Here is a 115,343-nt window from a genome sequence, read left to right on the forward strand (position 1 = left end):
CTGGATCTGTTGCGGCCGATCTATGCGCAGACGGCGGCCTATGGCCACTTCGGCCGTCCGGATGCGAACCTGCCGTGGGAGAACACCAACCGCGCCGACGACCTGCTCCGCAGCGTCGGCTGACGCACCCCCGGCACCATCGACACGGCGGGCGTGGCCGTCCGGGACCGGGCGGCCACGTTGCTGTGTGTAGTTCCTTTCGGCGTGAATTCAGGACACGCCGCCACCTGCCGCTCGTACGGGTGAGTGCGTGTCTTACGCTACGGAACTTGTGGTGAGCACGCAGGGAGAGCAAAACCCGCCGTCCGGGGCCGGAGTCCCCGAGTCGGCGCCGCAGCCCGCGCGGGGCACCCGGTATCTCAGCTGGGACGCGATCCGCGTCCTCGGTATCGTCGCCGTCCTGGCGTTCCACGCCACGTTCCTCACCCCGCACACGCTGCCCGGCTACGACATGCCGCCCGGGCCGTTCCAGATGGACTTCCCGTTCGGCGCGTCGCTGCTGATCGTCATCTCCGGCTACTTCGCCGCGATGACCGTCGGCAGGAAACCGCCGCTGCGGTGGTGGCTACGACGACTCGCCCGGTTGTTGCCCGCGTTCTTCGTGGCCGTGCTCGTCATCTTCGCGGCGAGCCTGCTGCTGCACCCGGACGGCTTCTACCGCCCGTCCTACACCGACCTCGTCGGCAACCTCGCCCTGCTGCACAACCTGCTGGACGGTGTCGAGTACATCGACCGCGCCCACTGGACGGTGCCGATCCAGGTGTGCGGGTTCACCGCGATCGCGCTGCTGGCGTGGAAGGGTCGGGTACACGGCCGGGCCGCCACGGCGGTCATGTGGGGTGTGCTGCTGGTGCCGCTCGCGCTGCGCTACGTGTTCATGGGGCCCGGCACGATCCCGCCGGGATGGGTCAGCATGCTCATGGACGGCACCGGGCTGAGTCGGGCACACCTGCTGATCGCAGGCGTCGCCATCTTCCGCTGGTCGAAACAGCGGATGACCTTCACCCAACTGCTGCTGATGCTGGTCGCGGTGCTCATCGCGCACACGAAGCATCCGCCGCCCGGCGACTCCGTCGTGGCGTTCGCGGTGTCGCTGGTGCTCATCAGCGTGGCGGCCTACCAGCCGGTGTGGGACGCGCCGCTACTGACGAACCTCGCCCGGCCGATCCGCTGGCTGGGCGGCATCTCGTACGGCGTGTACCTGATGCACTACGTCATGGGCTCGCTCGTCGCGCGGCACCTGGCCGACCTGGGGGTGCCCTGGTTCGGCTGGGTCCCGGCGTACGTCGCGGTCGCGGTGCTGCTCGGCTGGGCGCTGACGCGATGGGTGGAGCAACCCGCGTTCACCCTGCTGAACCGCGGTATCGACGCGCTCCCGTCGCGGACGCCGACGGCGTCGGCCGCAGCGCGCACCGGAGGGTGAGCACCGCTCTGGTAAAGAAGACGGCGTGAGCGGCCCTGAACCGACCCCGTTGTGGGATCTGGACGACCTGCCCGAGCCGAAGCCGGGCGCGTCCCCGTCCGGCGCGTCCGGAGGCACGGCGCGTAGCGGCAAGGGGGCCGACGGCGGTGCGGGGCGGCAGACCGCTCGTGGCAAGGGCACCAGCGGCGGGAAGAGCGGCACCGGCGGGAAGCGCAGCACCAAGGGCCGTAAACGGCCCGCGGAGCGCGACCCGATCGCCCGCGTGGCCGTCGACGTGCCGCTGCCGCATCTGGACCGCACGTTCGACTATCAGGTCCCGGCCGAGCTCGACGAGCGCGCCGTCGCGGGCTGCCGCGTGCGCGTGCGGTTCGCGGGCCAGCTGGTCGACGGCTTCCTCGTCGAACGCGCCGCGACGACCGAGCACCGCGGCAGGCTCGCCTTCCTCGAACGGGCCGTCTCCAGCGAGGTCGTCCTCACCCCGCGGCTGGCCACGCTGTGCCGGGCGGTAGCCGACCGCTACGGCGGCACGTTCATGGACGTCGCCCGGTTGGCGATCCCGCCACGGCACGCCACCGTCGAGGCCGAGGAGACGGCGCCGGGTGGTGGCACGGACACCGGCAGGGGCGGTGAGCCGGACCCGGCGAACTCCGGCACCGAAGCCCCTGACGCAGGGATCTCCGGCACAGGGATCTCCGGCACGGGGGTCTCCGACACCGCAGAGGCCGAATCCGTGGACTCCGACGCGGCGACCCGGCCCGACGCGGCCGCGTGGGAGCGGTACCAATGGGGCCCGTCGTACGTCGGTGCGCTGGCCGCGGGGCGTGTGGCCAACGCGGTCTGGCAGGCGCTGCCGGGGGAGGACTGGCCCCGGCGGCTCGCCGAGCTGGCCGCCACCGTGGCCGCTGCGGGACGGGGCGCCGTGCTCGTCGTGCCCGACCACCGGGACGTGACGCGGCTGGCGGCCGCATGCGCCGAGCTGGCCGGCCCGGACGCGGTGACCGCGCTGTCGGCCGACCTGGGGCCCGCTGAGCGGTACCGCCGCTGGCTGGCGGTGAAACGCGGCGCGGTACGCATCGTCGTCGGCACACGTGCCGGCATGTTCGCCCCGGTGTCCGAGCCCGCGCTGTACGTGGTGTGGGACGACGGCGACGACCTGCACGTCGATCCGCACATGCCGTATCCGCAGGTACGGGACGTGCTGATGCTGCGCGCACATACCGACCGTGCGTCGCTGCTGGTCGCCGGGTTCGCCCGGACCGCCGAGGCGCAGTTGCTGCTGGAATCCGGCTGGGCGCAGCCACTCGTGGCGCCCCGCGAACAGCTGCGTTCGCGGGCCCCACGGGTCACGCCGACCGGTGAGGACTTCGACGTCGCGCGCGACGAGGCCGCGCACGCCGCCCGGTTGCCCGCTGTGGCGTTCGAAGCCGCGCGGGCGGGCCTGAAGGCCGGTGCTCCGGTGCTGGTGCAGGTGCCGCGCCGGGGCTACGTGCCCGGGCTCGCGTGTGCGCACTGCCGCACGCGCGCCCGCTGCCGGCACTGTGCCGGGCCGCTCGCCCTGCCCGGCGGGGGCGAGGCCGGGTCGCCACGGTGCCGGTGGTGCGGGGTGACCGACGCGGCGTTCCGCTGCTCGGCGTGCGGATCGGTGCGGCTGCGTGCGGTCGTCGTCGGGTCGAAACGAACCGCCGAGGAACTGGGCAGGGCCTTCGCCGGCGCTCCGGTGCGGACGTCGGGAGGCGGCGAGGTGCTGGACACGGTGCCCGCCGTGCCCGCGATCGTCGTCGCGACGCCGGGTGCCGAACCGGTCGCCGACGGAGGGTACGGAGCCGCGCTGCTGCTCGACGGCTGGGCGCTGCTGGGCAGACAGGATCTGCGCGCGTCCGAGGAGGCGCTGCGCCGATGGATGGCGGCCGCCGCGCTGGTGCGGCCTGCCACCGAGGGCGGGCGGGTGATCGTCGGCGCGGAGGCGGGCGTGCCCGTGGTGCAGGCGCTGGTCCGATGGGACCCGGGCTGGCTCGCGGCCTCGGAGCTCGCCGAACGCCGGGAGCTCGGCTTCCCACCCGCCGTGCGGATGGCGAGCCTCGACGGTTCGCCGGACGCCCTCGCCGCGGCACTCGACGAGCTCGAACCGCCCGACAGTGCGGAGGTCCTGGGCCCGGTGCCGCTCGGCGAGGTCGACGAGGACGGCAACGCCGAACGCGAACGGGCGCTGGTGCGCGTGCCGCGGGGCGACGGGCGCGCGCTCGCCGCCGCGGTCCACACGCTCAACGCCGTCAGGGGAGCCCGCAAGGAGGACGACCCCGTACGGACCCGCCTCGACCCCCTCGACCTCATCTGACGCGCGGGTGGAGCTCTAGACTGGCGAGGATGATCGCACCGCTGACCCGTGCGGGCGGCCGATGAGGCTCGTCTTCGCCGGCACACCGGAACCCGCCGTCCCCGCGCTCCGCGCACTGCTCGCCTCGCGGCACGACGTCGTCGCCGTCGTCACCCGCCCGGACGCCCCGGCGGGACGCGGCCGCAGGCTCGTGCGCTCACCCGTCGGCGCGCTGGCCGACGAACACGGGATCGAGGTCCTCACCCCGGCCCGCGCGGACGACCCGCAGTTCCTGACGCGGCTCACCGAGCTGGCGCCCGACGCCTGCCCGGTGGTGGCCTACGGCGCGCTGCTGAAACAGCACGCGCTCGACGTCCCCGCGCACGGCTGGGTCAACCTGCACTTCTCGCTGCTGCCCGCGTGGCGTGGTGCGGCTCCGGTGCAGGCGGCCGTCGGCGCGGGCGACGAGTACACGGGCGCGTCGACGTTCCGCATCGTGCCCGAACTCGACGCCGGGCCCGTGTTCGGCGTGGTGACGGAGAAGATCGGCCCCACCGACACCGCGGGGGCGCTGCTGGGCAGGCTCGCCGAGTCGGGCGCCGCGCTCATGGTGTCCACGATGGACGGCATCGAGGACGGCAGCGTCACCGCGGTGCCGCAGCCCGCCGACGGCGTTACCTACGCACCCAAGGTCACCGTCGAGGACGCACGGGTGCGTTTCGATCGGCCCGCGCTCGCCGTCGACCGGCACATCCGTGCGGTGACGCCGGAACCCGGCGCGTGGGCGGAGTTCCGCGGCGCACGGTGCAAACTCGGCCCGATCCGGCCGCTCGGTGCCGACTCCGGCGCGCCCGAGCTGGCTCCCGGGCAGCTCCTGGTGGAGCGCAAGCGTGTACTGGCGGGCACCGTCACCGCACCCGTCGAACTGGGCGAGGTGCAGGCACAGGGCAAGAAACGCATGGCGGCGACCGACTGGGCCCGCGGCACGAGAATCGAGCACGGGGAGCGCCTCACATGAGCGACGACGGAACCGGCCGCGGCGGCAGCGGCGGCACGGGTGGCAACGGCGGTGGTAACGGCGGCCGCGGTGGTCACCGAGGCGGCGGCAGGGGCGGCAACGGCGGCGCGGGCGGCCGCGGGAGGAGCCGCGGCGGCAGGCCCCAGGACGACCGGCAACGCAGGCAGGGCGGCAGGCCGGACCGCGGCAGGCGGCCGGCGCCGCGGAAGGAGGGACCGCGCAAACCACCGGTCGACGACCCGCCGCGGCGGGTGGCGTTCGACGTGCTGCGTGCCGTCAGCGAGCGTGACGCCTACGCGAACCTGATCCTGCCGGAGCTGTTGCGGCAGCGGCGGGTGTCCGGCCGCGACGCCGCGCTGGCGACCGAGCTCACCTACGGCACAGCGCGCGCCGCGGGGCTGCTCGACGAGATCATCGCGTCCTGCGTGGACCGTCCGCTGTCCGAGGTGGACGCTGCGGTGCTCGACGGGCTCCGGCTGGGTGCGTACCAGCTGCTGCGGACCAGGATCCCGCCGCACGCGGCCGTGGACTCGGCGGTCGAGCTCGTCCGCGACGTCGCCGGTTCGCACGTCGCCGGGTTCGTCAACGCGGTGCTGCGCAAGGTGTCCGACCACGACGAACAGACGTGGGTCGAACGCCTCGCCCCCGACGCCGAGACCGACCGGATCGGCAACCTCGCGATGCGCACCGCCCACCCGCGGTGGATCGCGCGCGCGTTCGCCGAAGCGCTCGGCGACACCGGCGACGAGCTGGCGGCGGCCCTCGGCGCCGACGACGCGCGGCCCGAGGTGCATCTGCTCGCGCGGCCGGGGGAGATCAGCGCGGACGAACTCGCCGCCATCACCGGCGGCGACGTCGCGCCGTACTCGCCCTACGGCGTGCACCTGCCCGCCGGCAGCGGCGATCTGGCCGCGTCGGAACCGCTGAAGGAACACCTCGCGGCGGTCCAGGACGAGGGCAGTCAGCTGGTCACGCTCGCCGCCGTGGAGGCGCCCGTCGACGGGACGGACGCGCGCTGGCTCGACCTGTGCGCGGGACCCGGCGGAAAGGCGACCCTCCTCGGTTGTCTGGCGGCGACCGCGGAGCACGAGGTGGCCGTCGACGCCGTCGAGATCGCCGACCACCGCGCACGCCTCATCGAGAAGGCCGTCGACGGCCTGCCCGTGACCGTTCACAGGGCCGACGGCCGCGATCCGGGGCTGGAGGGCGGTTACGACCGGGTACTCGTCGACGCGCCCTGCAGCGGACTCGGCGCCCTGCGACGCCGCCCGGAATCCCGCTGGCGCAGGCAGCAGAGCGACGTCGCCGACCTGACGAAACTGCAGGCCGAACTCCTCGAATCGGCGTTCCGGCTCGTGCGGCCCGGCGGCATCGTGGCCTACGTGGTGTGCTCGCCGCACTTGGCGGAGACGGAGGGATCGTTCACCACCGCTGTCCGGCGCGCCGGGGCCGAGACCGTCGACGCGCGGGAGCTCTTCCCGGGCGTGCCGCACCTCGGCGACGGCCCGACGGTGCAGCTGTGGCCGCACCGGCACGGCACCGACGCCATGTTCTGCGGGCTCGCCCGCGCCACATGACCGGCGTGGCGGCGCCCGGCGGGAGCGCTCCGCCGGGCACGGAACGCGGGTGCCTCGGGCTGGTCGCGTCGGCCTGCAGCGGGGTGCAGACCCGGCTGGCGGCCGAACTGGCCGAACCGGCGGCCGCGCGGGGCTGGCGGCTGGCGATCACGCTGACGCCCACCGCGGCGTCGTGGTTCGACGATCGGGCGCTCGCGCGTCTGCAGGCCACGACCGACCTCGACGTCCGGTGGACCTCGCGCACCCCCGATGTGCCGCGTCCGCATCCGGACCCCGAGGCGTTCGTCTTCGCGCCGGCCGGTGCGGGTTCAGTGGCGAAGCTCGCACTGGGACTGGCCGACAACCAGGCGCTGACCGTGCTCGGCGACGCCGTGGGTGTGGTCCCGATGGCCGTCGGCCACCGGGTACAGCCCACCCGGCCCGCGCATCCCGCCTGGCAGGGCCATCTCGACACGCTGGCGGGTGCCGGCGTGCGCGTCACCGGCCTCGGTGACACTCCGTGGACCGGCGTGCTGGACCGACTGCTCCGGGACGCTCACCGGTGACGGTGCCGGCTGCTCCCCATGACGACTGCGCCGCGTGACGACTGCTCCCCGTGACGACTGCGCCGCGTGAACGCCGTTCCCGCTGACCGCGGCGCCTCGTGGCCGCCTGCGGTGCGGCGAACGTCACGCCGGGTGACGGAAGGCCGCCCCGGGCGGCCACTGCGCGAGCGGCTGCCTAGGATTCGCGGTGTGGCCTCTCAATCGCTTCGCCCGCTGATCGCACCGAGCATCCTGTCCGCCGACTTCGCCCGTCTCGGCGAGGAGGTCGCGGCCGTCGCCCGCGACGGCGAGACCCGCGCCGACTGGGTGCACGTCGACGTCATGGACAACCACTTCGTCCCGAACCTCACGCTCGGGCTCCCGGTCGTCGAGTCGCTGCGGAAGGTCGCCGACGTCCCGCTCGACTGCCACCTCATGATCGAGAACCCGGACAAATGGGCACCGGGCTACGCCGAGGCGGGTGCGTACAACGTGACCGTCCACGCCGAGGCGGCCCACGATCCGGTGATGCTGGCGAAGAACCTGCGCGCCGCCGGGGCAAAGGCGGGTCTTTCGGTCAAACCGGGCACGCCGCTCGAGGGCCACCTCGACACGCTCAAGCACTACGACACGCTGCTGGTCATGTCGGTCGAACCGGGCTTCGGCGGCCAGTCGTTCATCCCCGACGTGCTCGAGAAGGTGCGCACCGCGCGACGCCTCGTCGACACCGGGCATCTGAGGCTCGTCGTCGAGATCGACGGCGGCATCAACGCCGACACGATCGAGCAGGCCGCCGAGGCGGGCGTCGACTGTTTCGTCGCCGGATCCGCGGTCTACGGTGCCGAGGACCCCGGCCGGGCCGTCGCGGCGCTGCGGGACCAGGCGGCCGGCGCGCGCCCGGCGCACTGACGTGCCTGCGGGACCGGCCGGCCGCGACGCCGGGACGGGCGCGGAATCCGTGACAGACGCGGAGGCGATGGCGGCCGCCCTCGCGCTGAGTGAGGACGTGCGGGGCACCACGAGTCCCAACCCGCCGGTCGGCGCGGTGATCGTCGACGGAGGGGGAGCGGTCGTGGGCCGCGGCGCCACCCGACCGCCGGGTGGCCCGCACGCCGAGGTCATGGCGCTGCGCGAGGCGGGGGAGCGGGCGCGGGGCGGCACCGCGTACGTGACGCTCGAACCGTGCGCCCACCGGGGCCGGACGCCGCCGTGTGCGCAGGCACTGCTGGATGTCGGCATCGCCACGGTGCGCTACGCCGTCGCCGACCCCAACCCGCCCGCGGCCGGCGGCGCCGACCTGCTGCGCGCGGCGGGCGTCGACGTGGCTGGCGGGCTGCTGGCCGACGACGTCGCGGGCGGGCCGCTGCGGGCGTGGCTGCACTCGGTGCGCACCGGCAGGCCGCACGTCACGTGGAAGTACGCCGCCACGCTCGACGGCCGCGTCGCCGCCGCCGACGGCACCAGCCGGTGGATCTCCGGCCCCGTCTCCCGCGCCGAGGTGCACCGCATCCGCGCGGCCGCGGACGCGGTCGTCGCCGGCACCGGAACCGTGCTGGCCGACGACGCGTGGCTCACCGTCCGCGACGCCGACGGGGGGCTCGCCGACCGTCGGCCGCTGCGCGTCGTCGTCGGCACGCGGGGCATACCGGAGACCGCCCGAGTGTTGGACGACGCGGCGCCGACGGTCCACCTGCGCACCCGCGACCCGCGGGACGTGCTGACGGACCTCGCCGAGCGTGGCGTGGTCGACGTCCTGCTCGAAGGCGGGCCGACCCTCGCGGGCGCCTTCGCCGAGGCGGGCGTGATCGACCGGATCGTGGGATACGTCGCGCCCGCACTGCTCGGCGCCGGGCCGACGGCGCTCGGTGCGGCCGGCGTGTCGACCATCACCGAAGCCCACCGGTGGCGTGTCGAAGGGGTCACCATGAGTGGGGACGACGTGCGGATCACGGCCGTACCGGCCGCCGGTGAAGGAGGACCCTGACGTGTTCACGGGCATCGTGGAGGAGCTCGGCGAGATCACGGCCGTCGAGGACAGCGGGGACACCGCGCGGCTGCGCGTGCGCGGCCCGGTGGTGACCGGTGACGCGAAGCACGGGGACTCGATCGCGGTCAACGGCGTGTGCCTGACGGTCGTCGAGGTCGACGGCGACGAGTTCACCGTCGACGTCGTGCACGAGACGCTCGAGCGCACCAGCCTCGCCAAGGTCGAGGTGGGACGGGGCGTGAACCTCGAACGGGCGATGGCGGCGAACGGCCGGTTCGGCGGCCACGTCATGCAGGGCCACGTCGACGGCACGGGCGTGTTCCTGCATCGCGACGCCGACGACCTGACCCACTTCGCGTTCCCGCCGCAGCTCGGGCGCTACATCGTGGAGAAGGGGTCCATCGCGATCGACGGCGTGTCGCTGACCGTCGCGAGTGTCTCCCCGGAGGAACTCACCGTCGCGCTCATCCCGACGACGCTGTCGCTGACCACGCTCGGCCGTACCGAACCGGGCGACGTCGTGAACCTCGAGGTCGACGTCCTCGCCAAGTACGTCGAGAAGCAGACCGCCGACCGGGCATCGTCGCTCGCGGTGGACAATGGCGGTGGCAAGGAGGACGGGTGAGCATGACAGAGACGTCAGAGGCGTCGCAGGCGGCCGCGGGTGCACCGGCGGGATTCGACCTCGAGTCGATCGAGGCCGCCATCCGCGACATCGCCGACGGCAAGGCCGTCGTCGTGGTCGACGACGAGGACCGCGAGAACGAGGGCGATCTGATCTTCGCCGCGGAGAAGGTGACGCCGGAGCTGCTGGCGTTCATGGTGCGGTACACGTCCGGCTACGTGTGCGTGTCGCTGACCGGTGAGGACTGCGAACGGCTCGACCTGCCGCCGATGTTCCACACCAACCAGGACGTGCGCGGCACGGCGTACACCGTGACGGTCGACGCCACGGAGGGCATCGGCACCGGGATCTCGGCCACCGACAGGGCGCACACGATCTCGTTGCTCGCCGACCCGTCGACGGGACCGAAGGACTTCAAGCGCCCGGGACACGTCGTCCCGCTGCGCGCCAAGGACGGCGGCGTGCTGCGCAGACCCGGCCACACCGAGGCCGGCGTCGACCTGGCGCGCATGGCGGGACTGGCACCTGCGGGCGTGCTGTGCGAGATCGTGTCGCAGAAGAACGACGGCGACATGGCCAAGCGGGACGAGCTCGAGGTGTTCGCCGCCGACCACGACCTGCGGTTGATCACGATCGCCGACCTGATCGCCTACCGCAGGCGCATGGAGAAGCAGGTCGAGCGCGTGGCCGAGGCGCGCATCCCGCTCGCCCCCGGCACGTTCCGCGCGATCGGCTACGACAGCTTGCTCGACGGCATCGAGCACGTCGCGTTCGTCTACGGCGACATCGGCGACGGTGAGGACGTCCTGGTGCGGGTGCACTCGGAATGCCTCACCGGCGACGTTTTCGGGTCGCTGCGCTGCGACTGCGGCCCGCAGCTGCAGGCGGCGCTCGAGGCGGTCGCCGAGGAGGGACGTGGCGTCGTGCTCTACATCCGCGGGCACGAGGGCCGGGGCATCGGCCTGTTGCACAAGCTGCAGGCGTATCAGCTGCAGGACGACGGTGCCGACACGGTCGATGCGAATCTCCAGCTCGGCGTGCCGGCCGACGCCCGCGACTACGGCACGGGCGCGCAGATCCTCACCGATCTCGGCGTGCGTTCGATGCGCCTGCTGACCAACAATCCGACCAAGCGGGTCGGGCTCGAAGGCTACGGCCTGCGCGTGACGGGCCGGGTGGCACTGCCGGTGTCGCCGAACCCGGAGAACCTGCGGTACCTGCAGACCAAGCGCGACCGCATGGGCCACGAGCTGGCTCAACTGGAGAACGCGGACGACGTCGGCGCGGGCCTGGCCGAGTTCGGCCCCGGCACCGCGGCCGGCACGGGAACGGAAGCCGGTGGTGGAACGCCGTGAGTGGTGAAGGACGGCCCGACGAGGACGCCGAGGCGCTGCGCGAGTGCGAGGGGCTGCGGCTGGCGATCGTCGCGACCCGGTGGCACACGACGATCACCGACAGCCTGGTGGGGAACGCGGTGCAGGCGGCGTCGGAGGCGAAGCTCGCCGAGGAGCCGACCGTGGTGCGCGTCGCCGGTGCGGTGGAACTGCCCGTCGTGGCGCAGGCCCTGGCCCGGGGCCACGACGCCGTCGTGGCGCTCGGCGTCGTGATCCGTGGCGGCACGCCGCACTTCGAGTACGTGTGCGACGCCGTGACCGCCGGCCTGACGCGGGTGGCGCTCGACGAGTCGACGCCGGTGGGCAACGGCGTGCTCACCTGTGACACCGAGCAGCAGGCCCTGGACCGCGCGGGCCTGGCCGACTCGGTCGAGAACAAGGGACGGGAGGCCACCGTGGCTGCGCTGACGACGGCAGGCGTGCTGCGGGGCCTGCGCCAGCCCTGGACCGAACGGGGTTTCGTGTGACCACGGGTGAGCAGATGACCAGGGATTCCGACAACGGTGCTGCGACCGGTGACGACGTGATCGTGGCCCGGCCACAGCGCGCCGCCTGGATGGGCGGTGCCCTCGGGGTGCTGCTGCTGGCGGTGTTCACGGTCGTGGCGGTGCTGCTGCGCGGGTCCGACAGCGGCGCGATCTTCCACCTCAGTGACCAGATCGCCATGGTGGGTGTGGGCCTGCTGCTGGGGTTGGCGTGCGCGTCGTTCGGCACCCCGAAGGTGCGTGCCGATGCGCGCGGCATCGACGTCCGCAACGTCGGCACCACCCGGCACTTCGACTGGGACCAGGTGTTGTCGGTGAGCTTCCCCGACGGCGCCTCGTTCGCCCGGCTGGAACTGCCCGACGACGAGTACTACCCGCTGCTGGCGGTTCAGGCCGTCGACCGGCACCGCGCCGTGACCGCCGTACGCGGTCTGCGCAGGCTGCACAAGCGCGCCTGGGAGGACTGACGCGGACGGTCCCCGGCTCGGTGAACCGCCGGGGACCGCGTCGCCGGTGTGGTGGCCGGGGTGGGTCCTGCGGTCAGCGGTCGAGGTCGACGACGACCGGTGCGTGGTCGGACGGGCTCTTGCCCTTGCGCTCCTCGCGGTCGACGTAGGCGTCCGAGACGGCGCCCGCGAACGCGGCGTCGCCGTAGACCAGGTCGATCCGCATGCCCTTGTTCTTGGGGAACGCGAGCTGGCGGTAGTCCCAGTACGTGTACGGGTGGTCGTACTTCAACGGCCGGGGCACGACGTCGGTCAGGCCGGCGTCGCGCAGCGTGGCGAGTGCCTTGCGCTCGGGCTCGGTGACGTGGGTCGACTCGGCGAACAGGGCGATGTCCCACACGTCGTCGTCGGTGGGGGCGATGTTGAAGTCGCCGAGGACGGCCAGCGGCCGGGACGGCTCCGCCGCGCTGTCGGCCGCGACGGTGTCGTTCAGGGCGGCGAGCCAGTCGAGCTTGTAGTCGTAGTGCGCGTGGCCGGGTTCGCGGCCGTTGGGAACGTACACCGACCAGACACGTACGCCGCCGCACGTGGCGCCGACCGCGCGGGGCTCGAGGGCGCCGTCGTAGGCGGGTTGGCCGGGCAGGTCACGCACGACGTCGTCGAGGCCGACCTTGGACAGGATCGCCACGCCGTTCCAGCGGCCGGTGCCGTGACAGGCGATGTCGTAGCCGAGTTCGCGGACCTGCTCGGCGGGGAAGGCGTCGTCGGCGCACTTGAGTTCCTGCAGGCACAGCACATCCGGCCGGGCCGAGTCGAGCCAGGCGAGCAGCCGGGGGAGCCGGGCGGTGACCGAGTTGACGTTCCAGGTGGCGATCCGCATGCGGGCAGCCTCGCACAACGACATCGATGTATAACGACCTATACGGCGCGGCTCTGTGTGCTCCCGTCGGCACCACGTCGTCGCCGTCCTGCCGGTACCCCTACGGCGTGCACGGACGGCAGAGAGGCGGGAGTCCCGTCGACCGTGGCCGCCGAACGGTGCCGAACGCGCGCTACAGGGCGAGCAGGCCCGCCACCACCTCGTCGACCCGGCTCGCGACCACGTGGGGCCGCTCGACCAGTGGTGTGAGGCCCCCTTCGAGGCGGGTGGCGAATCCCGCGAGAAGTCCCGCCTTGACCGCGCCGTGGGTGTCCCACGAGTGCACGGCCACGAGTGCGGTCCCGGCCGGGTCGGAGCCCACCTGTCCGCACGCCCAGCGGTAGACGTGGGCGGGCGGCTTGAACGAGCGGACGGCCTCGGAGGACAGCACGCCGCGGAGTCGCCCGCTCATCCCGTGTCTGTCGAGAATGGACTCCAGGACGGTCGCGCCGCCGTGGGTGAAGCCGTAGGCAGGCACGGCCGCCTCGGCGAGCAGGGTGAACGCGGTCTCGGCCTCGGGGTGCAGCGGCAGCTCGGTGAAGCCGTCGAGGATGTGGGCGATCGCCTCGTCGCTCAGTGTGTGCCCGGACGTGATCGCCAGCTGCGCCGCGGCGACGGCGCGGAACGGCGGCGCCTCACCCGCGAGGGTGTGGGCCATGCCGTCGCGCAGCGTGCGTGCGAAGAACAGTTCCAGTTCGTGGCCCGGTCTGCCCGCCTCCACGAACCGATCCCGCAGCGGTTCGAGCCGCACGAGCGTCTCGAACACGTCGAACAGGACCATCGACGGCCGCCTCGGCGCAGCACGTGTCATGGCGGTCAGACTACGTTCCCGCCGCGGGCGTCGCGATGCGCGACGTCCCCGGAGCCCACGTCCCCCAGCCAACGCCCCCGAGCCAATGCCCCCGCTGCGGGGCCTCCGACCCGTGGCCCCTGACCAGGGTGTCGGCGGGTCGCCATAGAGTGGAGACCGTGGCTGACCCGTCGACCTACCGGCCCGCCCCGGGGAGCATTCCGGACGAACCCGGCGTGTACAAGTTCCGCGACGACCGTCGCCGCGTCATCTACGTCGGCAAGGCGAAAAGCCTGCGCAGCAGGCTGAACTCGTACTTCGCGGACCTCGCCGGACTGCACCCGCGTACCCGCCAGATGGTCACCACGGCCGCGAGCGTCGAGTGGACGGTCGTGTCCACGGAGGTCGAGGCGCTCCAGCTCGAGTACAACTGGATCAAGGAGTTCGACCCGCGGTTCAACGTCCGCTACCGGGACGACAAGAGCTACCCGGTGCTGGCGGTGACGCTGAACGAGGAGTTCCCGCGGCTGCACGTCTACCGCGGGCCGCGGAAGAAGGGCGTGCGCTACTTCGGGCCGTACGCCCACGCGTGGGCCATCCGGGAGACGCTCGACCTGCTGCTGCGCGTGTTCCCTGCCCGTACCTGTTCGAGCGGTGTGTTCCGCAGGCACTCCCAGATCGGCAGGCCCTGCCTGCTCGGCTACATCGACAAGTGCTCGGCGCCGTGCGTCGGCCGGGTCACCGCCGACGAGCACCGCGCGATCGTCGAGGACTTCTGCGACTTCCTCGCGGGCAGCACCGACAAGATGGTGCGCAGGCTCGAGAAGGCGATGGCGGAGGCCTCGGAGGAGCTGGAGTTCGAACGCGCCGCCCGGCTGCGTGACGACCTCGGGGCGCTGCGGCGGGCGATGGAGAAGCAGGCGGTGGTGCTGGGTGACGGCACGGACGCGGACGTCGTCGCGTTCGCCCACGACGAGCTCGAGGCCGCGGTCCAGATCTTCCACGTGCGGGGCGGCCGTGTCCGTGGGCAGCGCGGCTGGGTGGTCGACAAGGTCGAGGAGATGGACGTCGCGGCGCTGGTCGAGCAGTTCCTCAGCCAGTTCTACGCTGAGCAGCTCGACCTCGCCCGCGAGGCGCCGGGTGGTGGCGGGCCGACGGTGCCGCGCGAGGTCCTCGTGCCGGAACTGCCCGCCGACGCCCCCGCGATGACCGATTGGCTGTCGGAACTGCGCGGCTCCCGCGTCCGCCTGCGGGTGCCGCAGCGCGGCGACAAGCGCGCACTCGCCGATACCGTGGAGCGCAACGCCAAGGAGGCGTTCGCCCAGCACAAACTCCGGAGGGCGGGCGATCTCACCGCGCGGTCGGCGGCCCTGCAGGAACTGCAGGAGCACCTCGCCCTCGACACGGCGCCGCTGCGTATCGAATGCGTGGACATCAGCCACACCCAGGGCACGGACGTGGTCGCGTCGCTGGTCGTGTTCGAGGACGGCGTCCCGCGGAAGAACGAGTACCGCCGATTCGCGCTGCGCGAGGCCGCCGACGAGGGGGACGTCGCGGCCATCGCCGAGGTGGTCAGGCGGCGCTTCGCCCGCTACCTCAAGGAGACCGCCGCCCAGGCCGCGGACGGTGCCGAGACCGCGGACGAGACCGGCGCTGCCGGCGTCGACGCCGAGGTCGGCGCCGGGGCCGCGCCCCCTGTGTCGCCCGCGGCCGACGCCGGTGGACCGACCGGCGGGCAGGACGGCCCGCCGGGGATCGATCCGGAGACAGGAAAGCCGAAGAAGTTCGCGTATCCGCCGAACCTGCTGGTCGTCGACGGCGCGGGTCCGCAGGCGACCGCCGCGGCCGACGTCCTCGCCGAGCTCGGCATCACCGACGTGGCCGTGGTCGGTCTCGCGAAGCGACTCGAAGAGGTCTGGTTGCCGTCCGACGAGGAGCCGGTCATCCTGCCGAGGACCTCCGACGCGCTGTACCTTCTGCAGCGGGTGCGCGACGAGGCGCACCGGTTCGCCATCCGGTACCACCGGGAGAAGCGCGGAAAGCGGGTGCAGGCCTCCGAACTGGACGATGTGCCGGGACTCGGGCAGGCGAGGAAGTCGGCCCTGATCAAGCACTTCGGTTCGGTGAAGAAGCTCAAGCAGGCGGGGGTCGACGAGATCGCGCAGGTGCCTGGCTTCGGGAAGCGGACCGCGGAGGCCGTGCACACGGCACTCGCAGGGGGCCGTGCCGGCGCGGGAGAACGGGCCGGCACAGGGGAACAGACCGGCCCGGAGCAGCAGGACGGCGCACCGCAGGACAGCGCACAGCAACACGGCGCAGGGGGACGAAGCATGGAGCGAGGGGAGTCGAACCAGTGAGCAGTGCCGAAGCCGGCAGAGCCGACGCGGCGGAGGAGGACGGCCGGGGTTCCGGCATGGAGGTCGCGGTCGTCACCGGGCTGTCCGGGGCGGGCCGCAGCACGGCGGCGAAATGCCTGGAGGATCTGGGCTGGTTCGTCGTCGACAACCTGCCGCCGGAACTGATCTCGACCATGGTCGAGCTCGGCGCGCAGTCGCGGGGGGCGATCACGAAGGTCGCGGTCGTGATGGACGTGCGGTCGCGGGCGTTCACCGACGACCTGTCGTCGGTCATCAAGGGTCTGGACATGCGCGGGTACAAACCGCGGGTGCTGTTCCTGGAGGCGACCGACGCGGTGCTGATCCGCCGGTTCGACCAGGTGCGCCGGGGCCACCCGATGCAGGGCGACGGCAGGCTCGTCGACGGTATCGGCGCCGAGCGTGCGCTGCTGGAACCGTTGCGGGCCGAGGCTGACCTGCTGCTGGACACGTCATCGCTGTCGGTGCACGACCTGCGCGCCAAGATCGAGGACGCCTTCGGCAGCGAGTCGTCGGCGCAGACCCGGGTGACGGTGCTCTCGTTCGGCTACAAGTACGGTCTGCCGATGGACTCCGACCTCGTGATGGACGTGCGGTTCCTGCCCAACCCGTTCTGGATCCCCGAGTTGCGTGACCACTCCGGCCTCGACTCCGAGGTGCGCAACTACGTGCTCGGCCAGGAGGGTGCGGAGGAGTTCCTCGACCGGTATCAGGACCTGCTCCGGTTGATCGGCGCCGGGTACAAGCGCGAGGGCAAGCGGTACCTGACGCTCGCGATCGGCTGCACCGGCGGCAAGCACCGCAGTGTCGCGATCTCGGAGGAACTCGCCAACCGGCTGTCCAAAGAGGATGGAACGGCCGTGAAGGTGGTGCACCGGGACCTGGGCCGGGAGTGAACGAGCAGATGCGCGCGGTCGCCCTGGGTGGGGGTCACGGTCTGCACGCCACGCTGACGGCGTTGCGGCGGCTCACCGACGACGTCACGGCGGTGGTCACGGTCGCCGACGACGGCGGGTCCTCGGGCAGGCTGCGACGGGAACTGGGCCTGCTGCCGCCCGGCGACCTGCGGAAGGCGCTGGGCGCGCTCGCCGCGGCGGACGACGGCGCGCGGTGGGCCGAGGTGTTCCAGCACCGGTTCGGCGGCAGCGGCGCGCTGACCGGCCACGCGGTCGGCAACCTGCTCCTGGCGGGTCTGTTCGAGGTGCTCGGCGACCCGGTGGCCGGGCTCGACGAGGCGGCCCGGCTCCTCGGCGTCTCCGGCCGTGTGCTGCCGATGTCGACCGACCCGCTCGACATCGAGGCCGAGGTGACCGGCCTCGAACCCGACGGTGCGGTCAGCCGCATCCGCGGGCAGGTCGCCGTCGCCAGCACCCCGGGGCAGGTCCGGCGGATCACGCTGCACAGCGTGGTGCCCGCCGGTGACACGGGCACCGGCGCCGCCGTGAAGCCGCCGCAGGCGTGTCGAGAGGCCGTCGACGCCGTGCTGTCGGCCGACGTGGTGTTCCTCGGCCCCGGCTCGTGGTTCACGAGCGTGCTGCCGCACCTGCTCGTGCCGGAACTGCACGACGCGCTCGTGAAGACGACGGCGACGAAGATCGTCATACTGAACCTCGTGCCGCAGCCGGGAGAGACGGCGGGCTTCTCACCCGAACAGCACCTGGACGTACTCTTCCAGCACGCTCCTCGGCTCGGGGTGGACGCCGTGATCGCCGACAGCGATTCGGTGCCGACGCCGGCGCGGCTGCGCTCGGCGGCCGCGGAGCTGGGCGGGCGTGCACATCTGGCGTCGATCGCCACCCCGGGTGTGGTGGGGCGGCACGACCCGGATGCGCTGGCTGGTTGTGTGCGAGACGCGCTCGGTGCGACGAGCGCGAAGGAGGGGCTCTCATGGCGATGACCGCTGCGGTCAAGGACGAACTCAGCCGGCTCGAGCTGACGAAGGTGAGCCCACGGCGGTCCGAGGTGGCGGCCATGCTGCGGTTCGCCGGTGGCCTGCACATCGTGGCGGGCCGGGTCGTGGTCGAGGCGGAACTGGACACCGGTTCGGTGGCCCGGCGGCTCCGGAAAGAGGTCCACGAGCTGTACGGCCACCAGGCCGAGGTTCACATGATCACCTCGGGCGGGCTGCGCAAGGGCAACCGCTACGTGGTGCGCGTGGTCAAGGACGGCGAGGGGCTCGCGCGGCAGACCGGCCTGATCGACCAGCGCGGCCGTCCGGTGCGCGGACTGCCCGCGCCCGTGGTGTCCGGCGGGATCGCCGACGCCGAGGCGGCCTGGCGCGGCGCGTTCCTGGCGCACGGATCGCTGACCGAACCGGGGCGGTCGTCGTCACTGGAGGTGACGTGCCCGGGCCCGGAGGCGGCGCTGGCGCTCGTCGGTGCGGCCCGCAGGCTCGGCATCCAGGCCAAGTCGCGCGAGGTGCGGGGAGCCGACCGGGTCGTGGTCCGCGACGGTGACGCCATCGGCGCGCTGCTCACGCGGCTGGGTGCGCACTCGAGCGTGCTGGCGTGGGAGGAGCGGCGCATGCGCCGCGAGGTTCGCGCCACGGCGAACCGGCTCGCCAACTTCGACGACGCCAACCTGCGCCGGTCGGCGCGGGCCGCCGTGGCGGCCGCGGCCAGGGTCGAACGGGCGATGGAGATCCTGGGCGAGGACGCGCCGGACCACCTGCTGACCGCGGGCAGGCTGCGGGTGTCGAACCGGCAGGCCTCGCTCGAGGAGCTCGGGCAGCTCTCCGATCCGCCGATGACGAAGGACGCCGTCGCAGGCCGGATCCGCAGGCTGCTCGCCATGGCGGATAAGAAGGCCGCCGATCTGGGTATGCCCGACACGGAGTCCGCCGTGACCGCGGAGATGCTCGACGAGGAAGTGTGAACGCGCGCCGTTGCCCGTGGGCTGCGGCGGCCGGTATCTCGTAACGTAGCGGTGGCACGGCCGGGTCCCGGCTGGAAACGCAGCACCCTGACGCTCGAGGGCGAACGGTTCGGACCTCGCCTCCGGAGACCGGCCGGCGGCAGGTCACGATCGTTGGACGAAAGGGGGCAGCACGTGCACGCGACCAGGACAGGAACCGACGGCACCGAACTCGCCGTCTCGCCCGAGATCGGAACGTGGCTCGAACACCGGTCGGGCCACGCGGACGCCTGGACCGCCGCGGAGCTCGTGGCCGCCAAACGGGGACGCACCGTGAGCGTCGTGATCCCCGCCAGGGACGAGGCGGAGACGGTCGGCGAGATCGTGCGGACGATCCGCACCACGCTCATGGAGGCCGCCCCGCTCGTCGACGAGCTCCTCGTCGTCGACTCGGACTCGCAGGACACGACCGCCGCGGTCGCCGCCGAGGCCGGCGCCGACGTGGTGGCCCAGGACGACGTACTGCCCGCGCTGCCGCGTCACCGGGGCAAGGGCGAGGCGCTGTGGAAGGGCCTCGCGGCCACGCGCGGCGATCTGGTCGTGTTCGTCGACGGCGACCTCTACGACTTCACCGCCGCCTACGTGACCGGTCTGCTCGGCCCCCTGCTCACCCGGCAGGGCGTCGACTACGTGAAGGGCTTCTACCACCGGCCGCTCGCGGAGGACGGACACCGGGAGGCCGACGGCGGGGGGCGCGTCACCGAACTCGTCGCGCGGCCGTTGCTGAACATGTTCTGGCCCCAGCTGTCCGGGTTCGTCCAGCCCCTGGCGGGCGAGTACGCAGGCAGGCGCGAGGTGCTGGAGGCCATCCCGTTCGTGACGCACTACGGCGTCGAGGTCGGCCACCTCATCGACCTGGTCGAGTGGCGGGGCCTCGACGCGCTCGCCCAGATCGACCTGGGCGAACGCACCCACCGGCACCAGACCACGCAGGCCCTCGGCCGCATGTCCGCGCAGATCATCCTGACGATCCTGGACAGACTGGAACGCTACGACAGGATGTCGCTGTCCGTGCCGCCCGCGACCCTGCTGGCCCAGTTCCAGCGCGCCGTGACCGGGCCCGGCACCGGTGTGGAACGCGACCTGGTGCTGACCGACCTGACCCTCGAGGAACGCGACCCCCTCGCGCGGGTGCCCCGCGACACGGGTCGAAGCCTGCGGCGGACGGCCTGACCCGCGGCGTGCGCGTGTCGCCGGCAGTCGGGGTGCGAGGGCCTACCGATCGGCGGTGACGCGCCGGCACCGGGGGTCTGCGTGGGATACACGGGCGGGGTTGCTAGCTTCCTGGCGTGCCTGCTCCCGCGCAGTTGAAGCGCCGCGCTCTCGACGTCGGCCGCAACCACTGGCTGTTCCTCGTGGTGTTCGTGGCCGGGTTCGGCCTGCGCGCCGCCGCCTGGTTCGCGTACCCGCCCGCGTTGTTGTACGGCGACTCGTTCCGCTATCTCGACAACGTCGGCACCCACAACCCGACGGGCCTGCACCCGATCGGCTACGACCTGTTCGTCCTCGAACCGGTGTTGGCCGTCGGTGGGCTCGGGCTCGTGTCGTTCTTGCAGCACGTCGCCGGGCTGGCGTGCGGTGTCGCGCTCTACGCGCTGGCCCGCAGGCTGGGGGTGCGCCGGAACTGGCTGGCCGCGCTAGCGGCGGCGCCGGTCCTGCTCGACGCCTACGAGGTGCAGATCGAGCAGATGATCATGTCCGACGTCTGGTTCCAGGTCATCCTGGTCGCGCTGCTGTGGCTGCTGCTCGGTACGAAACGCGGGGGGCAGCCGCCGGTGTGGGCGACCGCTGTGGCCGGTGTGCTGTTCGGCGTCGCCGTGATCTTCCGGATGGTCGCGCTGCCACTCGCGCTGCCCGCAGTCGTGTTCCTGCTCATCGCGGGCGGTGTCTGGCGGCGCTGGGGCACGTGGGCCGCCTGGCGCACGATCCTCGTGCGGGTCGCGGCGCTCGCGCTGCCGCTGGCGCTCATGGTCGTCGGGTACGGCGCCTACTACGCGAGCTGGTCGGGTCACTTCGCGCTGAGCCCGTCGACCGGCAACGTTCTCTACGCCCGTGGCGCCGTGGTGGCCGACTGTCAGAACCTGGAGTTGTCGGAGCGGCTGGAACCGGCGTGCCCCGACGAGCCGCTGGGCGAGCGGCTCGGCAGCGACCAGTACGCGCACATGGGCGCGAACGCCGAGTGGCGCGCCCAGTGGCCCGAGGGCACGAACCTCGTCGCGATCCAGCAGGACTTCGGCAAGGAGGTCATCCGGCAGCAGCCGTTCGACGTGGCCGTCGCGATCATGACGGACTTCCTCAAGGGGTTCCGGGGCTGGCGCGTCGACACCCCGGGTGACGTGTCGGTGCAGCGCTGGCACTTCCAGCCGACGTACCAGTTCTACAACCACGAGGAGCTCAGCCGCGAGTACGCGCTCCGCTACAGCGGCGAGGAGCCTGAGTCCCGGCCGACGCTGGGCACGGCGCTGCGCTGGTACCAGCTGTTCGGGGGCTTCACCCCGGGCAACGTGCTCGGCGTGGCGCTGCTGCTGGCGCTGGCCGCAGGTCTGGGAATCACCCGCAAGGCGCGGGCGAGCGGCCTGCGGGCGGCGATGCTCCTGCCGGCGGGAATGGCACTGGTGTCACTCGGTGGTGCCGCGGCCTTCGAGTTCTCGTGGCGCTACCAGCTGCCCGGCATCACGTTGCTGCCCCTCGCGGGGGTCCTCGCCCTGACGGCGCTGTTGTGGCGCCGGAACCAGCGGGACGCGCAGCCCGCCGGGACGCCCGCGCCCACCCCGTACGACGATGCCCCGGGCCACGGTGGTCCCGGGGACGGGCTTCCCACCGGCAACGGCGGCGTCGCCGGGGGCAATGGCGTCCCGGCCAACGGCGTCTCGGGTAACGGCGTCTCGGGCGGGAACGGTTCCGGACCGCACGCGCCGGCCGAGGTGGGCGGTTCTGCGGACCGGATCCGCGAGGACGTGACGACGAACGGCGGTTCCCCGGACTCCGGGGGTGAATCCGTGGCCTCCGGTGGCGACCGCCCGGACCCGCCCGGCCCCGACCGCTCCTCGCCGGTCGGGTAGACGGCGCGGTCTCACCCCGACACAGTGAGTGACCGGCCGCACGGTTCCCCGCCCGGAACCGTGCGGCCCCGCTGCCTTAACCTCACACCGTGCGAGCTGACGAGACGACCGCCGACCCCGACGAGGGGCTCGCGCGCCGGCTGAAGGCGCTCGCGTGTACCGCGCCGCTGCACGATCTCGACGCGCGCAAGTCCAAGCTCGACTGGGCGGACGCGACCGTGTACCAGATGGCCGAGATCGGACTCCACACGATCGACCAGGTCACGATCGCCATGGATTTCGACACGGGCGCCGACCACCACCAGGTCGCGCACCGGTTGTTGCCGTTCGTCGCCGCCCAGGCGCCGGACCGCACCACCGACGAGCACACGCGGGTGGCGCGCTGGGTGCTCGACAACCTGATCAACGTCGGTACCACCGACCGCGGATTCCGCCGGGTCTACGGCGCGGTCGACGCCGACGGGAGGTACCGCAGGCGGGCGTTCGACTTCAAGCTCCTCGTCGAGCTCGCCGCGCCGGACGGCGAGGTGTATCTCCGGGCGACCGACGAGGCGATCAACGTGCTCGTCGGCGCACTGGACACCGACGTCGAGTCGGCGCACATCGCCGCCGAGGTCAAACTCGAGAACCTGATCACGCGCGGCAGGCTGGCCGACGCGAAGCTCGCCGCCGAACAGGCGCGGTACCGGACGGTGCAGTACGGGGAGATCCTGCGCGCCAGGCTCGACGCGACGCGGCGTGACGTGCGGTCGGTCGACTGGGAACGCGAACTGCCCGAGCTGCTCGACTCCGCGCTGACCCACATCGAATCCCGGTTCCGCGCGGAAACGGCCATCCTGAAGAACATCACCGCGGCCAGGGACGAGGCGGAGGACCCCGACCACAAGCGCAGGGCCGCCGAACTGGTCGACATCGTGGGCGACTGCATTCGCAGGCACACGCAGCTCCAGAACCGGTTGCAGGCGGCGGGCGCGGTGTTCCGCGCCGAGCAGGACCGCCAGCAGTTCTCCGGGCCGCCCCAGCGCGCGGCGATCGACGTGTTCGGACAGCTGCTCACGCCGACCCTGGACCTGCCTCTGTCCGGCGCGCTCGCGCCCGTCGAGGCCTACTTCCGCGCCGGCGCCGGCACCAGCGTGCCGAGCGTGCCGGCCCTGCCGTCGCTGGTGTCGCTGCTGCTGCGGCCCGCCCCGGAACGCGAACACGTCGTGGGTGAGGTGCCGGACCCCGAGCTGCAGCCCGCCGAGGACACCGACGCGTTCACCGACGAACAGTGGCGGCAGGCCGACGCGCTGCTGGACCTGCCGGAGGTGCCGCGGCGGCTGTCGGGTCTGCTCGAGGAGGCCCGCGCGGCCGATCCGGCCGTCGCCCGGCTCGTCGCCCTGCGCGCCGTATATGCGTACGGCCCGGAGGTCGGCGGTGCGCTGCGGCAGGCCCAGCGCGCGGTGCTGCTCGCCGTCGACGACGGCACCCGGTTGGACGATCCCGAGATCGGCGGTGCCGACCTGCTGCTGATGTCGGCACTCGTCGACGGCGACGCGGACGACGGCGGCGAACCGGACGGGCCCGGCGACGACAGTCCCGGGGCCGACGGGGCCGACGGAGTCGACGCCGCGCGGGACGGCACGGACGTGGAGCGCGAGCCCGGGTTGTTCGACGACAGCGACGCGATCGAGGAGGCTGCTCTGTGAGCACGGGACATGCGTCGGCCGACGCCGAGGCGGCGGCGCGGCTGCTCGCGTTCGGCATGCGGCCCAAGCTCGTGCCCGGACGGGACGTGGTGTACGCCGACCTCGTGCGCCGCTACGGCGAGGACAGCGCGTTCAAGCAACTCACCCATTCCGTCGCCGCCGGTCTGGGACTGATGGTGCTCGAGGTGAACGCGCAGGCCGGGGCCGTGCTGGCCGCCACGGACGAGTCGGTCTTCGAGATCAAGATGGACAGCTACGCGCGGCAGTCGAAGATCCGAGAACGGCGTGACACCGAGAAGGTGCTGCACGGGCTCATCCACCTGGCCACGGCCGCGCTCGGCTACCCGCGGCCCGACGACCTCGCCAACGACACCTACATCGGCCGGGTGAGCGTCGAACAGGTGGACGGCGTCGTGCGGGAGGCGTGCCGCATCCTCGACGAGCGTGCCGCCACGAACACCGACCCGCTTGCCGACGCGCCCGAACTGGAGCAGGCGTGGCGGGCGTACGCGCGCAGGCCCGCGGCCGCGGCGACCAAGGACGGCAGGCTCGCTCCCGACACCACGCGCGGCATGGTGACCAGGGCGCTACGGTTCCTGGCCGAGCAGGGATTCCTCGTCCCGGTGAGTTCCGAGCAGGGCGGAACGTACCGGACGACGCCGCGTTACCAGGTGCAGGTGCGCGAGCTGGCGGCCGACGCCGCGTTCGACGAGCTGCTCGCGCTCGGCGTCGTCTCGGTGCCGGGTGAGGGGTCGACGCTGCGGGCGTCGGCCACCGACACGCTGTAGGGGAGTGGATGTACGAGCTGTCGCGGGTGCGCCTGCACTCGGTCGGTCCCAGCGGTGCGCGGTACCAGGACGTCGTGCTGGACTTCTCCGGCGTCGGCGATGTCGTGTCCGCGCCGACGCAGGATGCGCTGTTCGGCGCAGGGGTCCACCACGCCGAGAACGGACCGCCGCGTCGTCCGGCGCCCGCGAGCGTGCTGTTCCTCGAGAACGGCGGCGGGAAGTCGGTGTTGATCAAGCTGATCTTCTCGGTGATGCTGCCGGGTCGCAGGCAGGTCGTCGGCACGACCAACACACGTGTGCTGGAGAAGTTCGTCGGTGGGAAGGACGTCGCCCACGTGGTGCTCGAGTGGCAGCACGTCGAGACCGGGCAGCGGCTGATCACCGGCAAGGTCTCCGAATGGCGTGGGCACGTGGCCTCGTCGGATCCCGCGAACCTCGTCGACTCCTGGTACTGCTTCCGCCCCGGCGCGGACGTCGGACTCGAGTCGCTGCCGCTGACCGCCGACGGCAAACTGTTGACGATGTCCGGTTTCCACGACCGGATGACGGCGTTGCACGGTGACGTGCCGGAACTGCAGCTGTTCTGGACCCGCAGGCACCACGAGTGGACCGAGCGCCTCGACGAGCTCGGCCTGGACACGGAGCTGTTCCGCTACCAGCGCGCCATGAACGCGGGCGAGGGCGAGGCGGCGGACGCGTTCGCGTTCAACACCGACGAGGCCTTCGTGGAGTTCCTGCTTCGCGCCGTGATCACCGAGGACGAGCCGAGGGATCTCGCCGACGTCCTGGCCACCTACGCCGACAATCTCGCTCAGCGCGGCGAGTTGATGACCGAACGCGACTTCGTGGCCGGTGCGCTGGACGCGCTCACCCCACTGATCGACGAGGAGAAGCTCGCGGCGGCCGCGCGCAAGCTCGCCGACGCCGCGCGCGCCGAGCTCGAGACCCTCGCCGGCGAGGTGGCGGGCCGTAACGCCGCGGAGTCCGAACGGCTCGAGACGCTGACCGCGCACGTGCAGGAGGTCGCCGACGCGGAGCGTCTCGCCGAGGGCGATCACCGGCGTAAGCAGGCCGTGCTCACCGAACTGCGCAGGCAGGTGGCCGCGATGCTGCGGGACCAGGCGCAGGCCGAGTCTGAACGCATCGACGCCGAGCTGGCGGAGGCGAAGACCCTCGCCGAGGCGTGGCGGGAGACCGGGACCGTCCTGACCCAGCTGGGCGCCACCCGGAAGGCCGCCGACATCCGCGAACTCGTCGGCAGCCGGGAGGAGAAGGCGCGGCCCGCGCTGGAGGCGAAGAACGCCGCCGCGACGGCGCTGGCGCGCGGCCTGCTCGGGCTGGCGCAGGAGGCGCAGGAGCAGGCCGACGAGGCGGACCGGCAGGCGACGGAGCTGCAGGCCGAGGCGGAGGAGGCGCAGCGGGAACGCGACGAGGCGACGTCGGCCGCTGCGAACCGTCGTGCCGAGGCCGACGGGCTCGACGCACGACTGGAGGAGGTGCGGGCGGAGATCACCCGCACCACCGCCGACGGACTGCTGAGCCACGGGGCGGACGTGGCCGAGGCGGCACGGACGGCGGTCGCCGAGGGGGAGGAAGCGACCGCCGAACTCTCCCGCAGAGAGGCCGAGCTGGAGCGGGTCGCCGAGGAACTCGGAGCCGCCCAGACCGCGGCCCACGAGGGTCAGCGCGAGGCGGCAGGCGCACGGGACCGCGCCCAGCGCGCGGCCGAGGAGCTCACGCGTGCACACCGCCGTACCGACGCGCTCGCCGCCGAGCCGCGGCTGGCCGAACTGCTCGGCACCGACACGGTCACGTTGGAGACCGATACGCCCGCGGTGCTGGAGCGGCTCGCCGAGGCTCGTGGGGAGGCGGAACGCGAGCAGACGACCCTGCGGATGGAGGAGTCGCGGGACGAACGTGCGCTGGGGGCGCTCGGTTCGGGTGGTCTGCTGCCCGCGCCCGAGGAGCTGCAGGCCGCGCTGGAGGTGCTCGAGCAGGCGGGCATCACGGCGTGGTCCGGCTGGCGTTACCTGTCGACGTTGGATCCGTCGACGCGGGCCGATGCCGTGCGACGGGCGCCGCAGCTCGTGTCGGGGGTGCTGGTGAACGACCCGGCGCAGCTCGACAGGGCCGAGGAGGTCCTCACCGAGCACCGACTGCTGCCCGGTGCGGCGATCGCCGTCGGCACCACCGCGGCGCTGGCCGACCGTGACCTGGGTGAGGCGCCCGGCGTGGCGTTCCTCGTGCCGCCGAACCCGGCGATGTACGACGAGGACGCCGCCGACGCCGAACGCGAGGCCATCAGCAGGCGCCAGCACGACCGGCAGCGCAGGCTCGCCGAGCTGGAGGAGTCGATCGGCCACGACGCCGCCCTGACGTGGAAGCTCACGGCCTGGCGCGAGGACTACCCGCCCGGCAGCATCGCCGTCCTGGCCGAGCGTGCCCAGGAGGCCGAGACCGCGCGGGAGGCGGCCGAACAGCACGCCGACGAGGCGGAACGCACCGCTGCGCGGCTGACCGAGAAGCGGGACGGGCTGCGGGAGCGGATTCCGGCGCTGCGGGCGGAGGCCCGCCGGGCCGAGGACGTCGCCCGCACGCTCGAGGACCTCGCGGGCAGGGCCGGCCGGATGCCGCAGTGGACCGAGGAGGCGCAGCGCGCCAGGGAGACGGCCGCGCTGGCGGAGCAGCGGTCGGAGGACGCCGCGGCGCGGGCAGCCCGGCTGCGGGACCAGGTGGCCGAACACCGGCGCACGGCCGACGGCCGCCGGCGCACCGCGACCACGGCGCGCGGCGAGCTGGCCGAGGTGCCCGGCGGCGGGGCGGTGTCGGCCGACGAGCCGGTACCCGACGAACCGGTGGACGCGCTGCGGCGGGCGTTCACGTCGGCGTCCGAGGCCTACGCGAGGGTCGAGGTGGGCGGTGACCTGCGGGCCGAGCTGGAGCAGGCCGAGGCGGCCGAGTCGGCGGCCAGGGCGGCGCTGGAGAACCTCGACGAGGACGTGCGGCTGCGCGCGGCCGAACTGCTCGACACCCCCGACGGCTCCGACTCGTCGGCCCGTGCGGCCGCCCAGGCGCGAGCGGTGCGGGCCGTGGAGACCCTCGAGGCGGAACGCACCGAGGTGATCGGCCGGCTCGCCACCCGCACGGCCGAGCTCGAACAACTGCCGTCGCCGTCGGGGCCGGTGGACAGCACGGAACGGCCGCGCGACGTCGACCACGGCCGGGAACTCATCGAGGAGGCCGCCGACCAGGTGTCGGCCGCCGCCCGGGAATGGGAGGAGCTGCGGGAGCGGTACGCGGCCGCACAGGCCTCCCTCGACACGGCGAAGCAGAGCGCCTCGGGGTTCCGGTTGCTGGCCGAGACGCTGGCGGCACATGTGCCGTCCGGCGAACCGCCGCGGACGTTCGACGGTGACGTGGAGGAGGCCCAGGCCAGAGCCACCGAGCTGACCGGACGGCTCACGTCTGCGCAGCAGCAGGTCGACGAGGCGGCGACACGTGTGCGCGCCGCCGCCGACACACTGGCCCAGTACGCCACCGAGAAGCGGTTCGAGCAGCTGGACACGCCGGTGCGGCAGCAGGTCGTGTCGGTCCGCCGCGACCGCCTCCCCGAACACGCCGAGGAGTGGGCCGACGCGCTGCGGCCGCGGCTGCGGACGCTCACCGACGACCTGGCGCAGATCGACCGCCACCGCTCCGGCATCGTCACCCGACTGCAGAGCATGGTCGAAGGCGCGATCCGCACGCTGCGCTCGGCACAGCGCGTCTCTCGGCTGCCGGACGGCCTCGGCGACTGGTCCGGGCAGGATTTCCTCCGCATCCGTTTCACCGAGCTCGACGACACCGACCTGGCCACGGCCCTCGGCGAGGTCGTCGACGAGGCAGCTGTCGGCAAGACCGCCGACGGCCGGGACGTGAAACGCGACGGGTTGTCGCTGCTGCTGCGCGGGGTGCGTGCCGCCGTGCCGAAGGGCTTCCGGGTGGACATGCTCAAACCGGACTCCGTGCTCCGCACCGAGCGTCAGCGCGTGTCGGAGATCCGGGACGTGTTCTCCGGCGGTCAGCAGCTCACCGCGGCGATCATCCTGTACTGCACCCTCGCGGCACTGCGGGCCAACAACCGCGGCCGGATGCGGAACCCACATTCGGGCGTGCTGTTCCTCGACAATCCGATCGGCCGCGCCTCGGCCGGGTATCTGCTCGAACTGCAGCGTGCCGTCGCGAGTGCCCTGGGTGTGCAGCTGGTCTACACGACCGGGCTGTTCGATGCGGGCGCACTGGCGGAGTTCCCGCTGATCGTGCGGCTCCGCAACGACGCCGACCTGCGTGCGGGTCGCAAGTATCTGTCGGTCGACGCCACGATGAAGAAACAACTCGACGAGCTCCCCGAACCGGACGGCACGGCCCGGCTGACGTCCACCCGCGTGTACACGAAATCGGCTGCGGGCTGACGCAGTGCCCCGCGAGACGCCGGTTTCGGTCGGGGTCGCCGCTGGACACGGTGTGTGACCCCCGGCGGACCTGACCGGGCGATGTGACGTGGGCGATCGTGAACGATTTCTGCAAGGTTCAAGGTGCGCCACGTCTCGTGCGGGGTATCCGGGTGGGGACTGGTCGCCGCGCTAGGGTGTGGGCGTCCCAACGATGTGCAAGCCGGCCGTAGGTGCCGGGTCGAGAACACTGTGAGGAGAGAGCAGACGTGACGGTTCGCGTAGGCGTCAACGGCTTCGGCCGGATCGGCCGCAACTTCTTCCGTGCCGCGGCGGCCAGCGGCCATGACATCGAGGTCGTCGCGTTCAACGATCTCGGCGACGTCTCCACGATGGCCCACCTGCTCAAGTACGACAGCGTGCTCGGCCGTTACCCGGAAGAGGTCACCACGTCCGACGAGGGCATCGTCGTCGGCGGCAAGACGATCAAGGCGCTCGCCGAGCGCGACCCGGCGAAGCTGCCGTGGGGCGAGCTGGGTGTCGACGTGGTCGTCGAATCCACCGGCTTCTTCACCAACGCCGACGACGCCAAGGCCCACCTCGCGGGCGGTGCCAAGAAGGTCCTGGTGTCGGCCCCGGCCAAGGGTGAGGACCTGACGGTCGTGCTGGGTGTCAACGACGGCCAGTACGACGGTTCGCAGACCATCATCTCGAACGCGTCCTGCACCACGAACTGCCTCGGCCCGCTCGCCAAGGTGCTGAACGACAGCTTCGGCATCGAGCAGGGCCTGATGACCACGGTCCACGCCTACACGGCCGACCAGAACCTGCAGGACGGCCCGCACAAGGACCTGCGCCGTGCCCGCGCCGCCGCGCTGAACATCGTGCCGACGGGCACGGGCGCCGCGAAGGCCATCGGCCTCGTCCTGCCGGAGCTCAACGGCAAGCTCGACGGCTACGCGCTGCGCGTGCCGGTGCCGACCGGTTCGTCGACGGACCTCACGGTCACGCTGTCGAAGAGCGCCAGCGTCGAGGCCATCAACGAGGCCTACCAGGCGGCGGCCGCGGGCCCGCTGCAGGGCATCCTGCGCTACAGCGACGAGCCGATCGTCTCCTCCGACATCGTCACCGACCCGGCGTCCTGCATCTACGACGCGCCGCTGACGAAGGTGATCGGCAACCAGGTCAAGGTCATCGGCTGGTACGACAACGAGTGGGGCTACTCCAGCCGCCTCGCCGACGCCGTGAACCTCATCGGCTCGAAGCTGTCCTGAGCCATGGCGGTCAAGTCACTCGACGATCTGGTAGCCGACGGGGGAGTCGCGGGGCGGCACGTGTTGGTCCGGTCGGACCTGAACGTGCCGCTCGACGGCGCCACCATCACCGACGACGGCCGGGTTCGTGCCGCCCTGCCGACCATCCGCCGCCTCGCCGAGGCGGGCGCGCGAGTGGTCGTCACCGCGCACCTGGGCAGGCCCAAGGGCGCACCCGACGACACGTACTCGCTCCGTCCCGTCGCCGCGCGCCTCGGTGAACTCCTCGGCAGCGACGTCCCGCTCGCCGGCGACGTCGTGGGGCGCGAGGCACGCGACGTCACGGCGAGCCTGGCCGACGGCCAGGTCGCCATGGTGGAGAACGTCCGGTTCGACCCCCGGGAGACGAGCAAGGACGCCGACGAACGCGCCGCACTGGCCCGCGAGCTGGCCTCGCTGGTCGGCTCCGGCGCCGCCTTCGTGTCCGACGGTTTCGGCGTGGTGCACCGCAAGCAGGCGTCCGTCTACGACGTCGCCCGCGAGCTGCCCGCCTACGCGGGTGGGCTCGTGCTCTCCGAGCTCGAGGTGCTGCGCACCCTGACCGGTGACCCGCAGCGGCCGTACGCCGTGGTGCTGGGCGGTTCGAAGGTCTCCGACAAGCTCGCCGTCATCGAGGCGCTGCTGCCGAAGGTCGACCGGCTGCTGGTCGGCGGCGGCATGTGCTTCACGTTCCTCGCCGCGCAGGGCCAGGGGGTCGGCGGCTCCCTGCTCGAGGCGGACATGGTCGACACGTGCAAGCGGCTGCTGGCCGAGGCGGGCGACAAGCTCATGCTGCCGGTCGACGTCGTCGCCGCGGACGCATTCTCCGCCGACGCCGCCACCCGCACGGTCGCGGCGGGCGAGATCGAGGACGGCTGGATGGGCCTCGACATCGGCCCGGAGTCGGTGCGCCGGTTCGCCGACGCCGTCGGCTCGGCGAAGACCGTGTTCTGGAACGGCCCGATGGGTGTGTTCGAGATGGCACCGTTCGCGGGCGGTACCCGCGGCGTGGCGCAGGCCGTCGCCGACGGCGACGCCTTCAGCGTCGTCGGCGGCGGCGACTCGGCGGCCGCGGTGCGGCAGCTCGGACTGCCCGAGGACGGGTTCTCGCACATCTCCACCGGCGGCGGAGCCTCGTTGGAGTACCTGGAAGGCAAGGACCTGCCCGGCGTGGCGGTCTTGAGCGAGTGACCTGCAGGCTCGGCGCGCCCTGGGGCGTACCGAGGGCACTTGCCGTACGGCACGTGCCCTCGGTACACATCCCCGAGAAGTCCCATTCCCCGTCCGACTCGTGATCCGTGAGGTGCAGGCGTGACCCGCAAGCCGCTCGTAGCCGGCAACTGGAAGATGAATCTGAACCACCTCGAGGCCATCGCCCTGGTGCAGAAGATCGCCTTCTCGCTGCCGGAGAAGTACTACTCGAAGGTGGACGTGGCGGTCATTCCGCCGTTCACCGACATCCGCAGCGTGCAGACGCTCGTCGACGGCGACAAGCTGCTGCTCACCTACGGCGCGCAGGACGTGTCGCAGCACGCGTCCGGCGCCTACACCGGTGAGGTGTCGGCGTCGATGCTCGCCAAGCTCGGCTGCACCTACGCGGTGATCGGCCACTCGGAGCGGCGCGAGCACCACGACGAGAGCGACGAGGTCGTCAACAAGAAGGTGCGAGCCGCGCTCAAGAACGAGCTGACTCCGATCCTGTGCGTCGGTGAGCCGCTCGAGGTCCGGGAGGCCGGTGACCACATCACGCACACCACCACGCAGCTCATCGAAGGCCTGAAGGGGCTGAAGAGCGAGCAGGTGGCCGACATCGTGGTCGCGTACGAGCCGGTGTGGGCGATCGGCACGGGCCGGGTCGCGACGCCCGCGGACGCGGAAGAGGTGTGCGCCGCGCTGCGCAGCGCACTGGCCGAGAAGTACGGTGCCGACCTCGCCGCCGGAGTGCGCGTCCTCTACGGTGGCTCGGTGAAGTCGGGCAACATCGCGGAGCTCATCGGCTGTGAGAACGTGGACGGTGCGCTCGTCGGCGGCGCCAGTCTCGACGGCGATGAATTCACGAAACTCTGCGCGATGGCCGCTGGAGGCCCGCTACCCTGACCGCGTGTGGCACCCGCTACTCTGGGTGCCCTCGCCACCCGCAGTAGACAGAGGATGACATGCAACTGTTCCTGCAAATCTTGTTGGTCGTGACCAGCGTTCTGCTGATCATCGCGGTGCTGCTGCACCGTGGCCGCGGTGGGGGACTGTCGTCCTTGTTCGGTGGCGGGATGCAGGCCAGCCTGGCCGGCTCGAGCCGGGCCGAGTCGAACCTCGACAAGGTCACGATCGGGCTCGCCGCAGTCTGGCTCATCGCGATCATCGGGCTCGGCCTGCTCCTCAAACTCTGATCGGTCGCGTGCCGCGGGGCACGCCGGGTTACTGGTGGGTGAGGTTTGATGGTTGGCGGTAACGCGATCCGGGGGACGCGCATCGGCGCGGCCGGTCCGTCGAGCGAATCCGAGCGCGGGGAGACCGCGCCGCGGAGCGTCGTGTCGTACTGGTGCGCCAACGGGCACGAGTCGCGGCTGTCGTTCGCGCTCGACGCCGAGATCCCGGACGAATGGGACTGTCCGAAATGCGGTCTGCCCGGTGGGCAGGACGTGCAGAACCCGCCGTCGGCGGGGCGGACGGAGCCGTTCAAGTCCCATCTCGAATACGTCAAGGAACGACGTAGCGACGAGGAGGGCGAAGCCCTGCTCGAGGAGGCACTGGAGAAGCTGCGCCAGCGCCGCGGCAGGGCCTGAACGGGCACCGCGCACGCACGTCGCTCCGGTCCTCCGGCAGTGAGTTCGTAACCGGGTTCGCCGGGTGACGGAGTGTTCCGTCACCCGGCGAACGCATGTCTGAGGGGCCGCCGGTCGTCAGGCTGTGGGGGTCTCCATCGGCTCGGCGTCCTCCGCCGTGTCGTCGACTGTGTTGACGGGATAGCGCGCGGTGACGCAGAAGCCACCGTCCGAGGTGGGTGCCGACTCGACCGTGCCGCCGAGCTTCCTGGCGCGCTCGGCCAGGCCCGTGAGGCCGTAGCCGCCCGATGGCAGGGGGCCACTGTCGGCCGCCCGTGCAGGGGGGTCGTTGCGGACCTCCACGTGCAGGGCTTCGTCGTCGGCCGAGACCGTGATCACCGTCGTCGCGCCCGGTGCGTGCTTGCGGACGTTGGTGAGCGACTCCTGCACCGTTCGGTACGCCGCCGCCGATACCTGGTCGGGTACGTGCGCGGGCAGCGTGTCGAGGTGGAGCTTCACCGGCACCTGACAGCCCTGCACGAGGTCGGGGATCTCGCAGACCTTGGGTGAGGGGCCGTCGTCGTCGACGGAGCCGGACCGGAGCAGGCCGACGAGGCCGCGAAGCTCTTCGAGCGTCTGCGTGCTCAGCTCACGGACGGTGCGTGCGGTACGTTCCGCCTCCCCGCCCGGCGCTGCCGCCGTGAGCACGCCTGCCTGCATCGCGATGAGCGTGATGTTGTGCGACACGACGTCGTGCATCTCTCTGGCCAGCCGGGTGCGTTCCTCGGCCCGCACCATCTCGGCGTGCAGTTTGCGTTCGCGGTCGCGGCTCGCGGCCAGTTCGGCCAGCCGGGTGGCCAGTTGCTGCCGCGCGCCGATGAGCAGTCCGATCGCCAGCGGCATCCCCGCCACGACCGTGCTGTAGATGACGTCGAGCGCGTGGAGCTGCCAGCTCAGGGCGACGAACTCGTCGAGGGGCCACAGGATGAAACGGCACATCCAGACCAGCCAGGCGCCGACCCAGACCTGCCAGTGGGTCTGCTTGCGGGTGGCCAGGAATCCGAGCGCCATCATGGCGGCGACCTGCGCCCAACCTGCCATGAACCCGGGCGTGGCGAGCAGCAGCACCGTGAAGGGGAACCAGCGGCGCAGCAGCAGGGCGCCGCAACTGAGGGCCGACAGATACACCGAGTACGTCGGTGCGTCGTCGGGAACTACGAGCCACACGTCCAGAACGGCGATCAGGAACACCGAGGCGTCGATGACGGTGCTCCGGACCCCGGTGCGGCTCCACAAGGTCGTCAGCGAGTTTCGGATGGCGGAGAACGCGAGGCGTACGCGGTGTGCCACGGAGCGCGGGCCCTGAAGCGAGACGTCAGGGAGAAACGTTCCCTCTGTGGTCATGGTCGAGACCTCTCGTCTTGTGGACCTCACCATGAGAGGACATTCTGCCCCGAAGTGTCTCCCTATTCGGGAAAAAGTGTGCGGATGTTAACGCACCGCGCATGAGATTTTCGTGTGATGCCACCTGCATGTGCAGGCGGCATCACACCTGTGGGTAGCGCTCCTACACGTGCTGTGACCAGGAGAGTCCTGCTGCGGCCTCGGTGTCGAGCAGCCACCGTGTCCGCTCGGTGCCGCGGGCACCCGCAACCGGCAGCGCGATCTCACCCGAGCCGCGGTGCGCCGCGGCGACCGCATCCGCCTTCGCAGCCCCCGCGGTCACCAGCCACACCTCGGTGGCCCGCCGGATCGCCGGGAAGGTCAACGACACCCGCGTCGGCGGCGGCTTGGGACAGTCCCGCACCGCGACCACCGACCGCTCGGTCTCGTGGGCCGCGGGCGTGTCGGGGAAGATCGAGGCGGTGTGGCCCTCACCGCCGAGGCCCAGGATCATCACGTCGAACGCCGGGACGTCACCGTCGGTGGCCGTGGCGGCCAGCACCCGGGCGTAGGCCGCCGCCGCGGCGTCGGGGTCGTCGCCGAACTCGCCGTCCGACGGCGCCATGGCGTGGACCCGGGCGCGGTCGACCGGTACGTGGTCGAGCAGCGCCTCCCGCGCCTGTCTCTCGTTGCGCTCCGGGTCGTCGGCCGGGACGAACCGGTCGTCGCCCCAGAACACGTCGAGCCGTGACCAGTCGACCGCGTCCCTGGCAGGGGAGTGGCGCACGTACTCGAGGATCGCGATACCCGTACCGCCACCGGTGAGCACCACCGACGCCGACCCACGGGCCGCCTGCGCATCGGCGAGGGCCGTGATCAGCCGTGCGGCGGTCGCCGCGGCCAGCACGTCGGCATCGGAGTGGACGACGACCTCGCCCGTCTGCGAGGTGGTGGTCATGTGCGGCCCTTCCCGGTCTTCGCGGCGCTCCGCTTCGCGGAGGACGTCTTCGACTTCGATGCCTTCGCCGTGGACGCCGTCGACTTCGACGACGTGGACTTGCCCGACGACCCGGACTTCGTCTTGGATCTCGAACCCGACTTCGAATCCGACGCCGACTTCGAATCCGAGGCCGACCGGGTGTCCGAGGACTTCTGTGCAGCCGACGTCGACGTCTCGGCGGCCGAGGACGAACCGCGGTTGCGGGCACCCGACAGCTTGGCCAGACCGTGCAGTGACGCCTCGTACACCGCGTCCGAATCGAGCCGCCGGAGCTCCTCGACCAGGCAGTCCCGGTTGTCGCGGCGGTGGAGGGCCACCTTCCGCGTCGGCTGGCCCGGCTGCGTGAGCGTGCCCGTACGCCCGTCGGGACGTTCGATCGACACGGGGCCCGACGGACGGTCCAGCGTCACCGACAGGATGCCTTGTGCCTCGGAGGTCCTGACCCGCTTCACCGGAACGTCCAGATACGCGGCCAGCCAGCCCGCGAGCAGCTCCGTCGACGGCGAATCGGCCTCGCCGGTGACCGTCGCGCCCGTCACCTGTTCGTACGGCGGCAGATCCAGCGCCCCGGCCAGCTGTGCCCGCCAGTGCGTCAGCCGGGTCCAGGCCATGTCGGTGTCACCCTCGGCGTAGGCCTTCGACCGGGCCAGCAGTGACCGGATCGGATTCTTCTCGGCCGCCGAATCGGTGATCCGCCGCTGGGCCAGCCTGCCGAGGGGATCCTTCAGCGGCGACTTGGGACCGTTGCTCGGCCACCACGTCACGATGGGCGCGTCGGGCAGCAGCAGCGGCACCACCGCGCTCTGCCCCTGATTCGCCAGCGGACCGTACAGCCGGAGCACGACGACCTCGCTCGCGCCCGCGTCACCGCCGACGCGGATCTGACCGTCGATGCGCGGCGCCGCCGTACGGACACCCTTCGCCACGACGATCACCCGCGACGGATGCTCGCGGCTCGCCTCGTTCGCCGCGTCGATCGCATCCTCGAGCTGCTCGTCGTCCTCCGCGACGATCACCAGCGTCAGGACCCGGCCCAGCGCGACCGCGCCGCCGCGTTCCCGCAGCTCGACCATTTTCTTGTTCAGCTGCGACGTCGTCGTCGACGGCAGATCGATGATCACGGGCGCCTCCAGTGTTGTGCGGGGCACCCGCACCCGGTCGGCCCCCCGCGATCGAGGATTACGCAAGGATGGATCACGGGCGCCTCCAGTGTTGTGCGGGGCACCCGCACCCGGTCGGCCCCCCGCGATCGAGGATTACGCAAGGATGGATCACGGGCGCCTCCAGTGTTCTGCGGGGCACCCGCACCCGGTCGGCCCCCCGCGATCGAGGGCTACGCAAGGATGGATCACGGGCGCCTCCAGTTGCGGCCTGTGCGCTCCAGCATCCGGTCCGCCGACGGCGGACCCCAGCTGCCGGGCGCGTACGGCTCGGGACTGCCCTGTTCGGCCCAGTGCTGCAGGATCGGGTCGAGGATCTTCCAGGACAGCTCGACCTCTTCGTTCACGGGGAACAGCGACGGCTCGCCCAGCAGGACGTCGAGGATCAGCCGCTCGTAGGCCTCCGGCGAGCTCTCGGTGAACGAATGGCCGTAGCCGAAGTCCATCGTGACGTCCCGGACCTCCATGGTCGTGCCCGGAACCTTCGACCCGAACCGCATCGTCACGCCCTCGTCCGGCTGCACCCGGATGACGAGGGCGTTCTCGCCGAGCTCCTCGGTCGCGGTGGAGTCGAACGGCAGGTGCGGTGCCCGCTTGAAGACCACGGCGATCTCCGTCACCCGCCTGCCCAGCCGCTTACCGGTGCGCAGGTAGAACGGCACGCCCGCCCACCGGCGGTTCTGCACCTCGAGCGTCACCGCCGCGTAGGTCTCGGTCGTCGACTCCTTACGGAACCCCGCCTCCTGGGACAGCCCGGGAACCTTCTTGCCGCCCTGCCAGCCGCCGGAGTACTGTCCGGCCGCCGTCGTCTCGTCGAACGGGCCGACCGGCTTCGTCGCGCCCAGCACCTTGACCTTCTCGGCCCGCAGCGCGCCCGGCTCGAACGAGACCGGCTCCTCCATCGCCGTCAGTGCGAGCAGTTGCAGCAGGTGGTTCTGGATCACGTCACGGGCCGCGCCGATGCCGTCGTAGTACGCGGCCCGGCCGCCGAGGCCGATGTCCTCGGCCATCGTGATCTGCACGTGGTCGACGTAGTGAGCGTTCCACAGCGGTTCGAACAACTGGTTCGCGAACCGCAGCGCCATGATGTTCTGCACCGTCTCCTTGCCGAGATAGTGGTCGATGCGGAACACCGACTCCTCGGGGAAGACGTGGTTCACCACGGCGTTGAGCTCCTGGGCACTGGCGAGGTCGTGACCGAACGGTTTCTCGATCACCACGCGGCGCCACGTGTCGGCGTCGCAGTCGGCGAGCCCGCTGCGGGAGAGCTGCTTGGTCACGATGGGGAACGCCCACGGCGGTATCGACAGGTAGAACGCCGTGTTGCCGCCCGTGCCGCGTTCGGCGTCCAGGTCGTGCACGGTCTGGGCCAGCCGGTCGAACGCGTCGTCGTCGTCGAACGTGCCCTGTACGAACCGGATGCCTTCCGCGAGCCGGTTCCAGACCGACTCGCGGAACGGCGTCCGGGCGTACTCGGCGACGGCGTCGTGGACCACCTCGCCGAAGTCCTGGTTCTCCCACTCGCGGCGGGCGAATCCGATGAGTGAGAAGCCCGGGGGCAGCAGCCCGCGGTGGGCCAGGTCGTAGATCGCCGGCATCAGCTTCTTGCGGGACAAGTCGCCCGTGACGCCGAAAATCACCAGGCTGGACGGCCCGGCGATGCGGGGGAGCCGTTTGTCCCTGGCGTCGCGGAGCGGATTGGCCCAGCTACTCGTCATCGATCGAGCTCCTGTACGGCACGCACGACTTCAGCGAGGCCCGCGGCCCGATCGGTCAGGTGCAGCCGCAGCACGGGCCTGCCGTGGTCGGCGAGCACCTGAGCGTCGCCGAGCGCCTGCGCCAGCTGGAGCGTGCCCAACGTGTAGGGACGGTCCGGTACCTGCAGGTCCTCCTCCGACGCGCCGGTGATCTGCAGGAACACGCCGTTCTGGTGGCCGCCCTTGTGGTACTGGCCCGTCGAGTGGAGGAACCGTGGACCCCAGCCGAACGTGGTCTGCATGCCGGTGCGCTTGGCGAGTTCCGGGCGCAACAGCGCCGCGGACGCGTCGTCGAGCCGGTCGAGGTAGGCCTGCACGGCGAGGTAGCCACCGTCGGGGACCGTGTCGGTGAACTCCCGCAGGATGTCGGCCAGCGAGCCTTCGGCGCTCGTGCCCGTGGAGGCGTGCACCTCCACCGCGCCCACCACGGCCGCCGGTGCGGACGTGGCGCCCAGCGTGTCCGGGTCGTCGAGCAGTGACCGGGCGGCCTTCTTGGCGGCCTCGACGTCGGGCTGGTCGAACGGGTCGATCCCGAGCAGCCTGCCCGCCACTGCGACGGCCGACTCCCACACCAGGAACTGCGCCCCGAGCGGGCCCTCCGCCGCGATCCGCGAGCCGCCCGTCGACGGGCCGATCGCCACCGGCGTGGCGTCCTTGCCCGCGTCGCCGAAGCCGGGCGCGTCCGGAGCGTCGACGACGACGGGCAGGAGCCCCGTGCCCTGCTTACCCGTGGACTCGGCGATGAGCTGCTCGGCCCAGTCGCCGAACCCGGTGATGCCCGATCCCGTGTCGGCGAGCACGAGCTTCTCGGCACCGTCGTCGTGGGCGGCGCCGAACGCCGCACCGAGTCGCAGTGCCGGATTGTCGCGCGTGTCCGCGGCCACCGCGTCGGCGACGAGCGTCGCCTGGTCGAGCAGTCGCGCGACGTCCGCGCCTGCCAGGCCCGCAGGCACGAGGCCGAACGCCGTCAGCGCCGAGTACCGGCCGCCCACGTGCGGGTCGGCGAGGAACACCTTCCGGCACTGTTCCAGCTCGGCCAGCGGTGAACCCGGATCGGTGACGACGACGATGCGCCGCGCGGGGTCGATGCCCTCCTCCTCGAAGGCGGCCACGAACACCCGACGGTGGCTGTCGGTCTCGACGGTCGTGCCCGACTTCGACGACACCACCAGCACGGTCCGGTCCAGGTCGCCCGCGAGCGCGTCCGCGACCTGGGCGGGATCGGTGGTGTCGAGGACCGTGAGCGCCACGCCCTCGGTGGCGGTGATGACCTCCGGCGCGAGCGACGACCCGCCCATGCCGGCGAGCACCACACGGTCCACGCCTTCCGAGCGCAGCTCGTTGCGGAGGGCCTCGATCTCACCGATGAGCGGGCGCGACGTGCGGTGCAGCGTCGTCCACGACAGGCGGGTCGAGGCCTCGGCCTCGGCGGCCGGGCCCCACAGCGTGGAGTCCTGGGCGGCGAGCCTGCCCGCCACTCCGTCACTCACCAGCGCGTTGAGCCGCGGCGCTGCGGCGGCTTCGAGTGCGGGATCCAGATTGATCCCGATCTGTTGAGCGCTCATGTCCGCGCCTCAGCCCTTCGCCTTCTGGAGCTGGCCGGACACGGTCTCGAGCAACTCGGACCACGACTTGTCGAATTTGTCCACGCCGTCGTTCTCGAGCGTGACGAACACGTCGGTGATGTCGATGCCCGCAGCGGAGAGCTTGTCGAACACCGCCTGCGCCTGCTCGGCCGTGCCGGACACCGTGTCGCCCGTGACGTTCGCGTGGTCGGCCGCGGCCTCCAGCGTGGATTCCGGCATCGTGTTGACAGTGCCGGAGACGACGAGCCCGTCGACGTAGCGCGTGTCGGAGTAGTCCGGGCTCTTCACGCCGGTCGAGGCCCACAGCGGGCGCTGCGGGTTGGCGCCCTCGGCCTCGAGGGCCCGCCAGCGATCGGAGGCCAGCAGCTCCTCGTAGGCGGCGTAGGCGAGCCGCGCGTTGGCGATGGCGGCCTCACCGCGCAGGCCCAGGGCCTCGTCGGTGCCGATCGCCTCGAGGCGCTTGTCGATCTCGCTGTCGACACGGGACACGAAGAACGAGGCGACCGAGTGGATCGACGACAGGTCGTGACCGTTGGCCTTGGCCTGCTCGAGACCGGCGAAGTAGGCGTCGATCACGGCGCGGTACCGCTCGACCGAGAAGATCAACGTGACGTTGACGCTGATGCCCTGGGCGAGCGTCTTCGTGATCGCGGGCAGGCCCTCCTCGGTGGCGGGGATCTTGACCAGCACGTTCGGCCGGTCCACCGCCTTCCACAGGTCGGCGGCCTCGGCGACGGTCTGGTCGGTGTTGCGCGCCAGGCCGGGGTCGACCTCGATCGACACGCGGCCGTCCACGCCGTCGGTGGCCGTGTACACGTCGCGGAACGCGTCCGCGGCGTTGCGCACGTCGGTGGTGGTCAGCTCGCGCACCGCCGCGTGCACGTCGGCGCCACGGTCCGCGAGCTCGCGGACCTGCTCGTCGTAGGCCTCGCCGTCGGACAGTGCGCCCGCGAAGATCGTCGGGTTCGTGGTGACGCCCACGACGTGCTTGTCGCGGATCAGCTCGGCGAGGTTTCCGGAGGTGATCCGTTCGCGGGACAGGTCGTCGAGCCAGATCGACACGCCGGCCTGGGACAGAGCCGCAAGGTTGGTGCTCATCGAAGAATTCCCCAATCCGGTCAGGAGTTCTTGTCCAGCGCGCGGCGGGCCGCGGCGACCACGGCCTCCGCGGTGAAACCGAACTCACGGAACAGTGTCTTGTAGTCGGCGGAGGCGCCGAAGTGCTCGATCGAGACGACCTCGCCGCCGTCGCCGACGAACCGGTGCCACGGCTGGGCGATGCCCGCCTCGACGGCGACCCGCGCCTTCACGGTCGGCGGGATCACGGCGTCGCGGTAGGCCTGGTCCTGCCGGTCGAACCACTCGACACACGGCATCGACACGACGCTCGCCGCGACGCCGTCGGCCTCGAGGGTCGCCCTGGCCTCGACGGCCAGCTGTACCTCGGAACCGGTCGCGATGAACACGACCTCCGGGTTGCCGTTGGAGGCCTCTGCCAACACGTAACCGCCCTTGGCGACTCCGTCGGCGTTCGTGCCTTCGAGCACCGGGACGTTCTGCCGGGTGAGGGCCAGGCCCGTCGGGTGGTGGATGTCCTCGAGCGCGGCCTTCCACGCGGCGGCCGTCTCGTTGGCGTCGGCAGGCCGTGCCACGCTCAGGCCCGGGATCGCGCGGAGCGCGGACAGGTGCTCGATCGGCTGGTGGGTCGGCCCGTCCTCGCCGAGACCGATCGAATCGTGCGTCCACACGTAGGTGACGGGCGCCTTCATCAGCGCGGCCAAACGCACGGCAGGGCGCATGTAGTCGCTGAAGATGAGGAACGTCGCGCCGTACGGGCGGGTGCCGCCGTGCAGGGCGATGCCGTTGAGGATCGAGCCCATCGCGTGTTCGCGCACGCCGAAGTGCAGGTTCCGGCCGTACGGGTTCATCGTGAACATGTCCGTCGACGCGGACTCCGGGCCGAACGAGTCGGAGTCGTTGATGATCGTGTTGTTGCTCTCGGCCAGGTCGGCCGAGCCGCCCCACAGTTCCGGCAGGACGTCGGCGACCGCGTTGAGGACCTGGCCGGACGCCTTGCGCGTGGCCACGCCCTTCTCGTCGGGCTCCCACGTCGGCAGCTTTTCGGCCCAGCCCTCCGGCAGCGACCGGGTACGCAGCCGGTCGGCGAGCTGCTTGCGCTCCGGGTTCTTCGCGGCCCAGACGTCGAAGCGCTCCTGCCACTGCGCGTGCTCGGTCTTGCCGCGCTCCTGGGCCCGGCGCGTGTGGGCCAGGACCTCGTCCTCGATCACGAAGCTGCGCTCCGGGTCGAAGTCGAGTGCCTTCTTCACGGCGGCGACCTCGTCGGCGCCGAGCGCGGCGCCGTGGGCCTTGCCGGTGTCCATCTTCGTCGGCGCCGGGTAGCCGATCACGGTGCGCAGCAGGATGAACGACGGCTTGTCCGTCTCGGCCTTCGCCGCGGCGATCGCGTCCTCGAACGCCACGACGTCCTCGCCGCCCTCGAGGACCTGCACGTGCCAGCCGTAGGCCTCGTAGCGCTTGGCGGTGTCCTCGGACAGCGCGACGTTCGTGTCGTCCTCGATGGAGATCTTGTTGTCGTCGTAGATCACCACCAGGTTGCCGAGCTCCTGCCTGCCGGCGATCGAGGAGGCTTCGGACGTGACGCCCTCCTCGATGTCACCGTCGGAGGCGATCACGTAGACGTGGTGGTCGAACGGGCTCTCGCCCGCCGGGCTCTCCGGGTCGAGCAGGCCGCGCTCGCGGCGGGCGGCCATGGCCATGCCCACGGCGTTCGCCAGGCCCTGGCCGAGCGGACCGGTCGTCGTCTCGACGCCCGGGGTGTGCCGGTACTCCGGGTGGCCCGGGGTCCTCGACTCCCACTTCCGCAGCTGCTCGAGGTCGGCCATCTCGAGGCCGTAGCCCGCGAGGAACAGCTGGATGTACAGCGTGAGGCTCGAGTGGCCCGCCGACAGCACGAACCGGTCACGCGCGGGCCACTCCGGATCGGCCGGGTCGTGCCGCATGATGCGCTGGAACAGCGAGTAGGCCGCCGGTGCCAGGCTCATCGCCGTGCCGGGGTGGCCGCTGCCGCAATGCTCGACCGCGTCGGCGGCGAGAACGCGGACGGTGTCCACGGCGCGGGTGTCGACATCGGCCCAGTCGGCCGGGTAGTTCCGGCGCAGCAAGGGGTTGTTCTCCGCGGTCGAGGCGTTTTCCGACACTAGAACTCGGCTCCTGATCGTCTTTGGTTGAAGCTGTTTCGACGCACGTCGTGTGCCGACAGTCGCGGTGCTTCCACACCGGCGGCTTTCGCACACCCGCACGTTGTGGTCCGGCGCACACCGCTGGTGCTGCTGTGTGCACGGTGCCGTCCGGACCGTGGTGCTGCCCGGCCGGGTCGCGGCCCGCGCGTCGGCGGTCCGCGTTCCTGTTGTTCCCACGTACACCGTTCCCACGCGCCACCGCGCGCCGGGTCCGGTGCCGGACGGGTACGTGCTGCGACCGCGTGGACATCGTCACTGTGATCTTAATCGATCAGGCGCCGCATGCCCATGGTGCTCGCCGGGTGGATGTCGGCCCCGTCGCCGACGCGATCAGCCTAGTCCGCACGCAGTGGCGCCGCCCTCGGGCGCGCCGGTGTGACACGACCGGTGTCCCGGCCTCGCCGGGGGAGTCGCGGATGTGACGTGCGCTGCGCCCCGGGGTGCCGTCCGCCGGGACCGGCCGGGCCTCTACTACCCTTTGTCACGGAAACGGCCGACCCGCGCCGTGCGGTGTTCGCGCCGTCACGGTCCGACCCGAATCTGACGCAGGGAGCGACATGTCGTTGGTGCACGCTGCGCATCCGCCGCATGGGCGCAGTGGTCACACCAGCGCCGGCAACAGCAACGTCGACGGTGCCGACCCGGCCGGAGGCGCCGCCGGCGCCGACGGTGGGCCGTCCGGCGGCGGGCGTGGCGTGCGCGGTGCGATCGCGGCGTACGCCGCGCTGGCCAAGCCGCGCGTGATCGAGCTGCTGCTCGTCACCACCATCCCCGCGATGTTCCTGGCGGGCCGGGAGATCCCGAACCCGTGGCTGCTGCTCGCGACGCTCGTCGGCGGCACGATGGCGGCAGGCAGTGCCAACGCGCTCAACTGCGTGGTCGACGCCGACATCGACAAGGTCATGAACCGCACGAAGAAGCGGCCGCTCGTGCGGGACACCGTGCCGCGGACCAACGCGCTGATCTTCGGGCTCGCCCTCGGTGTCGCATCGTTCGCGCTGCTCTACGGCACGGTCAACCTGCTGGCGGGATTGCTCGCGATCGCGACGATCCTGTTCTACATCTTCGTCTACACGCTCGGGCTCAAGCGGCGGACTCCGCAGAACGTCGTCTGGGGCGGCGCCGCGGGCTGCATGCCGGTCGTGATCGGCTGGGCCGCGGTGACCGGCACCGTCGAATGGCCCGCGTTCGTCATGTTCGGCGTCATCTTCTTCTGGACGCCCCCGCACACGTGGGCGCTCGGGATGAAGTACCGCGAGGACTACGAGCGCGCCGGGGTGCCGATGCTGCCCGTCGTCGCGAGCCCGCTCCACGTCGCCAAGCAGATCGTCATCTACTCGTGGGTAATGGTCGGCTGGACGCTGCTGCTCGTGCCCGCCACGAGCTGGCTGTACACGGCCTTCGCCGGGCTGGCGGGCGCGTGGTTCCTCTTCTACGCCCACAGTCTGTACGCGGCCGTCAAGCGCGGCCGTGAGACGAAGCCGATGGCGCTGTTCCACCGGTCCAACACGTACCTGATGATCGTGTTCGTCGCGCTCGCCGTCGACGCGGCGATCGGCATGCCGGTGCTCGGCCTGCCGTTCTGACTCCCCTTCCGCCGTGAGGGATCGGGGCGGGTGGGTTACTCACCGCGCCTCCCGGGAATTCATGCGCGGCCGCGGTCGTTGAACCTCGGCCGAACCCTCCCCACGTCCGAAAGGCGCCGCCCTTGTCCGTGTCCGCCGACGATCGGGCCCCCGAAACCGGTAAGACCACCGCGATCGCCGAGGAACAGGAGTACGTCACCGGCCTGTACGCCGCGTTGGACGCCGAGCGCGAACTCGTCGCCCGCAGGCTCGAGGACAGCCTCCGTGCCGTCGACGACGGCGAACCGCAGGCGCAGGCCGAACGCGAGGCCGCGACGGCCACCTACAGCGACCGCATGACACAGCTGAAGTCGGTCGAACAGGGCCTGTGCTTCGGCCGGCTCGACTTCACCGACGAGCGGCTCTCCCGTGGAGACGTCGAATCGCCGCTGTACATCGGCAGGCTGGGGCTGTTCGACGAGTCCGACGACTACCGCCCGTTGTTGATCGACTGGCGTGCTCCGGTGGCGCGCCCGTTCTACCTGGCCACCGCGGCGTCGCCGGACGGCGTGCGCAGGCGCAGGCACCTGCGCACCCTGACCCGGCGTGTCGTGGATGTGGACGACGAGGTGCTCGACCTCGGCGCCGAGGCCGGCAGTGACCACCTCGGCCTGGCGGGCGAGGCGGCGCTGCTGTCGGCTCTGGAGCGCCGCCGCACGGGCGAGATGAGCGACATCGTCGCGACCATCCAGGCCGAGCAGGACCGCATCATCCGCGCCGACATGGGCGGGGTGCTCGTCGTCCAGGGCGGCCCCGGCACCGGCAAGACCGCCGTCGCTCTGCACCGCGCCGCCTACCTGCTCTACACCTACCGCAGGCAGCTCACCACCCGCGGCGTGCTGGTCGTCGGGCCGAACAGCACGTTCCTGCGCTACATCGGGCAGGTGTTGCCGTCGCTGGGCGAGACGGGCGTGCTGCTGGCCACGGTCGGTGAGCTCTTCCCCGGGCTCGAGGCCGTCGGCACCGACACCCCGGAGGTCGCGGAGGTGAAGGGCCGTATCGACATGGCGGACGTGCTCGCGCAGGCCGTGCGGGATCGGCAGACCGTGCCCGACGACGTGATGCGCATCGACGCCGAGGACAACGACGTGCTCACGTTGGACCGGCGCACGGCCGAACGGGCACGGGAGAAGGCGCGGGCCACCCTGAAGCCGCACAACGTGGCACGCCGCGTGTTCGTCGACACCGTGCTGGACGCGCTCGCCGAGCAGGCCGTGTCCCGGCTCGAGTCGAGCGTGCTCGACGACGTCCCCGAGATCCCGCTGACCGAGGACGAGGCCGACGACGGCGTGCTGCTGGACGAGCGCGACTACGCCACGATCCGGCAGGAGCTGACCGAGGACCGCGCGGTACGGACTGCGCTGCACACGCTGTGGCCGAAGCTGACGCCGCAGGAACTGCTGGCCGACCTGCTGACCGACGCCGATCGGCTGGCGTCGGCCGCCGACGGGGCGCTGCCCGCCGCCGACCGGGACACGCTGCTGCGCAGGCCCGGCTCGTGGTGGACCCCCGCCGACGTGCCGCTGCTCGACGAGCTGGCCGAGCTGTTGGGCGAGGACGACACCGAGGCCCGGCAGCGCCGTGAGCGCAGGGAACGCGAGGAACGCGCCTACGCCGAGGGCGTGCTGCACGTGCTCGAACAGGACGACGAGATCCTCGACGAGGACCAGATCCGGGTGCGGGACGTCCTCGACGCCGAAATGATCGCCGAGCGGCAGGAGGCCCGCAGCAACCTGACCGCGGCCCAGCGGGCCGCGCGGGACCGGACGTGGACGTTCGGGCACGTCATCGTCGACGAGGCGCAGGAACTGTCGGCGATGGACTGGCGCACGTTGATGCGGCGTTGCCCGAGCCGGTCGATGACGCTGGTCGGCGACGTGTCGCAGACCGGCTCCCGCGGCGGCACCTCATCGTGGGACGAGGTGCTCTCGCCGTACGTGGGCGACCGCTGGCGGTTGCGCGAGCTGACCGTGAACTACCGGACGCCCACCGAGGTGATGGACGTCGCCGCGGGAGTACTCGCGGCGATCGATCCGCAGCTGCGGGCACCGCAGTCCGTTCGCGACACCGGGGTGCGGCCGTGGCAGTGCTGTGCCGACCGCAGCGACGTGGCCACGACGCTGAAGTCCGTTGTGGACGGCGAGCTGGCCGAAGTGGACGGCGGCACGGTCGCCGTCGTCGTGCCCGAGACGCTGGCGGATGTGACGTTCGACTCGGCGGCGATCGACACCGAGCGCGTGTCGGTGCTGACCGTGGGCCGGGCGAAGGGACTGGAGTTCGACTCGGTCGTCGTCGTGGCACCCGACGAGATCATCGCCGAGTCGCCGCGCGGTCTGAACGACCTGTACGTTGCGCTCACACGTGCCACGCAACGGCTCGGGATCGTGCACACCGGGCCGGTGCCCACCGCGCTCGAGAGCGCGGTGTCAGGTGCGCAAACCGCCCGGTGACGGGGCGGCTAGGGTAGGCGCATGCGCAAAGCTGGCAAGATCCTGATCGCGGCGGCCGCCGCCATGGCGCTCGCGGCGTGTTCGCCGTCCCTGCAGGAACCGACCGACCAGCCGGCGGGCGAGCAGAACACGCACACGCCTGCACCCGTGTCGGTCTCCGAGAGTGCCGCGTCCGAGAGTGCGGGTTCCGAGGGGGCCGGGTCCCACGCCGCCGGCGGCGGGCACACCGGCGGCGGCGACGCCGCCACGTGTGCGGCCGCCGACATCACGGTCGACACCGCAGCGGCCGAGCCGCGGGTCGAGATCCCGCGCGACTGCGCCGCCCCGGCCCAGGTCGTCTCCCGGGACCTCACCTCCGGGTCCGGTCCGGCCGCCACGCCGCAGTCGACGGTGCAGCTGGACTACACCGTGTTCGGCTGGTCCGACGGCAGTGTCGCCGACAGCGGCACCGCGTCGATCGACCTTTCCGATCCCGCGGGTGAGATCGAGGGGTGGCCGCAGGGCCTCGAAGGCGTCCGGCAGGGCGGCGAGCGCGTCGTCGTGCTGCCGCCGGACCTGGGTTACTCCGAGCAGAGCGGCAACCCGCTCGCCGGCGATAACCTCGTCGTGGTCGCCGAGGTCACCGGCATCTCCTGACACGCCCGTCCCCACGCCGCAGCGCCGCCCCCAGCAGCTCGGAAAGGAGCCGCTGGGGGCGGTCGCACGTCCGCGGACCGTCCGCGCCGGTCAGGGGACCAGCAGCACCTTGCCGGTGGTGCGGCGGCCCTCGAGGTCCTCGTGAGCGGTGCGCGCGTCGGCCAACGGATACCGCGCGCCGACACGCACATCGAGGGTGCCCGCCGCCACGGCCGAGAACAGTTCCCCGGTGCGCCAGATGAGCTCGTCACGGCTGGTGACGTAGTCGGCGGCCGTGGGACGCGTGAGGTACAGCGAGCCGCCGGAGTTGAGCACCTGCGGATCGATCGGCGGTACCGGGCCGCTGGAGGCGCCGAACAGCACGAGCATGCCGCGCCTGCGCAGGCACCGCAGGCTCGCCTCGTACGTGCTCGCCCCGACACCGTCGTACACCACATTGACGCCCTCGCCGCCGGTCAGCTCGTCGACCGCCTCGGCGAAATCCCGATCCGTGTAGCGGATCACCTCGTCGGCGCCCGCGCGGCGCGCGAGCGTCTCCTTCTCTGCCGTCGACACGGTGCCGAGCACGCGGGCTCCCTTCGCCGTGGCGAGCTGGGTCAGCAGCAGCCCCACTCCGCCCGCGGCCGCGTGCACCAGGATCGTGTCGCCCTCGGCCACGGGATACGTCGAGTTGACGAGGTAGTGCGCCGTGACGCCCTGCAGCATCACGGCCGCCGCCGTCTCCGCGGGCACCGCGTCGGGCACGGGCACGGCCACGTCGGCGGGGACGACGGCCCGCTGGGCGTACGCACCGGGGTGGCCCTGCCACGCCACCTTGTCGCCGGGCGCGAGGCCGGTGACCCCCGACCCGACCTCGGCGATCGTGCCGGCGCCTTCGAGGCCAGGGGTGTAGGGCAGGGTCATCGAGTAGACGCCCGCGCGCTGATACGTGTCGATGTAGTTGACCCCGGCGGCGGCGACGTCGATGAGCACCTCACCGGGTCCGGGCGAGGGCACCTCGACGTCCGCGGGCGTGAGGACCTCCGGACCTCCGGTGTGTTCGATCCGGATGGCTGTGGGCATGCGGCTTCCTCCTCGGTGAGGTTCGTCGGACGTGACGGCTCCGACCTTAGAGCCCGCCCCATGATCGTGACGTGCAGCGCGTCCCGGCCCGTGGCGCGGAGTCGACCCCTACACTGTCGCCGTGGCTGAGACCGAGAGCACCGAGAAGACCCCGGCCGAGCCGACGAAGGCACAGCTGTCCGCCGCCCGCGCGTTCGTCGCGGAGCACGGCACGCCGACCCGCGCCGTCGTGGAGCGGATCGGGAGCATGGGTGCCCGCGTGGTGCTGGTGGGCGCCGACGGCGCCATGGGCGACGTGGTCGTACCGAGCCCTGAGACCGGCGCCGCGCTCGTCGAGGCGATCGACGACGTCGAGGCCGCCGAGTGGGACGCGGACACTGTGAACGCCACGGCGATCGGCGCCGAGCACCGGCGCAGGATGGCCGGTCCGCGCGCCCGCGCGTGAGCCCGGCCGAGCGTACGGCGCTGCTGGTCGGCTGTGCCGGCGTACCGCAGGGTGACGGCGACGAGCACGCCGTTCCGGCCGCGCTCGCCGACGTCGGCGTCGGCACGCGGTGGGCCGTCTGGGACGACCCTGCCGAGGACTTCGCGGCCGCCGACCTCGTAATCCTGCGGTCGACATGGGACTACACCGAGCGGCGTGAGGAGTTCCTCGGGTGGTGCGCGTCGGTGCCGGGCCTGGCGAACCGGGCGCACGTGGTGCGGTGGAACACCGACAAGGCCTACCTGCTCGACCTCGCCGCGGCCGGGGTCGACGTCGTGCCGACCCAACTCGCCGCGCCGGGGGAGAAGCCGGAGTGGCCCGGCCGCGATGTCGTCGTGAAGCCGTCCGTGGGCGCGGGGTCGCGCGGCGCGGCGCGGTTCACGCCGTCCGGACGGGACGCAGCGGCCCGGCACCTGGACGCGCTGCACGACGACGGCTATACGGCCGTCGTCCAGCCGTACCAGCCCGCGGTCGACAGCGAGGGCGAGACGGCGCTGGTGTTCTTCGGCGGCCAGTACTCGCACGCCTTCACCAAGGGACCCATGCTCAGCGGCGGCGACCTGGACGAATCGGGGCTGTTCGTCACCGAGAAACTGGGCACCGCCACGCCGGACGGCCCGTGGCGCGCGCTCGCGGAGGATGCGCTCGATGCCGCGGCCGCCCGACTCGGTCTGCACCGCAGTGAGCTGCTCTACGCACGCGTCGACCTGGTGCGGACCGAGGCGGGCGAGCCCGCGGTCCTGGAGTTCGAGGTGAGTGAGCCGAGTCTGGGCTTCCGGCAGGCCGACGCCGACGCGCCCGTACGGTTCGCGTCGGCCGTGCGGGCCGCGCTCACCCGACCGCGCTGACGCGATCGCGCCGCGCCGACGTCACCGGGATCGCTCGGGATGGCCGGTGGTACGGGGATGACCGAGCGTGTGGGCGCCATGGCGGGCGCCCACACCGGCCCGTGTCAGGCGGCGACCCGTTTCGCGGCGAGCCGTTCGGGCTTGGGCCAGCGGACACCCCGGACCCAGCCGAGCTTCTCGAAGACCCAGATCAGCCGCGCGGAGATGTCGAGCTGGCCGCGCAGCACGCCGTGGCGGGCGCACGTCGGATCGGCGTGGTGGGAGTTGTGCCAGGACTCGCCCATGGACAGGATCGCCAGTGGCCAGAAGTTGGACGCCTTGTCGCGGCTGGTGAACGGGCGCTCGCCGACCATGTGGCACACCGAGTTGACCGACCAGGTCACGTGGTGCGAGAAGGCGATGCGCACGAGGCCCGCCCAGAAGAACGCGGTCACCGCGCCCCACCACGACCAGGTCACCAGTCCGCCGATGAGCGCGGGCAGGCCGAGGCTGGCCACGATCCACACTGCGAAGAAGCGGTTGACGATCTTCAGGTCGGCGTCGGCGAGCAGGTCCGGGGCGAAGCGTTGGTAGTTGGTGACGTCGCGTTTGAACATCCAGCCCATGTGGGCGTGCCAGAACCCGCGCAGCAGGGCACCGGGAGAGGTGCCGAACAGCCACGGCGAGTGCGGGTCGCCCTCCCGGTCGGCGAACGCGTGGTGCCTGCGGTGGCTGGCGACCCAAAAGATGACCGATCCCTGAACGGCCATGCTGCCGGCGATGGCGAGTGCGATGCGGAGCGGGCGGCCCGTCTTGAACGCACCGTGGGTGAAGTAGCGGTGGTAGCCGACGGTCACGCCGAGCGTCCCCACCGTGTAGAAGGCGGCGGCGAGTCCGAGGTCGAGCCAGCTGAGTCCCCAGCCCCAGGCGAAGGGGATCGCGACGATCAGGGCGGCGAACGGGACGAGCAGGAACGTCTTCAGCACCAGCATCTGGCCGGTGCTGCGGGCTTCACCGAGGAGGGGCTTCGGTCCGGACGCGCCGGATGCGGTTTCCGGTGCCTGTTCGGCGGTGCTCATGGGGAGGTGCGACCTCGTCTCGATGCGGTGGCAGGGGGAGTGGGGCGGTCTCGGGCCCGCGCCGAGGCGGGGCGCTCGGGCCGCCTCGCAGGCGGCGCCGGTCGGAGAATACCGGCAGGCGCCCGCGTCGTGGGTGGTTCCACGGTGACAGGTGACGAAACGTACGCCTCGTCGGTGTCGGCGCGCGCGTGAACGGCACGGCGCCGTGGGGTTGCCCCGTGAGCAGGCGGGCCGTGGGCCTCGACGTGGGCGCGGCGGTAGCTCAGGGGGAGGTCGTCCCCGCGGTGGGAGGGGCCGCCCCCTCGGCGGTGGTGTCGCGCGGGTGGGTGTCCGCGGCATGGTCACCTGCGGGGTGGTGGCTCACGGCCGGGCCGCGGTCACGGGTGGCGCACCACAGTGCGGAGACGGCGACGATGACGGCGGCGGAGCCGAGGACGTGGAAGGACACGAGTTCCTCCGGCACTCCGAGCTGGTACTGCACGCTGCCGAGTACGCCCTGGGCGAGCGACACCACCCAGACAACGGCGTAGCGCCGCCGCAACGCCGCCGACGGCGGCGTCTCCGCTCGCCTGCGCCATACGGCACCGCCGAGGGCGGCGAGGATCGCAAGGAACACGACGAGCAGTCCGCCGTGGATGAACGAGAGCGTCTCGATGGGCACGTCGAACCGCGGGGTGTCCGGGTCGCCGCCGTGCGGGCCCGCACCGGTGACGGTGGTGCCCGCAGCCAGCACTGCGGCGAGGGCGACGACGAGTGCCTGCAGCAGGGGCCGGTGCCGTGCGGGCAGCACCGGGCGCGGCTGGTCGTCTCCTTCGTCGAGGGCGTAGAGGAGCTGGGTGGCGAGCCAGACCAGGACGGCGGAGGCGAGGAAGTGGATCGCGACCGTCCACCACAGCAGGCCCGTGACCACGGTGACGCCGCCGATCACGGCCTGGGCGACGACCCCGCCGGGCATGGTCCACGCCAGCTTGACGAGCCGGGTGCGGCCGGGGTGGTCGAGCTTGATGCGCCAGGCCACGAGTACGCAGAGGGCGGCGACGACGCCGACGATGCCGGTGAGCAGGCGGTTCCCGAATTCGATCCACTGGTTGAACATCTCGTACTCGGGATGCTCGACCGGGAACATGCTTCCGGGGAAGCACTGCGGCCACGTGGGGCAGCCGAGTCCGGAGCCGGTCACCCGCACGACGGAGCCGGTGACGCCGATGCCGCCCTGGGTGATGATCGCGGCGATCGCGATGGTGCGTTGCACCGCGCGTGACGGGTACGGCAGACGGCCGACGAGCGAGGACAACCGCTCCACGAATGCGCTCACACTACAGATTGTAGGGGTGGCGCGGGAGCGCCTCGGTGTGGGCGGTGGTGGGAGAGGGGCCGGCCGTAGGGGTGGCGCGGGAGCGCCTCGGTGTGGGCGGTGGTGCACCGTGGTCAGGTGAGCTTGGTCGTTCTCGTGGCGATCGCGGCGGCGACGGCGGTCCACACGGCGAGTACCGCGCAGGCGCCCGCGGAGAACGTGCCGTCGACGAGCGCGGCGTGCAGGCCCTCGGCGAGCGCGCCGGACGGCAGCAGCGCGACGACCGTCGCGTAGGCGTCGGGCAGGGCGGACGGCACCATGAGGATGCCGCCCGCAAGGAGCAGGACGAACCACACGATGTTGGCGAGTGCCAGTACCGCCTCGGCTTTCAGCGCGCCGCCGAGCAGCACGCCGAGTGCACCGAAACACAGTGTGCCGAGCGCCAGCAGCACCACGCCGAAGGCGATGCCCGCCGCCGACGGCGACCAGCCGAGCAGCGCGGCGACGCCGCCGAGCACGAGCACCTGCAGCGCGACGACGACGAGCGCGGCGACCAGCCTGCCCGCGACGAGCAGCCACCGCGGCAGCGCCGTGGCGGAGAGGCGTTTCAGTACTCCGTAGCGCCGGTCGAACCCGAGCGCGATCGCCTGACCGGTGAACGCCGACGACAGCACGGCCAGCGCGAGGATGCGTGGGGTGATCCAGTCGACCCGTTCCATGCCGGCGAACTCGCCTGCGGGCAGCACATCGAGCAGGCTGAGCCCGAGCAGCAGTGCGAGCGGGATGAGCAGGGTGAGCAGGATCTGCTCGCCGTGCCGGAGCGTCAGGGCGGTCTCGACGCGCGCGTGAGTGGCGAGCATGCGTCCCCGGCGGCCGCGGCCGGGTGCGGGCGTGAAGGTTCCGGGGACGAAGCGGGCCGTGGTCATGTGCGCAGCTCCCGTCCGGTGAGTTCGAGGAAGACCTCTTCGAGGTCGCGTCTGCCGACGTGCAGCTCCTCGGCGAGCACGCCCTGCTGGGCGCACCACGACGTCACGGTGGACACGACCTGCGGGTCGACGTGGCCGATGACGCGGTACGAGCCGGGGGTGGATTCGCGGACGACGTATCCCTCGGGCAGGGCCGCGGCGAGCAGGCGGGTGTCGAGGCCGGGCCGGGCGCGGAAGCGCAGCTGGGCGTCCTCGGCGTGCTCGGCGGTGAGCGCGCTGGGCGATCCCTGGGCGACGACGGCGCCGTCGTCGACGATCACCACGTCGTCGGCCAGTGACTCGGCCTCCTCCATGAGGTGGGTCGTCAGCAGCACACTCACCCCGTCGGTGCGGAGCGCGCCGAGCAGTTCCCACACGAGTCGTCTGGCCTGTGGGTCCATGCCTGCGGTCGGCTCGTCGAGGAACACCAGCTCCGGTCTGCCGATGAGGGCGCACGCGAGGGACAGGCGCTGCTGCTGGCCGCCGGAGAGACGCTTGAACGGGGTCCGCCGGGTGCTTCCGAGGCCGAGCACGTCGAGCAGCCAGGCAGGGTCGAGCGGGTCGGCCGCGCAGGCCGCGACCAGCCGGAGCATCTCCTCGGCGCGGACGCCGGGATAGGCACCTCCGCCCTGGGGCATGACTCCGACCCGTGGGCGCAGGGCGGCGCCGTCCCGTGCCGGATCGAGGCCGAGCACACGCACGGTGCCCGCGTCGGGGGCGCGGAAACCTTCGCAGATCTCGACCGTGGTCGTCTTGCCCGCACCGTTGGGGCCGAGGAGGGCGAGGATCTCGCCTCTCGGCATCTTCAGATCCAGCCCGTCGACGGCGGTGACCGATCCGAAGCGCTTCACCAGACCGGTGATCTCGACGGCCGCAGCATTCACGAACGTCAAGGGTACGGCGTGCGGGCCGCGCGCTCGCGTCGCCCTCGTGCGGGCGGCGCGGTCAGGGCCTGCTCGGCGGCACGTCCTCGCGCGTCGCCGCGCCGCTCGCCTCGGGGGCGGACTCGGTGGGCCGGTACGTGCCGCCGCCGGTGCCGGTGGCATCGGAACGTTCGGCCCGCCGACGGCGGCCCCGGCGGGCCGGTCCCGGCGGGCGGAGCAGGTCGTCGGGGTCGGTGCGGGCGAACAGCACCGCGGGCGCGCGCCACCAGAGCAGGGCCAGCGCCCCGAGCACCACGAGCCCGCCCGCGAAGTACGCCTGCGGCAGGGTGTAGAGCCGGCCGTCGAACGGGCTGCCGTTCGGCGGGATCAGTACGGCCAGTACGACGCTCATGCCGGTGGCGAGTACACGGAAGCGTGACGTACCCGCCGAGGCGGCGAGCGGGATGATCGCCCACAGCAGCCACCACGGTTGCATCGCGACGTGCAGCAGCATGAACGCGCCGACGGAGACGCCGAGGCCGATCATCGGCCGGTACCGCCAGTGGAGGCTGTCCCACAGGAATTTGACGGTGATCGCCCCGGCGGCGAGGTAGCTCAGGATGGCGAGCACGGAGATGATGCCCGCCGTGTGGTTGCCGAGCCCGAGCGTGACTCCCAGTACGCCGCCGAGCTGGCCGATCTCGGCCGTGGGGGCGATCCAGTTCCAGAGCTTCGTCGGCGTGCTCAGGCCGTTGACCCAGCCGTAGTCGAGGCCGACACCGTAGGTCACCGCCGTCATCACCACGGCGCAGATCACGAGCATGCCGGCGGCGGCCCTGAGCAGGTCCTTGACGCTGCCGTACCAGCGGCGGGCGATCATCACGCCGAAGAAGCCGAGCGCGACGATCGCGTGCAGCTTGATCGTCGCGGCGACGGTGATGATCGCGGCGCCTGCGACGATGAACGCGATCTCCCCTTTCGCCCGCGGCGGTGGGGAGTCGCCGCGCACCCGGTAGGGCAGTCGCCGGAGGCCGACCTCGAGGCCGAGCAGCATGAGCCCGATGCCGAGGGCGTCGTTGTGGGCGCCGCCGACGATGTGGAACAGCACGAGCGGGTTGGCCACGCCGAGCCACAGCGCGGTGCTCGGCGGGACGCCGAAGCGATCGGCGAGCCGGGGCAGCACCCACACGATCACGCCGAGGCCGACGAGTGTGAGCAGGCGGAACAGGAGGATGCCGCCGGAGACGTGTTCGCCCGTGATTCCGGTGATCCAACTGCCGATGCGCAGGAACAGCGGGCCGTACGGGGCGGGCGTGTCACGCCAGATGTTGGCGACGCCGACCACCAGTGGATCGCCGTTGCCGAGGGCCTCCGGGCCGACCTCGTACGGGTCCATGCCGCGGGTGAGGACCTCGCTCTGGCCGAGGTAGACGTACGGGTCGCGGGTGAAGATCGGCGGGATGACCACGAGCGGGGCGATCCACAGCAGCAGGGTGCGGTGCAGCTCCCGCCTGCCGACGATGCGTTTGCGGCTGGGCCTGGCGAACCGGCCGAGCAGCAGCCATCCCGCGATCAGCATGATCATGCCGATGAACGCCAGCGCCAGCGACACCGTGGGGATACGCGCGAAGAGCCGCAGGACCGGCAGCGTGTTCACGGGGTTGAGCACCGGTGCGGCGCCGGCTCCGAGCGAGCCGAAGGCCAGCATCAACGAGCCGAAGGTGCCGAAGGTCTGCACGAGGCGGACCGACCGCCGCTCGTCGGCCGTCAGGGGTTCGCGGTCGCCGGGATGGGCGGGCGAGCGCGTGGGTACCCAGACGGTGGCGGCCGCCAGGGACGAGCGCGGCGAGCCGGCGCCGCCGGTCTCCCGGGGCTGCGCCGGGCCGTCCTGGTCGTCCTGTTGTCGCCTGCGTCCCCTGCCGAAGGTCACGGGACCCCTCCCTGATGCCACGCCGAGAGACTAGCGGTGAGCAGCATGTCTGCCCGGGGTGGTGGTCGGACGCCGGCCGAGGGGCCCGCGTGGCCGTGCGCCCGCCGTGCGCCCGCCGTGCGCCCCCAAGGCGCCCATGGAGGGGTTCGACGCGACGGATCCTCCCCTCGCGCCGACGGGTACGACTCCGGGTGTGGGTAGGCGCGCGGCCCGTTTCGGTGAATCCGATCACTGCCGGGGAGGCGCCTTTGCCTGCCGCGCGGAAATAAGACACAATAATGTTGTGAAAAACGACGGCACCACCGAACCGCAGGGCGGCACCACGCCGCCGGCGGCGACGGGTTCCGTCACGGCACCGGTGCCGCCCCCGGGATCGGACGGTGGTACGCGGGGCGAGGTCGCCCGGGTCCTGCTCGAGCAGGGCCCGATGACCGCGGCCGCGGTGGCCGAACAGCTCGGTCTCAGCCCGACGGCGGTGCGCCGGCATCTCGACGCGCTGCTGGCGGACTCCGAGGCCGAGACCAGGGAGGCATCGCGGCGTGGCCGGAGGGGGCGTGGCAGGCCCGCGAAGCTGTTCCTGCTCACCGAGCAGGGCAGGGCGCGGTTCGGGCACGCCTACGACGACCTCGCGGTCTCCGCGATCCGGTTCCTCGCCGAGCACGTGGGCGAGGAGGCGGTTCGCGCGTTCGCCGAGCGGCGCGTGGCGGCGCTCGTCGATCCGTACCGGGAGCAGATCTCGAACGAGGGTGCTCCCGCGGACAAGGCGGAGGCCCTGGCCGCCGTCTTGACCAGGGAGGGTTACGCTGCGTCGACCAGGCAGGTCGGCGCGGGCGGTCCGGACACCGGCGGCTCGGCCCCCTCCGGGAGTGATCTCCCGGAAGTGGCGGGTACCGGAGTCTCCGGCACCGGAGCGCAGCTCTGCCAGCACCACTGCCCGGTGGCCCACGTCGCAGCGGAGTTCCCGCAGCTGTGCGAGGCCGAGACCGAGGCGTTCGCCCAGTTGCTCGGCACACACGTGCAGCGACTGGCCACCATCGCGCGCGGCGACGCCGTGTGTACGACGCACGTGCCCGGCCCGGCGCCGGGTCACGAAGCACGAACTCCGAATGGAGGGACGACCGCATGACTGCCGCTGCCGAGCAGCGCAATCCCACCACCACGCCGTTGAGCCAGGAAGAGACCATCGAGTCTCTCGGCAACTACGCGTTCGGCTGGTCGGACCCGGACACGGCGGGCGCGAGCGCTCGGCGTGGCGTCGACGAGGATGTCGTGTCGGACATCTCGGAGAAGAAGTCCGAGCCGGAGTGGATGCGCGACGCACGCTTGAAGGCCCTGAAGCTCTTCGAGCGCAAGCCGATGCCCAACTGGGGCGCGGACCTGTCGGGGATCGACTTCGACAACATCAAGTACTTCGTGCGTTCGACCGAGAAGCAGGCCACCAGCTGGGAGGACCTGCCGACGGACATCAAGAACACGTACGACAAGCTCGGCATCCCCGAGGCGGAGAAGCAGCGCCTCGTCGCCGGTGTCGCCGCGCAGTACGAGTCCGAGGTCGTCTACCACCAGATCCGTGAGGACCTGGAGGCCCAGGGCGTGCTGTTCCTGGACACCGACACGGCGCTGCGCGACTACCCGGAGCTGTTCAAGGAGCACTTCGGCTCGGTCATCCCGGCCGGTGACAACAAGTTCTCCGCGCTGAACACGGCCGTGTGGTCCGGTGGCTCGTTCATCTACGTGCCGAAGGGTGTGCACGTCGACATCCCGCTGCAGGCCTACTTCCGGATCAACACGGAGAACATGGGCCAGTTCGAGCGGACGCTGATCATCGTCGACGAGGATGCCTACGTGCACTACGTCGAGGGCTGCACGGCGCCGATCTACCAGTCCGACTCGCTGCATTCCGCGGTCGTGGAAATCGTCGTGAAGAAGGGCGGCCGTTGCCGCTACACGACGATCCAGAACTGGTCGAACAACGTCTACAACCTGGTGACCAAGCGGGCCAAGGCCGAAGAGGGCGCCACCATGGAATGGGTCGACGGCAACATCGGCTCCAAGGTGACGATGAAGTACCCGTCGGTCTTCCTCATGGGCGAGCACGCCAAGGGCGAGGTCCTGTCGGTCGCGTTCGCGGGCGAGGGTCAGCACCAGGACGCGGGCGCCAAGATGGAGCACCTCGCGCCGCACACGTCCTCGACGATCGTGTCGAAGTCGGTGGCGCGCGGCGGTGGCCGCACCTCGTACCGGGGCCTGGTGAAGGTCGCCAAGCGGGCGCACCACTCGCGCTCCAGCGTGGTGTGTGACGCCCTGCTGGTGGACACGGTCTCCCGGTCGGACACCTACCCGTACGTGGACATCCGCAACGACGACGTGTCCATGGGCCACGAGGCCACCGTGTCCAAGGTGAGCGAGGACCAGCTGTTCTACCTCATGTCGCGCGGTCTCACCGAGGAAGAGGCCATGGCGATGGTGGTGCGCGGGTTCGTCGAGCCCATCGCGCGGGAGCTGCCGATGGAGTACGCGCTCGAGCTCAACCGCCTGATCGAACTGCAGATGGAAGGAAGCGTCGGCTGACATGACGGTTGCTGACAACACCGCAGCCGCGAACGTCGCGGAGGCCGCCGAGGTGACGATCCCGGCGGCCTCCCGCGCGGAGCGTTTCGCCTCGTTCGACGTCGAGGCGTTCGAGGTTCCCGGCGGCCGGGAGGAGAACTGGCGCTTCACGCCGATGAAGCGCCTGCGCGGGCTGCACGACGGTTCGGCTCCGGCCACCGGCGAGGCCGAGCTGGAGCTCGAACCCGCGCCGGAGGTGCGGGTCGAGACCGTGGGCCGCGACGACGACCGCCTCGGCCAGGCCGGCGTGCCGAGCGACCGGATCTCCGCCCAGGCCTACTCCTCGTTCGAGAAGGCGACGCTGGTGACGGTTCCCGCCGAGACGAAGGCCTCGGCGCGCACGCTGGTGCGGCTGAACGGTCCCGGTGAGGGCAAGACCGCCTACGGTCACGTGCAGATCCGCGCCGAGCAGTTCGGCGAGGCGACGATCGTGCTGGACCACGTCGGTTCCGGCACCTACGCCGACAACGTCGAGTTCGTCCTCGGCGACGGCGCACAGGTGACCGTCGTGTCGGTGCAGGACTGGGCCGACGACGCGGTGCACGTCTCCGAGCAGCACCTGAAGCTGGGCCGGGACTCCCGGCTCAAGCACATCGTCGTCACGCTCGGTGGCGACCTGGTGCGCGTCAGCCCGACGGCCACGTTCGCGGGCCCCGGCGGCGACGTGGAGATGCTGGGTCTGCACTTCGCCGACTCCGGCCAGCATCAGGAGCACCGGCTGTTCGTGGACCACGCCGTGCCGAACTGCAAGTCCAACGTCCTCTACAAGGGCGCGCTGCAGGGCGACGCCGCGCACTCCGTGTGGATCGGCGACGTGCTCATCCGCGCGGCGGCCGAGGCGACCGAGACCTTCGAGCTCAACCGCAACCTCGTGCTGACCGAGGGCGCTCGTGCCGACTCGGTGCCGAACCTCGAGATCGAGACCGGCGAGATCTCCGGCGCCGGGCACGCGAGTGCGACGGGCCGGTTCGACGACGAGCAGCTGTTCTACCTGCAGGCGCGCGGTCTGCCGGAGGACGAGGCCCGCAGGCTCGTCGTGCGCGGCTTCTTCCACGAGATCCTCATGAAGATCGAGGTCCCCGAGGTGCGCGAACGGCTCGAGGCGGCCATCGAGGCCGAACTCGAAGCCATCGGCGTGTAACGCGGCCGGACCATCACAGACGACTTTCGAACGCCGAAGAGAAACGAAGAAGGCATGGCCACACTGGAAATCAAGGATCTGCACGCCGACGTCGTGACCGACGAGGGCAACAAGCCGATCCTCAACGGCGTCAACCTGACGATCCGGTCGGGCGAGACCCACGCGATCATGGGCCCGAACGGCTCCGGCAAGTCGACGCTGTCGTACGCGATCGCCGGTCACCCCAAGTACGAAGTGACCTCGGGCGAGGTGCTGCTGGACGGCGAGAACGTCCTCGAGATGAGCGTGGACGAGCGCGCCCGCGCCGGCCTGTTCCTCGCGATGCAGTACCCGGTCGAGGTGCCGGGGGTGTCGATGTCGAACTTCCTCCGCTCGGCCGCCACCGCGGTGCGCGGTGAGGCCCCGAAGCTGCGGCACTGGGTCAAGGAGGTCAAGGACGAGATGGGCCAGCTGGACATCTCCTCCGAGTTCGCCGAGCGCAGCGTGAACGAGGGCTTCTCCGGCGGTGAGAAGAAGCGCCACGAGATCCTGCAGATGGCGCTGCTGAAGCCGAAGTTCGCCATCCTCGACGAGACCGACTCGGGCCTCGACGTCGACGCGCTGCGCACGGTGTCCGAGGCGGTCAACGACTACAAGGCGAACAACGAGGTCGGCGTCATGCTGATCACGCACTACACGCGGATCCTCAAGCACATCGAGCCCGACTACGTGCACGTGTTCGCCGGCGGCAAGGTCATGCAGTCCGGCGGCAAGGAGCTGGCGGACGAGCTCGAGGCCGACGGTTACGTCAAGTACACGACCGAAGCCGCGGTCTGACACGTCATTCGGGGTCTGCCGGCGGCGGTGCGACCGCCCCGGCAGACCCGGACGAAGGGAGCCGGCGATGACCACCACGGATTCGCTGCCTGTGGACGTCACAGCGCTGCGAGCCGATTTCGCCATCCTGTCGCGCACCGTGCGCGACGGGAAACCGCTGGTGTACCTCGATTCCGGGGCGACGTCCCAGCGCCCCGCGCAGGTGCTCGACGCCGAGCGGCGGTTCGTGGAGACGTCCAACTCCGCGGTTCATCGCGGGGCGCACCAACTGTCCGAGGAAGCGACCGACGCCTACGAGGGCGCCCGCGCGACGATCGCGTCGTTCGTCGGGGTTTCGCCGGGCGAGGTCGTGTTCACGAAGAACGCGACCGAGGGCATCAACCTCGTCGCGTATGCGATGAGCAACGCGGGCACCGCGGGCCCGGAGTCCGAGCGGTTCACCCTCGGGCCCGGTGACGAGGTCGTCGTCACCGAGATGGAGCACCACGCCAACCTGGTGCCGTGGCAGCAGCTGTGCCAACGCACCGGGGCGACGTTGACGTGGTTCCCGGTCACCGACGAGGGCAGGCTCGACCTGTCCGAACTGGACTCGATGATCACGGAACGGACCAGGCTGGTCGCGTTCGCCCACCAGTCCAACGTGCTCGGCACGGTGAATCCGGTCGAGCCGCTGGTACAGCGGGCGCACGAGGTCGGCGCGCTGGTCGTGCTCGACGCGTGCCAGTCCGTCCCGCACGGCGTGTACGGGCAGGGCGCGGTCGACTTCGGCGCCCTGGGTGTCGACTTCGCCGTGTTCTCCGGGCACAAGATGCTCGGCCCGTCGGGCATCGGTGTGCTGTACGGGCGGCGGGAGCTGCTCGAGGCGATGCCGCCGTTCCTGACCGGCGGTTCGATGATCGAACTGGTCCGGATGGAGGGATCGACGTTCGCGCCGCCGCCGCAGCGTTTCGAGGCGGGCGTGCCGATGACCTCACAGGCCGTCGGGCTCGCCGCCGCGGTGGACTACCTGAACGGCGTGGGCATGGACCGCGTCGCCGCCCACGAGCACATGCTCGCCGAGCGGGCGCTCGCCGGTCTGTCCGAGATCCCGGGCGTGCGGATCGTGGGACCGGAGGACACGGTCGATCGCGGCGCGACCGTGGCGTTCGTCGTCGACGGCGTGCACCCGCACGACGTGAGCCAGGTGCTCGACAGTCTGGGTATCGCGGTGCGCGTGGGTCACCACTGCGCGTGGCCGCTGCACCGGGCGTGCGGCGTGCCCGCGACGGTGCGCGCGTCGTTCTACCTGTACAACGAACCGTCCGAAGTGGATGCGCTGGTCGCGGGCGTGCGCGAGGCGCAGCGGTTCTTCGGAGTGGGGGAGTAGAGGCATGCAGCTCGAGAGCATGTACCAGGAGATCATCCTGGATCACTACAAGAACCCGCATGCCCGCGGTCTGCGTGAACCGTTCGACGGCGAGTCGTTCCAGGTCAACCCGACCTGCGGCGACGAGGTGACCTTGCGTGTCAAGGTCACCGAGGACGGCAAGATCGAGGACGTGTCGTACGAGGGCCAGGGCTGTTCCATCAGTCAGGCGTCGACGTCGGTGATGACCGACCTGGTGATCGGCCACAGTGTCGACGAAGCCATGACCACGATGGATGCGTTCACGGAGCTGATGCAGGGACGCGGCCAGGTCGAACCGGACGAGGACGTGCTCGACGACGGCATCGCGTTCGCCGGCGTGGCGAAGTATCCTGCGCGGGTGAAGTGCGCGTTGCTGGGATGGATGGCCTTCAAGGACGCACTGGCCCGCACATCGAACGGCGCGGAGGCCGTGTGAGCGACAATCGCGCTTGCGCAGCACCCGCGCCAAGGGCCGACCGGGTTGGGCCCCCGCTGTGGGAGGCTGTTACGCCACAGCAGGGGAGGGTGTCCCGCGAGATTGAGGTGGAAGCATGACCGAAGCCGGCACGCAGCAGGAGCGAGAGGGCCGTACCGCGGCCGATCTCGACCAGGAGGCGCAGGCAGCCGAGGCATCGTCGGCGGGTGGCGACGTCGCCAAGGTCGAGGACCTCGAGGAGGCCATGCGTGACGTGGTCGACCCCGAGCTCGGCATCAACGTCGTCGACCTGGGCCTGGTGTACGACATTCGGGTGGAGCCGGACAACACGGCGACCATCGACATGACGTTGACGTCGGCGGCCTGCCCGCTGACGGACGTGATCGAGGACCAGACGGCGTCGGTGCTGAAGGGTTCCGGCAAGCTCGTCGACGATTACCGGATCAACTGGGTCTGGATGCCGCCGTGGGGCCCGGAGAAGATCACCGACGACGGTCGCGAGCAGTTGCGCGCCCTCGGGTTCACCGTCTGAGGCGTTCGACGGCCTGATTCGACGTCACGTGCCGGACACCCATTCCCGGGTGTCCGGCACGTGTGTTTCGTGGGGGCCGCCCTGGGCGACGGCGGGCGGCGCGTCTGCCAGGGCGGCGGCTCGGGCGGGCGCGTCGGGAGCGGCGAGGGTCAGAGGGACGCGCTGAGTGCTTCGAGGAGCCGGTCGGCGCGGCCGTCGGCGTTCTCGCTGCGCAGTTCGTTGGTGACGAACGAGAATCCGAGTCGTTCCCGGGGCCACGCGCCGTGGCGCCCGCCGCCGGCCCCGGAGTGGCCGAACGCGCCCGCCGACCGTCCAGTGGGCCCGTAGGTGCCGATCGGATCCTCGAGTTCGTAGCCGAGGCCGAACCGCAGTGGCCGGTCGTTGAGGGCGTCGACGCCCTCGGACCAGGCGCGGGTGGCCCGGGCGAGCGTGTCCGGCGCCACGACGTGGCCGCGGGCGAGCAGATCGTAGAGCCGCGCCATCGACAGGGCCGTGCCGGTGCCGCTTCCGGCGGCCAGTTCGGCGCGGCGGTAGGCGGCCGAATTCATCCGCTCGTCCGAGTCGAGCAGCCCCGCGTACATGCGTTCGACGACCTTCCGGCGTTCCGGGTCGTCGAGGAACGTGCTGATGGCGTACCCGGGTGCGCGCTGCAGCCGTGCCGTGCGGGCGTCGAGGTGCTCGGGCGTGCCGAGGTGCAGGTCGAGCCCGAACGGCTCGGCCACGACCTCCCGCACCAGGGTGCCCACGGAGCGGCCCGTCGCGCGGCGCAGCAGTTCCGCCACGAGATGGCCGAAGGTCAGGGCGTGGTAGGCCACGCGCGTTCCCGGCGTCCACAACGGATCCTGCGCCGCCAGCAGCGCGGCGCAGGATCGGTTGTCGAGCATGTCGTGCTCGCCGTCCACATAGGGCAGACCGGCGGTGTGTGACAGCACCTGGCCGATCGTGGCGTCGGCGGTGAACTCGGGCCACAGGTCCCGGACGGGTGCGGCCGGGTCGAGGACGTCGAGCGCCGCGACGACGGTGGCGACGACGCCCTTCGTCCCGGAGAACAGGACGCACAGGGTGTCCTCGCGCCACGGCACGGCCGATCCCGGGTCGGCGAGGCCGCCCCACAGGTCGACCACCGCCGTGCCGTCGCGTACGACGGAGAACGAGGAACCGCCGCGCGCGTCGGCGAGTACATCGGTGAAGGCGTCCCGCACGGGTTCGAAACCCGGTGCGACCGTCCCGTGGACCGCCATCGTCACATCCTCGGCGTGTTGGCGAGTAGTTCGCGCGTGTACTCGTGTGACGGCGAGTCGAGGACCTCGTCGACCGTGCCGGATTCGACGACCTCTCCGCCGCGCAGTACCGCGATCCGGTCGGCGACGTGCCGTGCCAGCGCGATGTTGTGGGTGACGAACAGCATCGCGGTGCCCAGGTCGCGCCGTAGCTCGCAGAGCAGGTCGACGATCGTGGCCTGCACGGAGACGTCGAGCGCGGAGGTCACCTCGTCGCACAGCAGTACCTCAGGCGTGGTCACCAGCGCACGGGCGATGGCCGCGCGCTGGCGCTGCCCGCCCGAGAGCTCGTCGGGAAGCCGCTGCGCGAGCGCGGGATCGAGACGGACCCGTTCCAGCGTCTCGGCCACGCGTGCGCGTCGTGCGGTGACGTCGAGGTCCGTCAGGGTCCGCAACGGCAACTCCACCGATTGGGCGATGGTCTTGCGGGGGTTGAGGGACGAGTACGGGCTCTGGAACACGTACTGCACCGAGCGCAGCTGCTCCGCGGTGCGCCGCTGCGTCGAGGCGGCCAGCGGCGCACCGGCCAGCGACACCGTGCCGGTGTGCGGTTCACCCAGTCCGGCCACGCATTGCGACAGCGTGGTCTTACCGGAGCCCGATTCGCCGAGCAGCATCAGGCATTCGCCTGCGCGTACGTCCAGAGACACGTCGCGCAACACCCGGTGGTCGCCGTACGAGACGGACAGGCCGGACACCGACAGGGCAGGCGTGTGCTCCGGGATGCCGCTCGAGGCGGGCGTGGAACCGCCTGCCCCTGCGCACGCACCCGCGGCAGGGGCGTCACCGTCCGATGCGGACGCGACGGCGTGCGTGCCGGGTGCGGACGCCGCGGTGACACCCGTGCCGTCGAGGTGCGGCACCGCGGTGACGAGTTCCCGGGTGTAGGCGTGCGAGGGCGCGCGGAGCACCTCCTCGGCGGAGCCGCACTCGACGACCTCGCCGCGGCGCAGCACCGCGACCCGGTGGGCGATCGTGGCGACGACCGCCAGGTCGTGGGTGATGTAGAGCGCGGCGGTGTCGTGTTCGGTGGTCAGCGCCGCGACCGTGCGCAGGACCAGCGTCTGCGTGGTGACGTCGAGTCCGGTCGTCGGCTCGTCGAGCACCACGACGCTCGGCCTGCAGGCGAACGCCATCGCGATGCCGACGCGCTGCTGCTGGCCGCCGGACAGTTCGTGCGGGTACCGGCGCCGGTAGGCCTCGTCGTCGGGGAGGCCGACCTCGGCCAGCACCTCGCCGACGCGTGCGGAGCGTTCGGCCGCGGACGCGCCGTAGCCGTGCGTCTCGAGCACCTCGTCGATCTGCCTGCCGATGCGCAGCGCCGGGTTGAGCGAGGCCGCCGGGTCCTGGGGAATGTAGGCGACGGTGCTGCCGCGCAGCGCCCGGCGTTCCCGCTCGCCTGCGTCCAGCACGGACACCGGCGCCGCGTCACCGGACTGCACCGAGACGTCGCCGCCGGTGTGGACGAGCCCGCGGCGGAAGTGGCCGAGCGCGGCCAGCCCCGCCGTGGTCTTGCCGGAGCCGGATTCGCCGACCAGCGCCAGCACCTCCCCGGGAGCGATCTCGTACGACACGCCTTTCAGCACGGGTTGTCCGGTGACGGTGTCGACGCGCAGGTTCCGGGCGACGAGGGTATGGGTCACCGTGGTGGTTGCGGTCATGCCGAGGCCTCCTTCGCTGAGTGCGACGTGCCTGCGTTCGAGGTGCGCGCGGCCGCCGAGGCGAGCGAGTCGGTGATCAGGTTCGTGCCGACGGTCAGCACGGCGATCGCGAGCACGGGCAGCACCACGCCCCACGGTTCGACGACCAGGGCGATGCGGTTCTCGTTGATCATCAGGCCCCAGTCCGCGGTCGGCGGCTGGATGCCGAGGCCGAGGAACGACAGGGACGCGACGTAGCCGATGGAGTACGTCAGCCGCAGGCCGAGTTCGACCATCAGCGGACCGGTGATGTTGGGCAGCACCTCGCGCAGCAGGATGCGCCTGCGCGGCATGGCGTACATGCGGGCGGCGCGAATGAAGTCCGCGTCCTTGACCGCCACCGTGGACTGTCTGGCCACACGGGCGACCCGGGGCGCGTGGGTGATACCGATGACCAGCACCAGCAGCCAGCCTTCCGGGCCGATCATGGCGATCGCCAGCAGCGCGAACACCAGCTGCGGGAACGACAGCAGCACGTCGCTGCCGCGCATGATCAGCGAGTCGAGCCTGCCTCCGCTGTAGCCGGCGAACATGCCCAAGGCGGCTCCCAGCACCAGGCCGAGCGCCGTGGCCAACACCGCGTAGATCAGCAGCGTCAGGCCACCGGAGAGGAACCGCGTGAACACGTCGCGCCCGAGGCCGTCGGTGCCGGCGATGCCGCCCGACTGGAACGGTTTGCCCGCGAAGCCGGTCGTGTCGTGGCCGGTCAGCCAGGGGCCCACCCACGGGCCGAGTACCGCGACGCCGACGACGACCGTCGTGAGTGCCAGGCCGATCTTCGCCTGGGGCAGGGCCAACGCGCGCCGCAGCAGCGTGGGTTGTGTGGTCGTCGCCGTCATCGGGACACCTCCGCGCGCAGCTTGGGGTTGGTCATGATGCCGACGATGTCGGCGATCAGATTCACCACGATGTAGACGCCGGCGATGAGCAGCGTGATCGCCTGGACGACCGCGACGTCACGGTTGTTGACCGCGTCGATGAGCGCCTGTCCGATGCCGGGGTAGCGGAAGAGGAACTCGACCACCACGACACCGCCCGCGAGCCACGCCAGCTGGATCGCGATCACCTGTGCGACGGGGCCGATCGCATGCGGTACGGCGTGCCGGGTGATGACGACCCGTTCGGGAAGGCCTTTGAGGCGGGCCATCTCGACGTAGCCGCTGTCGAGCACCTCGCTCATCGTCGCGCGCATCATGCGCGTGATGTAGGGGGTGACGACGAGCGTCAGCGTCAGAATCGGCAACACGAGCTGGATCGGCTGCGACCACACCGGCTCACCGGGCGGTGCCAGCGTCACGGAGGGGAACACGGGCAGCACCGTCGTCGACAGCACGACGATCAGCGCGACACCGATGACGAACTCGGGAAGCGCGGCGACGACCAGGCTGATGCCGGACACGGTGTGGTCGACGGCGCGGCCGCGCCGCAACGCCGACCACGTGCCGAGCGCGAGGCCACCGGCCGTGCTGATCACGGCGGCGCCGACGAGCAGCACCAGCGAGGCGCCGATGCGGCCGCCCAGCAGCTCGGTCACCGGGCCCTGGGAGGCAGCCGACGTGCCGAGGTCGCCGGTCAGCACACCACCGAGCCAGTCGAGGTAGCGCTGCCACACGGGCGCGTCGAGGCCGAGTTGCTCGTTCAGCGCGGCGATGCGCTCGGGCGTGGCCTGCTGGCCGAGGATGGCCCGGGCCGGATCACCCGGCAGCAGCAACGTCGCGACGAACACCAGCAGCGACACCAGCCACAACACGGCGACGCTGACCGCGAGCCTGCGCAGAATCAGTCGGAACACGAAATCCTCACCTCCTCAGCCGAGCCAGACGTGGCCGAACGAATAGCCGGACAGGGGCAGGCCGGTGCGGTCCGGGACGAGCCCGGCGACGTAGACCTGATGGGCGTCGACCTGGTTGACGAATCCCCAGACGATCAGGCCGCCGCGTTCGTACTCGATGCGCTGCGCTTGTTTCAGCAGTCGGGCGCGTTTGCCGGTGTCGCTCGTGCGGTTCGCCGTGCGGACGAGCCGCACGAACTCCGGGTCCTGCCAGTGCGTCTCGTTGTAGGGCGAGTCCGGCAGTGAGCCGTTCGCGACCTGCGGCAGGTAGTTGCGCGTGTACCAGAAGTCCTGGGCGAAATCCCACTTCAGGTAGTTGTCGCCGTAGAAGGTGGTGGTGTCGACGCGCCGGAGGCGCACGTTCACGCCGGCGGCCTTCGCCTGCTGCTGGAACACCTGTGCGGCCTCGACGGCCCCGGCCTGGATGGGCGCGGTGACGAGTTCGATGTCGAGGTTCGACTTGCCTGCCTCGGCCAGGAGCCTGCGCGCCTCGGCGATGTCTTGCGTGCGTTGGGGCAGCTCGGAGGCGTAGGCGGGATCGAACGGTGCGTACAGGTCGTTGCCGACGCGGCCCTGACCGGACAGCACCTGGTTGATCATCTGCTCGCGGTCGACGACGAGGCGCAGGGCCTGCCGGACGCGTACGTCGTCGAACGGCGGACGGTCGACGCGCATGGTGAACGGCAGCCACGTGCCGGTCTCCGACGAGAGGATGCGCATCCGTTCGTCGCTGCGCAGGACGTCGACGAGTGCGACGGGCACCTGGTCGATCGCGTCGACCTGGGAGGCGAGCAGCGCGTTGATCCGTGCGTCGTCCTCGGTGAAGTTGATGAGGACGAGCTCGTCGAGGTACGGCCGGTCGGGACGCCAGTAATGCGGGTTGCGCACGAACCGGCTCTGCAGTCCCGCGGTGAACGACTCGGCGCGGAAAGGGCCGGTTCCGACCGGCTTCGCGACGTCGAAGTCGGCGGGCACGATGCCGAGGGAGTACTGGCCGAGGTAGTCGGCGAACACCGCCGACGGTTCGCTCAGGTGGAACTCGACCTGCCGGTCGCCCTTGGCGGTCACACTGTCGAGCATCGAGAGGCTGGCCGCGCCGGACTTCGGGTCGTCGGGGTCCATGATGCGGCGGAACGTGGCGACGACGTCCGCCGGGGTCACCGGCCTGCCGTCGTGGAACCGGATGTCTTTGCGGAGGGTCGCGGTCCAGGTCGCCGCGTCGGCCGAGGGTTCGAGTTTCTCGGCGACGAGGTACGAGACCTCGTAGTCGTGGTCGCGGTAGACCAGCGGTTCGTAGAGGTTGCGCACCCGCGCGATGTCCGGGTTGGTGGTGGGCGAGTGCGGGTCGAGTGAGTCGGAGGCGCCACCGCCGGTGACGCCGACGCGCAGCGTGCCGCCGCGCTTCGGAGGGCCGGTCGGCGCCGCGGCGGCGTCACTGCGCCCGCCGCAGGCCGACAGGAACGGGACGGCGCCGGCCAGCGCGGCGCTACCGAGGAGGAACTTCCTTCGAGAGATACGGGTGTCGTGGTTGTCTAGGGACATGAAGGGCTTTCCGTCGGGGACAGGGGCGGGTCATGAGCGGATCGCTCTTCCCGCGTACTCCGGCGCCGGCTGGAGCAGGCGGCGGAGCTTGTCCGCCACGTGATCCGGGAACGGCGCCGCCCCCTCGTCGGCGACGTGGATCGCCGTCAGCTCTTCGGTCGCCACGAGCTCTCCGCCGACGCGGAGTTCGTGGCACAGCACTGCCTTCTTGGCCGCCACCGAGGTCACGAACGTGGTGACGTGGAGGTCGGCGCCGGCGCCGACCTCCCGCAGGTACCGCACGTGTGCCTCGACGGTGTAGAGCGAACACCCGGTCTCGGCGCGGTACGTCTCGCCGAGACCGACGTGGTCCATCAGGTTCGTCGTGGCGAAGCCGAACACCATGACGTAGAACGGCTCGCTGAGGTGACCGTTGTAGTCGATCCATTCGTCGCGGACCCGGTCGAGGTACTCGAGGACGTCAGTCATCGGTGCGTCCCCGGGATTCGGCGACGGCACGCTGCACCGCGATGACGGCGCGGTCCCGCTCGGCGACGAGCTCGGCGATGCTCCGGCCGTCGGCCTCGGACTCGCAGCCCGCGACCATGTCGTCGCGCAGCCGTGTCGTCAGTTCCGGCGCGGTGAGCCTCGTCCACGGTGCCTCGAGCGACGGTCCGAAGTGGTCGAGCATGTGTGCCATACCGCCCTCGCCGCCCGCGAGGTGGAACGTCAGGCACGGGCCGTGGACCGGCCAGCGCAGGCCGGGGCCGTCGGTGATGGCGGTGTCGATCTGCTCGACGGTCGCCTCGCCCTCGGACACCATGTGGAGCGCCTCCCGCCAGAGCGCCTCCTGCAGGCGATTGGCGATGAAGCCCGGCAGCTCGCGGTCCATGGTGATGACGGACTTGCCGACGTGCCGGTAGAACGCGCTCGCCCGGTCGACCGCCCAGCGTTCGGACTTCTCGCCGCCGACGACCTCGACGAGCGGGATGAGGTACGGCGGATTGAACGGGTGGCCGACGACGAGCCGCGCGGGGTTGGCGGCGGTCGTGGCCATGTCGCTCATCGGAAATCCCGAGGTGGACGAGGCGATGACCACGTCCGGTGCCGTGGCGGCGTCGATGTCGGCGAGGAGCGTGCGCTTGAGGTCGAGGTCCTCGGGCGCGCTCTCCTGCACGAACTCGGCGTTGTCGACGGCCTCCGCCAGGGTCGGCAGCACGGTGAGGTTGTCCTGGGCTGCGCCCTCGGCCAGGCCCAGTTCGGTCAGTGCGGGCCACGCGCCCGCCACGACGCGGCGCAGCTTCGCCTCGGCGTCGGGTGCCGGGTCCCAGGCGCGTACCCGGTAGCCGCGCGCGAGGAAGTGGGCGGCCCAGCCGCCGCCGATGACGCCGGCGCCGATGCAGGCGACGGTGGTGATGCCTGCCGGGTCGATGTCGGAGGGGGTGTCAGGCACGGTCGGCTCCCGTCAGGTTCAACTGGGCACGTGCCTCGTCCGGGGTGGCGACGGTGCCGCCGAGGCCCTCGACGATGCTCACGGCGCGCTCGACCAGCTGGGCGTTGGTCGCCTTGACGCCCTTGGCGAGGTACAGGTTGTCCTCGAGGCCGACGCGCACGTGGCCGCCGAGCAGCGCCGACTGTGCCACCCATGGCAGCTGGTTGCGGCCGATCGCGAACGAGGCCCATTGCGCGTCCTCGGGCAGCATGTTGACCATCGTCTGCAGCAGCTCGGGGTTCGCCGGGGCGCCGTACGGGATGCCCATGCACAGCTGGAACAGCGGCGGCGCGTCGATCAGGCCTTCCTCGATCAGTTTCGTGGCCAGCCACAGTTGTCCGGTGTCGAAGATCTCCAGTTCGGGCTTGACGCCGAGCTCCTGGATCCGCTTCATACCGGTCCGCAGCATGTCCGGGGTCGACACGTAGAGCTGGCTGCCCTCGCCGAAGTTGAGCGAGCCGCAGTCCTGGGTGCAGATGTCGGGCAGCAGCTCCTCGACGTGCGGAAGCCGGTCCGTGGCGTTCACGAGGTCGGTGCCGTCGACGGGCTTGAGCGGGTCGTCCTGGTCGAGGAAGAGATCGCCGCCCATGCCCGCGGTCAGGTTGACGACGACGTCCACACCGGACTCCCGGATGCGACGCACGACCTCGCGGTACAGCGAGACGTCGCGGGATCCCTGGCCTGTCTCGATGTTGCGCACGTGGATGTGGACGACGGCGGCACCCGCGTTGGCGGCGGCGACGGCGTCGGAGGCGATCTGTGCCGGCGTCACCGGCACGTGCTCGCTCTTGCCCACGGTGTCACCCGCGCCGGTCAGCGCGGCGGTGACGATGACTCTGTCTCGCATGGAGGGTTTCACAATCCTTTTCCGGCGATGGTGCGGTCGATGAAGTCCTTGAGGTGCTCACGCATGGCCTCGACCGAACTGCCCGGTTTGCCGGTGAGCACCTGGATGCCGAGCCCGTCCACGAGCGCGCTCAGCTGGGTGGTGATCGCGTCGGGGTCCCGCTCCGCGAAGACGCCCTGCTCCTGTCCACGCCGGATCGTCATCGCGATCGTGTGGAACCACCGGTCGTAGGAGTCCCAGTAGAGACCGCGCATCTCGGGGTTGAGCGCGGACTCGTTCCACACCTGCAGCCAGACCGACCACTCGTCGTGGAGCAGACCGTCGGTGGGCAGTTGCAGCTCGACGAGCCGCAACAGCCGTTCGTAGGCGTTGTCGATCGTGTGCAGCTCGGCGACCTGTCGGTCGAACGCGAGCTTGACGTTCCGCCGCAACGCTTCGGTGAGCACGGCCTTCTTGGTGGGGAAGTGGTAGTGGATGCTCGCCGCGCTCTGGCCGCACGCCTTGGCGATGTCGGCGATACGCACGTGGTGGTAGCCACGCTCGGCGATGAGCTCCCACGCGGTTTCCAGGATTCTCCTGCGGGTCTCCGGTTGTGGACCGTCCTGTGTGGAGCTCGCCGACGGGGCGGGCACCGCGGTGACGGTCACGGCGTCGTCGCTGCCGTTCAGCAGCCAGTTCACCGTGACACCGGAGTGTTCGGCGATCCGGACGAGTTCGTGGGGCGAGAACCTGCGGGTTCCCTTGAGCGATTTGGACAGTTTCGTTTCGTCCAGTCCGATCGCCGTCGCGAACTCACGTTGTGCGCCGGGCTTCGCGGGGAGCAGTCCCCGGATGCGGTCGCGCAGTCCGTCCGTTTCGGCCATGTCGCGGGACCGTAGTAATCCCTTGCGGTGATCGCAAGGGGCTGACTGGTAAATCAGTCAGGCGCAAGTCTGTGAACTGCGTCTATGTGCGCAAGGAGGTGTGGGTCACCGCCATGCGGGTAGCGCGGTGCAGGTGGTCGCCGCGTGGCCGGGAACGTGTGCCGGCCTCGAAGAATCGGCGCACGGCTTCGTCGTGGTCGCATAGTGTGTCGTGCATGGGAACTACGGACACCGCGCGCACGACACGACGGAACGCCGAAGCGGAGGCCGGGGGCTTCGCGGATCTGGTGAGCAGCCCGTTCCGCATCGACAGGGATCGCATCGCCGCGTCGCCGTACTTCGCCCGGTTGTCCGGCGTCACCCAGGTGGTCAGCACCGGTGGGTCGGGGTTGTTGCACAACCGGCTCACCCACAGTCTGAAGGTCGCGCAGGTGGCGCGGGCGATCGCGGAACGGCTCGGCGCCGACGGGGAGGCGAGCGCGGTCGTCGGCAAGCTCGGCGGGTGTGACCCGGATGTCGCGGAGGCGGCGGCGCTCGGCCACGACCTGGGGCACCCGCCGTTCGGGCATCTCGGCGAGCAGGTCCTGGATCGCATCGCGCGGCGGAGGTACGGCCTGTCCGACGGATTCGAGGGCAACGCGCAGACGTTCCGGATCGTGACGACCACAGAGGTGGGCGGCCCGACGCCCGAGGGGCTGAATCTGACGACGGCCACCCGCGCCGCGCTGCTCAAGTACCCGTGGCTGCGGCTGCACCGCCCCGAACCGCACCCGGCGACGATGGACGAACCGCCGCGTGGCGCGGCCGAAGGGGAGGAGGCGGGCACCGGGTCGGCCAAGTTCTCGGCGTACGTCACCGAGCTCGACGACGTCCACCAGGCCCGCGCGCCGTTCTCCGACCTCGTCGAACCGTGGCAGCAGACCGTCGAGGCGTCGGTGATGGATCTCGCCGACGACATCGCCTACGCGATCCACGACCTGCAGGATTTCCATCGGATCGGGGTGTTGCAGCACGCGTCGGTGGCGACGGAGTTGGGCCGGTGGCTCGCCGAGCCGGGTGCATTCGCGGCGCTGTCGGACGAGACGTTGCGCGAGGTGCACGGTCGTCCCGGTCGGTCGCTGGAGTCGTTGCGGCGGCGGTTGCACGCCAAGGACGCGTGGATCGCCGACGACGCGGTGTTCGCCGGAGCGGTGGCCCGGGTTCAGCATCAGCTCGTCGACGGTCTGCTGGCGAGCCCGTTCGACGGCTCGGTCGAGGCCGAACAGGCGATGGCGACGTTCTCCGCGGGGTGGACGGCGCGGCTGGCCGACGGTGTGATCATCACCCCGTCGCCGACGACCCGCAGCGGCCACGTGACGTTGCGGCAGCCGCAGTGGCACGAGGTGCAGGTGCTGAAGTTCGTGCACCGGCAGTTCGTGTTGCAGCGGCCGGACTTCGCGTTGCATCAGCGCGGGCAGGCCGCCCTGCTGACGTCCCTTGTGGACGCACTCGACAGCTGGCTCGGCGACCGCGACGAGGCCGACCGGCTGCCCCGCAAGCTGCACGACCTGGTCGCGCTGGCCAGCAACGAGTACGGCCGGTTGGTGCGCGAGAGCCCGGAGCTGCTGGTCGGCGCGACGGGGGAGAGGATCGAGGGCGCCGACGCCGTACGCGGGCTGGCGCGCGGCCGTGCGGTGGTCGACTTCGTCGCCTCGCTGACCGACGCGCAGGCCGCGACCATGCTCGAGGCCATCACCGGCCGTGGCGGCCAGCCGTGGTCGGATTCGTTCGTCCTGTGACGACCGCCCGGCCGTGTACTGGGCCCCGGCGGCGGCCACCGGCATCACGGGCGCACCGTCGGCGTCACCGACGTCCGACCCGCATCCGCTCAGAATCCCGTCGAACGACACCGGGTGTCCGCCGCCGTCGGCCCTGACGACAGGCGAGCCACGCTGTCGTCCAGCGCACGGGGTTCACACGCGAAGGCGTACTGCGTGATCACGTCTTCACCGACGGAGCCTGGCAGGACGCGGTGCCGCACTCCCTGCTCCTCGACGGGTGGGGCGCTCTCCGGGAATGAACCCGTGGCGTTCGCGGGGCGCCCGCGCGCCCCACACGTGACGCCTCCGCGCGCAACTCCGGGAGGTCCACATACGGTGACGCCCATGGCACGGGTGCGGCAGGTCGGCGGTGGCGGGAAGGCCGTCGAGGTGGAGCCGGAACGGCTCGCCGGCTGGTTCGACCGGTTCGCCGCGCGCAACGGCGGTGCCGCGTCGACTCGCGTGACGTCGACGCGGGTGGTCGTGACCGCGGGCGACGGCACGACGGCCACCGTCGACGTGCCGTTCCCGCCGCTGGAGGCCGGTCGCGGCGACAGTGAGGGCCTCGCCGTCGCCGCGCTCATCGACCACGTGACCGTCCGCAGGCGGATCGGCCTGCTGCTGGTGCGGCTCGGTGCGCACAGTGTGGGCATCGCCGAGGGAGCGGACGTCGTCGTCTCGCGGACCGACCGGCACCTCGTGCACGGGCGCAATGCCGCGGGCGGCTGGTCGCAGCAACGCTTCGCCCGGCGCAGGGACGGTCAGGTCCGGCAGGCGCTGCGTGCGACGGCAGCCGACGCGGCCGACGTCCTCGGTGGGGCGGTGTCCGAACTGGACGGTGTGGTGCTCGGCGGTGATCGCGCGGCCCTCGACGAGTTGCGCGACGACCCGCGCCTGCGGCCGGTCTTCGCTCTGGCCTCGTCCCGCGTCCTCGACGTGGCCGAGCCCCGCCGCGCCGTGCTGGACGAGGCGGCCCGGCGGGCGCGTGCCGTCGAGGTGATCATCCGGTGACCGCGGTCACCGTGGCCGAAACCCCGTTGCGGGCGCCCCGTACACTTGGATCCGTGGTCGTTCTGCTGGAGTAGCCCTCACGCCGTGCCCGTGCGCCTGCGCCCCGTGTGCGCCGCACGCGCGGGCGGCCTGCACGGACGTCTCCACCTTCCGAACCGACGCCACGGAGTTCCCTGTGATCACGGCTACCGGCCTGCAACTGCGCGCGGGCTCGCGCATCCTCCTCGACGACACGACCCTGCGGATCCAGCCGGGTGACCGCATCGGCCTGGTCGGCCGCAACGGTGCGGGCAAGACCACCACGCTCAAGGTCCTCGCGGGCGAAGGGGAGCCGTACGCGGGCGAGGTCACCGTCGGCGGCGAGGTCGGCTACCTGCCGCAGGACCCCCGCGAGGGCGATCTGTCGGTGTTGGCGAAGAACCGCGTGCTGTCGGCCCGCGGGCTCGACAAGATCCTCCGCGACATGGAGAAGGCGCAGACGGCGATGGCCGAGCTCGTCGACGACGGCGAGCGGGACAAGGCCGTGCGCAAGTACGGCAGGCTCGAGGAACGATTCTCCTCGCTCGGCGGCTACGCGGCCGAGAGCGAGGCCGCCCGCATCTGTGCCAACCTGGGTCTCGAGGAACGGATCCTCGACCAGCCGCTGCAGACCCTGTCGGGTGGACAGCGCAGGCGCGTGGAGCTCGCGCGGATCCTGTTCGCCGCCTCCGAGTCCGGCGCGGGCGGCAAGTCCGGCACGATGCTGTTGCTCGACGAGCCGACCAACCACCTCGACGCCGACTCGATCAGCTGGCTGCGAGGCTTCCTCAAGGCCCACGAGGGCGGACTGGTCGTCATCAGCCACGACGTCGATCTGCTCGACGAGGTCGTCAACAAGGTGTGGTTCCTCGACGCCACCCGCGGCGAGCTCGACGCCTACAACATGAACTGGAAGCGCTACCAGGAGGCGCGCGCGACCGACGAGAAGCGTCGCCGTCGCGAACGAGCCAACGCCGAGAAGAAGGCGAGCGCGCTGCAGCAGCAGGCCGCCAAGCTCGGCGCGAAGGCGACCAAGGCCGTGGCCGCGAAGAACATGGCACGCCGCGCCGACGAGATGCTGTCGAACCTCGACGAGGAGCGGCAGGCCGATAAGGTCGCGAAGATCAAGTTCCCGGCGCCGGCCCCCTGCGGCAAGACTCCGCTCACCGCTGAGGAGCTGTCCAAGTCGTACGGTTCGCTCGAGATCTTCACCGGCGTCGACCTGGCCATCGACCGCGGCTCGAAGGTCGTCGTGCTGGGCCTCAACGGCGCGGGAAAGACGACCCTGCTGCGCCTGCTCGGTGGCATGGAGAAACCCGACACCGGCTCCATGGTCCCCGGCCACGGGCTGCGACTCGGCTACTACGCCCAGGAGCACGAAACGCTCGACCACGACGCGTCGGTGTGGGAGAACATCCGGCACCTCGCCCCCGACACGGGTGCGCAGGAGTTGCGCACGCTGCTCGGGTCGTTCCTGTTCTCCGGTGAGCAGCTCGACCAGCCCGCCGGAACGCTGTCCGGCGGGGAGAAGACGCGGCTCGCGTTGGCCGGGCTCGTGTCCAGCGCCGCGAACGTGCTGCTGCTCGACGAGCCGACGAACAACCTGGACCCGGCCAGCCGCGAACAGGTGCTCGACGCGCTGCGCAGCTACACTGGGGCCGTCGTGCTCGTCACCCACGACCCGGGCGCGGTCGAGGCACTGGAACCGGAACGGGTGATCCTCCTGCCGGACGGCACGGAAGATCATTGGTCGGCCGATTATCTGGAACTGGTCCAGCTCGCCTGACGACAACCGCCACCGCGGGGCCGTTTCCGCCCCGTTTTCGTGGTCGGCGTCTCCTCGTTGACGATCAGCCAGGAATCCCGACTGATCATTAGTTGACGTGCACAAATACCGGATCGGCGCAACATTTCCGCGCTTCTACCGCGTTTTGCCGTTCTCGTCTGGCATTCCGGCCGTACGTGTTCGATCATTGCGACCACGGGGGTCGAATGTGGCCCAGAACACGAATAGGCGGAAGGTGGATCGACGTGGTTGACCTCAAGAAGGGCGCGCGTATCACCGGAAACACGCGTGACAAGCTCGCCGCCGACCTGAAGAAGAAGTACGAGAAGGGTGCGAGCATCCGGTCGCTGGCCGAATCGACCGGCCGGTCCTACGGCTTCGTGCACCGCGTGCTGTCCGAGTCGGGCGTGCAGCTTCGGGGGCGCGGCGGCGCCACGCGTGCCAAGAAGAAGTAGCGGCCTCACGACGTGGGCGTAGCAGACCTCCGCGCCTCGTCCCCGTCGCCAGGGTCGTCGTCCTGTGCGGAGCTGCCGGCCGGACTCCCGCCCGGGCCGACACGTTCCGGGAGGCCGGGCTGACGACGGTGCTCGCGGAGGCGGCGGTGCTCGCGGAGGCACAGCATCGCGCCGAGCAGGACGGCCGGATAGAGGAGGTAACCGAATCTCGTCGCCGGAGTGAGCAGCGTGAACGCGCCGAGCCCGACGGCAATGCGCAGCATGGCGTCGGCGCCGTCGAGCGGCGGGCGGACCACCAGCCAACACGTGATCGTCAGCGCCGCGAGGCCGAGTAGCACGAACGCGATCACCTCGCCCGCGGTGCCCGTGGCGGCGATGAGATGACCCGGCAGCGGGCTGGCTGCCGGTGACGAGACCGCGCCGAGCCCGGCCGGAAACCGCAGCACGTGCTCGGCCATGGCCTGTGCGTCGACGAGCACGGCCGGGAGGTGCACCGCGGCGCAGGTCACCGTGAACACACCGCAGAACCGGGCAAGCGCGCCCGCGCCGAGGCGCGCGCACACGAGCGTGCCCCCGACGACCGCGGCGGGCAGTACGATCAGCTTCGCGCTGGTGACCAGCGCCAGTACGAGTGCGGCCCACAGCGGGCGGTCGACCGCGGCGAGCGTCGTTCCGAGGATCAACAGGCCGGCGATCGCCAGGTCCGGACCTGCCGTGGCCCAGGTCAGGGCTGTCAGTGGAAACACCGCGGCGAGCTGCGCTGCGCGGACGGGAATGCGCGGACGGCCGAGCAGTCGCCACGCGCCCCAGACACATGCCACGGCGGCGAGCGCGAACAGCAGCCGGGCATCGGTGAGCAGATCGCCGGCCGGGCTGCCGCCGAACCATGCCCGGGGCAACCCGAACAGCGGCATCACGGGCCCGTAGGGCGTGTAGTCGTCGACCACGGGCGGCCTGCCGAGCGCGGTGACGTCGACGTAGGGCGTGCCTGTCGTGGTCAGCAGCTCGGCCGACCGTTCGATCACCCACACCTCGGGCTGGGCCGACCAACGCCCGGGGTCGGGACTCCAGTCACCGCCGGTGAGGCGCTGGACGAGGAGCGTGCCCAGTGGGGCGAGCATGCCCAGCGCGCCGATGACGCCGACGCCGGTCCAGCGGGAGGCCCACCGGCCGGTTGCGCGAGGGGAGAGGCGCAACCACAGCGTGTGGGCGAGGGCCAGGCCGTAGGCTGCGACGGCGAACCCGGCCCACACACGGAACCCGTAGTGCTTGTCGGTCAGGGCCAGGGCGAGGGCGTAACCGCTGCACAGCGCGTAGAGCACGAGGTCGAGCCGCAGTGGACGACCGGACGGCCCCTCGTCCCAGCTCACGCGTATCCAGTCTCCGGTGAGGCGCCTGCCCATGACGTGTCAGGTTAGGCGACAGGTCACAGCGCCGGGGAGGCAGCCGGGAATCCGTGTCGTCGATCGGGAAGGATCATGTGCCCGACGGTGTTGTGCAGGACATATGCCGGCCGTAGCTCGACCAATGTCGAGGGTTGGTGTGGACGGGAAGGGTGGACGGGAGACGCGGTGATGGACGGCAGCTGGTCACTGATGAGCGGCGCGATGCGCGCGGCGGACGCCCCGAAGGGTCTGCGGACGGGCACGGTACGACGGGTCGCGGCCTTCGCCCGGCCGCACTGGCGGCGACTGGCCGTCTTCCTCGCACTGACGGTCGTTGCCGCGGTCGTCGCCGTCTCGACGCCGCTGCTGGCCGGCCGCGTGGTGGATCAGATCGTCGGCGGGGGCACGACGAGCGCGGTCGTCTGGCTGGCACTCGCGATCGCCGGCCTCGCCATCGCCGACGCCGCCGTCGGACTCGCGGAACGTTGGCAGTCCGCCCACATCGGGGAAGGGCTGATCTTCGACCTCCGCCGCGCGGTGTTCGAACACGTCCAGCGCATGCCGATCGCGTTCTTCACCCGCACTCGCACCGGCGCACTGGTCAGCAGGCTCAACAACGACGTCATCGGCGCCCAGCGGACGTTCACCGCGACCCTGTCCGGCCTGGTGACGAACGTGATCCAGTTGCTGCTGTCGGTCGCCGTGATGGTCACGCTGTCCTGGCAGGTGACCCTGCTGGCGCTCGTGTTGCTGCCAATCTTCGTGATCCCTGCCCGCCGGATCGCCCGGCGGATGGCCGATCTGCAGCGCGAGTCGGCCGAACAGAACGCCTCGATGACGACCCAGATGACCGAACGGTTCTCCGCACCCGGTGCGACCCTGGTCAAACTCTTCGGCAGGCCGCGCGAGGAGGCGGGCGAGTTCGCCGAGCGTGCCGGGCGCGTACGGGATCTCGGCGTGCGGACCGCGATGCTCACCCGCTGGTTCATGACGACCCTGACACTCGTCTCCGCACTCGCGCTCGCCCTCGTGTACGGCCTGGGTGGCTGGCTCGCACTCGACGGGCAGCTGGCCGCGGGCACGGTCGTGTCCCTCGCGCTGCTGCTCACCCGGCTGTACACGCCGCTGACCGCGTTGGCGAACGTGCGCGTCGACGTGATGACTGCGCTCGTGTCGTTCGAGCGGATCTTCGAGGTGCTCGATCTGGACCCGATGATCACCGAGCGGGAGCGGCCGCGGGAGCTGCCCGCCGGACCGGTGTCGGTCGAGTTCGACGCGGTGCGGTTCGCCTACCCGTCGCCGGACTCGTACTCGCTGGCCTCGCTCGAGGACGTCGCCGTGCTCGACCACCGTGGCGGCGAGGAGGTGCTGCACGGCGTGAGCTTCCGCGCCGAGGCGGGGGAGATGGTGGCACTCGTCGGTCCGTCCGGCGCGGGCAAGTCCACGATCGCCGGTCTCGTGCCGCGGCTCTACGACGTCGATGCGGGTGCCGTCCGGTTGTCGGACGTCGACGTTCGCGACCTCGGTTTCGACTCGGTCAAATCGACCGTCGGCGTCGTCACGCAGGACGGGCACCTGTTCCACGACACGATCCGTGCCAATCTGGCGTACGTGAGCCCGGGCGTCGCCGACGCGGACATCTGGCACGCCCTCGACCGCGCACGGCTGACCGACCTGGTGCGCTCGCTGCCCGACGGCCTCGACACCGTGGTCGGGGAACGCGGCTATCGGCTCTCCGGCGGTGAACGGCAGCGGCTCACGATCGCGCGGCTGTTGCTGGCCCAGCCCCGCGTGGTCGTGCTCGACGAGGCGACCGCGCACCTGGATTCCGAATCCGAGGTCGCGGTGTCGGAGGCGCTGGCCGAAGCCCTCGCCGGACGCACCTCGCTCGTGATCGCACACCGGCTCTCCACGATCCGTGCGGCCGACCGCATCTGCGTCGTCGCGGAGGGCCGGGTCGTCGAGCAGGGCACCCACGACGAGTTGCTGGCCGCCGACGGCCGGTACGCCCAGCTGTACCGCACCCAGTTCCGCGACGGATCCGGCACCGACGACGAATCCACCGACGACGACCCCGCAGGCGACGGACCGGTCGAGGCGGCGGGCGACGAAGCGGTCGTGGCGTGACCGGCGCGGGCGGTGAGGACCGCGACGGCGGCGTGGCGGATGCGGCGTATCCGGCGCTGACGGTGCGCCGCGCCCGAGGCACGGTCCGCGGTGTGGCGCTCGTCCTGCACGGCGGGGCCGAACACGGCACCGACCCGGTCCGGCCGTGGCGCAGCGCCTACCTCCGGATGGTGCCGTTCGCGCGTGCGCTGGCGGCGACCTACGGCAGCTGCGGTGTGGACGTGTACCTGCTGCGCAACCGCGTCCGGGGCTGGAACGGGACGGCACAGGACCCCGTGGTGGACGCGCGCCGGGCGCTGGCCCGCATCCGGCGGGAGCGGCCCGGCGTCCCGGTCACCCTGACCGGGCACTCGATGGGAGGCAGGGTCGCACTCCGCACGGCCGACGACGCGGCCGTGCGGGCGGTGTGCGCACTCGCGCCCTGGACACCCGACGACGACCCGGTCGAGCCGGTCCGTGGTCGCCGCGTACTCGTCGCGCACGGTATGGACGACGAGCGCACGGCCCCGGAGGCGTCACGCGCCTACGCCGAGCGCGCCGCGGCCGTGGCCGAGCACGCCGCATGGGTCGGACTCACCGGTGAGCGGCACGCCATGCTGCGAAGGCCGGGCGTGTGGCGACGGCTCGTACTCGACACGACGGCGCGCGGGCTGGACCTGCCGGTCGGGCCACGCGTGGCCGATCTCGACACGGAACGGTGTGAGACTGCTCCCACGTGCCTGTCGATCACGATGTGACGTACTGTGACCTGCGGTCGGACCACCCACGGGCGGCAGCACGCGGGCGCACCGTGCAACCGAATCGGGGACACGTGCGTCTCCGGCAGTGGGTGTGCGGTTTAGTGGTCCCGAGCGCCGCCGGCGCGACGGACGTGCCGCACCAGAGGTGGCAGACGAGCAGTACCGAGATCGAGCGGTACCGAGACGGACCGGGAGACGGCCATGACGCAGGGCGGGCAGTACGGCGGGGGATGGCCGGAAGGCCGACCGCCGCACGGACACCGGCGACCGCCGCGTGGCCCGGCCGGTCCGCCCGGCGGACCCGGCGGTCCGGGAGCACCGGGTGGTCCGGGGCGGCCCGGTGGCGGTCCACCGGGCGCACGTCCGGGGCCGCGTGGGCCGCGTGACCACCAGCGGGCCCAGATGATGCCGTTGCCGGGCAGCGACCAGGCGCGGCGCGTGCCGCCCCAGCAGGACACGCGGATCGCCCCGCCTCCCGAGGAGCCGCCGCCGGAGCGGCCGGCCGGGGCGCAGCGCCCGCAGGGCCGCCCGAAGCGCCGGCGCTCGTTCGGCAAGATCGCCGGATCGTTGGCGATGGTGATCGTCCTGTTGCTGGCCGGGGTATGGCTGTACCTGGAGTTCTCGATCAACCGCATCGACGCCATCCAGGACTACGAGGGCAGGCCCGCCGCCGCTGCGGGCACCAACTGGCTGATCGTCGGCTCGGACTCGAGGGATGGGCTCGACCAGGACCAGAAGGACGCGCTGGCCACCGGCGACGCGGGCGGCAATCGCACCGACACGATGATGATCGCGCACCTGCCGGACAACGACACGAAGCCGACGTTGCTGAGCCTGCCGCGTGACTCGGTCGTCGAGATCCCCGGCCACGGCAGCGGCAAGATCAACTCGGCGTTCGCAATCGGCGGAGCGCCGCTGCTGGCGAAGACCATCGAACAGGCCACCGACCTGCGCATCGACCACTACGCGGAGATCGGGTTCGGCGGGTTCGCCGGCATGGTCGATGCGATGGGCGGCGTCGAGATGAACATCGAGCAGAAGATGCACGACCCGAAGACGGGGATCACCATTCCGGCGGGTGAGCAGGAGCTCGACGGCGCGCAGGCCCTCGGCTTCGTCCGGATGCGCTACAGCGCCGCGACGCCCCGTTCCGACCTGGACCGGGTGGTCAACCAGCGCCGCTTCATCGGCGAGATGGTGAGCCAGATGTCCAGTCCGGCCACGCTGCTGAACCCGTTCGCCGTGGTGCCGTTGCTGGGCGAGGCGCCGGACGCGCTCACGATGGACGACGACGACCACCTGCACCACCTGGTCGCACTGGCCTGGGCCATGCGCGGTATCTCCAGCGGCGGTGTGGTCAGCACGACGATGCCGACGGCGTCGTCGTCGGCCGAACAGTGGGACGAAGCGCGCTCGACCGCGTTGCTCGACGCGCTGCGCAACGACACGCCCGTGCCGGAGAACGCCATCGTGGAGTGACCCATGACCGGTGGCTCGCCGAGCGCGGCGGGTCACCGGGTGGCACGGGGAACGTCGTCGGCCGGCTCGGTGGCCTGGGCGGCGCCCGCTCAGCCCGCGCTGTGCAGGACGGCCAGTGCGCGCTCGGCGTGCACCGCCATACGCAGCTCACTCTTGACGACCCCGAGCACCCGGCGGTCGGTGCCGATGACGAACGTGTGCCGCTTGGTGGCGAGCGGCCCGAAAGCGCGTCGCACACCGAACTGCCGGGCGACCGCGGCGTCGGCGTCCGACAACAGCGGAAAGCCCATGTCGTGGGTGGTGGCGAACTTCTGCTGCTTGTCCACCGGGTCCGGGCTGATGCCGACCCGGTGGGCTCCGATCGCGGCGAACTCGGCCGCGTGGTCGCGGAAGTGGCACGCCTCGGCGGTGCACCCGGGCGTCATCGCGGCGGGGTAGAAGAACAGCACGACCGGGCCGGTCTCGAGGAATCCGGTCAGTGACCGCGGGGTGCCGCACTGGTCGGGCAGGGTGAAATCCGGGGCGTACTCGCCGTTGTTCATGCCGGGGAGTATCGCTGGTCGAGTACGGCCGCGATCTCGGGGCCCGTGGCGCTGCCGCCGTAGTGGTCGCCGCGGCCCGCGAAGATGCCGACGTCCCGGAGTCGCTGGGCGTGTGCGGCGTTGCGGACGCCGTCCGCGCCCACCCGTTTGATGCCCAGCTCCCGAGCGCGTTCGAGCAGCGCGTACAGGTGTGCCCGCGCGTTGTCGGCCTCGGTGGTGCCCTCGGTGGCGAGACCGTCGACCAGTGGGCCGGACAGGATCGCGAATCCCACGGGCAGCCTGTGCGTGTGCACCAGTTCAAGGTCCGAGGCGCCGGAGACGGCGAGGGTGATCTTCACGTCGAGGTCGGACAGAACCGACAGCGTGTCCAGCACTTCGCCGCGCGGGTCGAACAGCGCGAGGCTGTCGGTGCAGATCCGCAATTTGTGATGCGGCAGTCCGGTGCGCTCGAACTCGTCGCGGATGATGCGCACGAGGTTCGGGTCGACGGCCAGCCGCGTCGGCAGCCGCACGCACAGGTCGGGTGCGGTGGGGAAGTCGCGGTACCAGGCCGCGGCGTCCGACATCGACTCGGTCAGCAGCAGGGTGCCGAGCCTCGGGGTCATGCCGGTGGTGTCGGCGAGCGGGAAGAAGTCGGCACCGGTCAACGTGCCGTGCTCGGGATGGTTCCAGCGCAGGACCGCGTTCACCACGGCGATCTCGTCGCTGCCGTCCAGCTTGACCGTGGGCTGGTACTCGACCTCGAACTCGCCGTTCTCCATCCCGCCGCCGATACCGGCCCCGATGCCGTAGCGCTTGCGGCCCCCGAGTCCAGCTCGGGCTCGAACAGCATCCACTGCGCACGGCCGGCCTCCTTGGCGCGGTGCAGCGTGATCTCAGCGGCCCGCTGGACCTCCTCGGTCGTGCCGGTGCCCGCGTCATGGACGACGATGCCCGCGCTGATGCCCACCGCCACGCCCCGGTCACCGATGTAGACCGGTTCGGCCAGCTCGGCCATGGCGGTTTCGACCAGCTCGATCACCGAGGCGGCCGTGACGCCACCGCGCTGGAGCACGCCGAAGCCGTCGCCGGAGAGCCGGGCGACGACGGTGTCCGGCCCGCGGAACACCGTCTCGAGTTTGCCCGCTGCGTAGCGCAGCACCTCGTCGGCCGCACCGGGGCCGAGCCCGTCGTTGACGACCTTGAAGCCGTCGACGTCGAGGAAGACGATCGCGACGCGGTCGGACTCCGGCGAGCCGAGCCACGTTTCGAGCGTCGTGTGGAAGCTGCGCGCGTTCGGCAGGCCGGTCAGCTGGTCGTGGGTGTTCTGCCTGCGCAGCGCCTCGCGCAGCAACTGCAGTTCGTTGATGTTCTCGGCCAGCAGCACCGGGTGCAGCCGCTCGCCCTCACCGCTCGGCAGTGCGGTGACGGTCACGTTCGTCAGCGCGGAACTCTCCTCGGCCCGCCCGAGGTTCACCTGCTCGCGCTTGCGGGGGCGGCCGTCCTCGGCGAGGTCGGCCAGCGCGGTTCGCAGGGCGGCCACGTCACGCTCGTCGGTGCCGAGCCCGGTCAGCGTCACGCCGACGAGCTCGTCGAGCGTCATGTCGAGCAGGTCGAGCATGGCCGGGTTCGCATCGAGGACGGCGCCGTCGGGATCGGCGAGGACGACACCGCACGGTGCGGCGGCGTAGAGGGCGGCGAAGCGCTCCACCGCGGAGTCGTGCCGGGTCCGGCAGTGTGTCGTCGCGGCATCGGCGGCCTCCCGGACCGCGGACGCGACGGCGCGCTCGAGTTCGGCCGTGGGCGCGTCGGACCCGGCCGCGTCGGCGATCTCGGCGGCCCACCGGCGGGCGATGTGGGACAACCCTGGTGCGTCACCAGGCTCGGGCACCGTGCACCTCTCTCGACGGACGGCACAGCCGTGCGGTTCAGCTGCCCCGACTGAGCTGGGGCACGGCCTCGACAGGCCGAAGGCCGGCTCGCCCGTCTGCCAACCTGCGGAACTGTCCACGTAGGGAGCACTGCAGAGTGTGCGTCGGCGGTCGAGTCGGCCGTCGGATATGCAACATCATCATGCCAACCGTGCTCTGTCCACCGACTGTACGGGTGGTTTCTACGGGGAGTAGGCGTCACGCTCCGTAGTTAGACCGGCTGGAGGTGCACCGGGAGGCCGTCGACCGGTACGGGCAGCGAAACGTAGTCCCACCGGACCTCGTAGTCGTCCGGCACGGTGATCCGGTACGAGCGGACCAGCTCGTGCAGCAGCGCCTTCGTCTCGTACATGCCGAAATGCAGTCCGATGCACTTGTGCGCGCCGCCACCGAAGGGCATCCACGCGAACCGGTGCGACTTGTCCTCGCGGCGGTCGGCGGCGAACCGCTCGGGGTCGAACCGGTGCGGATCGGTCCAGCACGCCGGGTCGAAGTGGTTCACGGAGGGCGCGACCCCGACGAGCGTGCCCTCCGGGATGTAATGCCCGAGCACCTCGGTGTCCTTGACGGTGGCGCGGGACAGGCTCGGCACCGGCGCGACGAGCCGCAACGCCTCCTTGATGACCAGCTCCAGCGACGTCAGCGAGTCGAGCGCGGCCATGTCCGGATGGTCGTCGCCGAGGGCGAGCGACTCGTCGCGGACGCGCTCCTGCCACTCGGGGTTCTTGGCGAGGTAGTACGCCGCGGCCGTCGAGGTGATCGTGGTGGTGTCGTGCGCCGCCATCATGAGGAACACCATGTGGTTGACGACGTCGAGGTCGGTGAACCGCTCGCCGTCGGGTGTCGTGGCATGGCAGAGCGCGGAGAAGAGGTCGTCACCGTCGCTCGCGCGCTTGGCGGGCAGGTTCTCGGTGAAGTACCGCTCGAGCCGCTTCCGGCCTTCGAGGCCGGCGCGCCATCGTCCGCCCGGGACCGGATAGCGCAGCAACGCCGTGCCCGCCCGCACGCACGCCACGAAAGCGCGGTTGATCTCGCGGGCCTCGTCGTCGCTGCGCATGTCCATGAAGACGCGGGTCGCGACGTCCAGGGTGAGCTGCTTGAGCGCCCAATACAGCCGCGGCGACGAGGGCCACGCGCCGACCCCCTGCCGCAGGGCCGGCCCCATGCTCGCGACGTAGCCGGCGAGCCGGTGGCGAGTGAAGGCCTCCTGCATGATCCGCCGGTGCATGCGGTGCTCGTCGAAGTCGAGCAGCATGAGTCCGCGGTGGAAGAACTTGTCGATGAAGAAGCGCCAGCCCTCCTGGGAGAACGCCTTGTCGCGGTTGACCAGCGCGGCTTGCGTCGCGTCGGCGCCTGTGAGAGTGACGATCCGTTGGCCGAACGCACCGGTCCACGACACCGGCCCGTAGCGCTCGAACCGGCGGAGTCCGAAGCTGACGCCGAAACGCATCTGGGTGAGGGCGTTGCCCACGAGCGGCGGCCCCGCGTCGCCGAGCACGGGCGCGAGCCCGCTGCCCGCGGGCGGCTCGGCGAGTTCCCGCGCGGGCCAGCGTTGGTGCAGCAGGCGGTCGTCGACGCGTCCGGGCAGCGGCCACGCGGTGAGTGGTGGGATGCGTTCCCGGAGCACCGTGCTGACCCGGTCGATCGCGGCGCTGGTCGCGCCGCGTGCGGCGTTGACTGGCGTGACGGCCATGGCGGCACCATCTCCTCGTCGAGACCCGCATCCACGGTGCCGCACCTGTTGGCAGTACGACAAGGGCGTTCCCCCGGTCGCAGGGAAAGCTTCGGGGTGCGGCGGGTGTCAGTCCCTCGGGGCGGCACGGGCTGTGGCGGAGCCGATGCGGAAGTCGGCGAGTCGCACCCGGCGGGTCCGGGTGCGGTACTCCCGCGTACGCCCCGGCCAGTTCGACACGACGCGGCCGCCCGCGGCCCGGTACCAGCTGCGGCAGCGGGTCCACACCGACCGTGTGAGCCTGCCCTGGACCATGGCGTCCCAAGCGCGCTCGGCCTCCGGCCGTACGTCGAGGTAGCGGCCGGGGCGCGCTCGGAGCTTGCTCACGGCGTCACGGATGTAGCGCGCCTGGCTCTCCAGCATGTGGACGATCGAGCCGCCGCCGAGGTTCGTGTTCGGGCCGTACATGAGGAACATGTTGGGAAACCCGGGCACCGTGATACCGAGGTGCGCGCGGGCGCCGTCGCTCCAGGCGTCGCTGATCGGGCGGTGGCCGAGACCGTGGATCTTCATCGGGGCGAGCAGGTCCTGCGCGGCGAACCCGGTGCCGTAGATGATGACGTCGGCCTCGTGGAGCGTGCCGTCGGCGGTGCGCACGCCCTCGGGAGTGATCTCGGCGACGTCGTCGGTCACGAGGTCGACAGTGGAGTCCGTGAGCGCGGGCAGGTAGTCGTTGCTGAACAGGACGCGTTTACAGCCGAGCGCGTAGTCAGGCGTCAGTCGCTCGCGCAGCCGCGGGTCGGCGACCTTCTCCCGCAGGTGCCTGGTCGCCTGCCGGGCGAACAGCGGGGTGAACACCCGCCACCGCGAGAGGCATTCCTGAGCGAACTCGGCGTAGAGCCAGAACCCGAGCCGGTCGAGCTTCTGCAGCGCGGGGAGGGCCCGCAGCGGCAAGTGGTACCAGCGGTCGTAGGCGTGGTCGCGTTTGGGCAGGATGTACTGCGCCGAACGTTGGAACACGGTCATGCGTCCGACCTGCGGCCGAATCTCCGGCACGAACTGAATCGCACTCGCGCCCGTGCCGATCACGGCGACGCGCTTGCCGGTCAGATCGCAGTCGTGATCCCACTCGGCGGAGTGGAACGCCCTGCCCCGGAAGGTCTCTCTGCCGGGGATGTCCGGGTAGGACGGCCGGGACAGTTGGCCGACGGCCGGGATGAACGCGGTGGTCTCGTACTCCTCGCCGCCGGTGGTGCGCACCAGCCAGCGCGCGCTCGTCTCGTCGAACTCGGCCGACGCGACCTCGCGGCCGAAGCGGATCCGGTCGGTGATGCCGTACTCCCGGGCCACGCGCTGCAGATAGGCCAGGATGTCGGGCTGGCGGGCGTAGCGGCGTGGCCAGCGGGTGACGCCGGCGAACGAGAACGAGTAGAGCGGCGAGGGCACGTCGCAACCCGCGCCCGGGTAGCTGTTCTCCCGCCACACGCCGCCCACGTCGGCCGCTTGCTCCAGGATCACGACGTCGTCGATGCCGTGGCGCCGCAACTCGATCGCCATGGCGATGCCGCCGAAACCGGCTCCGACGATCAGTGCGGTGCTGCGCATGGTCGGGGTGGACGCTGTTCGACTAGGCGCCGTCCGGTCGGGAGTGGTCATGGTTGCAGCGTAGGGAGACGCCCCGGGCCCGCCCACCGCCGCGGCGGACACAATGTTGATACTTTCGGACACGTGGCCGGCTGGGATTTTCCTCGCGGTGTGGCGAGCACTGCGCTGCTGGCCGGGTTCGCGGAGGAACTCGGCCAGTCGATCGACGACGTCCTGGCGGGCACGAACCTGGCCCCGGAGACGCTGCGTGACCCGCAGGCACGCGTCGCGGCGGAGCAGGAACTGGCCGTGGTGCGCAACCTGGTCCGCCGGCACCCCGACCGCGATCCCGGGGTGCTGGGGCTGCAGGCGGGCGCGCGGTATCACGCGACGTCGTACGGCATCTGGGGTTACGCGGTGACGAGCTGTGCGACCGTGCGGGAGGCCGTCGAGCTGGCGCTACGGTACGTCGAGCTGACCTACGTCTTCTGTCTGCCGGAGCTGCACACCACCGGGCCGCTCGCCGAGCTGCGCTGCCGCGACGACGACGTGCCCGCGGACGTGCGCGCGTTCCTGGTGGCGCGCGAGGTGTCCGCCATCCTGACGCTCGTCCGGGAGCAGGCCGGTACGGAGCTGCGCCCGACGACGGTGTCGCTGCACGTGCCGGAGCCCGCGGACAGGGCGCCGTACCGCGTGGCGTTCGGTGTCGAGCCGGAGTTCGGCGACCGCACCCGGGTCACCTTCCCGCATGCGTTACTGGACCGGCCGATGCCGCAGGCCAGCGAACACACCCTGGCGTGGTGCGAACGACAGTGCCGTGAGGCGCTCGACGCGCTGCGGCGCGGCACCGGGATGGCGACCCGGGTGCGCCGCGCGCTCGCCGGCATCGGTCCGGGTGCGGGGATGGCGCGGATCGCCGCCGAGCTGTCGATGACCGAGCGCACGCTGCGCCGCAGGCTCGCCGCGGAAGGTGTGAACTACCGCGACCTGGTCGACGAGGTGCGGCGCGGGTGGGCGGAGGAGCTGCTCGCCGACGAGACGCTGACGGTCGAGCAGATCGCGCACCGGCTCGGCTACAGCGAACCGTCGAGTTTCCTCCACGCGTTCGCGCGGTGGCACGGCATGCCGCCGCGCGAGTTCAGGCGCCGAACCGGATCCGCGCGTCCGACAGCCGCGCGCTGAGCACCGGGGTCCGGCCTGCGAGGTAGCCGAGCGGGCCACGCGGGTTGACGTTCCACGCGGCCGCGGCCGCGCCCGGTTTCGCCGCCGACCGCACGGCGCTGGTCAGTGGGCCGTCGGTGGTTTCCTGGCGGATCGCGAAGGACGCGGGCATGCGGGCGGGCAGGCTCGGCCGCGGGGTGAAGGCGGCCGTGGCGATCCAGTCCCCTCCGCCTGGTGCGTCCTCACCGTTGGTGCTCGCCGTGGCGGTGAAACCGCGGCCGCCGGCGAATTCGAGGTCGGCGAGCTCCTTCGGGATCGCCCACAGCGCACGGCCACCCGCCAGCGACGCGGGGCTGTCGACCCAGATCTCGGTGATGGTCGCGGTCGGGGTGAGGCCGCCGCGGACGACGACGGCGCTGAGCAGCTCGTGGTACGACATCTGCCCGGACGGCAGGTAGTCGAACCAGGCGGTGGCCACCAGCCCCGTGCCGCCGAGCGTCACAGGACGTGCCGTGGTGGGCAGTCGCGGCAGTCGGGCGACCGGGACCGTCCACAGCGACAGGTAGGCGTTCGCGGTGAGATGCCACGGTTCGGGCGGGTACTCCGGCGTGGACACCGGGGTAGGGGAGTGGGACGGCTGCGGTGAGGTCATCAGCGGCTCCAGGGGAGGAAGTCGGGCAGGTCCTGTTCGGGGCCGAGGGTGAACTGCGGCGGGCGTTTCTGCAGGAACGACAGGACACCTTCGACGGCGTCCGGGTTGTCACCGATGCTCGCGATGAGCCGTGAGTCGACCTCGTGCACCGGTTCGGGGGAGTCGAGCGCCGCCATCCGGTACAGCAGTTGCCGGGTCACCGCGACCGACACGGGTGCGGTGTTGGCGACGAGGTCGGCCGCGAGCGCGTACGCGGCGTCGAGCAGCTCGGCGGGTTCGTGGACGCTGTGGACGAGACCGGCGCGCTCGGCCTCGGAGGCGTCGAACAGCCTGCCGCTGATCATCCAGTCCATCGCCCGTCCCATGCCGACCAGCCGCGGCAGGAACCACGCCGAGGCGCCCTCCGGGTAGATGCCCCGGCGGTGAAGACGAAGCCGAAGCGGGTGTCGGTGGCGGCGAGGCGGTAGTCGGCCGACAGCGTGATGGTCAGACCGCCGCCGACGGCGTTGCCGTGCAGCGCGGCGATCACCGGCTTGTCCATCGTGAAGATGCGTTTCGAGCAGCGCCCTGCCGGTTCCTGCCAGGCGGCGTCCGGTCCGGTGTCGGGATCGAAGTCGAACCCGCCCTGGGAGAGGTCGGCGCCGACGGAGAAGTCCTTGCCCTCACCGGTCAGGACGACGACGCGGACGCCGGGGTCGCGGTCGGCGCGGTCCAACGCGGCGGCCAGCTCGTCGGCCATCCGGACCGTGTAGCCGTTGCGTGCCTCGGGGCGATTCAGCGTGACCGTGGCGATCCTGTCCGCCACGCGGTACTCGATCTCGGTGAAGTCGGTCGTCGTGTCACCCACGAGGTGTTCTCCCGGTGTGGTCGTCGAAGCTCCGGCGGGCTGGCGGCGTTCTCCCGCGGCGGTGGGCGGGTGCCGAGGTGTCGAGACCTGCCTACGGGCTTGCTGGCAGTGTGTCAACAAGGTAAAAACAATCACGCGTGCTTGATTCGACGCGTGACACCGGCTTACGGTGCCGTGCGCGACGGCGCGGACGACGAACCCGCAGGTGATGCGGGAACTGGGACAAGGAGGTACCCGGGTGGCCGATCTCGAGGCGATCCTCGACGACCTCGACGCGGAGAGCGCCGAACTCGACGAGCTGGTCGCACGACTGTCCGACGCGGGCTGGCACCGGCCCACGCCTGCCGAAGGTTGGACGATCGCGCATCAGATCGCCCACCTCACCTGGACCGACGACAAGGCGCTGCTCGCCGCGCGCGAGCCCGACGACTTCGGTGCCGAGCTCGTCCGCGCCCTCGACGGTGGCGAAGGGTACGTCGACGCGGGCGCGCGCGAGATCGCGGAGACCGCGCCGCCTGCCGAGCTGCTGCGTCGTTGGCGCGCGGGCCGGGCGGCGCTGCGGGAGGCGCTGGCCGCCGTGCCCGACGGGCAGAAGCTGCCCTGGTACGGCCCGCCGATGAGCACGGCGTCCATGGCGACCGCACGGCTGATGGAGACCTGGGCACACGGCCAGGACGTCGCCGACGCGCTCGAGGTGGTGCGGACCCCGACCGCCCGGCTGTGGCACGTCGCTCGCATCGGCGTCCGCACTCGCGACTTCGCCTTCCTCGCCCGCGACCGGACCCCGCCCGGCGCCCAGTTCCGCGTCGAGCTGACCGCACCCGGCGGCGCGCCGTGGACCTTCGGCCCCGACGACGCCGCCGACCACGTCACCGGCAGCGCCCTCGACTTCTGCCTGCTCGTCACCCAGCGACGCCACCGCGACGACACCGACCTGCAGGCGACCTCCGGTGCCGAGGAGTGGCTCCGGATCGCCCAGGCGTTCGCCGGCCCGCCCGGCGGAGGGCGGGCCCCGGGACAGTTCGCCATCGATCCGCCGCCCGCCACGGAAGGCACGCCCTCCGCAGGGCCGAAGGAGTGACCGTGACCGACCCCCTGCGGACGCCGGAACGCCTCGCGCTGCGCGCCACCGTGCGCGAGTTCATGGACCGCGACGTGCTGCCGCACCTCGACGACTGGGAAGCCGCGGGTGAGCTGCCGCGGTGGCTGCACAAGAAGGCGGGCGACGCCGGGCTGCTCGGTGCCGCACTGCCGGAAGAGGCGGGTGGCGGCGGCGGGGACTTCCTCGACGCGCTCGTCGTGACGGAGGAGATCCACGACGCGGGCGGCTCGGGCGGTCTCGTGGCGTCGCTGCTCACGTGCGGCATCGCGGTGCCGCACATGGCGGCCGTCGGCGACGTGGACCAGCTCGAGAAGTGGGTCAAACCCGCACTCGCGGGCGACAAGGTGTGTTCCCTGGCGATCACCGAGCCCGAGGGCGGCTCCGACGTCGCCGGCATCCGCACCACGGCGCGGCGGGACGGCGACGAGTACGTCATCAACGGCGCCAAGACGTTCATCACCTCGGGCTGCCGTGCCGACTTCGTCACCACCGCCGTGCGCACGGGTGGTGAGGGTGCCCACGGCCTGTCGCTCATCGTCGTGGAGAAGCCCACGCCGGGACTGACGGTCGGCCGCAAACTCGACAAGATGGGCTGGCGCTGCTCGGACACCGCCGAGCTGTTCTACGACGACGTGCGGGTGCCCGCGGCGAACCTGATCGGCCCGGAAGGCAGCGGATTCCTGCAGATCGCCACGCAGTTCGTGAGCGAGCGGCTGTCGCTGGCGATCCAGGCGTACGCGACGGCGCAGCGTGCGCTGAACGTCACCGCCGAGTGGTGCCGCACGCGCGAGACGTTCGGCCGCCCGCTGATCTCCCGTCAGCTGGTGCAGCACAAGCTCACCGACATGGCGCGGAAGGTCGACGTGGCGCGGACCTACACCCGCGAGGTCGCGAAACGGCACGCCGCGGGCGAGGACGTGATCGCCGAGGCGTGCTTCGCCAAGAACACCGCGGTCGAAACCGGTGAATGGGTCGTGGCCGAGGCGGTGCAGCTGCACGGCGGGCTCGGTTACATGAGCGAGTCCGAAGTGGAACGCCACTACCGCGACGTCCGGATCCTCGGCATCGGCGGTGGTACCACCGAGGTCCTCACCGGACTGGCGGCCAAGCGGCTCGGCTACACGAGCTGACCGCCCCGCTCCGCACGCAGCACGTCCCGTCCGGCGAGCCACGTTCGGTACGGACCCCCGTCACGACGCAGGAAGGAAACCGCACATGGTGGGCTTCACCGAGTCCGAGGAACGGCAGGCGCTCCGGCAGGCCGTCTCGGAGCTTGCGCACAAGTACGGCCACGAGTACTACACGGGGAAGGCGCGCGGCGGCGGGAAGACGGACGAGCTGTGGGACGAGGCGGGCGCCCTCGGATACCTCGGCGTGTCCGTCCCCGAGGAGTACGGCGGTGGTGGCGGTGGCATCGGCGACCTCGCAGCGGTGTGCGAGGAGTTCTGCGCCGCGGGCACGCCGATGCTGCTGATGGTCGTGTCACCGGCGATCTGCGCGACCGTGATCGCCCGCTACGGCACCGACGAGCAGCGCGCGCGGTGGCTGCCCGGATTCGCCGACGGCAGTGTGCGCATGGCGTTCGGGATCACCGAGCCGGACGCGGGGTCGAACTCTCACCGCATCACGACCACGGCCGCCCGGGATGGGGAGGATTGGATCCTCAACGGCCGCAAGGTGTTCGTGTCCGGTGTGGACGAAGCCGACGCGGTGCTGATCGTCGGCAGGACCACGGACGCCAGGACCGGCAAGCTCAAACCGGCCCTGTTCGTCGTCCCGACCGACACGCCGGGGTTCGAGTACAAGGAGATCCCGATGGATCTCGTGTCGGCGGACAAGCAGTTCGGGCTGTTCCTCGACGACGTGCGGCTGCCCGCCGACGCGCTCGTCGGCTCGGAGGACGCCGCGCTGGCACAGCTGTTCGCCGGGCTCAATCCGGAACGCATCATGAGCGCGGCGTTCTCCGTCGGCATCGCCCGGTACGCCCTCGACAAGGCCGCGGCGTATGCGAAGGACCGCAACGTGTGGGGCGCGCCGATCGGCTCGCACCAGGGCATCGCGCACCCGCTCGCCGAGGTCAAGATCGAGACCGAGCTGGCCAAGCTGATGGGGCAGAAGGCCGCGGCGTTGTACGACGCGGGCGACGACCACGGCGCGGGCGAGGCGGCGAACATGGCCAAGTACGCCGCCGCCGAGGCCGCGACCCGCACCGTCGACCAGGCGGTCCAGACCCACGGCGGCAACGGTCTGGCCTCCGAGTACGGTCTCGGCACGCTGCTCGGTGCCGTGAGGGTGGGCAGGATCGCGCCGGTCAGCCGTGAGATGGTGCTCAACTTCGTCGCCCAGCACAGTCTGGGCCTGCCGAAGTCGTACTGATGCCGTCGCGCTCCGCGGCGGGACACGAGGAGCGGATGCCGTTGAACGCGCCCACCGGCGACGTGCCCACCGGTGACACCCCACGCGGCGATACTCCCCCCGACCGGCCCTTTCCGTCCGCTCCGGCCGGCGAGGAACCGGCCGGAGCGGGTGGGCGCAGGCCACGGCAGGCGCGCAGCCGCACGACGCGCCGCAAGCTCCTCGGTGCGGCGGTCGAGGCTCTCGCCGAACGCGGCTGGCATGCCACGACGATGCTCGAGGTGGCCGAGCGGGCCGGGGTGTCCCGCGGCGCGGCGCAGCATCACTTCCCGACACGTGAGGCACTCGTCGTGGCCGCCGTGGAACAGCTCGCCGAGGAGCAGATCACCGAACTACGGCAGCGCGCCGACGCGTTGCCGTCCGGCCACGCGCGGACGGCGGCGGTGGCCGAGATGCTGCTCGACCTCTACACCGGCGTGAAGTTTCGTGCCGCGCTGGACCTGTGGGTGGCCGCCTCGCACGACGAGGGCCTGCGGGACGTCCTGGTGCCGCTGCAGGCCCGGGTCGGCCGGGAGGCGCACCGCGTCGCGGTGGAACTGCTCGGCGCCGACGAAACGCGGCCCGGGGTGCGCGAAGCCGTGCAGGCCACGCTCGATCTGGCGCGCGGACTGGGGCTCGCCAACCTGCTCACCGACGACGGGCCGCGCCGCGCACAGATCGTCCGGCAGTGGGCTCACATGCTGGACGCGGCCGTCTGACCCGGCTCACGCGCGCCGAACCTCGAACAGGAAACAGCCGAACTCCACCGCGCGCACCTGGACGAACGCGACGTCGGACATGGCGTCGCGGGCCGGTTCGGGTGCCCGGCTCGGCGGCGTCAGTTCTCGTCGGCCGGTGCGCCGATGTCCTCGAACCACAGGGCGGGCCGTTCGCGGATGAACGTCTCCATGAGGGCGGTGCAGTCCGGGTCGTCGAGGATCGTGACGTCGACGCCGGCCGCGGCGAGCCAGTCGTGACCGCCGGAGAACGTGGCCGCCTCGCCGATGACGAGCCCGCCGATGCCGAACTGGCGGACGAGACCGCTGCAGTACCAGCAGGGCGAGAGCGTGGTGACCATGATCGTGTCGCGGTAGTGGGGCCGCCTGCCCGCGTTCCGGAAGGCCGCCGTCTCGGCGTGCATGATCGGGTCGTCGTCCTGGACCCTGCGGTTGCGGCCGCGGCCGAGCAGCGTGCCGTCGAGGGTGAACAGGGCCGCGCCGATCGGCACGCCGCCCTCGTCTGCGCCCGCGCGGGCCTCGGCCTTCGCCGGGCCGAGCAGTGCGTGCGGGTCGGTGGGCCGGGTCATGAACTTCTCCTCGGTGTCGCGGTTTCTGGGGCGGGTCGGTGGTGACGCGCCGGTGGTGGCGTGCCTGCGGGTCGTGCCCGGGTGTCCATTCGGGACGGCGAGTGCCCGGATCGAGCCGCGCCGGGCCCTGGTGCTTCAGGTGAGCGGTTGCTTAGTATGGGCCCGCGGGGGACAACGTTGTCGCGGAGCCCGGAGGTGAGTCGTCGTGACGTGCGCGCGTGCGGGTGGTCATCGTGGTCAGCGTCCGTCTCCGGTCATGGCGCCCAGCATGCGCAGGGCGAGCTCGCCGTATTCGCGGGCGAGCGCCTCCGGGCCGAGGCGCGTCCGGTCGGTGTACCAGCGCGCGACGTCCACACCCAGCGACAGCACCGCGCGTGCCGCCGTGTGCGCGTCACCGACGGTGAACAGCCCGGCCGCGACACCGCGTTCTACCACGTCGCGGACCAGTCGTTCGATGTCCCGGCGCAGGCTCGCCACGACGCCGTACTCCTGCTCCGGCAGCGCCTCCAGCTCGTACTGCACCACGCGCGCGATCGTGTGCCGCCGCGCGTGCCACGCCGTGAACCGCTCCACGAGATCGCGGATCGCCGCAGCCGGGTCCTCGGCCTCGGCGACGGCCTGCTGTGTCAGCGACAGCACCTGTTCGTGGCCGCTCCGGCTGATCGCGAACAACAGCGCCGCCTTCGACGGGAAGTGCACGTACAGCGCCGCAGGGCTCATCCCCGCCGTCGCCGCGATGTCCCGCGTCGTGGTGGCGTGGTACCCGCGCTGTGCGAACGACTCGACACCGGCGAGCATCAGCCGCCGCGCCGCGTCGGGTTGCACTTCCGGCCACAGGTCGGCCGGCTGCGGGCCGGCGGACGGGATCCCAGACATGTCAGCAGTGTAAGCGAGCGCTCAGCGCGGATTGGAGTACGACGACATGACGAGCACCGCAGGGGCCGGCGATCTCACCGGAACCGTCGCCGTGGTGACGGGTGCGAGCAGGGGCATCGGCCTCGGCATTGCACAGGATCTGGTGAACCGCGGCGCGAAGGTGTGCATCACCGCGCGCAAACCCGATCCGCTGGCCGAGGCGGTGACGCAGCTCGGTGGCGACGACGTCGCGCTCGGCGTGCCGGGCAGGGCCGACGACCCCGAGCACCGCCAGGACGCGGTGGACCGGACCATGCAGAAGTTCGGCCGCATCGACTACCTGGTCAACAACACGGGCATCAACCCGCACTTCGGCTCGTTGCTGGACTGCGACGACGCCGCCGCGGCGAAGATCTTCCAGGTCAACGTCCTCTCCCCGCTGGCGTGGACCCGAGCGGTGCGCGACGCGTGGATGGGCGAGCACGGTGGCTCGATCGTCAACGTCGCCTCGGTGGCGGGCATCCGCAACTCGCCGGGCATCGGTATGTACGGCGTGAGCAAGGCCGCGGTCATCCGCGCGACCTCCGAACTCGCCGGGGAACTGGGCCCGAAGATCCGCGTCAACTGTGTGGCCCCCGCGATCGTGAAGACGCAGTTCGCCACCCAGCTCTACGAGGGCAGGGAGGCCGAGGTGGCCTCGTCCTACCCGCTCAAGCGTCTTGGCGTGCCCTCCGACATCGCCGGCGCGGTGACGTTCCTGCTGTCCGACCAGGCCGCATGGCTGACCGGTCAGACGCTCGTGCTGGACGGCGGCGTGACGCTCGGCGGTGGCCTGTGAGTGTCGTGCTGGACGGTGCGGGTGTCGTGATCACCGGTGCCGGCCGGGGGATCGGTGCCTCGCTTGCCCGGAGTTTCGCCGGGGAGGGCGCACGTCTCGTGCTGGCCGACACCGACGGCCCGGCCGTCGAGGCGGTCGCGCGGGAACTCGGTGCCGCGGCGGTGCCGGGCGACGCGGCCACCGAGGACGGTGTGCGCACCCTGGTCGCGCGCGCTCGCGACGAACTCGGCGAGGTGGACCTGTACTGCGCGAACGCGGGTGTCGCCGAACACGGCGGACCCGAGGCGACGGAGGATGCCTGGGCCCGTTCGTGGGAGGTCAACGTGATGGCCCACGTGCGGGCTGCCAGGGAGCTCGTCCCGCGCTGGCTGGAGCGCGGGAACGGTCACCTGCTCGTGACCGCCTCGGCGGCGGGACTGCTCACGAACCTCGGCTCCGCGCCGTACTCGGTCACCAAGCACGGCGCGGTCGGCTTCGCCGAATGGCTCGCGGCGACCTACCGGCACCGGGGTATCGGGGTGCAGGTCGTGTGCCCGCAGGGTGTGCGCACCGCGCTGCTCGACGACGCGGGCGCGGCAGGGCAGGCGCTGCTCGGCGCCGACGCGATCGAACCGGAGGACGTCGCCGCGGCCGTGCTCGACGGTCTCCGGGACGGCCGGTTCCTCATCCTTCCCCACCCGGAGGTCGCCGGGTTCTACGTCAAACGCGCCACCGAGACCGATCGCTGGCTCGGCGGGATGAACAAGCTGCAGCGACGCCTCGAGGACGCCGTCGGCGGGCCCACGCCGTGACGGTGGGCCCCGTCCGGATCCGGCACGTCCGCCGGGCGGGGCCCACCGGCGGCGCGCGGCAGGGCAGCGGCGAGGGATTCAGGGCCCGGCCTTCTAGGGTGGGCGCATGACCCACGAACACGTCGTCGTCGTGACCACCACCGATTCGGAGGACGCGGCCCGGAGCCTGGCCGCCGCCGCCGTCGAGGAGCGACTCGGCGCCTGCGCACAGATCGTCGGCCCCATCACCAGCGTGTACCGCTGGGAGGGCGCAATCGAGACCGACGCCGAATGGCGGGTCGAGGTCAAGACCGCCCGTGACCGCGCCGACAGCCTCGTCGCACTGCTCAGCGAGCGGCACAGCTACGACGTGCCCGAGGTGATCGTCACGCCTGTCACGGGCGGGCATCGGGACTACCTGTCCTGGCTGGTCGACGAGACTCGCTGACGACCCGCGCCAGCGGGTGGGGACGCCCTCCATGTCTTCGGGACGCCTCCACCCGCTGCGGCGGCTCGGTGATCCGTGCGGGCAATGACCGTGCGGATCACTGACCGAGCGGGCCGTGATTCGGGCGGGGAGCGATCGGCCGGGCACAGTGATCGGGCGGGCACAGTGATCGGCCGGGCAGTGACTCAGGCGGGCAGATTCACGAGCTCACCCAACGCGGCCCGGTGCCTGCCTGGAGCGCCGAACGCGACCTGACTCGCCTTGGCCCGCTTGAGATACAGGTGCGCCGGGTGCTCCCACGTCATGCCGATGCCGCCGTGGAGCTGGATGCACTCCTCGGCCGCGTGGACGGCCGTCTCCGCGCAGTACGACCGGGCCAGCGCCACCGCGACCGGAGCGTCGGCGTCGCCGCGGGCCAGCGTGTCCGCGGCGTACCGCGCGGCCGCCCGCGCGCCCACCAGTTCGAGCCACAGGTCGGCCAGCCGGTGTTTGAGCGCCTGGAACGAGCCGACCGGCCTGCCGAACTGGTACCGGCCCTTGAGGTACTCCACCGTCTCGTCGAGACACCACTGGGCGAGGCCGAGCTGTTCCGACGCGAGCAGGCCGGCGCCGGTCGTCAGGGCGCCGGCCACGGCGTCCGGGGCGCGGTCCGGTCCGGCCAGCCGGGTAGCGGTGGCACCGCGGAGCGACACGTCGGCGATCCGGCGGGTCAGGTCGAACGACACCGGTGCGGCCACGTCGGCGGTGGCCGCGTCGACGGCGTAGAGCCCGGGACCGTCCGGGCTCGTGGCCGGGACCACGAACACGTCCGCGACCGTGCCGTCGGCGACGGACGTGACCGTGCCGTCGAGCGTGCCGTCAGCGGTGGCCGTGACGTCTCCGGGGAACCCGGTGTCGGTCATGGTCGACAGCGGGACGGCGAGCGCACCGACGGCCTCGCCCCCGGCGAGCCTGCGCAGCAGGCCCGCGACCTCGGCCGATGCCGTGTCGCAGCCGAGCAGCGCCGACGTGGCCAGCACGGCACTGCCGAGGAACGGTACCGGCGCGACCGAGCGGCCCAGTTCTTCGAGGACGAGCGCCACCTCGCGGGCCGACGCGCCCTGTCCACCGAGCTCCTCCGGCACCGCGAGTCCGGCCGTGCCGAGGTCGCGGGCGAGGGTGCGCCACAAGCCCAGGTCGTACGGCTCGTCGCTCTCCACCCTCGCGAGCAGGGACTCCGGTGTGCACCGGTCGGTGAGCAGATCGCGCACGCTGGCGCGCAGATCGGTCTCGACGTCCGAGTAGAGCAGGTCCGCGTTGGTCATCGGGGCAGGTCCTTCCAGGCGACGTCCTTGTCCGTGCGCGGTTCCGACGGCAGTCCCAGCACGCGCTCGGCGATGATGTTGCGGAGCACCTCGGAGGTGCCGCCCTCGATCGAATTGCCCTTACTGCGCAGATACCGGTAGCCGGCCTCACGTCCGGTGAAGTCGACGAGCTCCGGCCTGCGCATCGACCAGTCGTCGTAACGCAGCGCGTCCTCGTCGAGGATCTCCAGTTCGAGCGCGGCGAGTCGCTGTGCCACGGTCGCGAACGCCAGCTTCATGCCCGAACCCTCCGGCCCGGGCTGGCCGAGGGCCAGCTGCTGGCGCAGTCTGCTGCCCGCGAGCCGGAACGCCTCCGCCTCCGCCCACAGTGCCAGCAGGCGGTCCCGCAGCTCCGGCGTGCGCAGTTCGGGGTGGTCGCGCCAGGTCGCGGCGACCTTGCCGACCATGCCGCCCTCACGGGGCTGGGCGTTGCCGCCGATCGCGACACGTTCGTTCATCAACGTCGTCTGCGCGACCTGCCAGCCCGCCCCGACCTCGCCGAGCCGCTGCGCGTCCGGGATCCGGGCGTCGGTCAGGAACACCTCGTTGAACTCGGCCTCGCCGGTGATCTGCCGCAGCGGCCGCACCTCGACGCCGGGCTGATTCATGTCCAGCACGAAGTAGGTCATGCCCCGGTGTTTCGGCACGTCCGGATCGGTGCGCGTGACGAGGATGGCCCACTGGGCGGTGTGCGCACTGGAGGTCCACACCTTCTGCCCGTTGACGATCCAGTCTTCCCCGTCCCGCACGGCCCGCGTGGCGAGCGCCGCCAGGTCGGAACCCGCTCCCGGTTCGGAGAACAGCTGGCACCACACCTCCTCGCCGGTCCACAACGGACGGAGTAGGCGCTTCTTCAGCTCCTCGCTGCCGAACTTCAGGATCGTGGGCGCGGCCATGCCGAGTCCGATCCCGATGCGCCGCGGGTTGTTGTCCGGCGCACCGGCGGCGGCGAACTCGGCGTCCACGACGGACTGCAGCTCCCGGGGAGCGTCGAGCCCGCCCAGGCCGGCGGGGAAGTGCACCCAGGCCAGGCCCGCGTCGTACCGGGCACGTAGGAATTCGAGCCGGTCGGTCGTGGCCGGATCGTGGGCGGCGAGGACGTCGGCGACGCGGGCGCGCAGGCCCTCGGCGTCGAGTCCCTTCTGGGACGTCGTCGTCATCACAGGTACCTCTTCAGTTCTCTGCGGGCGAGGGATCGTTTGTGCGCTTCGTCGGGTCCGTCGGCCAGCCGCAGCGTGCGGGCGGAGGCCCACAGCCCGGCGAGCGGGAAGTCCTGGCTCACGCCGCCCGCCCCGTGCAACTGGATCGCCCTGTCCAGAATGGATTCGACGGCCCGTGGTGTGGCGATCTTGATGGCCTGGATCTCCGTGTGAGCGCCCTTGTTGCCCGCCGTGTCCATGAGCCACGCCGTCTTGAGCACCAGCAGGCGCAGCGACTCGATGGTGACGCGCGACTCGGCGATCCACTCCTGCACCACGCCCTGTTTCGCCAGCGGGGCACCGAACGCCTCACGGCCGACCGCGCGGGTGCACATGAGCTCCACGGCGCGCTCGGCCATGCCGAGCAGCCGCATGCAGTGGTGGATACGTCCCGGACCGAGACGGGCCTGGGCGATGGCGAACCCGCCGCCCTCCTCGCCGATGAGGTTCTCCGCGGGCACCCGCACGTCGTCGAACACCACCTCGGCGTGCCCGCCGCCGGCGCTGTCGTCGTAGCCGAAGACCTGCATGCCGCGCTTGACGTGCAGCCCCGGCGTGTCACGGGGGACCAGGATCATGCTTTGCTGGCGGTGCGGCTCGGCGTCCGGGTCGGTCTTGCCCATCACGATGAAGACGCGGCAGTTCGGGTTCATGGCCCCGGAGATGAACCACTTCCGTCCGTTGAGGACGTAGGTGTCGCCGTCCCGCTCGATCCGGGTGGCGATGTTGCGGGCGTCGGAGGAGGCCACGTCCGGTTCGGTCATCGCGAACGCCGACCGGATCGTCCCGTCCAGCAACGGCTCCAGCCACGTGCGCTTCTGCTCGGCGGATCCGAACATGTGCAGCACTTCCATGTTGCCGGTGTCGGGGGCTGCGCAGTTCAGTGCGGCCGGCGCCAGTTCGGGACTGCGGCCGGTGATCTCCGCGAGCGGCGCGTACTGCAGGTTCGTCAGTCCGCCGCCGTCCGAACCGGGGAGGAAGAAGTTCCACAGGCCCCGTGTGCGTGCCTCGGTCTTGAGCTCCTCGACGACGGGCGGAACCGACCACGGATCGCTGCGCTCGGCGAGCTGCTCGTGGAACACCTGCTCGGCCGGGTACACGTGGGAGTCCATGAACTCCCGGAGCCGCCCGCTGAGCTCCTCGGTGGTGCTGTCGACGGCGAAGTCCATCAGTTCCCTTTCAGTGCGGAGTTGCCGAGCGCGACGAGCGGGGCGACGCCGGCCCCGATGCGGTCGAATCCCTCGCCGACGGTCTGCCCGTGGCTGTAGCGGTAGTAGATGCCCTCGAGGATCACCGCGAGCTTGAACAGCGCGAATCCCAGGTACCAGCCCAGGTCGGACACGTCGCGCCCGGACGCACGGGTGTAGGCGTCGGCGATCTCGTCCGGCGACGGGTGTCCCGGTGCCGCGCCGACGTCGCTGACCGTGTCGAGGTCGAGCGTGTGCAGCTGCGAGTACGCCAGCAACAGCGCCAGGTCGGTGAGCGGGTCGCCGAGCGTCGACATCTCCCAGTCGAGCACCGCGTTGATGCGGTCGTCGGTTCCCACCAGCACGTTGTCCAGGCGGTAGTCACCGTGCACGATCGACGGTGCGGGCGAGGGCGGAATGCGTGCCGCGAGCCGTTCGTGGAGCTCGTCGATGCCCGGCACGTCCCGGCTGCGCGATGCGGCCAGTTGTTTCGACCACCGCCGGAGCTGGCGTTCCAGGAACCCGTCGGGTTTGCCGAAGTCGGCGAGGCCGACTGCCGTCGGATCGACGGCGTGCAGCTCCACGAGGGTGTCGACCAGCCGGCCGGTGATCGCCCGCGTGCGCTCCTCGCCCCGTGGCCGCAACTGTTCGGCGGTCCGCAGCGGGGAGCCCTCGACGAAGTCCATGACGTAGAACTGCGCGCCGAGGACGTCGTCGTCGGTACACAGCACGTGGGCGCGGGGGACCGGCACCGGCGTGCCGTGCAGCCCGCTGATGACCCGGTACTCGCGGCTCATGTCGTGCGCGGTCGGCAGCACGTGCCCGAGCGGAGGGCGCCGGAGCACCAGCCGTCGGGAGCCGTCGTCGACGATGTAGGTGAGATTCGACCGGCCGCCCTCGACCAGTCGTGCCGTCAGCGGTCCGGTGACCGTGCCGGGTAGCTCCCGGTCCAGATACGTCCGCAGACGCGCCAGGTCCACGCCGGGGGGATCTGCGTCGCTCAATCCGACCTCCTTGTCCTGAGCGGGCGTCGGTGCGGGGGTGCCCGGCGGACCGGGCACCCCTGCGGGTCACGGCACCAGCACGGTGACCATTTCGGCGATGCAGGCAGGCTTCGCCTCACCGTCGATCTCGAGGGTCCACCGCACGACCGCCTGCGTGCCCTGCTTCCCGGGCGTGGCCTCGGCGAGCTCGGCGCTTCCGCGGATCCGCTGGCCGACCTTCACCGGCTGCGGGAACCGCACCTTGTTCAGGCCGTAGTTGATCCCCATGCTCAGCCCGTCGACCCGGTAGACGTCCTTGGCCAGCCGGGGGATCAGCGACAGCGTGAGGAAGCCGTGGGCGATCGGCGCACCGAACGGGCCCGCCGCGGCGCGTTCGGGGTCGACGTGGATCCACTGGTGGTCGAGTGTCGCGTCGGCGAACAAGTCGATCTGGTCCTGTGTGACGGTGTGCCACTCGCTGTGTCCGAGCTGCTCCCCGACGGCGGCGGTGAAACTGTCCAGGTCGGGGAAGACACGGGCCGGTTCGGGCTCGGCTGTGCTCACGCCTTCGGCCCTCCGGCGACGTAGATGACCTGACCGGACACGAATCCGGCACCGTCGCTGACGAGGAACGACACCGTATGGGCGATGTCCGCCGGCTCGCCGACCCGGCGGACCGGGATCTCCTTCGCCGCCGCGTCCTTGAAATCCTCGAAACCCATGCCCAGCCGTTCGGCGGTCGCCGCGGTCATGTCGGTCGCGATGAAGCCGGGTGCGATGGCGTTGGCGGTGACGCCGAACTTGCCGAGCTCGACGGCCAGCGTCTTGGTGAAGCCCTGCAACCCGGCCTTCGCCGTCGAGTAGTTCGCCTGGCCACGGTTGCCGAGCGCGGAGGTGCTCGACAGGCTGACGATCCGGCCCCAGCCCTGCTCGGTCATGTGCTTCTGCACCGCACGCGACATCAGGAACGCGCCGCGCAGGTGGACACCCATGACCGCATCCCAGTCGGACTCGGACATCTTGAACAGCAGGTTGTCCCGGGTAATGCCGGCGTTGTTCACGAGCACGGTCGGCGGCCCGAGTGCGTCGGCCACTTCGCCGACCACGCGGTCCACCTCCTCGGCGTCGCTGATGTCGGCGGCCAGGCCTACCGCCGTGCCGCCGGCCGCGGTGATCGCGTCCGCGCCCGCCTTGGCTCCGGCCTCGTCGAGATCGATCAGCCCGACGGCGAATCCGTCGTCGGCGAGTCGCCGGGCGACGGCGGCGCCGATACCGCGGCCCGCGCCGGTGACGACGGCGACGCGGGACGGTGACTCCGGAACAGGGTTGTCCACCGACACGAAGGTCCTCCTCATCGAGTAAGCGTGCGCTTAGGAAGCTACCAGCCCGAGCGCCCGCGTGGGAGAGGCCGGAGAACCCGAGGACGCCGGAACCGGGCGTCGGGTCGCGACGTGCGGGTCCGGAGTCGGTCGAGTTCGAACCCGTCGGGGGAGTGGGCCGTCGAAAGGTGCGTCGGAGCGGGCGTCAGCTCACGACGCGGGCGATCACCGTGCGGAAGGCCCGGACGTCCACAGTGGATGGGTCCTCGGCCAGCCACGCCCCGGCGACGCGCACGAACTCCTCCGGCGTCAGCACGGCGACGTCGGTTCCGGCGGGCGTGAACGCGTCGGTGGGGGCGACCGTGATCGTGCCCGCACGACTCGGGTACAGCACGAGGGCCCCGCGGACGTCGACGCCGGGAAGCAGCTCGTCGAACACGTCGAGAGCCTCGGCGAGGCGGCTCCCGCCGCCGCCGAACCGGCGGCCGTTGCGCTGCAACACGTCGTCGGCGCCCGTGCTGTAGTGCCCGGGCAGCCAGCGTTTCGATTCGACGAGCACCAGCCGCCTGCCGCACAGCACGGCGTGGTCGATGTCGGCGAACACCGAACCGGGCCAGGCCAGTCCGTGGAAGATCCGTGCGCCCGGCAGGCGGGTGAGGTACCGGTCGAGCAGGTCCGCGGTACGACGTTCGGCGATCTGGTCGTCGTCGGTGCCGGGCCGGCCGAACACGACATCGCGCACTTCGGCGCGTGCGGCCCGCAGCGCCACATGGCGCCCGCGGACGTGCACGCCGACGGCGGTCACCGCCGCGACGGCCACGGCCAGTCCGGCGACCAGCACCGGCGCCGGTGCACCCGCGAGGACGAGGGTCGCGGCGATCGCGGTGGTGAACGCCGGGACGAGCACCGGAACCGCGTGTCCCGGCGCGCGGCCGGGGGACAGGTGCGTACGCGGTTCGGTGGCCGCGGACTCCCACCAGGGGATCGTCGCGGGATCGAGCCGCACGCGCGGTGGCCGGAACGACGGATCGTCCCCGAAGGCGCGGGCGCGTGGCCTGCGCGGCGGTGGGACCGGATCGGGGTCCGGAACCGGCAGCGGCTCGTCGGCCACGTCGTCGGTGTCGTCCGTGCCGTCGTAGGCTGCGCGCCGTTCGGGATCGGTGAGCGTGTCGTAGGCCTCGCGCAGCAGCGCGAACCGGTGCGCGTCGCCGCCCGTGTCGGGATGCCACGACCGTGCACGGGCGCGGAACGCCGATTTGATCTGCGAGGTCGTCGCGTCGTCGGAAACACCGAGCAGGTCGTAGAAGTCGACCTCGTCGGCCGCGTCGCCGGTCACGGGGCCGGGCAACGGGCCGTGCCGGTCGTCGTCGCGCACGCGCGCTGCACCTCCTCCGGGGCCTCCTCGGGTGCCGTGCTCGACCGCGGTCCGGTCCGCGGGCACGGCAGGGGTCGGCGCCATACTGTAAGCCGTCGGACGCGGTCCGTGACGCCGTCCCCGCGTGCGGTCGCGTCACGGCGGAGTCCCCGGGCGCGGTCACCGTAATCTGGACGGCATGGACGAGACCGGCGCGGGTAACGAGCCCGTCGTGGTGCTGGACGGTGGACTGGCGACGGAACTCGAGGCGCGCGGCAACGACCTGTCGGGTTCGTTGTGGTCGGCGCGGCTGCTGGCCGACGCGCCGGACGAGATCGTCGCCGCGCACGAGGCCTTCTTCCGGGCAGGGGCGGACGTGGCGATCACGGCGAGTTACCAGGCCAGTGCGGCCGGGTTCGCCGAGCACGGACTGTCGGAGGGCCGGACGCGGCGACTGCTGCGGCGCAGTGTGGACCTCGCCAGGGAGGCCGCCGCGCGGGCGGGTGGCGGACGGGTTGCGGCCTCGGTCGGGCCCTACGGCGCGTATCTGGCCGACGGGTCGGAGTACCGCGGCCGGTACGGGCTGACCGTACGCGAGTTGACGGCGTTCCATCGGCCACGGCTGGAAATGCTGGCCGAGGCGGGCCCGGACCTGATCGCACTGGAGACCGTGCCCGACGTCGACGAGGCCGTCGCACTGCTGGCCGCGCTGGACGCGGTGGACGTGCCCGCATGGCTGTCCTACACGGTGGCCGACGGCCGCACGCGGGCCGGGCAGTCGTTCGAGGACGCCTTCGCGGTCGCGGCCGGTGACGATCGCGTGGTGGGCGTCGGGGTGAACTGCTGTGCCCCCGATGAGGTGATATCCGCCGTCGACGCGGTGCGGGAGATCGCCGGAAAACCCGCCGTGGCGTATCCGAACAGTGGTCACAGCTGGGACGCGGTCGCACGTCAATGGACCGGGCGAGCGAGTTTCTCCCCCGCACAGGTGAGCGACTGGATTCGGGCGGGCGCGCGTTTCGTGGGTGGCTGCTGCCGGGTGTGCCCAGCGCAAACGGCGGAGATCGCGAAAACGGTTCGAAATTACGGGTCCTCACCCGATCGGGGTCATTAGTCGATCTCGAAAGGCGCCCCGCTCACGAGCGTGTGAGCCTCATTTTCCGGGTAGTCCGCAACCACCCGGAAAGGATGGTACCGGCGATGAATATTGGTGATTCATTCCGCAACGTCTTGGACACGGTGATCAATTTCCTGCCCAATCTCGCCGTGTTCTTGGTCATTCTCGTCGTCGGCTGGATCGTGGCGAAGGTGCTGCGCAAGGTCGTCGACATGGTGCTCGAGCGGCTGCATTTCGATCGCGCGGTGGAACGTGGTGGTATCAAGCGGGCGCTCGAACGCTCGAAGTACGACGCCAGTGATCTGATCGCAGCGATCGTCTACTACGCCGTCCTGCTGATCACGCTGCAGATGGGCTTCGCGGTCTTCGGTCCGAACCCGGTGAGCACGCTGCTCGCCGACGTGGTGGCCTGGCTGCCGATGGCCGTGGTCGCGATCGTCATCGTCGTGGTGGCGGCCGCGATCGGCAATGCCGTGAAGGACATCGTGGGTGCTGCCCTCGGTGCGTTCAGCTGGGGCAACTTCGTGGCCCGGGTGGCGCAGGTCTTCATCGTGGCGCTCGGTGTGATCGCCGCTCTGAACCAGATGGGCGTGGCCACCACGGTGACGACGCCGGTGCTGGTCACCGTTCTCGCCACGGTCGGCGGCGTGATCGTCGTCGGTGTCGGCGGCGGCATGGTGCGGCCGATGCAGCAGCGGTGGGAACGCTGGCTCGGCCGGGCCGAGTCGGAGCTGCCCGCATCGACCGGTTCGGACGAGGCTTACCAGCGTGGTCGTGAGGACACGATGCGCGCCCAGCCCGGTGCCCCCGCGACCGCTCAGCAGGAGCCCGCGACGGGGCCGATTCCGACGGCACCGGGTGCGTCGGGCATGCAGTCCGAGCAGCCCCGGCCCGACACGGGCGACTACCCCAGGTGACCGTCGACGAGTAGTTCCATCGCCGCGACGGGCACGTCCCCGACAGGATCGGGGGCGTGCCCGCCGTCGTGCGTGCGGTCCGCCGGCACGGCGTTCCCGGCCGATCGGGAGCACATCGGCCGAGTTCAGGAGAACAGGGCCGGGTCCAGCTCCGCACCCACCGCGGCGCCCGCCGTCGCGAGGAGGCACACGGCGGCCAGGCGGAGAATGACCCAGTCGGTGGTCGCACCTTCCGCCGACGGTGGTGTCCAGCCCGCGTCCCGGGCGGCGTCGTGCACCCCGCGGGCGTAGTAGGCGAGCTGGGCCTGGGAGACACCGCCCGCGCCGAGGGTCAGGATGTCGCGGATCGCCGCCGCGTGCTGATCGACGGCCGCAAGCCTGCCCACCGGCAGGAGAGCGGGTGCGGCGCCGATCCGGCCGAGCCGGTCGGTGAGAGCGGTGAGTTCCCGCCCGGCGGCAGACTCCCGCCACGTGTTCATCAACCAACCCATGGCCCCATAGTCTATCCACCCGTTCGGGTGGATCTTCAGGTGCTTCGTGACTCCCGGTTGTCGACGGGGGTGGGCGGGCGGTCGACGCAGCCCGTGCTGTCGCGTGCGGAGTCGTGTGATGTTCGGCCTGCCTGGACGGTTGTGGCGTGCGCGGCGTCACGGGCATCTACGCTGTCCGGACCATGCAGTCCTGTCCGCTCGCCGGAACCCGAGGAGCCGCCGTTGAGTGACGACGAAGGCCGTCTGATCGCGGAGCGTTATCGCCTGCGCTCGCGTATCGGTGCGGGTGCGATGGGCGTGGTCTGGCGTGCGGTCGACGAGGTGCTCGACCGCACGGTGGCGGTCAAACAGCTGCTGCTGCCCCCAGGCCTGAACCAGCGCGAGGCGGAGATCGCGCGGCAGCGTGCGTTCCGCGAGGGACGTATGGCGGCCCGGTTGCAGCACCCGAATGCGATCACCGTCTACAACGTCGCCGAGGACGAGGGCCAGCCCGTGCTGGTGATGGAGTTCCTTCCGTCACGGAGCATGGCCGACCTGCTGGGCGAGGGACGCGTGCTGCCGCCCTCCGAGGTCGCACGGCTCGGTGCGCAGGTCGCCTCGGCGCTGGGGGCGGCCCACGCCGCCGGGGTCGTGCACCGGGACGTCAAGCCGGGCAACGTGCTCATCGCGGAGGACGGAACGGCGAAGATCACCGACTTCGGCATCTCACGGGCCGCCGGTGACGTCACGCTCACCAGTACCGGCCTGCTCGCGGGCACGCCCGCGTACCTGTCGCCGGAGGCGGCGCGCGGGGCCGATCCGGGCCCCGAGTCGGATGTGTTCTCGCTCGGCGCGACGCTGTACTCGATGGTCGAGGGCGGTCCGCCGTTCGGCACGCTCGACAACGAGATCGCGCTGCTGCACAAGGTGGCCACGTCCGCTGCCGCGCCGCCGCGGCAGGCGGGCCCACTCACCGGCCCGTTGCAGGCGATGCTGCACCAGGAGCCCGAGCAGCGGCCGTCGATGGCGCAGGTCGAGGCGGCCTTGCGGGCCGTCGCTGCAGGGGCTACCCCGCAGCTCGAGCCCGCGACCGTCCCCGCGGCCGCTCCGGTCACCGCACCGATGCCCGCCGTGACGGCGGCGCCTGCGGCGGGAGCGGCGTCCCAACAGCGGCCTGCGACCCGGGTGGGACTTCCCGCGGTCGAGGCGCAGCGGCCCGCGGGTCGCCGCAGGCGGATCGCGGTCGTCGCGGCCGCGGTGGTGGCGGCCGTCGCCGCGGGTGTCCTCGCCTCCGAGATCCTGGTGCGCACCGTCGGCGCCTCCGGCTCGGAGGCCGGAGCGGCGCCGGTCAACACCTCGGCCCCAGCCCCGTCGTCGTCGCAGGCACCGGAGCCGACGAGCACGCCGCCGAAGCCGTCGCGCCCGGAGTTGGAGGCGGCGGTGGCCCGCTACTACGCGCTGGTCCCCGACGATGCCGACACGGCGTGGGGCTCGCTCGGCCCGAGCCTGCACGCCCAGGGCAGGGAGCAGTACGAGAAGTTCTGGGACGGTATCGAGAAGGTCCGGATCAGCGGCGGGCCTCGCGCCGTCGACGACGAGACCGTCAAGGTCCGCCTCGACTTCACGACCACCGACGGCGAACGCACCCGCGAGATGCACCGTCTGGGGATGACCGTGTCGGCGTCGGGCGATCCGTTGATCGACTCCGACGAGGTCCTGAACACCCGCGAGCTCGGCGGTGAAGGCGACGGCAAGGGCGAAGGTAACGGGAAGGGCGAAGGTAACGGGAAGGGCGAAGGCGAGAAGAAGGACGACGAGGACGACAGCGACGAGAAGGACGAGAAGAAGGAGGAGGGCAAGGGCAAGAAGGACGAGAAGAAGGACGACGGGGACGACGGTTAGGCGACGACGCGAGTGGGCCCGGTTTCCCGGGGAGCGCCGGCCATCGGCCGGATCGACGTCCCCTCGACACGCCCCTCCCGCCCGGCTTCGTTCGCGGTGAGGTCCCTACCACCGACGCCACGCACTGCGGTAATTTTGTCGTGATTGCCGCAGCTGAACACCTCAAAGGAATACCTTGGCCCAGGACGACGACTCCGCGACGCCCGACCCTGCGACGCCCGGAACCGGTGACGTACCGGATCGGACCCCGGGGACCGCGGCGGCGTCCGGCGGGCCCACCGACACCGACGAGGAATCCGCGCCCGGCTCCACCGCGGAGTCCGGTGATGCTGCCCAGGCCGGTGATGCTGTGGAGTCGGACGACACTCCCGACGTCGACGGAAGCCCCGAGTTCGACGAGTCCCGCTCAGCCGATGGGTCGGCCGCTCCGGACGCCGAGGAGTCCGCCCAGCCGAGCGTCGACGAGCTGGAGTTCGAGCCGGACACGGGCGAGGTGACGCCGGCGGACCCCACCGTCCAGGGTGCGTCCACGCCGGATCCGGTCGGCGACCCGGGGGAGACGGCCGGTGCGGACCAGCCGATGTGGCCGTCGGAGACCGACGCAGCCGCACTCGGCGCGGGTTACGGTGCCGGTGTTGCCACCGATGCGGACGCGCCCACCGATGCTGCCGCGCCCACCGGCTCCGGCCCGGAGTCCGGCCCGGAGGTCTCGGGCGGCACGGACGTCCTCGCTCCCGCCGACAGCACCGGCACCGCTGCCGCAGCATCTCCCGACAGCGAGTCCCCCGACAGCGAATCCGCCGAGACCGAGAGTTCCGCCTCCGGCGGGCTGCTGCCCGCCGACGTGCCGTGGCGCCGGGTCGGCGTGATCGCGGCGGCCGTGGTGGGGGTCCTCGTCGTCCTGTACGGCCTCGACCTGTTGATCAACCAGGGCGACGTGGCCCGCGGCCGCACCGTCGCGGGGGTCGACGTCGCCGGGCAGAGCCGTGAGGAGGCCGAACGCACGCTGCGTCGCGAACTCGACGAATCGTCGCCGGTCACACTCACCGGCGGTGGCGAGCACACGCTCGCACCCGAGTCGGCGGGCCTGGCCGTGGACTGGAGGGCGACGCTCGACGCGGCGACCGACCAGCCGCTGAACCCGTTCGCGCGCGTGGCATCGCTGTTCACGACCGAGGACATCGGACTCGTCTCGACCGCCGACTCGGCACAACTCGACGCCGAACTCGAGCGACTCCGCGACGACATCGACCGGAAGGCCTCGGAAGGAACGATCCGGTTCGACGGTACGACGCCGGTGCCGGTCGATCCGGTGAAGGGCCGCGAGCTCGACGTGGCCGGCGCGAAGTCGGCGATCCTGGCCCGCTGGGCCTCCCCGAACGCGGTGGAACTGCCCGTACGCATCCTGGATGTGCGGTCGTCGCCCGACACCGTCCGCGACGCGGTGGCCGACCTGGCCGAACCGGCCGTCTCCGCGCCGGTGACGATCCGCGGTGAAGGAGCGGACGCCACGGTGCGGCCGCGCGGTATCGCACGGTCACTGACGTTCGACGTCCGCGACGACGGGTCGCTGACGGCCGGGATCGACGAGGAAGTGCTGCGCGAGGTCGCGGCACCCCAGCTCGCCTCGACCGAGGACCCGGGCAGGGACGCGCACTTCACGTTCCAGGACGGCAGCCCGAAGATCCGGCCGTCCACGGACGGCTACGGCGTCGACTGGACCACGGTCGCGAAGGAGCTTCCCGGCGTGCTGACCGGTGACGGCGAGCGCGCCGTGACCGCACCCTACGGTGAACAGCCCGCCGAGCTGACCACGAAGGAAGCGCAGGCCCTCGGCATCAAGGAGGTCGTCGGCGAGTTCACCACCAGCGGCTTCGCCTACGACTCGGGGCTCAACATCAAACAGGTGGCGGAAGAGGTCAACGGTGCCGTCGTCGAACCGGGGGAGACGTTCAGCCTGAACGAACACACCGGGCCGCGGGGCATCGAGCAGGGCTACGTCTCCGCCGGCATCATCTCGGGCGGCCAAGCCTCGCGGGCCGTCGGCGGAGGCATCTCGCAGTTCGCGACGACGCTGTACAACGCGTACTACTTCGCGGGCCTGAAGGACGTCGAGCACAAGGAGCACAGCTACTACATCAGCCGCTACCCGGTGGGCCGCGAGGCCACGGTGTTCCAGAGCTCGGACGGATCGAGTGTCATCGACCTGAGGTTCAAGAACGACTCGCCGAACGGCGTCGTCATCCAAACGATCTGGACCCCGAGCGACATCACTGTGAAGCTGTGGGGCACCAAACGGTACGAGATCGAATCGGTCAACGGCGGCAGGTACAACTACACCGCGCCACCGACCGAGGTCCTGCCTGCGAGCGAGTCCTGCGTGCCGAGCAGCGGTTCCAGCGGCTTCAGCACCAACGACACGCGCATCTTCAAGAACCCGGAGACCGGAGAGGTGATCCGGCGCGAGAAGCGGGACGTCGTCTACCGGGGCCAGACGGCGGTCGTGTGCCTCGAACCGGAGCCCGAGCCCGAGCCGTCGGACGGCGGCGGTGACTCCGGCGGCAATGGCGACGGCGGCGGCAATGGCGACGGCGGCGGCAACGGCGACGGCGGGTCCGGCAACGACGGCGGCGGGGACAACGGCGGCAACGGCGACGGCAACGGCGGCGGCGGGGACAACGGCGACAGCGGCGGCAGCGGCGACAGCGGCGGCAGCGGCGACAGCGGAAGTACCGGCGGCGGCAACGCCGCCGGCGCCCGCGGAGCCGGCGGTGGCGCAGACGGACCGGCCGACAGGCGGTGACTCCCGTGCGTCCCGGCCGCGCTCGGCCAGGACGCACGGGCGGGTCAGCGCACGAGCACGGTCTGCTCGGCCTGCTCCCGGAGCTCGCCGATGACCGGCGCTCCCGGGATCTCGCCCGCGACGACCAGGCCCCCCGAGGTCTGCGCGTCGGCCAGCAGCAACGCCGTGTCGCCGTCCACCCCGGAGACGTCGACGTGCGGGCGGACCCAGTCGAGGTTGCGCGCACTGCCGCCGGGTACGAACCCGTCCGCCAGCGCCTGCCGCGCACCGTCCACGTAGGGCACCGCGGCGGCGTCGATCACCGCGGTGACACCGCTGGCCCGCGCGAGCTTGTGCACATGCCCGAGCAGGCCGAATCCCGTCACGTCCGTGGCACAGGTGACGCCCGCCTCGACGGCGGCACGGGCGGCGGCGTCGTTGAGTGTGGTCATGACGTCGATCGCCGCCTCGTTGCGTTCCCCGGTCGCCTTGTGGCGGGCGTTGAGCACGCCCAGGCCGAGCGGCTTGGTCAGGGACAGTGGCGTGCCGGGCGAGCCCGCGTCGTTGCGGAGCAACCGGTCCGGATGGGCCAGGCCCGTGACGGCGAGACCGTACTTCGGCTCGGGATCGTCGACGCTGTGTCCGCCCGCGAGGTGGCAGCCCGCGGCGGCGCAGACGTCAGCCCCGCCGTGCAGCACCTCGGTCGCCAGGTCCGGCGGCAGTTGTTCCCGGGGCCAGCACAGCAGGTTCAGAGCAAGAAGCGGCGTGGCGCCCATGGCGTAGATGTCGGACAGGGCGTTCGTGGCCGCGATCCGGCCCCAGTCGTAGGCGTCGTCGACGACGGGGGTGAAGAAGTCGGTCGTGGCGACGACGGCCTGGTCACCGGTGATACGTACGGCGGCCGCGTCGTCGCCGGTGTCGAGGCCGACGAGCAGATCACCCGGCGCGCCCGGCGGGGTGACCGCGCCGAGGCCGCGAACCATGTCCTCGAGCTCGCCGGGGGGAATCTTGCAGGCACAGCCACCGCCGTGGGCGTACTGGGTCAGTCGGGAAGTCATATCCCGATCCTGCCTGTGCGGGCCGTGATCGTCCTTGCGATGATGACGGCATGTCGGCGATCGCGGCATTGCTGCAGGGAGGCGCTTCCGGCCTGGTGACCGGCCCGGTCTTCAACACCGTGGAACGGCAGACACTGTCGTTGGCGGGTTCGATTCCCGTTCGCCTCCGCGAGGACCGGTGCGGGGGTGCGTCGTGACCGAC

99 protein-coding genes, 1 tRNA gene and 2 pseudogenes (1 of these 102 running past the window's edge) are annotated in these 115,343 nt (G+C 71.5%); 59 read left to right on the plus strand and 43 right to left on the minus strand.

The annotated features are described in order from the left end of the window. The 12 genes and pseudogenes from FHS23_RS23130 to FHS23_RS08575 all read left to right on the plus strand — a co-directional run. Nucleotides 1–123: pseudogene (locus FHS23_RS23130) on the plus strand (methionine adenosyltransferase domain-containing protein); the annotation flags it as partial. Nucleotides 124–274: 151 nt separating this feature from the next. Next, nucleotides 275–1,423 carry an acyltransferase family protein gene (locus FHS23_RS08520; protein WP_183651293.1) on the plus strand — a complete coding sequence of 383 codons (1,149 nt, stop codon included), beginning with the start codon at nucleotides 275–277 and terminating at the stop codon, nucleotides 1,421–1,423. 25 nt (nucleotides 1,424–1,448) lie between these two features. Then, on the plus strand, nucleotides 1,449–3,758 hold the full coding sequence (locus tag FHS23_RS08530; protein ID WP_343053759.1) for a primosomal protein N': 2,310 nt from the start codon (nucleotides 1,449–1,451) through the stop codon (nucleotides 3,756–3,758). A gap of 61 nt (nucleotides 3,759–3,819) precedes the next feature. Beyond that, nucleotides 3,820–4,755, plus strand: a complete 936-nt coding sequence (gene fmt, locus FHS23_RS08535) for a methionyl-tRNA formyltransferase (RefSeq protein WP_183651297.1) — start codon at nucleotides 3,820–3,822, stop codon at nucleotides 4,753–4,755. Beyond that, nucleotides 4,752–6,332 (plus strand): RsmB/NOP family class I SAM-dependent RNA methyltransferase, encoded by a 1,581-nt coding sequence (locus FHS23_RS08540; RefSeq protein WP_183651300.1) that lies wholly within the window; start codon nucleotides 4,752–4,754, stop codon nucleotides 6,330–6,332. The genes fmt and FHS23_RS08540 overlap by 4 nt, the downstream gene beginning before the upstream one ends. Then, the gene (locus FHS23_RS08545; protein WP_183651303.1) at nucleotides 6,329–6,877 is read left to right on the plus strand and encodes a flavoprotein; all 549 of its coding nucleotides are present in this window, start codon (nucleotides 6,329–6,331) and stop codon (nucleotides 6,875–6,877) included. Before FHS23_RS08540 ends, FHS23_RS08545 begins: the two co-directional genes overlap by 4 nt. A 213-nt stretch (nucleotides 6,878–7,090) precedes the next feature. Further along, complete coding sequence (rpe, locus tag FHS23_RS08550) at nucleotides 7,091–7,765, plus strand: ribulose-phosphate 3-epimerase (RefSeq protein ID WP_183653638.1); 675 nt, start codon at nucleotides 7,091–7,093, stop codon at nucleotides 7,763–7,765. 67 nt (nucleotides 7,766–7,832) lie between these two features. Then, on the plus strand, nucleotides 7,833–8,840 hold the full coding sequence (ribD, locus tag FHS23_RS08555; RefSeq protein WP_183653641.1) for a bifunctional diaminohydroxyphosphoribosylaminopyrimidine deaminase/5-amino-6-(5-phosphoribosylamino)uracil reductase RibD: 1,008 nt from the start codon (nucleotides 7,833–7,835) through the stop codon (nucleotides 8,838–8,840). 1 nt (nucleotide 8,841) lies between these two features. Continuing rightward, nucleotides 8,842–9,468, plus strand: coding sequence for a riboflavin synthase (locus FHS23_RS08560; RefSeq protein WP_183651306.1), 627 nt, complete (start codon nucleotides 8,842–8,844; stop codon nucleotides 9,466–9,468). Nucleotides 9,469–9,470: 2 nt separating this feature from the next. Continuing rightward, nucleotides 9,471–10,823: a bifunctional 3,4-dihydroxy-2-butanone-4-phosphate synthase/GTP cyclohydrolase II gene (locus tag FHS23_RS08565; protein ID WP_183651310.1), complete on the plus strand. Its 1,353-nt coding sequence runs from the start codon at nucleotides 9,471–9,473 to the stop codon at nucleotides 10,821–10,823. Next, a complete protein-coding gene (ribH, locus tag FHS23_RS08570) occupies nucleotides 10,820–11,329 on the plus strand; it encodes a 6,7-dimethyl-8-ribityllumazine synthase (RefSeq protein WP_183651312.1) in 510 nt (169 codons plus the stop codon). The genes FHS23_RS08565 and ribH overlap by 4 nt, the downstream gene beginning before the upstream one ends. Nucleotides 11,330–11,343: 14 nt before the next feature. Continuing rightward, complete coding sequence (locus tag FHS23_RS08575; protein WP_183651338.1) at nucleotides 11,344–11,814, plus strand: PH domain-containing protein; 471 nt, start codon at nucleotides 11,344–11,346, stop codon at nucleotides 11,812–11,814. Between the two features lie 73 nt (nucleotides 11,815–11,887). Here FHS23_RS08575 and FHS23_RS08580 read toward each other — a convergent pair whose 3' ends face one another. Together FHS23_RS08580 and FHS23_RS08585 are read right to left on the minus strand one after the other, a co-directional pair. Beyond that, nucleotides 11,888–12,673 (minus strand): exodeoxyribonuclease III, encoded by a 786-nt coding sequence (locus FHS23_RS08580; RefSeq protein ID WP_183651341.1) that lies wholly within the window; start codon nucleotides 12,671–12,673, stop codon nucleotides 11,888–11,890. A 172-nt stretch (nucleotides 12,674–12,845) separates the two neighbouring features. Continuing rightward, nucleotides 12,846–13,523, minus strand: coding sequence for an HAD family hydrolase (locus tag FHS23_RS08585; RefSeq protein ID WP_183651344.1), 678 nt, complete (start codon nucleotides 13,521–13,523; stop codon nucleotides 12,846–12,848). Between the two features lie 158 nt (nucleotides 13,524–13,681). Between FHS23_RS08585 and uvrC the strand changes: the two genes are divergently transcribed. The 14 genes from uvrC (at nucleotide 13,682) to FHS23_RS08655 (ending at nucleotide 32,833) form a co-directional block, all read left to right on the plus strand. Continuing rightward, nucleotides 13,682–15,859, plus strand: a complete 2,178-nt coding sequence (gene uvrC / locus FHS23_RS08590; protein ID WP_183651346.1) for an excinuclease ABC subunit UvrC — start codon at nucleotides 13,682–13,684, stop codon at nucleotides 15,857–15,859. Between the two features lie 56 nt (nucleotides 15,860–15,915). Further along, on the plus strand, nucleotides 15,916–16,773 hold the full coding sequence (gene rapZ / locus FHS23_RS08595; protein WP_183653644.1) for an RNase adapter RapZ: 858 nt from the start codon (nucleotides 15,916–15,918) through the stop codon (nucleotides 16,771–16,773). Nucleotides 16,774–16,781: 8 nt separating this feature from the next. Continuing rightward, nucleotides 16,782–17,774, plus strand: a complete 993-nt coding sequence (locus FHS23_RS08600; RefSeq protein WP_183653647.1) for a gluconeogenesis factor YvcK family protein — start codon at nucleotides 16,782–16,784, stop codon at nucleotides 17,772–17,774. Beyond that, nucleotides 17,765–18,751, plus strand: a complete 987-nt coding sequence (whiA, locus tag FHS23_RS08605; protein WP_183651351.1) for a DNA-binding protein WhiA — start codon at nucleotides 17,765–17,767, stop codon at nucleotides 18,749–18,751. The genes FHS23_RS08600 and whiA overlap by 10 nt, the downstream gene beginning before the upstream one ends. 174 nt (nucleotides 18,752–18,925) lie before the next feature. After that, nucleotides 18,926–19,963 carry a glucosyl-3-phosphoglycerate synthase gene (locus FHS23_RS08610; protein ID WP_183651354.1) on the plus strand — a complete coding sequence of 346 codons (1,038 nt, stop codon included), beginning with the start codon at nucleotides 18,926–18,928 and terminating at the stop codon, nucleotides 19,961–19,963. Nucleotides 19,964–20,079: 116 nt separating this feature from the next. Continuing rightward, nucleotides 20,080–21,852, plus strand: a complete 1,773-nt coding sequence (locus FHS23_RS08615) for a hypothetical protein (RefSeq protein ID WP_183651357.1) — start codon at nucleotides 20,080–20,082, stop codon at nucleotides 21,850–21,852. Nucleotides 21,853–21,941: 89 nt separating this feature from the next. After that, nucleotides 21,942–23,540: a hypothetical protein gene (locus FHS23_RS08620; RefSeq protein WP_343053760.1), complete on the plus strand. Its 1,599-nt coding sequence runs from the start codon at nucleotides 21,942–21,944 to the stop codon at nucleotides 23,538–23,540. A gap of 56 nt (nucleotides 23,541–23,596) precedes the next feature. Beyond that, a complete protein-coding gene (locus tag FHS23_RS08625; RefSeq protein WP_221219350.1) occupies nucleotides 23,597–24,328 on the plus strand; it encodes a hypothetical protein in 732 nt (243 codons plus the stop codon). 8 nt (nucleotides 24,329–24,336) lie between these two features. Beyond that, the gene (locus tag FHS23_RS08630) at nucleotides 24,337–28,779 is read left to right on the plus strand and encodes a hypothetical protein (protein WP_183651363.1); all 4,443 of its coding nucleotides are present in this window, start codon (nucleotides 24,337–24,339) and stop codon (nucleotides 28,777–28,779) included. Nucleotides 28,780–29,027: 248 nt separating this feature from the next. Continuing rightward, complete coding sequence (gene gap / locus FHS23_RS08635; protein WP_183651378.1) at nucleotides 29,028–30,032, plus strand: type I glyceraldehyde-3-phosphate dehydrogenase; 1,005 nt, start codon at nucleotides 29,028–29,030, stop codon at nucleotides 30,030–30,032. 3 nt (nucleotides 30,033–30,035) lie between these two features. After that, nucleotides 30,036–31,241, plus strand: a complete 1,206-nt coding sequence (locus FHS23_RS08640; RefSeq protein ID WP_183651381.1) for a phosphoglycerate kinase — start codon at nucleotides 30,036–30,038, stop codon at nucleotides 31,239–31,241. 120 nt (nucleotides 31,242–31,361) lie between these two features. Continuing rightward, nucleotides 31,362–32,147 (plus strand): triose-phosphate isomerase, encoded by a 786-nt coding sequence (tpiA, locus tag FHS23_RS08645; RefSeq protein WP_183651384.1) that lies wholly within the window; start codon nucleotides 31,362–31,364, stop codon nucleotides 32,145–32,147. Between the two features lie 59 nt (nucleotides 32,148–32,206). Next, a complete protein-coding gene (secG, locus tag FHS23_RS08650; RefSeq protein WP_183651387.1) occupies nucleotides 32,207–32,437 on the plus strand; it encodes a preprotein translocase subunit SecG in 231 nt (76 codons plus the stop codon). A 48-nt stretch (nucleotides 32,438–32,485) separates the two neighbouring features. Further along, a complete protein-coding gene (locus FHS23_RS08655; RefSeq protein WP_183651390.1) occupies nucleotides 32,486–32,833 on the plus strand; it encodes an RNA polymerase-binding protein RbpA in 348 nt (115 codons plus the stop codon). Between the two features lie 117 nt (nucleotides 32,834–32,950). Here the strand turns inward: FHS23_RS08655 and FHS23_RS08660 are convergent, their stop codons facing one another. The 7 genes from FHS23_RS08660 to tkt form a co-directional block, all read right to left on the minus strand. Further along, nucleotides 32,951–34,216 carry a sensor histidine kinase gene (locus FHS23_RS08660; RefSeq protein ID WP_183651393.1) on the minus strand — a complete coding sequence of 422 codons (1,266 nt, stop codon included), beginning with the start codon at nucleotides 34,214–34,216 and terminating at the stop codon, nucleotides 32,951–32,953. A 163-nt stretch (nucleotides 34,217–34,379) separates the two neighbouring features. Next, nucleotides 34,380–35,153 (minus strand): 6-phosphogluconolactonase, encoded by a 774-nt coding sequence (pgl, locus tag FHS23_RS08665; protein ID WP_183651396.1) that lies wholly within the window; start codon nucleotides 35,151–35,153, stop codon nucleotides 34,380–34,382. Beyond that, a complete protein-coding gene (opcA, locus tag FHS23_RS08670; protein WP_183651401.1) occupies nucleotides 35,150–36,316 on the minus strand; it encodes a glucose-6-phosphate dehydrogenase assembly protein OpcA in 1,167 nt (388 codons plus the stop codon). Before opcA ends, pgl begins: the two co-directional genes overlap by 4 nt. Before the next feature lie 227 nt (nucleotides 36,317–36,543). Beyond that, entirely contained in the window at nucleotides 36,544–38,073 is a 1,530-nt protein-coding gene (gene zwf, locus FHS23_RS08675) for a glucose-6-phosphate dehydrogenase (RefSeq protein WP_183651404.1), read from the minus strand. After that, on the minus strand, nucleotides 38,070–39,677 hold the full coding sequence (locus tag FHS23_RS08680; protein WP_183651407.1) for a glucose-6-phosphate isomerase: 1,608 nt from the start codon (nucleotides 39,675–39,677) through the stop codon (nucleotides 38,070–38,072). The genes zwf and FHS23_RS08680 overlap by 4 nt, the downstream gene beginning before the upstream one ends. Nucleotides 39,678–39,686: 9 nt before the next feature. Next, nucleotides 39,687–40,796: a transaldolase gene (gene tal / locus FHS23_RS08685; RefSeq protein WP_183651410.1), complete on the minus strand. Its 1,110-nt coding sequence runs from the start codon at nucleotides 40,794–40,796 to the stop codon at nucleotides 39,687–39,689. A 20-nt stretch (nucleotides 40,797–40,816) separates the two neighbouring features. Continuing rightward, nucleotides 40,817–42,916, minus strand: a complete 2,100-nt coding sequence (tkt, locus tag FHS23_RS08690; RefSeq protein WP_183651413.1) for a transketolase — start codon at nucleotides 42,914–42,916, stop codon at nucleotides 40,817–40,819. Nucleotides 42,917–43,515: 599 nt separating this feature from the next. On the opposite strand from tkt, the gene FHS23_RS08695 reads away from it, so the two are divergent. The 3 genes from FHS23_RS08695 (at nucleotide 43,516) to FHS23_RS08705 (ending at nucleotide 47,669) form a co-directional block, all read left to right on the plus strand. Further along, entirely contained in the window at nucleotides 43,516–44,544 is a 1,029-nt protein-coding gene (locus FHS23_RS08695; protein ID WP_183651416.1) for a heme o synthase, read from the plus strand. Between the two features lie 122 nt (nucleotides 44,545–44,666). After that, the gene (locus FHS23_RS08700) at nucleotides 44,667–47,033 is read left to right on the plus strand and encodes an ATP-binding domain-containing protein (protein WP_183651419.1); all 2,367 of its coding nucleotides are present in this window, start codon (nucleotides 44,667–44,669) and stop codon (nucleotides 47,031–47,033) included. Between the two features lie 21 nt (nucleotides 47,034–47,054). Further along, entirely contained in the window at nucleotides 47,055–47,669 is a 615-nt protein-coding gene (locus FHS23_RS08705; RefSeq protein ID WP_183651422.1) for an FKBP-type peptidyl-prolyl cis-trans isomerase, read from the plus strand. A 90-nt stretch (nucleotides 47,670–47,759) separates the two neighbouring features. On the opposite strand, the gene FHS23_RS08710 is transcribed toward FHS23_RS08705, so the two are convergent. Beyond that, entirely contained in the window at nucleotides 47,760–48,731 is a 972-nt protein-coding gene (locus FHS23_RS08710; RefSeq protein WP_183651425.1) for a quinone oxidoreductase family protein, read from the minus strand. Nucleotides 48,732–48,852: 121 nt separating this feature from the next. On the opposite strand from FHS23_RS08710, the gene FHS23_RS08715 reads away from it, so the two are divergent. Together FHS23_RS08715 and FHS23_RS08720 are read left to right on the plus strand one after the other, a co-directional pair. Then, on the plus strand, nucleotides 48,853–49,176 hold the full coding sequence (locus FHS23_RS08715; protein ID WP_183651428.1) for a hypothetical protein: 324 nt from the start codon (nucleotides 48,853–48,855) through the stop codon (nucleotides 49,174–49,176). Then, on the plus strand, nucleotides 49,173–50,063 hold the full coding sequence (locus FHS23_RS08720; RefSeq protein ID WP_183651431.1) for an ATP-grasp domain-containing protein: 891 nt from the start codon (nucleotides 49,173–49,175) through the stop codon (nucleotides 50,061–50,063). Before FHS23_RS08715 ends, FHS23_RS08720 begins: the two co-directional genes overlap by 4 nt. A gap of 104 nt (nucleotides 50,064–50,167) precedes the next feature. On the opposite strand, the gene FHS23_RS08725 is transcribed toward FHS23_RS08720, so the two are convergent. The 5 genes from FHS23_RS08725 to mptB form a co-directional block, all read right to left on the minus strand. After that, nucleotides 50,168–51,121, minus strand: coding sequence for an acyl-CoA desaturase (locus tag FHS23_RS08725; RefSeq protein WP_183651434.1), 954 nt, complete (start codon nucleotides 51,119–51,121; stop codon nucleotides 50,168–50,170). A gap of 262 nt (nucleotides 51,122–51,383) precedes the next feature. Continuing rightward, entirely contained in the window at nucleotides 51,384–52,436 is a 1,053-nt protein-coding gene (locus FHS23_RS08730) for a COX15/CtaA family protein (RefSeq protein ID WP_343053761.1), read from the minus strand. 113 nt (nucleotides 52,437–52,549) lie between these two features. Next, nucleotides 52,550–53,341 carry an ABC transporter permease gene (locus FHS23_RS08735; RefSeq protein WP_183651438.1) on the minus strand — a complete coding sequence of 264 codons (792 nt, stop codon included), beginning with the start codon at nucleotides 53,339–53,341 and terminating at the stop codon, nucleotides 52,550–52,552. Further along, on the minus strand, nucleotides 53,338–54,264 hold the full coding sequence (locus FHS23_RS08740; RefSeq protein ID WP_183651441.1) for an ATP-binding cassette domain-containing protein: 927 nt from the start codon (nucleotides 54,262–54,264) through the stop codon (nucleotides 53,338–53,340). The genes FHS23_RS08735 and FHS23_RS08740 overlap by 4 nt, the downstream gene beginning before the upstream one ends. 61 nt (nucleotides 54,265–54,325) lie before the next feature. Next, the gene (gene mptB / locus FHS23_RS08745; RefSeq protein ID WP_183653653.1) at nucleotides 54,326–56,077 is read right to left on the minus strand and encodes a polyprenol phosphomannose-dependent alpha 1,6 mannosyltransferase MptB; all 1,752 of its coding nucleotides are present in this window, start codon (nucleotides 56,075–56,077) and stop codon (nucleotides 54,326–54,328) included. A gap of 379 nt (nucleotides 56,078–56,456) precedes the next feature. On the opposite strand from mptB, the gene FHS23_RS08750 reads away from it, so the two are divergent. From FHS23_RS08750 to FHS23_RS08780, 7 genes are all read left to right on the plus strand, one after another. Further along, entirely contained in the window at nucleotides 56,457–57,299 is an 843-nt protein-coding gene (locus FHS23_RS08750) for a helix-turn-helix domain-containing protein (RefSeq protein ID WP_183651444.1), read from the plus strand. Further along, on the plus strand, nucleotides 57,296–58,744 hold the full coding sequence (gene sufB, locus FHS23_RS08755; protein WP_183651447.1) for a Fe-S cluster assembly protein SufB: 1,449 nt from the start codon (nucleotides 57,296–57,298) through the stop codon (nucleotides 58,742–58,744). Before FHS23_RS08750 ends, sufB begins: the two co-directional genes overlap by 4 nt. 1 nt (nucleotide 58,745) lies before the next feature. Then, nucleotides 58,746–59,924: a Fe-S cluster assembly protein SufD gene (sufD, locus tag FHS23_RS08760; protein WP_183651450.1), complete on the plus strand. Its 1,179-nt coding sequence runs from the start codon at nucleotides 58,746–58,748 to the stop codon at nucleotides 59,922–59,924. A gap of 54 nt (nucleotides 59,925–59,978) precedes the next feature. After that, the gene (gene sufC, locus FHS23_RS08765; protein WP_183651453.1) at nucleotides 59,979–60,740 is read left to right on the plus strand and encodes a Fe-S cluster assembly ATPase SufC; all 762 of its coding nucleotides are present in this window, start codon (nucleotides 59,979–59,981) and stop codon (nucleotides 60,738–60,740) included. A gap of 67 nt (nucleotides 60,741–60,807) precedes the next feature. Continuing rightward, entirely contained in the window at nucleotides 60,808–62,106 is a 1,299-nt protein-coding gene (locus FHS23_RS08770) for a cysteine desulfurase (RefSeq protein ID WP_183651457.1), read from the plus strand. A 4-nt stretch (nucleotides 62,107–62,110) separates the two neighbouring features. Beyond that, nucleotides 62,111–62,563, plus strand: a complete 453-nt coding sequence (gene sufU / locus FHS23_RS08775) for a Fe-S cluster assembly sulfur transfer protein SufU (RefSeq protein ID WP_183651460.1) — start codon at nucleotides 62,111–62,113, stop codon at nucleotides 62,561–62,563. Between the two features lie 115 nt (nucleotides 62,564–62,678). Then, nucleotides 62,679–63,095: a metal-sulfur cluster assembly factor gene (locus FHS23_RS08780; protein ID WP_183651464.1), complete on the plus strand. Its 417-nt coding sequence runs from the start codon at nucleotides 62,679–62,681 to the stop codon at nucleotides 63,093–63,095. Nucleotides 63,096–63,244: 149 nt separating this feature from the next. Here FHS23_RS08780 and FHS23_RS08785 read toward each other — a convergent pair whose 3' ends face one another. The 9 genes from FHS23_RS08785 to FHS23_RS08825 are packed head-to-tail and all read right to left on the minus strand — an operon-like array spanning nucleotide 63,245 to nucleotide 72,629. Then, nucleotides 63,245–64,336, minus strand: coding sequence for a serine hydrolase domain-containing protein (locus FHS23_RS08785; protein ID WP_183651467.1), 1,092 nt, complete (start codon nucleotides 64,334–64,336; stop codon nucleotides 63,245–63,247). Nucleotides 64,337–64,338: 2 nt separating this feature from the next. Beyond that, on the minus strand, nucleotides 64,339–66,036 hold the full coding sequence (gene nikE / locus FHS23_RS08790; protein WP_183651470.1) for a nickel ABC transporter ATP-binding protein NikE: 1,698 nt from the start codon (nucleotides 66,034–66,036) through the stop codon (nucleotides 64,339–64,341). After that, the gene (locus tag FHS23_RS08795) at nucleotides 66,033–66,914 is read right to left on the minus strand and encodes an ABC transporter permease (RefSeq protein WP_183651473.1); all 882 of its coding nucleotides are present in this window, start codon (nucleotides 66,912–66,914) and stop codon (nucleotides 66,033–66,035) included. The genes nikE and FHS23_RS08795 overlap by 4 nt, the downstream gene beginning before the upstream one ends. Beyond that, a complete protein-coding gene (locus FHS23_RS08800; RefSeq protein WP_183651476.1) occupies nucleotides 66,911–67,867 on the minus strand; it encodes an ABC transporter permease subunit in 957 nt (318 codons plus the stop codon). Before FHS23_RS08800 ends, FHS23_RS08795 begins: the two co-directional genes overlap by 4 nt. 15 nt (nucleotides 67,868–67,882) lie before the next feature. After that, nucleotides 67,883–69,448, minus strand: coding sequence for an ABC transporter substrate-binding protein (locus FHS23_RS08805; RefSeq protein WP_183651479.1), 1,566 nt, complete (start codon nucleotides 69,446–69,448; stop codon nucleotides 67,883–67,885). A 30-nt stretch (nucleotides 69,449–69,478) separates the two neighbouring features. Further along, nucleotides 69,479–69,916 (minus strand): thioesterase family protein, encoded by a 438-nt coding sequence (locus FHS23_RS08810; protein WP_183651482.1) that lies wholly within the window; start codon nucleotides 69,914–69,916, stop codon nucleotides 69,479–69,481. Next, the gene (locus FHS23_RS08815; RefSeq protein WP_343053763.1) at nucleotides 69,909–70,880 is read right to left on the minus strand and encodes a 3-hydroxyacyl-CoA dehydrogenase NAD-binding domain-containing protein; all 972 of its coding nucleotides are present in this window, start codon (nucleotides 70,878–70,880) and stop codon (nucleotides 69,909–69,911) included. The genes FHS23_RS08810 and FHS23_RS08815 overlap by 8 nt, the downstream gene beginning before the upstream one ends. Continuing rightward, the gene (locus FHS23_RS08820; protein WP_183651485.1) at nucleotides 70,873–71,766 is read right to left on the minus strand and encodes a beta-keto acid cleavage family enzyme; all 894 of its coding nucleotides are present in this window, start codon (nucleotides 71,764–71,766) and stop codon (nucleotides 70,873–70,875) included. The genes FHS23_RS08815 and FHS23_RS08820 overlap by 8 nt, the downstream gene beginning before the upstream one ends. A gap of 8 nt (nucleotides 71,767–71,774) precedes the next feature. Then, nucleotides 71,775–72,629 carry a TetR/AcrR family transcriptional regulator gene (locus tag FHS23_RS08825; RefSeq protein WP_183651488.1) on the minus strand — a complete coding sequence of 285 codons (855 nt, stop codon included), beginning with the start codon at nucleotides 72,627–72,629 and terminating at the stop codon, nucleotides 71,775–71,777. A 215-nt stretch (nucleotides 72,630–72,844) separates the two neighbouring features. Between FHS23_RS08825 and FHS23_RS08830 the strand changes: the two genes are divergently transcribed. The 4 genes from FHS23_RS08830 to FHS23_RS08845 all read left to right on the plus strand — a co-directional run bounded on the left by FHS23_RS08830 (nucleotide 72,845) and on the right by FHS23_RS08845 (nucleotide 77,698). After that, nucleotides 72,845–74,407 (plus strand): deoxyguanosinetriphosphate triphosphohydrolase family protein, encoded by a 1,563-nt coding sequence (locus tag FHS23_RS08830; RefSeq protein ID WP_183651491.1) that lies wholly within the window; start codon nucleotides 72,845–72,847, stop codon nucleotides 74,405–74,407. A gap of 366 nt (nucleotides 74,408–74,773) precedes the next feature. Further along, nucleotides 74,774–75,439, plus strand: coding sequence for an acVLRF1 family peptidyl-tRNA hydrolase (locus FHS23_RS08835; protein WP_183651494.1), 666 nt, complete (start codon nucleotides 74,774–74,776; stop codon nucleotides 75,437–75,439). Between the two features lie 175 nt (nucleotides 75,440–75,614). Further along, nucleotides 75,615–77,243: an ATP-binding cassette domain-containing protein gene (locus tag FHS23_RS08840; protein ID WP_183651497.1), complete on the plus strand. Its 1,629-nt coding sequence runs from the start codon at nucleotides 75,615–75,617 to the stop codon at nucleotides 77,241–77,243. 245 nt (nucleotides 77,244–77,488) lie between these two features. Beyond that, entirely contained in the window at nucleotides 77,489–77,698 is a 210-nt protein-coding gene (locus tag FHS23_RS08845) for a helix-turn-helix domain-containing protein (protein WP_183651500.1), read from the plus strand. Nucleotides 77,699–77,703: 5 nt separating this feature from the next. Here the strand turns inward: FHS23_RS08845 and FHS23_RS08850 are convergent, their stop codons facing one another. Then, nucleotides 77,704–79,101: a glycosyltransferase family 87 protein gene (locus tag FHS23_RS08850; RefSeq protein WP_183651503.1), complete on the minus strand. Its 1,398-nt coding sequence runs from the start codon at nucleotides 79,099–79,101 to the stop codon at nucleotides 77,704–77,706. Nucleotides 79,102–79,272: 171 nt separating this feature from the next. Here FHS23_RS08850 and FHS23_RS08855 point away from each other — a divergent pair, with 171 nt between their 5' ends. From FHS23_RS08855 to FHS23_RS08865, 3 genes are all read left to right on the plus strand, one after another. Beyond that, nucleotides 79,273–81,210, plus strand: a complete 1,938-nt coding sequence (locus FHS23_RS08855; RefSeq protein ID WP_183653659.1) for an ABC transporter ATP-binding protein — start codon at nucleotides 79,273–79,275, stop codon at nucleotides 81,208–81,210. Beyond that, nucleotides 81,207–81,947 carry an alpha/beta fold hydrolase gene (locus FHS23_RS08860; protein ID WP_425501108.1) on the plus strand — a complete coding sequence of 247 codons (741 nt, stop codon included), beginning with the start codon at nucleotides 81,207–81,209 and terminating at the stop codon, nucleotides 81,945–81,947. The genes FHS23_RS08855 and FHS23_RS08860 overlap by 4 nt, the downstream gene beginning before the upstream one ends. Nucleotides 81,948–82,352: 405 nt before the next feature. Then, on the plus strand, nucleotides 82,353–83,429 hold the full coding sequence (locus FHS23_RS08865) for an LCP family protein (protein WP_183651505.1): 1,077 nt from the start codon (nucleotides 82,353–82,355) through the stop codon (nucleotides 83,427–83,429). Between the two features lie 89 nt (nucleotides 83,430–83,518). On the opposite strand, the gene FHS23_RS08870 is transcribed toward FHS23_RS08865, so the two are convergent. The 5 genes from FHS23_RS08870 to FHS23_RS08885 all read right to left on the minus strand — a co-directional run bounded on the left by FHS23_RS08870 (nucleotide 83,519) and on the right by FHS23_RS08885 (nucleotide 89,158). After that, the gene (locus tag FHS23_RS08870) at nucleotides 83,519–83,971 is read right to left on the minus strand and encodes a peroxiredoxin (protein ID WP_183651508.1); all 453 of its coding nucleotides are present in this window, start codon (nucleotides 83,969–83,971) and stop codon (nucleotides 83,519–83,521) included. Beyond that, complete coding sequence (locus FHS23_RS23140; RefSeq protein WP_246381897.1) at nucleotides 83,968–84,732, minus strand: EAL domain-containing protein; 765 nt, start codon at nucleotides 84,730–84,732, stop codon at nucleotides 83,968–83,970. The genes FHS23_RS08870 and FHS23_RS23140 overlap by 4 nt, the downstream gene beginning before the upstream one ends. Further along, complete coding sequence (locus tag FHS23_RS23535) at nucleotides 84,657–85,841, minus strand: diguanylate cyclase domain-containing protein (protein ID WP_343053765.1); 1,185 nt, start codon at nucleotides 85,839–85,841, stop codon at nucleotides 84,657–84,659. Before FHS23_RS23535 ends, FHS23_RS23140 begins: the two co-directional genes overlap by 76 nt. A gap of 251 nt (nucleotides 85,842–86,092) precedes the next feature. Continuing rightward, nucleotides 86,093–87,574, minus strand: a complete 1,482-nt coding sequence (locus FHS23_RS08880; RefSeq protein ID WP_183651511.1) for a cytochrome P450 — start codon at nucleotides 87,572–87,574, stop codon at nucleotides 86,093–86,095. Nucleotides 87,575–87,682: 108 nt separating this feature from the next. Then, entirely contained in the window at nucleotides 87,683–89,158 is a 1,476-nt protein-coding gene (locus FHS23_RS08885) for a flavin-containing monooxygenase (RefSeq protein WP_183653665.1), read from the minus strand. A gap of 123 nt (nucleotides 89,159–89,281) precedes the next feature. On the opposite strand from FHS23_RS08885, the gene FHS23_RS08890 reads away from it, so the two are divergent. After that, nucleotides 89,282–90,319 (plus strand): AraC family transcriptional regulator ligand-binding domain-containing protein, encoded by a 1,038-nt coding sequence (locus FHS23_RS08890; protein WP_183651514.1) that lies wholly within the window; start codon nucleotides 89,282–89,284, stop codon nucleotides 90,317–90,319. On the opposite strand, the gene FHS23_RS08895 is transcribed toward FHS23_RS08890, so the two are convergent. Both FHS23_RS08895 and FHS23_RS08900 read right to left on the minus strand, forming a co-directional pair. After that, the gene (locus FHS23_RS08895; RefSeq protein WP_183651517.1) at nucleotides 90,276–90,950 is read right to left on the minus strand and encodes an acetoacetate decarboxylase family protein; all 675 of its coding nucleotides are present in this window, start codon (nucleotides 90,948–90,950) and stop codon (nucleotides 90,276–90,278) included. The two genes, FHS23_RS08890 and FHS23_RS08895, sit on opposite strands and share 44 nt — an antisense overlap. Further along, a pseudogene (locus FHS23_RS08900) lies at nucleotides 90,950–91,797 on the minus strand (enoyl-CoA hydratase-related protein). Before FHS23_RS08900 ends, FHS23_RS08895 begins: the two are co-directional and overlap by 1 nt. Before the next feature lie 238 nt (nucleotides 91,798–92,035). Between FHS23_RS08900 and FHS23_RS08905 the strand changes: the two are divergent. The 4 genes from FHS23_RS08905 (at nucleotide 92,036) to FHS23_RS08920 (ending at nucleotide 96,012) form a co-directional block, all read left to right on the plus strand. Continuing rightward, nucleotides 92,036–92,878 (plus strand): TIGR03084 family metal-binding protein, encoded by an 843-nt coding sequence (locus FHS23_RS08905; protein WP_183651520.1) that lies wholly within the window; start codon nucleotides 92,036–92,038, stop codon nucleotides 92,876–92,878. 2 nt (nucleotides 92,879–92,880) lie between these two features. Continuing rightward, nucleotides 92,881–94,029, plus strand: coding sequence for an acyl-CoA dehydrogenase family protein (locus tag FHS23_RS08910; protein ID WP_183651523.1), 1,149 nt, complete (start codon nucleotides 92,881–92,883; stop codon nucleotides 94,027–94,029). Nucleotides 94,030–94,117: 88 nt separating this feature from the next. Beyond that, on the plus strand, nucleotides 94,118–95,275 hold the full coding sequence (locus FHS23_RS08915) for an acyl-CoA dehydrogenase family protein (protein ID WP_183653668.1): 1,158 nt from the start codon (nucleotides 94,118–94,120) through the stop codon (nucleotides 95,273–95,275). Continuing rightward, nucleotides 95,275–96,012, plus strand: a complete 738-nt coding sequence (locus FHS23_RS08920) for a TetR/AcrR family transcriptional regulator (protein ID WP_246381900.1) — start codon at nucleotides 95,275–95,277, stop codon at nucleotides 96,010–96,012. The genes FHS23_RS08915 and FHS23_RS08920 overlap by 1 nt, the downstream gene beginning before the upstream one ends. 119 nt (nucleotides 96,013–96,131) lie before the next feature. On the opposite strand, the gene FHS23_RS08925 is transcribed toward FHS23_RS08920, so the two are convergent. Together FHS23_RS08925 and FHS23_RS08930 are read right to left on the minus strand one after the other, a co-directional pair. Beyond that, on the minus strand, nucleotides 96,132–96,599 hold the full coding sequence (locus FHS23_RS08925; RefSeq protein ID WP_183651526.1) for a nucleoside deaminase: 468 nt from the start codon (nucleotides 96,597–96,599) through the stop codon (nucleotides 96,132–96,134). A 237-nt stretch (nucleotides 96,600–96,836) separates the two neighbouring features. Further along, complete coding sequence (locus FHS23_RS08930) at nucleotides 96,837–97,475, minus strand: TetR/AcrR family transcriptional regulator (RefSeq protein WP_183651529.1); 639 nt, start codon at nucleotides 97,473–97,475, stop codon at nucleotides 96,837–96,839. A 46-nt stretch (nucleotides 97,476–97,521) separates the two neighbouring features. On the opposite strand from FHS23_RS08930, the gene FHS23_RS08935 reads away from it, so the two are divergent. The 3 genes from FHS23_RS08935 (at nucleotide 97,522) to cutA (ending at nucleotide 99,510) form a co-directional block, all read left to right on the plus strand. Beyond that, nucleotides 97,522–98,292: an SDR family oxidoreductase gene (locus FHS23_RS08935; protein WP_183651532.1), complete on the plus strand. Its 771-nt coding sequence runs from the start codon at nucleotides 97,522–97,524 to the stop codon at nucleotides 98,290–98,292. Further along, a complete protein-coding gene (locus FHS23_RS08940) occupies nucleotides 98,289–99,083 on the plus strand; it encodes an SDR family NAD(P)-dependent oxidoreductase (protein ID WP_183651535.1) in 795 nt (264 codons plus the stop codon). The genes FHS23_RS08935 and FHS23_RS08940 overlap by 4 nt, the downstream gene beginning before the upstream one ends. 106 nt (nucleotides 99,084–99,189) lie before the next feature. After that, the gene (gene cutA, locus FHS23_RS08945) at nucleotides 99,190–99,510 is read left to right on the plus strand and encodes a divalent-cation tolerance protein CutA (protein WP_183651538.1); all 321 of its coding nucleotides are present in this window, start codon (nucleotides 99,190–99,192) and stop codon (nucleotides 99,508–99,510) included. A 185-nt stretch (nucleotides 99,511–99,695) separates the two neighbouring features. On the opposite strand, the gene FHS23_RS08950 is transcribed toward cutA, so the two are convergent. From FHS23_RS08950 to FHS23_RS08980, 7 genes are all read right to left on the minus strand, one after another. Continuing rightward, nucleotides 99,696–100,814, minus strand: coding sequence for an acyl-CoA dehydrogenase family protein (locus tag FHS23_RS08950; protein ID WP_183651541.1), 1,119 nt, complete (start codon nucleotides 100,812–100,814; stop codon nucleotides 99,696–99,698). Continuing rightward, complete coding sequence (locus FHS23_RS08955) at nucleotides 100,811–102,013, minus strand: acyl-CoA dehydrogenase family protein (protein ID WP_183651543.1); 1,203 nt, start codon at nucleotides 102,011–102,013, stop codon at nucleotides 100,811–100,813. The genes FHS23_RS08950 and FHS23_RS08955 overlap by 4 nt, the downstream gene beginning before the upstream one ends. After that, entirely contained in the window at nucleotides 102,013–103,221 is a 1,209-nt protein-coding gene (locus FHS23_RS08960; RefSeq protein WP_183651546.1) for an acyl-CoA dehydrogenase family protein, read from the minus strand. The genes FHS23_RS08955 and FHS23_RS08960 overlap by 1 nt, the downstream gene beginning before the upstream one ends. Beyond that, entirely contained in the window at nucleotides 103,221–104,243 is a 1,023-nt protein-coding gene (locus tag FHS23_RS08965; protein ID WP_183651549.1) for a phosphotransferase family protein, read from the minus strand. The genes FHS23_RS08960 and FHS23_RS08965 overlap by 1 nt, the downstream gene beginning before the upstream one ends. A 66-nt stretch (nucleotides 104,244–104,309) precedes the next feature. Then, on the minus strand, nucleotides 104,310–104,786 hold the full coding sequence (locus FHS23_RS08970) for a MaoC family dehydratase (RefSeq protein WP_343053768.1): 477 nt from the start codon (nucleotides 104,784–104,786) through the stop codon (nucleotides 104,310–104,312). Continuing rightward, entirely contained in the window at nucleotides 104,783–105,577 is a 795-nt protein-coding gene (fabG, locus tag FHS23_RS08975) for a 3-oxoacyl-ACP reductase FabG (protein ID WP_183651552.1), read from the minus strand. The genes FHS23_RS08970 and fabG overlap by 4 nt, the downstream gene beginning before the upstream one ends. Nucleotides 105,578–105,746: 169 nt before the next feature. Further along, nucleotides 105,747–106,916, minus strand: a complete 1,170-nt coding sequence (locus FHS23_RS08980) for a J domain-containing protein (RefSeq protein WP_343053769.1) — start codon at nucleotides 106,914–106,916, stop codon at nucleotides 105,747–105,749. Nucleotides 106,917–107,094: 178 nt separating this feature from the next. Between FHS23_RS08980 and mmuM the strand changes: the two genes are divergently transcribed. Both mmuM and FHS23_RS08990 read left to right on the plus strand, forming a co-directional pair. Further along, nucleotides 107,095–108,009, plus strand: a complete 915-nt coding sequence (gene mmuM / locus FHS23_RS08985) for a homocysteine S-methyltransferase (RefSeq protein WP_183651559.1) — start codon at nucleotides 107,095–107,097, stop codon at nucleotides 108,007–108,009. A gap of 86 nt (nucleotides 108,010–108,095) precedes the next feature. Next, the gene (locus FHS23_RS08990) at nucleotides 108,096–108,929 is read left to right on the plus strand and encodes a mechanosensitive ion channel family protein (RefSeq protein WP_183651563.1); all 834 of its coding nucleotides are present in this window, start codon (nucleotides 108,096–108,098) and stop codon (nucleotides 108,927–108,929) included. Between the two features lie 125 nt (nucleotides 108,930–109,054). Here FHS23_RS08990 and FHS23_RS08995 read toward each other — a convergent pair whose 3' ends face one another. Then, nucleotides 109,055–109,420 carry a DUF6401 family natural product biosynthesis protein gene (locus FHS23_RS08995; protein ID WP_183651566.1) on the minus strand — a complete coding sequence of 122 codons (366 nt, stop codon included), beginning with the start codon at nucleotides 109,418–109,420 and terminating at the stop codon, nucleotides 109,055–109,057. Between the two features lie 222 nt (nucleotides 109,421–109,642). On the opposite strand from FHS23_RS08995, the gene FHS23_RS09000 reads away from it, so the two are divergent. Both FHS23_RS09000 and FHS23_RS09005 read left to right on the plus strand, forming a co-directional pair. Further along, entirely contained in the window at nucleotides 109,643–111,301 is a 1,659-nt protein-coding gene (locus tag FHS23_RS09000; RefSeq protein WP_183651568.1) for a serine/threonine-protein kinase, read from the plus strand. Nucleotides 111,302–111,476: 175 nt separating this feature from the next. Continuing rightward, nucleotides 111,477–114,104, plus strand: a complete 2,628-nt coding sequence (locus FHS23_RS09005; protein WP_246381901.1) for a VanW family protein — start codon at nucleotides 111,477–111,479, stop codon at nucleotides 114,102–114,104. Nucleotides 114,105–114,148: 44 nt separating this feature from the next. Here the strand turns inward: FHS23_RS09005 and selD are convergent, their stop codons facing one another. Then, nucleotides 114,149–115,141, minus strand: a complete 993-nt coding sequence (selD, locus tag FHS23_RS09010; RefSeq protein ID WP_183651571.1) for a selenide, water dikinase SelD — start codon at nucleotides 115,139–115,141, stop codon at nucleotides 114,149–114,151. A gap of 77 nt (nucleotides 115,142–115,218) precedes the next feature. Here selD and FHS23_RS09015 point away from each other — a divergent pair. Continuing rightward, nucleotides 115,219–115,310 (plus strand) — tRNA-Sec (locus FHS23_RS09015). A gap of 24 nt (nucleotides 115,311–115,334) precedes the next feature. Further along, nucleotides 115,335–115,343, plus strand: the beginning of a protein-coding gene (gene selA / locus FHS23_RS09020; protein ID WP_183651575.1) for an L-seryl-tRNA(Sec) selenium transferase. 1,293 nt of this gene lie beyond the right edge of the window; 9 of the gene's 1,302 nt are visible here — the first part of the coding sequence; the start codon lies at nucleotides 115,335–115,337; its stop codon lies off the right edge, out of view.

The organism is Prauserella isguenensis, assembly GCF_014191605.1.
GTDB classification, from domain to species: domain Bacteria; phylum Actinomycetota; class Actinomycetes; order Mycobacteriales; family Pseudonocardiaceae; genus Prauserella; species Prauserella isguenensis.

Bases quoted from the DNA above. Each gene is read 5' to 3' on its own strand.
- FHS23_RS08990 (WP_183651563.1), top strand. From the start codon at position 108,096: ATGAATATTGGTGATTCATTCCGCAACGTCTTGGACACGGTGATCAAT.
- FHS23_RS08885 (WP_183653665.1), bottom strand. From the start codon at position 89,158: ATGCGCAGCACCGCACTGATCGTCGGAGCCGGTTTCGGCGGCATCGCC.
- FHS23_RS08870 (WP_183651508.1), bottom strand. From the start codon at position 83,971: ATGAACAACGGCGAGTACGCCCCGGATTTCACCCTGCCCGACCAGTGC.
- zwf (WP_183651404.1), bottom strand. From the start codon at position 38,073: ATGACGAGTAGCTGGGCCAATCCGCTCCGCGACGCCAGGGACAAACGG.
- FHS23_RS08540 (WP_183651300.1), top strand. From the start codon at position 4,752: ATGAGCGACGACGGAACCGGCCGCGGCGGCAGCGGCGGCACGGGTGGC.
- FHS23_RS08680 (WP_183651407.1), bottom strand. From the start codon at position 39,677: ATGAGCGCTCAACAGATCGGGATCAATCTGGATCCCGCACTCGAAGCC.
- rapZ (WP_183653644.1), top strand. From the start codon at position 15,916: ATGGAGGTCGCGGTCGTCACCGGGCTGTCCGGGGCGGGCCGCAGCACG.
- FHS23_RS08830 (WP_183651491.1), top strand. From the start codon at position 72,845: ATGGGAACTACGGACACCGCGCGCACGACACGACGGAACGCCGAAGCG.
- FHS23_RS08920 (WP_246381900.1), top strand. From the start codon at position 95,275: ATGCCGTCGCGCTCCGCGGCGGGACACGAGGAGCGGATGCCGTTGAAC.
- FHS23_RS08695 (WP_183651416.1), top strand. From the start codon at position 43,516: ATGTCGTTGGTGCACGCTGCGCATCCGCCGCATGGGCGCAGTGGTCAC.
- FHS23_RS08855 (WP_183653659.1), top strand. From the start codon at position 79,273: ATGGACGGCAGCTGGTCACTGATGAGCGGCGCGATGCGCGCGGCGGAC.
- nikE (WP_183651470.1), bottom strand. From the start codon at position 66,036: ATGACCGCAACCACCACGGTGACCCATACCCTCGTCGCCCGGAACCTG.
- sufD (WP_183651450.1), top strand. From the start codon at position 58,746: ATGACGGTTGCTGACAACACCGCAGCCGCGAACGTCGCGGAGGCCGCC.
- FHS23_RS08580 (WP_183651341.1), bottom strand. From the start codon at position 12,673: ATGCGGATCGCCACCTGGAACGTCAACTCGGTCACCGCCCGGCTCCCC.
- pgl (WP_183651396.1), bottom strand. From the start codon at position 35,153: ATGACCACCACCTCGCAGACGGGCGAGGTCGTCGTCCACTCCGATGCC.
- FHS23_RS08925 (WP_183651526.1), bottom strand. From the start codon at position 96,599: ATGACCCGGCCCACCGACCCGCACGCACTGCTCGGCCCGGCGAAGGCC.
- FHS23_RS08655 (WP_183651390.1), top strand. From the start codon at position 32,486: ATGGTTGGCGGTAACGCGATCCGGGGGACGCGCATCGGCGCGGCCGGT.
- FHS23_RS08960 (WP_183651546.1), bottom strand. From the start codon at position 103,221: ATGGACTTCGCCGTCGACAGCACCACCGAGGAGCTCAGCGGGCGGCTC.
- FHS23_RS08930 (WP_183651529.1), bottom strand. From the start codon at position 97,475: ATGTCTGGGATCCCGTCCGCCGGCCCGCAGCCGGCCGACCTGTGGCCG.
- sufC (WP_183651453.1), top strand. From the start codon at position 59,979: ATGGCCACACTGGAAATCAAGGATCTGCACGCCGACGTCGTGACCGAC.
- FHS23_RS08575 (WP_183651338.1), top strand. From the start codon at position 11,344: ATGACCAGGGATTCCGACAACGGTGCTGCGACCGGTGACGACGTGATC.
- FHS23_RS08725 (WP_183651434.1), bottom strand. From the start codon at position 51,121: ATGAGCACCGCCGAACAGGCACCGGAAACCGCATCCGGCGCGTCCGGA.
- FHS23_RS08795 (WP_183651473.1), bottom strand. From the start codon at position 66,914: ATGACGGCGACGACCACACAACCCACGCTGCTGCGGCGCGCGTTGGCC.
- FHS23_RS23140 (WP_246381897.1), bottom strand. From the start codon at position 84,732: ATGGAGAACGGCGAGTTCGAGGTCGAGTACCAGCCCACGGTCAAGCTG.
- sufB (WP_183651447.1), top strand. From the start codon at position 57,296: ATGACTGCCGCTGCCGAGCAGCGCAATCCCACCACCACGCCGTTGAGC.
- FHS23_RS08865 (WP_183651505.1), top strand. From the start codon at position 82,353: ATGATGCCGTTGCCGGGCAGCGACCAGGCGCGGCGCGTGCCGCCCCAG.
- secG (WP_183651387.1), top strand. From the start codon at position 32,207: ATGCAACTGTTCCTGCAAATCTTGTTGGTCGTGACCAGCGTTCTGCTG.
- whiA (WP_183651351.1), top strand. From the start codon at position 17,765: ATGGCGATGACCGCTGCGGTCAAGGACGAACTCAGCCGGCTCGAGCTG.
- FHS23_RS08850 (WP_183651503.1), bottom strand. From the start codon at position 79,101: ATGGGCAGGCGCCTCACCGGAGACTGGATACGCGTGAGCTGGGACGAG.
- FHS23_RS08710 (WP_183651425.1), bottom strand. From the start codon at position 48,731: ATGCCCACAGCCATCCGGATCGAACACACCGGAGGTCCGGAGGTCCTC.
- FHS23_RS08810 (WP_183651482.1), bottom strand. From the start codon at position 69,916: ATGACTGACGTCCTCGAGTACCTCGACCGGGTCCGCGACGAATGGATC.
- FHS23_RS08955 (WP_183651543.1), bottom strand. From the start codon at position 102,013: ATGACGACGACGTCCCAGAAGGGACTCGACGCCGAGGGCCTGCGCGCC.
- FHS23_RS08770 (WP_183651457.1), top strand. From the start codon at position 60,808: ATGACCACCACGGATTCGCTGCCTGTGGACGTCACAGCGCTGCGAGCC.
- FHS23_RS08950 (WP_183651541.1), bottom strand. From the start codon at position 100,814: ATGACCAACGCGGACCTGCTCTACTCGGACGTCGAGACCGATCTGCGC.
- FHS23_RS08880 (WP_183651511.1), bottom strand. From the start codon at position 87,574: ATGGCCGTCACGCCAGTCAACGCCGCACGCGGCGCGACCAGCGCCGCG.
- FHS23_RS08825 (WP_183651488.1), bottom strand. From the start codon at position 72,629: ATGGCCGAAACGGACGGACTGCGCGACCGCATCCGGGGACTGCTCCCC.
- FHS23_RS08780 (WP_183651464.1), top strand. From the start codon at position 62,679: ATGACCGAAGCCGGCACGCAGCAGGAGCGAGAGGGCCGTACCGCGGCC.
- ribD (WP_183653641.1), top strand. From the start codon at position 7,833: ATGGCGGCCGCCCTCGCGCTGAGTGAGGACGTGCGGGGCACCACGAGT.
- FHS23_RS08895 (WP_183651517.1), bottom strand. From the start codon at position 90,950: ATGACCTCACCGCAGCCGTCCCACTCCCCTACCCCGGTGTCCACGCCG.
- FHS23_RS08565 (WP_183651310.1), top strand. From the start codon at position 9,471: ATGACAGAGACGTCAGAGGCGTCGCAGGCGGCCGCGGGTGCACCGGCG.
- FHS23_RS08545 (WP_183651303.1), top strand. From the start codon at position 6,329: ATGACCGGCGTGGCGGCGCCCGGCGGGAGCGCTCCGCCGGGCACGGAA.
- FHS23_RS08935 (WP_183651532.1), top strand. From the start codon at position 97,522: ATGACGAGCACCGCAGGGGCCGGCGATCTCACCGGAACCGTCGCCGTG.
- FHS23_RS08630 (WP_183651363.1), top strand. From the start codon at position 24,337: ATGTACGAGCTGTCGCGGGTGCGCCTGCACTCGGTCGGTCCCAGCGGT.
- FHS23_RS08995 (WP_183651566.1), bottom strand. From the start codon at position 109,420: ATGGGTTGGTTGATGAACACGTGGCGGGAGTCTGCCGCCGGGCGGGAA.
- FHS23_RS08805 (WP_183651479.1), bottom strand. From the start codon at position 69,448: ATGTCCCTAGACAACCACGACACCCGTATCTCTCGAAGGAAGTTCCTC.
- FHS23_RS08820 (WP_183651485.1), bottom strand. From the start codon at position 71,766: ATGCGAGACAGAGTCATCGTCACCGCCGCGCTGACCGGCGCGGGTGAC.
- FHS23_RS08785 (WP_183651467.1), bottom strand. From the start codon at position 64,336: ATGGCGGTCCACGGGACGGTCGCACCGGGTTTCGAACCCGTGCGGGAC.
- FHS23_RS08835 (WP_183651494.1), top strand. From the start codon at position 74,774: ATGGCACGGGTGCGGCAGGTCGGCGGTGGCGGGAAGGCCGTCGAGGTG.
- FHS23_RS08660 (WP_183651393.1), bottom strand. From the start codon at position 34,216: ATGACCACAGAGGGAACGTTTCTCCCTGACGTCTCGCTTCAGGGCCCG.
- sufU (WP_183651460.1), top strand. From the start codon at position 62,111: ATGCAGCTCGAGAGCATGTACCAGGAGATCATCCTGGATCACTACAAG.
- fmt (WP_183651297.1), top strand. From the start codon at position 3,820: ATGAGGCTCGTCTTCGCCGGCACACCGGAACCCGCCGTCCCCGCGCTC.
- fabG (WP_183651552.1), bottom strand. From the start codon at position 105,577: ATGAGGAGGACCTTCGTGTCGGTGGACAACCCTGTTCCGGAGTCACCG.
- FHS23_RS08625 (WP_221219350.1), top strand. From the start codon at position 23,597: ATGCGGCCCAAGCTCGTGCCCGGACGGGACGTGGTGTACGCCGACCTC.
- selD (WP_183651571.1), bottom strand. From the start codon at position 115,141: ATGACTTCCCGACTGACCCAGTACGCCCACGGCGGTGGCTGTGCCTGC.
- cutA (WP_183651538.1), top strand. From the start codon at position 99,190: ATGACCCACGAACACGTCGTCGTCGTGACCACCACCGATTCGGAGGAC.
- FHS23_RS08600 (WP_183653647.1), top strand. From the start codon at position 16,782: ATGCGCGCGGTCGCCCTGGGTGGGGGTCACGGTCTGCACGCCACGCTG.
- tal (WP_183651410.1), bottom strand. From the start codon at position 40,796: ATGAGCACCAACCTTGCGGCTCTGTCCCAGGCCGGCGTGTCGATCTGG.
- FHS23_RS08585 (WP_183651344.1), bottom strand. From the start codon at position 13,523: ATGACACGTGCTGCGCCGAGGCGGCCGTCGATGGTCCTGTTCGACGTG.
- FHS23_RS08640 (WP_183651381.1), top strand. From the start codon at position 30,036: ATGGCGGTCAAGTCACTCGACGATCTGGTAGCCGACGGGGGAGTCGCG.
- mmuM (WP_183651559.1), top strand. From the start codon at position 107,095: ATGGACGAGACCGGCGCGGGTAACGAGCCCGTCGTGGTGCTGGACGGT.
- FHS23_RS08705 (WP_183651422.1), top strand. From the start codon at position 47,055: ATGCGCAAAGCTGGCAAGATCCTGATCGCGGCGGCCGCCGCCATGGCG.
- FHS23_RS08735 (WP_183651438.1), bottom strand. From the start codon at position 53,341: ATGACCACGGCCCGCTTCGTCCCCGGAACCTTCACGCCCGCACCCGGC.